The sequence below is a fragment of the Saccharothrix sp. 6-C genome, assembly GCF_016695385.1.
Taxonomy (GTDB): domain Bacteria; phylum Actinomycetota; class Actinomycetes; order Mycobacteriales; family Pseudonocardiaceae; genus Actinosynnema; species Actinosynnema texasense.
In genome coordinates, this window is sequence record NZ_CP064192.1 from 3,609,511 (window position 1) to 3,724,853 (window position 115,343).

Sequence of the window (115,343 nt, forward strand, 5' to 3'; positions counted from 1 at the left end):
TCCGCATCCCCGAACCGCAGTTCACCTCCCAGACGAAGGACGAGCTCTCCACCGCCGGCATCACCAAGGTGGCGCTCACCCTCGTCGAGAAGCACCTCAAGGCCTGGACCGAGGACCGCCGCACCAAGGCCGAGGCCAAGATCGTCCTGCAGAAGGTCGTCGACGCCTCCCGCGTCCGCCTGACCCAGAAGCAGCAGAAGGACGCCGCCCGCCGCAAGACGGCCCTCGAAGGCGCCGCGATGCCCGCGAAACTCGTCGACTGCCGCACCACAGGTGTTTCGCGTAGCGAACTGTTCCTGGTGGAAGGCGACAGCGCCCTCGGTTGCTTCACCGGTGACACGATGGTGGCGTTGGCCTCCGGACGTGCGATGAGCTTCGCGCAGCTCACCGCCGACTGGGGACGTGGTGTCACGCACTTCGGCTACACGACCAACCGCGCCGGCCGCGTCGTCGTCGCACCGCTCGTGGAGCCCCGGCTGACCAAGCGGAACGCGCCGCTGGTGCGGGTCACGCTCGACAGCGGCGAATCCGTCCGCTGCACCCCGGACCACTTGTTCCGGCTTCGCGACGGCTCCTACCGGCGAGCGGACCAGCTCCAACCGGGCGATTCGTTGATGCCGCTGTACCGCTCGATCTCGGCCAAGGCCTCGGGCGACAAGCTCGACGGCTACGAGCGGATCTGGATGAACGACCGCGAGGAGTGGGTCTACACGCACTACCTCGCCGACGCGTACAACCTCCGGCACGGCCGTGACAGCGCCCAGAACGGCGCCGTCCGCCACCACGTGGACGTCGACAAGCGCAACAACGACCCGCGCAACCTCCGCCGGATGACGTGGGACGACCACGCCGCCCTGCACGCCTCGATGATGGGTGAGCACGTCCACGCCGGCTACCGGGCTTGGCTCGCCGAGGGCGGACTCGAGTTCAAGTCGGCGATGCTGTCGGCGCAGTGGCAGGACCCGGACTTCCGGCAAGCCTGCCTGGCGCGGTTGGCGGCCTTGAACGCCGACCCCGCGTTCCGGCGGCGGATCGAGCAGGGATTCCAGGACTGGTACGCATCGCTCACCGACGACGAGCGCGTCGAGTACGCCGAGCGAATGCGCGAGAGGCAAGCGGCCTATTGGGCGCACCCCGAGCATCGTGCGCAAGCCGCGGAACGCGTCAGGGCGTACTTCGCCGACCCGAGCCGACGGGCGCAGTGGCGTGAGCGGTCGTTGGCGCAGTGGCAGGACCCGGACCTGCTGGCTTGGCGCTCGAAGGCCACGACCGACCAGTTCGCGGACCCGGCCGAGCGGGAACGCCAACGCGCCGCCGTCGTCGCCTGGCACCAGGAGCACCCCGAGTTCGGGGAGCGGCACTCCGCCCGGATGAAGGCGCGGATGCTCGACTCCGGCACCGGTCACCTGGCCAAGGTGCAGGCGGGCCGCCACCGTTACGTGGAGACGGTGTCGAGGGCCGACCGCGTCGCCAAGCAGGTCGAAGGCAGGCGGATCGCAGCGCTCAGGCGACTGCGACCGCTGCTGTCGTCGACCGACGCGGAGATCGGCTCGGCGTACGAGGCGGACCGGCTGGTCAACGCCCGCACGGGCTTGAAGTTCGACCGCTTGCTCGACGGCTTCGACGGCGACCTCGGTCGGCTCCGGGAAGCCGCGTCCCACGTCAACCACAGCGTGGCCTCGGTCGAACCGCTCACCGAGACCGCCGACGTCTACGACCTGACGGTCGACGGCTATCACAACTTCGCGCTCGAAGCCGGTGTCTTCGTGCACAACAGCGCGCGCATGGCCCGCGTGTCGGAGTACCAGGCGTTGCTGCCGCTGCGCGGCAAGATCCTCAACGTGCAGAAGGCCAGCCTCGCCGACACCCTGCGCAACGTCGAGATCGCCAGCATCGTGCAGGTCCTCGGCGCGGGCACCGGGCGGACGTTCGACCTCACCACCATGCGCTACGGCCGGGTCATCCTGATGGCCGACGCGGACGTCGACGGGTCCCACATCCGGACGTTGCTGATCACCCTGTTCGCCAAGTACATGCGGCCCGTGATCGAGGACGGGCGGCTCTACGCCGCGATGCCGCCCCTGCACAAGGTGATGACCAAGGGCCGCAACCCGGAGACCCACTTCACCTTCACCCAGCGCGAGATGGAGCAGAAGGTCGCCAGGCTGGAGAAGGCGGGCAAGACGGTGGTCAAGCCCGTGCCCCGGTTCAAGGGCCTCGGCGAGATGGACGCGGACGAGCTGTGGGAGACCACGATGAACCCCGCGACCCGCTCCGTGCGCCGCATCACCATCCACGACGCGGAGGCCGCGGAGGCCGCGTTGGAGCTGCTGATGGGCGAGAAGGTCGAGCCGCGCCGGGCGTGGCTCGTCGAGTCCTCCGCCCGGGTCGACCAGTCCGCGATCGACATCTGACCCGCCTGACACACGAGGGAACGACCGACCATGGCACGCCGCAAGACCCCCACGACCAGGGTCGACCCGTCCGCCTTCGACCGCGCGGGCGCCCAGGTCTTCGACAACTCCCTGACCACCGAGATCGAGGACTCCTACCTGGAGTACGCCTACTCGGTGATCCACTCCCGCGCCCTGCCCGACGCGCGGGACGGCCTCAAGCCGGTGCACCGCCGCATCCTGTTCTCGATGAACGAGCAGGGCTACCGCCCGACCAGCGCGTACGTGAAGTCGTCCCGCGTGGTCGGCGACTGCTTCGTGCGCGGCGCGCTCGTCTCCACACCGGACGGGCTGCGGCCGATCGAGCAGATCGAGATCGGCGACCGCGTCCTGGACGGGCGGGGCGAGCCGGTCGAGGTCGACGCCGTCTACGAGAACCCGGTGTCGGAGCTGGTGCGCGTCACGTGGTCCGACGGCCACTCGATGCTCGTCACGCCCGGCCAGCGGTTCCACACCGGGGACGGCTGGGCCGACGGCGACTGGACCGCCGCCCGCGACCTCGTCGGCTCCCGCACGTCCGGCTTCGGCGCCGAACGGCACGCGAACCTGCTCGCCGACGGCGACGCGGCCGGATTCGTGCTCGGCCTGGTGGCCGCGTCCGGTGACGTGCTCGCCGACCGGCGGGTGCGGCTGGAGTCCACGGACGTCGACGCCGTGGACATCGCGCACGGCTGGGCCATCGCGCACGACGTCACCGTGTCCCGGGAGAAGGACGGCGACCGGCTCACCCTCGTCTTCGCCCGGCACGCCGAGCTGGAAGCGGCGGCGACCGGCCGGCTGGACGCCGTGCTGCGCGACCGGTCGGCGTGGACGCCGTTCGTCGCGGGCCTGTTCATCGCCTCCGGTCACGTCCGCGACGGCCGCGACATCGTCCTGCCCGGCGGCGACGCGGAGTACGCCGTGCTCGCCGACGCGGGCGTGCGCACCCTCCGTGACGGGGCGGTCCTGGCGGTCACCGGCCGTGACGCCGCCGCGCTGGCCGTGGCGCTGCTGCGCTGGACCGGCGTCGGCCCGCGCCAGGACGGCCTGGTCCAGGTGATCCGCAACGCCCGGCACGCCGCCGACGAGCCGTTCCCGCACGTCGTCTCGGTCGAACCGGCCGCGCCGGACACGACCTTCGACATCCGGGTGTCGAGCCCGGAGCACGCGTTCGTGGTGAGCGGCTTCGTCGTGCACAACTGCATGGGCAAGTACCACCCCCACGGCGACACCGCGATCTACGACGCGATGGTGCGCCTGGCCCAGGACTTCTCCCTGAACACCCCGCTGGTCGACGGGCACGGGAACTTCGGTTCCCCGGACGACGGACCGGCCGCGAGCCGTTACTGCGTCGTCGGTGATACTCGAATTCGCCTCGCGGATGGCACGAGCCCGCGCATCGCGGACTTGGTGGGACTTCCGGCGGATTCCGAAGCCGACGCGGATTTCGAGGTTCTGGACAAGGACGGCAAGGCCGTTCGGGTCGACAAGGTGTTCAACTCCGGTGTGCACCCGACGATCCGGATGACGACGAAGTCCGGTTTCTCGGTGCGGGGCAGCGAGAACCACCTCGTGCTCTGCCTGGAAGCCCCGATGGGCGTGCCGATCTTCCAGTGGCGCCGGCTTGACGAGCTCCAGCCCGGCGCGGTCGTCGCGGTCGCGCGCAACGCCTGGTCGCAGGTGGTGCCCACGGCGCAGGAGTACATGCTGGGCGTGCTCGGTGGCGCGTGGGTCTCGGAGGGCTGCGCCGGCGAGACCCGGGCGGGGTTCACCAACACCGACGAGCACTTCTTCGGCGAGGTGCTGCACGCGTACGACCAAGTGGTCGCCGGCCGGCGGTACGTCTCGCAGCGGCAGACCCGTCAGGACGGGAAGCTGATCCACGAGATCGACATCCAGGACTGCGCCGGCGGCATGGAAGCCTTCCGGAACAGTGTGCTCGCGGAATTCATCGGTCACCAGGCCCGTGAGAAGTTCGTTCCTGAGTTCGTGTGGAACGGCGGTTGGGGCGTGAAGCGCGCGTTCCTGATGGCGGCGTTCGAGGGTGATGGTGGTTGTCGCGAGGCGGACAACAGTTTTACGATCCAGTACAGCACCTACAGCGCCAAGCTGGCTGCGCAGTTGCAGGAACTGCTGGCTGAGTTCGGCGTGATCGCCACTCGTCGCCAGTACCGGCGCTCCAGCGGCTCGGAGGAACACCGCTTGGTGGTGTCGGGCCTCCGGAACGTCCGCGCCTTCGCGGAACGCGTCGGGTTCCTCAGGACGAAGCAGGCGGAGTTGGACGTCCTGCTCCGTCGCTCCCCGTTGCGGGCGCACCGGTCGAGCGCGGACAGCGTTCCGTTCGTGGCCGACTACGTCCGCGGCGCGCTGGACTTCGATCGCCGCGGCAGCGGCCGGAAGTGGCTCGCGCAGCACAACTTCGACCGCGTGGAGCGGTGGGAGACCGAGCGCCTGCGGATCATCGACCGGATCAAGGACACCGAGGTCCTGGCGACGATCCTGCCGGTCATGGACTCGGGGTACCGCTTCGAGGCGGTGACCGGGGTGGAGGCGTGCGAGCCGGCCGAGGTCTACTCGGTCCGGGTGGAGTCCGACGACCACTCGTTCCTGGCCGGTGGCTTCGTCAACCACAACACCGAGGCCCGGATGTCGCCGGCGGCGATGTTGCTGGTCGGCGAGCTGGACGAGGAGACGGTCGACTTCCGGCCCAACTACGACGGCTCGCTGCAGGAGCCGACGGTGCTGCCGGCGGCGTTCCCGAACCTGCTCGTCAACGGCACGTCGGGGATCGCGGTCGGGATGGCGACGAACATGATCCCGCACAACCTGGGCGAGGTCGTGGCGGCGGCGCGGCACCTGGTGACGCACCCGGACGCGACGCTGGACAAGCTGATGGAGTTCATCCCGGGCCCGGACCTGCCGACCGGTGGCGTGCTGCTCGGGTTGGACGAGGTGCGCAAGGCGTACGAGACCGGGCGCGGCGTGGTGCGGATGCGGGCCAAGGTCGAGACCGGGTTGCTGGAGGGCAGCCGGGGCAGGCAGGCGATCACGGTCACCGAGCTGCCCTACGGCGTGGGCCCGGAGAAGATCATCGAGAAGATCACCGACGAGGTGACGAAGTCCAAGCGGCTGACCGGGATCTCCGACGTGAAGGACCTCACCGACCGCGAGAACGGCACGCGCGTGGTGATCGAGTGCAAGGTCGGCGTGAACCCGCAGGCGTTGCTGGCCGACCTGTACCGGCTCACGCCGATGGAGCAGTCGTTCGGCATCAACAACCTGGTGCTGGTGGAGGGCCAGCCGCGGACGTTGGGGCTCAAGGCGCTGCTGGAGGTGTTCCTCAAGCACCGCTACGAGGTGGTCACCCGGCGCACCCGGTTCCGGCGGCGCAAGCGCGAGGACCGGCTGCACCTGGTCGAGGGCCTGCTCAAGGCGCTGCTGGACATCGACAAGGTGATCAAGCTCATCCGGGGCAGCGAGAACGCCGCCGCCGCGAAGGAGGGCTTGATGGCGAAGTTCGAGCTCTCCGAGATCCAGGCGACCTACATCCTGGACACGCCGTTGCGCCGGTTGACCCGCTACGACTCGTTGGAGCTGGAGGCGGAGCGGGAGAAGCTGCGCAACGAGATCGCCGAGCTGAGCAAGATCCTGGACGACCCGGCGGTGTTGAAGAAGGTCGTGTCGACCGAGCTGGCGAAGGTGGCCAAGGACCTGCAGCAGGAGCGGCGGACGGTGCTGCTCGACGGCGACCTGAAGGAGGTGCTGGCGGCGTCGAGGCCCGCCGGTCCGCTGGAGGTCGCCGACGACCCGTGCCAGGTGATCCTGTCCGCGACGGGCCTGGTGGCGCGGACGGCGGCCGAGTCGGAGGAGTCGTCGGAGGCGCGTCGCCGCAACGGGCGGATCAAGCACGACGCGGTGGCGGCGACCGTGCACACGACGGCGCGCGGCCAGGTGCTGGTGGTGACGAACCGGGGTCGGGCGTTCAAGACGGACGTGCTGCCGCTGCCGGTGTTGCCGGAGCAGAGCGGCACGGTGTCGTTGAGCGGGGGCATGGCGGCCGGTGAGCTGGTGGAGCTGGAGGCCGGTGAGCGGGTCGTGGGCATCGCGCCGCTGACCGACACCGAGTCGCCGGGGCTGGCGCTGGGCACGCGGTCGGGCACGGTGAAGGTGTGCGCGCCGGAGTGGCCGGTGCGGTCGGACGAGTTCGAGGTGATCACCCTCAAGGAGGGTGACGAGGTGGTCGGCGCGTCGTGGTTGAGCGGCGCGGACGAGACGTTGGTGTTCGTGACGTCGGAGGCGTCGCTGTTGCGGTACCCGGCTTCGCTGGTGCGCCCGCAGGGTCTGCGCGGTGGTGGCATGGCGGGCATCAACGTGGGGTCGGACGCGCGGGTGGTGTTCTTCGGCGCGGTGCGCACGGACGACGACGAGCACGGTGAGCCGATGGTGGTCACGTCGACCGGGCAGAGCGTGAAGGTGACACCGTTCGCCGCGTACCCGGCGAAGGGCCGGGCGACGGGCGGTGTGCGGGCGCACCGGTTCCTGAAGGGGGAGATGGAGTTGGCGCTGGCCTGGGTGGGGCCGAGGCCGGCGGGTGCGGCGCGCAACGGGTCGCCGGTGGAGCTGCCGGCGGCGGACGAGCGCCGTGACGGTTCCGGTCACGCCCACCCCGGTCCGGACGTGGTCGGTCACCTGGTCGAACGGGACTGACCGGTCGGTCCGCCCGGCTCGGCGGTGGTGCTCGTTCGCGCCACCGCCGGGGCCGGGGTCGTCAGCCGTCGTGCCGGCTGCCCGCGAACACCGGGCCGTAGCGCTCCAGGTTGGCGTTGGGGTGCAGGATGGCGTGCAGGTTGAGCGCGTGCATGTCGCGCTGGATGCGGTGTCGTGTCGGGCTGTCCCCGCCGAGCACGTCGACCGCGTCCCGGGCCCGCAAGCACGCCTCGCCGAGGTCCCGGCGGACGCCGGCGCGGTCCTCGGGTGTCCACTCCTCGCCGCCGGCGGCCTTGAGGTCGACGACGGCGGCGGTGCGGCGGGCGTGGAACTCGGCTTCGTCGGCGAGCACCGTCGCCTCCCGCAGGCCCGACGCCGGGACCGATCCGCGGGCCGCGTCGACCGCGGCCCGGGCCAGGCCGACGGCGGGCGCGCTGACCGTGGCGCAGGCGGCGGGCACGAACGGCGCGCGGAACATCGGCGCGGCGGCGTGCGGGTGGGCCCGCAGCACGGGATCGAGGCGCAGCACCCGTTCCGCGGGCACGAACACGTCCTTGGCCACCGTGGTCACGCTGCCGGTCGCGCGCAGCCCGGTGGTGTGCCAGTCGTCCACGACCGAGAGGTCGACCAGCGGGATGGCCAGCGCCACCGGCGCGCGGTCGGGCAGCAGCATCGCGGCGTTGGTGGTCCAGTGGCTCTGCGGCGCGCCGGTGGTGAACGCCCACCGGCCGTTGACCAGCACCCCGCCGCCGACCGGTTCGGCCGTGGCGGTGGGGCTGAGGATGCCGGTCACCCGCACGTCCGGTTTGGCGAACACCTCGTGCCGCACGTCTTCGGGGAACTGGCCGACGACCCACGTGGAGATGGCCCACACCGCCGCCGTCCAGGCCGCCGACCCGTCGCCGCGCGCGAGTTCGGCGATCACCCCGACCACCGTGGCCAGGTCGGCTTCGTGGCCGCCGTGCGCGGCGGGCACCCGCAGCCGCAGCACGCCGGCGTCGGCCATCGCCTCCAGCGCGCCTTCGTGCAGCCTGCGGTGCTCGTCGCCCCAGGCGGCGTGGGCGCGCAGGACCGGGACGATCCCCGCGGCGCGGCGCACCAGTTCGTGCCGCTCCGTGCCGTGCCCGGCGCCGTGCGCCGCAGTGCCGTGCACCACCGTGCCGTGCCTCCCCCATCGGTGACCCGTGACACACACCTTGGCGTGCTCTGCGCCACCAGACAACACCGGAATAGCCGTCGACCCGGTACCGTTGTGCCAGTTAGTTGAAAGCGCAACTACCTGAACGAGGAGTGGCCATGCAGTTCGGTGTCTTCACCGTCGGCGACGTGACGCCCGACCCCACGACGGGGCGGACGCCGACCGAGGCCGAGCGCATCAAGGCCATGGTCGCCATCGCCCTCAAGGCCGAAGAGGTCGGCCTGGACGTCTTCGCGACCGGCGAGCACCACAACCCGCCGTTCGTCCCGTCGTCGCCGACGACCATGCTCGGCTACGTCGCGGCGCGCACCGAGCGGTTGATCCTGTCCACCGCCACCACGCTGATCACCACCAACGACCCGGTGAAGATCGCCGAGGACTACGCGATGCTGCAGCACCTGGCCGACGGCCGGGTGGACCTGATCATGGGTCGCGGCAACACCGGGCCCGTGTACCCGTGGTTCGGCAAGGACATCCGCGACGGTATCGACCTGGCCATCGAGAACTACGCCCTGCTGCGCACGCTGTGGCGGGAGGACGTGGTGGACTGGGAGGGCAAGCACCGCACGCCGTTGCAGTCGTTCACCTCGACCCCGCGCCCGCTCGACGACGTGCCGCCGTTCGTGTGGCACGGCTCGATCCGCAGCCCGCAGATCGCCGAGCAGGCCGCGTACTACGGCGACGGCTTCTTCGCCAACCACATCTTCTGGCCCAAGGAGCACTTCCAGCGGCTGATCACCTTCTACCGCGAGCGCTACGAGCACCACGGGCACGGCGCCGCGCACCAGGCGATCGTGGGCCTCGGCGGCCAGGTGTTCATGCGCCGCAACTCGCAGGACGCCGTCCGCGAGTTCCGGCCGTACTTCGACAACGCCCCGGTGTACGGGCACGGCCCGTCGCTGGAGGAGTTCACCGAGCAGACCCCGCTGACCGTCGGCAGCCCGCAGGAGGTCATCGACAAGACGCTGACCTTCCGCGAGCACTTCGGCGACTACCAGCGCCAGCTGTTCCTGATGGACCACGCGGGCCTGCCGCTGAAGACGGTGCTGGAGCAGCTGGACCTGCTCGGCGAGATCGTGCCCACGCTGCGCCGCGAGTTCGCGGTCGGCCGCCCGGCCGACGTGCCCGACGCGCCCACCCACCGGTCCCTGCTCGCGGCGGCCACCTCGGAGGCGAACGCACGATGACGCACCCGACCGTCGCGGTGGTGCAGGCCGGGCTCGGGTCGCCGTCGTCCACGCAGCTGCTGGCGACCCGGCTCGCCGAGGCCGCGCAACGGCTCGTGCCCGACCTGGAGGTGCGCACCGTGCACCTGCGGGACGTGGCGCGCGACATCGCGGACAACCTCGTCACCGGGTTCCCGGGCGCCCGGCTGCGCGACGTGGTCGAGTCGGTGGTCGGCGCGGACGCGGTGATCGCCGTGACGCCGACGTTCAACGCGTCCTACAGCGGGCTGTTCAAGTCCTTCGTGGACGTGCTGGAGCCGGAGTCGTTGGCGGGCAAGCCGGTGCTGATCGCCGCGACCGGCGGCACCGAGCGGCACTCGCTGGTGCTCGACCACGCGCTGCGCCCGTTGTTCGCCTACCTGCGGGCGATCGTGGTGCCGACCGGCGTGTACGCCGCGTCGTCGGACTGGGGCGCCGAAGGGCTGCCCGGCCGCGTCGACCGGGCCGCGGGGGAGCTGGCCGACCTGCTCGTCGGCCGGGCGCCCGCCAAGCCCGCCGACCTCGGGTTCGTGCCGTTCGACCAGCTGCTCGCCGGACGGTGAGCAGCACGCGCGGCGAGGCGGAAATGGACCTGACCGAGGTCGGGGCGCCGACTAGATTCGGCCCATGCCCGCCTCGCTGCGCCTCGCGGTGCGCAACGCCGCTGCCCTGACGACCGGCCTCGCCCACACCCGCGGGCACGCCCTGACCAGCCGTGACGGGTTCCTCGCGATGAGCGGGCCGACCCTGCTGCGGGTGCTCGTGGTGCGGCCGGACCCCGACCCTGCCGACGTCGCGGAGCTGGCGCTGCTGGTCAAGCGGGCCGAGGCGAGGGTCGTGGTCGAGGACTCGTTCGGCGCGATCGACGGCACGGCGCTCGGGCTCACCGCGCGCCACCTGCCGGTGATGATCCGCCCGCCCTCACCCGCGCCCCGGCCCGCGCTGAGGGTCGAGCCCGTGCGCACGGCCGCCGAGTGGGCCGTCGCCGAGCGGGTCGTGGTCGACGGCTTCCCGCTGCCGGGCTTCCCGACCGGCGCCGCGCTGCCCCTGGCGTTGAAGGACCGCGAGGGCTTCCGGGTGCGCACGGCGTGGCGTGACGGCGTCGTGGCCGGTGCGTGCCTGACCGTCGAGACCGGCGACGTGGCCGGCCTGTACTGGGTGGCGACCCTGCCCGAGCACCGCTCGCGCGGCGTCGGCCGGGCGTTGCTCAACGCGGCGGTCGGCGAGTTCCCGGCGCTGCCGATGACCCTCAGCGCCACCGAGCAGGGCCTGCCGCTGTACGAGTCGCTGGGCTTCTCCACCGTCACGCACGCCACCTGGTGGTCCAACCCGGCCTGACCGGGTGACGCCGGTTCGGCCGGTCTTTTCCCCGCGCGGAGCCGTTACCTCGGGAGGATGACCGCTGAGGTGGGGCAGCGGTCCCGGGTGGCCATACGACGAGGTCAACGAAGTCACCTTCGCGCCGCACGTCGAGGCCGTGCTCGCCGCGGTCCTCGGCCCGTCCGGGCTGTTCCTGATGGGCACCTTCTACCTGCTGTCCGGCCTGTTCACGCCGGAGTCGCTGGCGCGCAAGGGCGCCCGCCGGTTCGTCCGCGACCGACTCGTCCGCCTCGGCATCCCGTTCGCCCTGTCGGCGCTGCTGGTGTGGCCGCCGGCGCTGTGGGTGGCCTACCGCGCCGCCGGGCACGACGTCACCCCGTGGTGGGTGTTCACGCACCGCGACCCGCTGCTCGACTCCGGCTCGCTGTGGTTCGTCGAGATCCTGCTGCTGTTCTCCGCCGCCTACGCGCTGTTCGGCCGCCCGCGCGCGACACCGGCCGTGCTGACCGGCGGCCACCTCGTCGCGGTCACCGCGGGCGTCGTGGCGGGCACGTTCGTGGTGCGGCTGTGGTTCCCGGCGCGCAGCGGCCAGGTCGGCGACCTGCACGTCTGGTGGTGGTCCCAGCTGATCGCCATGTTCGGGGTGGGGATCGTGGGCGCGCGGTCCGGCCTGGCCGAGCGCGTGCCGGACCGGATGTGGCGCGGCAGCCGGGTGGTCGCGGCGCTGGCCGTGTTGTCCGTGCCGGTGGTCGCGGTCGCCCTCGCCGGGCAGGCGGGCCCGTTCCCGGGCGGCTGGCGGTGGCAGGCGCTGCTGTTCGCCGTCGTGGAGGCCGTGCTCGTGGTCGGCGGGTCGGTGTGGCTGCTCGGCCTGGCGCAACGGCGGCTCACCCGGGACGGCCCGCCGGCGGTGGCGCTCTCGCGCGGCGCGTTCGCCGCGTTCTTCATCCAGGGCCCGGTGCTCGTCGTGCTCGCGGTGGCGGCCCGGCCGTTGCCGTTCCCGGCCGAGGCGAAAGCATTCCTGCTCGCCGCGGTCGCCATCGCGGGGTCTTTCGGGGCAGGCCGGCTATTGACCGCCCGGACCCGGGTCGGCCGATTTCTCTAATGCGTTTGACTGCCGTCATTCACTGCGATAAATAGGCCGGTCCGGCCCCGGTGTTCACCTGGTGGGACCCACGGACGGGTGACGCCGGCGCCACACCGCGTGGTTTCCACACCGTGGGACACCTGGGCATACCCGAGACCGGGAGGCGCCTCCGCGTGTGGGAGACTTCGCGCCATGGCTCCTCTTCGCTTCGCCCTGCCCAACAAGGGCTCGTTGAGTGCTCCCGCGGCGCAAATGCTGGCCGAAGCTGGTTACCGGGTGAACAGGTCCGGCCGTGAGCTGATCGTGGCGGACCCGGCAAATGATGTGCAGTTCTTTTTCCTGCGTCCCCGCGACATCGCGGTGTACGTGGGCGAGGGGTCGTTGGACGTCGGCATCACCGGTCGTGATCTGCTGCTCGATTCCACCGTGTCGGCGAAGGAAATCCTGCCGCTGGGCTTCGGCCGGGCGTCGTTCTACTTCGCGTCCAAGCCCGGCGGCATCCACGACGCCGCCGGCCTGGAGGGCAAGCGGATCGCCACCAGCTACCCGAACCTGGTCGAGCACCACCTGGCCGACCTCGGCGTGAAGGCGCACCTCGTGCGGCTCGACGGCGCGGTGGAGACCGCCGTGGAACTCGGCGTGGCCGACGCGATCGCCGACGTGGTCGAAACCGGCATCACGCTGAAGACCTCCGGCCTGGAGACGTTCGGCTCGCCGATCCTCAAGTCCGAGGCGGTGCTGATCCAGGGCGACACGGTCGCCGACGCCCCGGACGCGGTGCGCGCCGTCGAGATCCTGCACCGCAGGCTCCAGGGCGTGCTGATCGCCCGCCGTTACGTGATCCTCGACTTCGACTGCCCGGCGGAGGCGCAGGAGGAGGCCTTCAAGCTGGTTCCCGGCATCGAGTCGCCCACCGTCTCCCCGCTGGCCCGCGAGGGCTGGGTGGCCGTCCGCTCGCTCGTGCCGCGCGACGACGCGCCGTTCATCATGGACGAGCTGTGGCGCGTGGGCGCCCGCGCGATCCTGGTCAGCTCCCTCGACACCTGCCGCATCTAGCCCGAGCGCACACCTCGAACTCCACGTTCCCGCCCTCGGGAACGTGGAGTTCTCGCGTTCCGAACGTAGGACACGCGCGTTCTGAAGGTAGGACACGCGGGTGCTAGATCCGGTCTAGCGGGCCGTCTCGCGCCTCCTCTGTGAGAGGAGGTGGCGGATGGAGCCGCTGCGCATCGCCGTGATCATCGGCAGCACCCGTGAAGGGCGCGTCGGCGACGGCATCGGCCGGTGGGTCGCCCGGGTCGCGGCACGGCGCCACGACGTCGAGCCGGTCGTGCTCGACCTGGCCGACTACGACTTCCCGCCGTGCTACCCGGGCCGGCCGACGCCCGAGGTCCGCCGGTTCACCGGGCAGGTGGCCGACGCGGACGGGTTCGTCGTCGTCACCGCGGAGTACAACCGCAGCTTCCCGGCCTCCCTCAAGCAGGCGATCGACTACGCCTACGACGAGTGGCACGCCAAGCCCGCCGGGTTCGTCTCCTACGGCTACCGCTCCGAGGGCTTCCACGCCGTCGAGCAGCTCCGAACAGTTTTCACCGAGTTGCACGTCATGACAGTGCGAACGGGTGTCGGCGTGAACCTGCTCGCGGACGAACCGCTCGACACCGAGCACCGCCGCCGTGCCGCGGAGGCGATGTTCGACCAGCTCTCGTGGTGGGCGTCGGCCCTCAAGGATGCCCGTGCCCGACGCCCTTACGTCTCCTAGCTGTGTCTCACCAAGAAGGGGAACTCCATGAACGCCATCGAAACGTCGGGCCTGGTCAAGGTCTTCGGCGACACCCGAGCGGTGGACGGCGTAGACCTGACCGTGCCCGCCGGGACGGTGTACGGCCTGCTCGGCCCGAACGGCGCGGGCAAGACCACGACGGTCCGCGTGCTGGCCACCTTGCTGCGCCCGGACGCGGGGGAGGCGCGGGTGTTCGGCCACGACGTGCGCGCCGACCCGAACGCCGTGCGCCGACTGGTCAGCCTCACCGGGCAGTACGCCTCGGTCGACGAGGACCTGACCGGCACCGAGAACCTGGTCCTGCTGGGCAGGCTGCTCGGCCACACCCGCCCGCACGCCCGTGCCCGGGCGGGGCAGCTGCTGGAGGCGTTCGGCCTGACCGAGGCGGCGGCCAAGCAGGTCAAGCACTACTCGGGCGGCATGCGCCGCCGGCTGGACATCGCGGCGAGCATCCTCAACACGCCGAAGCTGCTGTTCCTGGACGAGCCGACCACCGGCCTGGACCCGCGCAGCCGCAACCAGGTGTGGGACATCGTCCGCGCGGTCGTCGCGCACGGCACCACCGTGCTGCTGACCACGCAGTACCTGGACGAGGCCGACCAGCTCGCGTCCCGCATCGCCGTGATCGACCACGGCAAGGTGATCGCCGAGGGCACCAAGGGCGAGCTGAAGGCGTCCGTCGGGGTCGGCGCGGTGCACCTGCGGCTGCGTGACGCCGACCAACGCCCCCGGGCGCGGCAGGTGCTGGCCGAGGCGCTGGAGGCCGAGGTGCAGCTGGAGCACGACCCGGTCGCGCTGACCGCGCGGCTGGCCGGCCGGGCCACCGAGCAGGCCGCCGAGGCGCTGGCCCGGCTCGCCCGCGAGGGCATCACCGTCGACACGTTCTCCCTCGGCCAGCCCAGCCTGGACGAGGTCTTCCTGGCCCTCACCGACAAGAAGGAGGCGGCGGCGTGACCGTCACCAAGGAAGCCGAGCTGCTGCCCGCGCCCAAGGCGGAGGACCTGGCGGCGGTGCTGCTGGAGACCACGCGGCCGAACCGGCCGAGCGCGCTCTCGGCGTCGCTCACGTTCGGCTGGCGTGCCGTGCTCAAGATCAAGCACGTGCCCGAGCAGCTGTTCGACGTCACCGCGTTCCCGATCATGATGATCCTCATGTTCACCTACCTGTTCGGCGGCGCGCTGGCCGGGTCGCCGGGGGAGTACATCCAGTACCTGCTGCCCGGCATCACGGTGACCAGCGTCGTGATGATCACCATGTACACGGGCGTCGCGGTGAACACCGACATCGAGAAGGGCGTCTTCGACCGGTTCCGCACGCTGCCGATCTGGCGGCCCGCGCCGATGGTCGGCTACATCCTGGGCGACCTGCTGCGGTACGTGCTGGCGTCCACCGTGATCATGGTGGTCGGCCTGGTCCTGGGTTTCCGGCCCGGCGGCGGGTTCGTCGGCGTCGTGCTGGGCGTGGCGGTGCTGGTGGCGTTCTCGTTCGCGTTCTCCTGGGTGTGGACGATGTTCGGCCTGCTGATGCGCAGCGAGAAGTCCGTGATGGGCGTGAGCATGCTGTTCCTGTTCCCGCTCACGTTCCTGTCCAACGTCTACGTCGACCCGGCCACGATGCCGGGCTGGTTGCAGGCGTTCGTCAACGTCAACCCGATCAGCAAGCTGGTCGAGGCCGTGCGCGCGCTGATGGCGGGCGGCTTCGACGGCGACGCGATGATGTGGACCCTCGGCTACGGCGTCGTCTTCACCGTCGTCTTCGGCGCCTGGACCATGCGCCTGTACAACCGCAAGTGACCTACAGGCGAAAGCTCTCCTGTCCGGAGTAGACGCACGTCGCCCCGGTCGAGACGGTCTCCCTCAGGTGGGCCGCGAGACCGGGGTGGCGTTCGTCCAGTTTGCGCAGGGTGTCGCGGATGCGGGCGGTGACGGTCTTGCGGGCCCGTTCGGCCTCGTCGCCGAGCCTGCGGGTGCGGCCGGCCAGACCGGCGGCGGCACGCAGCTCGTCGAGCAGGGCGGCGCGTTCGCGGTCCAGGGCGGCGGCGCGGTCGTCGTCGGACGCGCGGTCGATCTCGTCGTCCAGCTGCGCCAGCCGACGTCGGTAGCGGGACTTCGCCTCGTCGTCCAGCACCGGGTCGCCGCCCAACCGCGCCGACGCCACCGCCTCGGGCGCGAGCAACGCCGCCGCGGCCACCGGCTCACCCGGGCTGCCGAGCAGCACGTGCAGGTCACGCAGCCCTTTCGAGTCCGGCACCCGCACGGTGACGCCGTCGTACGACAAGGCCCACACCTCACCGTCACGCCGGAACTCGCACGTGGTCCGCTCACCCCGCACCGGCGTGCCCCGCGCCCGCAACGCCTCCTCCAGGTGCTGACGAGCCCGTGCCGCCCAGGGCCGGGCACGCATCCGCTCCGCCGACAGCCGCGCCGCCGTCAACTCCGCCACCGCCTCGTCGCACCGGCCCAGCACCAGGTCCACCAGACCGAGCCACAGGTCCACCGGCCCGCTGACGTCGCACCCGTACAACGACACCAGCCACTTGCCCCGGTGCGGCGCCAACTCCTCGCGCACCCTCGCGGCCAGCTCCCGGTCACCGGCCGCGTGGGCGAACTGGGCCCGGAACCGCAGCCACAACGGCTCGAAGTACGGCTGCGACCGATCGTCCTGCTCGACGTGGACGCGGGCGGTCGCCACGTCACCACGTTCGAGGGCGGCGATGCCGGCCGGCAGACCCGGGACCGAGTAGTTGCTCGCGAGGATCTCGGGCGCCAACTCGTCCAGCTCGGCGAACCTGCCCTGCGGCAACAACAACGCCCACCGCAGGTGCAGGTACATCATCCGGAACCCGATGTGCCTGCTCGCACCCAGCTCGATCGCCTTGGCCAGCAACGCCTCCGCCTCCGCGAACCGGCCCTGCATCACGGCGATGATCGACTGGTCGATCGCGGCCGAGAAGTTGAACCGGCTCATGCCCAGCCGCTCCGACAGGGCGACGAACGCGTGCACCTGGTCGACGTAGCGCGGGTCGCCGAGCTCCACCAGCGCCACCCACCGGAACGAGGTGGCGAAGTGCTCGACGGTGTGGTCGCCGCTGCGCCGCGACACGGTCAGCAGCTCGTCGATCAACGCCAGCCGCTGCTCCGCGTTGCCGATCCCCAGCGTGGTGTCGTGCACCGCCCAGAGACCCGAGGCCAACGCGTCGTCATCGTCACCACCCCGGGCCATCTCGGTGGCGTGCAAGCTGATCTCCCGGGCCAGCACCTCCGGCGGCGCGTCCGGCGGCGGCCCGACCAACCGGGCGTACGCCTCCCGCACCAAGGCCGCCGCCCGGCCCTCTTCCTCGGCGAACCGGTACACCGCCAACGCGACGAAGGCGAACGGCGTCGGGTCGGCCAGCTCCCGCGCCCACCCCGCCGCCCCGTGGAAGACCCGACGGGCCTCGGCGGGCTCGGCGCAGTGGTACAGCTCGTTGCCGAGCTCCAACGCCACCGCGATGCGCCGCCTGACGCCCTCGGCCCGCTCCAGCGCCCGCCGGTAGTGCCCGGCGGCCTCCTCGACCGCCATCCGGCGACTCGCGTCCCGGGCCGCCGCGACGATCAGGTCCACCGCCCGGTCGGCGGTCAACCGGTCACCGGCCAGGTGCGCGTGCCGGGCCAGCTCCACCGGCGCCACCTGGTCGGCCAGGTCGCCGTCCAACGCCCGCACCACGGCCGCGTGCCGCGCGTCCACATCGGACAGCGAGCCGTACAGCGTCTCACGCACCAGGTCGTGCGCGAACGAGAACCGACCACCACCCAGCCCCAGCACCAGCCGCGCCTGCGCGGCCTGGTCGAGCAACCGGTCCACCGCCGGCACCGGCAGCGACGCCGTGGCGGCCAGCACCTTGCGGTGGAACTCGTGCCCCAGCACGGCGGCCGTCGTCAACAACTCGCCGACCTGCGCGGGCAGCAACGACAACCGCCGCCGCAACGCGTCCCGCACACCGGGCGCGATCGCCGTCACCGGCGCACCCCCGTGCCACAACCGCGCGGTCTGCTCGACGAAGAACGGGTTCCCGCCGGTCCGCAGGTGCACCTCGGCCACCAACCCCGGCTCCGGCTCTCGACCGGCCGTGCGCGCCATCAGCTCGCCGACCTCGACCGGCGACAGCCCCGCCAACGCCACCGTCGCGGCCCGGCTGAGCAACGGCGTCATCAACGGCCGCAGCGGGTGGTCCCCGGCCTCCACCTCGTTGTCGCGGTATGTGCCGACCAGCAGCACGCGCTCGAACCAGGTGTGCTGCGCCGCGAACTCCAGCAGCTTCAACGACGCCGGGTCGGCCCAGTGCAGGTCCTCCAGCACGACCACCACGGGCCGGTGCTGCGACACCGCCACCAACGCCGTCGTCACCGCGTCGTACAAGGGGAAGCTCTCCGGCGTGTGCTCCGCCGGCGCCTCGCCGAGCAGCACCGCCAGCGGACCCGGGTCCACCGACTCCCACTCCTGGACCGTCGCCGCCCGCCGCAGCGCCCGGACCACCTGCACCCACGGCCAGTACCCGGGCGCGCTGTCGGAGTCCCAACACGCCCCGCCGAGCACCAACGCCCCCACCCGCCGCGCCTGCTCGGCCGCGCCGGTCACCAACGTCGTCTTGCCGATCCCCGCCTCACCGGCGACCAGCACCAACCCGCCATGACTACCGGCCGCCCGCTCGACCTCCGCGCGCAGCACCCCAGCTGAATGATCACGTCCGATGAGTCGCATGGCAGGTGGAACCTAACCCATCCCCCCGACCCGGGTCCGGCATTCAGGCGATCCCGCCCACTCTCTTTCGCTCACCTGTGCGAACCCCCGGCCCCTCCACCGCCCGCCTTTCCGCTGGGGGACCCCGCGCGTCACCACGAACCCCGTCCTCCTGCTGAACTACCCGTCCGGCGAGGACTCCTTCAGTTCTCGGGTGACAGCTCGCTCAACCGCGCGAACGTCCCGTCCACCGCCCCGGTCAACGCCTCCGGGTCGCCGTCCGCCAACGCGTTCCCCGCCGTGAAGCACGCCAGTGCCAGTTGCGGCGCGAGCACCGCCACCTCGGCCGACGCGCCGCGTTCCAGCAAGGTGGCGCGGAAGACCTCCGACAACCTGGCGAACTTGCGCGCCGCGCGGTCCCGCAGCTCGGGGTTCTCGCGCAGCAGCCGTTCGTGCATGCGGTAGTGCTCGCCGTCCGCCGTCAGCTCCCGGCACAGGTCCGTCGCGACCGCGCGCAGCTGCGCCACCGCGCCCGTCAGGTCGGTGACCGGGGGCAGCGCCCGGTGCCGTTCGGTCAGCTCCTCGACGATCGCCTGCTCGTCGGAGAAGACGACTTCCTGCTTGTCGCCGAAGTAGCGGAAGAACGTCGTGCGGCCCACTTCGGCCCGTTCGGCGATGTCGGTGACCGTCACCGCGGCGAAGCCGCGTTCGGCGAACAGCTCGAACGCCGCCGCCACGATCTGTTCCCGCGCGCGCTGTTGCTTGCGCTCGCGCAGCGGCATCCGTTCCGGCATGGGCTCAGCATAACGGCACCGGTACGAGGTGCGGTACGGTACTGAGTACCAGTTCGAACTACGTACCAGGAGCGACCATGGGCACGACCTTGATGACCGGCGCGAGCCGGGGGCTCGGCCGCGAGGCCGCCGAACACCTGCTCCGCCACCACCCGGACCGGCGCCTGCTGGTGTTCAACCGCAGGGCCGGCCTGGCCGCCGAACTGGCCGCGGTCACCGGCAACCGCAACGTCTCCGAGGTGGTCTGCGACCTGGCGTCGTTCGCCGACATCCGCCGCGCCGCCGCCGAGGTGGAGGGACCGCTGGACGGGTTCCTGGGCAACGCGGGCCTGCAGATGGCGACCACCCGCAAGCTCACCGCCGACGGCTTCGAGATGACCTTCGGCGTGAACGTGCTGGCCTACCACCTGCTGCTGAACCTGCTCATGCCGCGCTTCACGAACCCGGCGCGGATCGTCGTGGTGGGCAGCGACGTGCACGACGCCGACCTGAACACCCTGGGCCTGATCCCGCCGCCGCGCTGGGACCACCCGCGCGAGCTGGTCAAGCCGGGCGAGGACTCCGCGAAGGAGGGCAGGCGGGCGTACGCCACCAGCAAGCTGGGCGTGATCTACCTCGTCCACGCCCTGCGGCGCCGGCTGCCCGAGGGCGTGGACGTCTACTCCTACAACCCGGGCCTGGTGCCGGACACGGAGCTGTCGCGCGACGCCGGCCGCTTCGGCCGGGCCGCGTTCCGGGCGGTCGGCAAGGTCCTGATCGCCATGCCGTTCGCGACCACGTCGGCCGCGGCCGGCCGCCTGCTGGCCGAGACGATGGCAGGACCCCGCCCCGGCGAGAGCGGCTCGTACATCAACAAGGGTGTGGTGGTCGCTTCCTCGTCGGAGTCCTACGACGAGCGGCGTGAAGAGGAACTGTGGGCCACCGCCGACGACCTGTGCGGCCTGGCCTGACCCCTCCCCGCGCCGGGCCGCTCCACCGAACGACCCGGCGCGGGTGTGCTCAACCGAGCGGCTCAACCGAGCGGCTCGACCCAGATGTTGCGGAACCTGACGTTCTCACCGGCGTCGCCGTGGTCCTGCAACCGCAACGGCCCCGCGGTGGGCCCTTCGGCGGCCCCGCCACCCGTCGACCCGTCGATCGCGAAGTCCTGGTGCACCGTGACCCCGTTCCACACCACCGTGACCCGCGCGTTCGCGATCTTGACCCCCGCGCTGTCGAACCGGGCCGCCCGGAACGTGACGTCGTACGTCTGCCACGTCTGCGGCGCGGTTCCCGGGTTGGCGGCAGCCGCTCTCTTCAGGTAGATGCTCGCGGCGTCGTCCGCCGCCAGCGGCTGCTTCCCGAAGCTGTCCAGGATCTGCAGCTCGTACCGGTCCTGGAGGTACACGCCGCTGTTGGCCCGCTGCTGTCCCGTCACGTTCGACGGCAGGTTCGGCAGCCAGAACTCCAGGTGCATCTTGAAGTCCCCGAACACCTGCCTGCTGCGGATGTCACCGCCGAGCGCCTCCACCGACCCGTTCGCCACCGGCCACGACGGGGCGCTGCCGTCGCCGTTGCGCCAGTTCTCCGTGCCGCCGCCGCTGTAGAGCGCGACGCGCTGCGCCGGGGTGACCGTGAGGTAGTCGAGGTTGACGTGCCCGACGTCCCCGCTGTCCACCTTGTACGCGATGGTGTTCGCGCCGGCCCGCAGCGTCAACGCCTCGGTGTGCGTGGCCCACGTGTCCCAGGTGCCGGTGTCGGCCAACGCCACCTGCCTGACCTTCGTCCCGTTGACGTACACGCTCACGGTCTTGGTCCCGGACGACGGGTTGGGCCCGTTGCTGTAGCGCAGGCCCACGTTGTGCGAGCCGCTCGCCGCCGCGTTCACCGCGAACCGGGTGGTGGCGCCCTGCGTGCCGTACCCGGCGACGAATCCCGAGCCGGAGTAGCCGGTGTGGTCGGTGGCGAGCCCGGCGCCGCCGGACAGGGCCGCGCTCTCGGCCTCGAACGACTGGGTGGCCGACGGCGTGCTGCCGACGAGGTTGTTGAGGGTGTACCAGGCTTCGGTGTTCCACAGCGGGACACCGGTGTTCGACGAGAACGGGCGCGGGGAGCGCAGGTGCACCACCCGGCCGGCTTTCAGGCCGTTGAGCTTCACGGTGACCTTCCGGCCGTCCGCCGACAGGGTGGCCGAGGTGACCGGCAGGCTTTCCTGGTCGACCTTGGGCCCGCCGTAGGTCGACGCCGCCGCGTACCGCCACTGCGTGGCCCGGTACCGCCCGGCCAGCCCCGCCGCGGTCTCCGCCGACAGCGGCTGGGTGTACTCGACCTCGAACCCGCCCGCGACGGCCCGCATCGCCAGCACGTCGAACGTCCGGCCGCCGTTGGGCGCGAGCTTCTGCAGGCCGTACAGCAGCTTGCCGTCCTGGCCCCAGTTGCCGCCGTCCCCGATGCCGCCGATGTAGACCGCGCCGTCCGGGCCGAGGGTGATCCGGTTGACGCCCGCTTCCAGGCCCTGCGTCATCCGGAACACCGCGCCCTGGTACTCGCCGTTGACCTTCTCCAGGAACGCGCGTTGGAGACCGCCGTAGGTGACGTCGCCGAAGACCATCTGCCCGGCGAAGGTGCCCTGGGTGAGCTGCACGGGTGTGCTGGGGGAGTTGGCGATCTCGTTCTGCGGCAGCCACAGCACGGGCGCGGTGACCGGCTGCGCGTCGAACGGGCCGGCCGGGTTGGTGTAGTGGTTGAAGAACCGGTCCTGCTTGATGTGCACCATCTTCGACGCGGGCAGGTAGCCGCCCTGGTTGTCGTTGACGAAGATGCCGCCCTCGGGGCCCCAGCCGATCCCGTTGGGCGTGCGCAGGCCGCCCGCGAGGTAGCTGACCTGCCCCGTGGCGCGGTCGACCTTCACCGTCGTGCCCCGGTTGGCCGCGGGCTGCGGGTTGGTGGTCGCGCCGCCCTCGTTGATCGCGACGGACAGGCTCAGGTAGAAGGCGCCGTCCTTGTAGAGCAGGCCGAACGCGAACTCGTGGAAGTTCCCGCCGTAGGGCCACGTCGCCACCGCGCGCGACTGGTCGACCACGTCGTCGCCGTTGGTGTCGGTCAGCTCGGTGAGCTGGTGCTTCTGCGACACGTAGATCTTGCCGTCGAGCACCTTCAGGCCCATCGGCTCGCGCAGGTTCGTCGCGATCCGCTTGGTGGTGACCCGGTCGGGCGAGGTCGCGCCGGTGACGTTGCCGAGCACCCAGATCTCCCCGGTGTCGGTGCTCTTGCCGTCCCAGGTGGCGATGGCCAGGCGGCCGTCGGGGAACCAGTCCATCGCGCTGACCCGGGGCTGGAAACCGGCGGGGCGCAGGTTGGTCAGCGTGTAGTCCGGGTGCACGGAGTTCAGCGGCAGCCCGTCGCCGGGCGAGTCGGCGCCCGTCGCGCAGTCCTTGCGGCCGGGCGCGGTGACCCGGACGACGCCGCTGTCCGTGCTGAGCGCCGAGTTCGGCACGACCGTGAATGCGGTGGCGCCCGGCGGCTTCCACTGCAGCGTCAGCTGCTGCCCGCCGTCGCGCTCGAAGTGGTCGATCAGCAGCGAGTGGTAGCCGGTCGACAGGGTGATCGAGCCGTCCTTGGGGTCCGGCCCGTGCAGCCCGTCGTGGTCGACGACCACGGCGCCGTCCACGGACAGCCGCGACCCGTCGTCGCTGAGCAGCCGGAACGCGTAGCTGCCCGCCTGCGTGACGTTGATGTTGCCGGTGACCTGGGCGGCGAACCGGTCGGCGAACCCGAAGTCGGTGGTCGAGGTCCAGTCGACGGTGGGCATGAGCTTGTCGACGTTGGGCGTCTGGGCGGGCTTGAGCGTGCAGAGCCGGTCGAGCGCCACTTGGACGTCGAAGACGCGCAACGTCACGCCCGGCTCTTGGGGTGGCACCGCGTCGCTCCGCGGATCGGCCGCGGCCGGCTGGCCCGAGCCGCCGAGCAGCAGCGCTGCCGCTAACAGGCCGAGGGCGGGGTTGCGCGTCCGTCGCGCTGTCCATCTCATGATCCATGCTCCAGGAGGGCAAGGACGACCACGCGTTGTCCGACGTCGTCGTCGCACGGTTGCAGGGTCCGCACGCGGTGGCGGGGTGGGACAGGGCGGAGCTGTGCTCGGTCGGAGGGGAGGGGCGAACGTGAGGAACCGTAGGTCGCCCGCAGTGGTCTAGTCCAGTACTTTCGCTGATTCTGACCACACTTTTGTCTGGTTATTACATAAGTCCTCTTCCTCGTACCGCCTCGCGGGGCCTCGGGCACTCTCGCCTGCCGTCCAGCCTCTTCTCCTGGCCCGACTCCGCCCCTATGCTGCTGACAGCACTGGGAGCGCTCCCAGGCCGGTGCGGCTCGTGCCCCTGCCACTGTCGGTGAAGGGACCAACGACGTGAGGTTGTCACTGATCGTCTCGCTGATAGCCCTGACCCTCGCCCCACCCGCCGCGGCCGCGGCATCGGGCGAGTGGATCGAGGCCGAGGGCGGCGCCCTGTCCGGCGTCGTGGTCGAGACGACCGTCGAGGGCTTCTCCGGCGCCGGCTACGTCGGCGGGTTCGACGAGGCCGCCGACCACGTGACCATCACGATCCCGGACAGCCCCGGCGGCCTGCACGACCTCACCGTCCGCTACGCCGCGCCGAACGGGCCCAAGAAGACCGCGGTCTCGCTCAACGGCACCCCCGTCGGCGAGGTGGCCCTGGCCGAGAGCGCGGGCTTCACCGAGGCCACCGGCGCGAAGCTGGTGCTGGCCGAGGGCGCCAACACGGTCACCTTCACCAGCGCCTGGGGCTGGTACCTCATCGACGCGATCAAGGTCGCACCCAGCGCGCCCCCCGCGCCCGGCGTCCACGAAGCCGAGGACGGCCGGCTGGACGGCACGGTGGTCGAGTCGAGCGTGGCCGGCTTCTCCGGACGCGGCTACGTCGCCGGTTTCGACAGCGGCGCCGACAGCGTGACCATCACGATCCCGGACAGCCCCGGCGGCCTGCACGACCTCACGATCTTCTACGCCACCCCGTACGGCCCGAAGACGGCGTCCCTCTCGCTCAACGGCGCGGGGCTGGGCGACGTCCAGTTCCCCGAGCACCCCACCTTCACGTCCGTCCCGGCGGGCAAGGTCCTGCTCCGCGCCGGCGACAACACGGTCACCATCACCAACAACTGGGGCTGGTACCTGATCGACGCGATCAAGGTGACGCCCAGCGCGCCGCGCGGACCGCACCAGGTCACCGGCGCGTTGACCGACCCGGCCGCCACCGCCGAGGCCAAGGGCCTGATGCGCTACCTGGCCGACAACTACGGCGAGCGCATCCTGTCCGGCCAGCAGGACCAGGCGAGCATCGACTGGGTCGAGCAGAACACCGGCAAGGCGCCCGCCATCGGCGGCTACGACCTCATGGACTACTCGCCCAGCCGGGTCGAGCGCGGCACCGTCGGCCACGACGTCGACCACGCCATCGCCCACGACCGGCGCGGTGGCGCGGTCACCCTGGCCTGGCACTGGAACGCGCCGTCCGGCCTGGTCGACCAGCCCGGCAAGGAGTGGTGGCGCGGCTTCTACACCGACGCGACCACGTTCGACCTCGCCGCCGCCCTGGCCGACCCGACCTCCGCCGACCACCGGCTCCTGATCCGCGACATGGACGCCATCGCCGTGCAGCTCAAGCGGCTCGCCGACGCGGGCGTGCCGGTGCTGTGGCGACCGCTGCACGAGGCCGAGGGCGGCTGGTTCTGGTGGGGCGCGAAGGGACCCGGCCCGGCCAAGGAGCTGTACCGGCTGCTGCACCAGCGGCTCGTCGGGCACCACGGCCTGCACAACCTGATCTGGGTCTGGAACTCCGTCTCGCCCGACTGGTACCCCGGCGACGACGTGGTCGACGTGGTCAGCATGGACTCCTACCCGCCCCAGGGCGACCACGGCCCGGTGATCGGCCCGTACGAGAAGCTGGTCGACCTCGGCGGTGACCGCAAGCTGGTGGCCCTGGGCGAGGTCGGCTCCATCCCCGACCCCGACCTGGTCCGCGCCTACCAGGCCCGCTGGTCCTGGTTCGTCACCTGGTCGGGCTCGTTCATCCAGGACGGCGTGGTCAACCCGCGCGACTTCGTGCAACGCGTGTACGACCACCCCGACGTCGTCACCCTCGACGAGCTGCCCGATTTCAAGGAGACCGAGGGCGACTGCGCCGCGACCATGCGCGTGGTGGCGCAGTGGGGCACCGGCCACCACGTCGAGATCACCCTGCGGCACCAGGAGAACTCGCCGTCCGCGGGCTGGCGGGTGACCTGGCCGCTCGCCGCGGGGCAGGGCGTCCGGCACGTCTGGGGCGCGACCGTCACCACCGACGGCACGACCGCGACGGCGAAGAACCTCGCGTGGAACGCGGCCGTCAAGCCGGGGGAGAGCACCACCTTCGGCTACCTCGCCAGTGGCTCCCCGACAGCGCCTGCCTTGACTTGCGCTATCGGGTGATCACGTCCGGTGGACCGGCGGGAGCGAACAGGGGACCGGACGCGGTGTCCGCACCCACCTCCCGCCACCACCGGGCTTGTTCCGGTGTCGTGACGTCGGCGGCGGTCACGCCGACGCCGGCGTCACGCACCACCTCCAGCACACCGGCCAACGCCCGCGCCACCGCCGATCCCGGCCGCGAGGCGGGCGACTGGGCCAGCCGCACCGCCCGCACCGGCAGCACCCCGTCGAGCAGGCGCGCCAGGTCGTCCGGCGCGGCGGTGAAGTCCTCCACCTCGACGCCCACGCCGTCCTCGGCCAGGTACTTCAGGGTGTCGGCCGCCTCGCCGCGCTCACCGGCCAACGCCTCGCCCGGCAACGCCTGCCCGGTCGACGCCTGACCGCGCTCGCCGCCGAACAACGCCCGACCCGGCGCGCCGAGCCGCAACGACGACGCGGGCAACCCGGTGGCGGCCAGCGCGTCGCGCACCACGCCGTGCAGATCCGGGTCCGCCGCCTGGCTCGGCGACAACGCCCACCGCACCGGCAGGTCCCGACCGAGCTCCCGCCGCCACGACCTGGCCTGCTCGCCCGCCGTCCGCAACGCCCACGTGCCCAGCGGCACGATCAGCCCGGTGTCCTCGGCCAGGGCGAGGCACTGCTCGTGCGGCAGCGCGCCCAACGTCGGGTGGTCCCACCGCAGCACCGCCTCGGCGGACTCCACCTGTCCGTCCGCGAGCCGCACCACCGGCCGGTACAGCACCTGGAGCTCGCCGTTCGCCCACGCGCCGGGCATGGTCGCGGCCAGGCTGAACGCGCGCCGGTCCCGGCCGTCCTGCGCCGGGTCCGACAGCTCCCACTGCCTGCGCCCGTTGCCCCTGGCCCGCCGCAGGGTGAGGTCGGCGGAGTCGAGCAGGTCCGACGGCGCCGAGTCGCGCGGCGGCCGGTGCACCACGCCGATCGTGGCCGACACCGCCACCCGCGCGCCGCCGGAGTGGAACGGCGCGGACAGCAGGTTGTTGATCCGCCGGACCGTGGTCACCACGTCGGGCGTGGTCGGCGTGTTCTCGACCAGGATCGCGAACTCGTCGTGCCCGAACCGGGCGACCATCGCGTTCTCCTCGGCCATGACCGCCTGCAGCCGCCCGGCGACGACCTTGAGCACGTGGTCGCCGACCTCGCGGCCGAGACCGCCGGTGATCCGGGAGAAGCCGTCGAGGTCGAGGTGGAACACGCTGACGCCGGTGCCCGGGTCGGCCGTGCGCAGCGCCTGCTCCAGCCTGCTGGTGAAGAACTGGCGGTTGGGCAGCCGGGTCAGCACGTCGTGCAGCGCCTGGTGGTTGAGCTGGCCCTGCAGGAGGTTGACGTCGGTGGCGTCCTCCACGAGCACGACCACCTGGGCCCGGCCTTCGAGGCGGCGCAACGGCGACAGCGTGAGCATCACCCAGGCCGGCTCGCCGTCACCGCGCACGAGTTGGCGGGGCTGGGTGATGGACGCCGTGCCGCTGTCGGCCAGCTGCCCGAAGTCGGCGCGCAACGCCACCCGCTCGTCCGGGTGGGCCAGCTCGAACAGCGACGACCCGGCCAGCTCGGCGGGCGGCCGGTCCACGATCCGGGCCAGCGCGCCGTTGGACCGCACCAGCGTGCCGTCCGGGTCGGCGGTGGCGATGCCGGTGGACAGGTGGTGCTCCAGCAGCTCGAACCTGGCCTCGCCGTACTGGAGCTCCACCTGCGCCTCGCGCATCGCCTTGTACAGCGAGCGGCCGAGCTGCTCCTGCTGGGCCAGCACGGTGGCGCGGACCTTGTCGACGAAACCCGCCGAGAGCGAGGCGATCACGTCGACCACGCGTTCGCGCAGCCTGTCCGGCGGCGTGAGGGCGGGCACGGCGAGCAGGCCCTTGGTCAGGATCTCCACCGAGACCTGGAGCGCCTCGGCGGTGGCGCAGTTCAGGTCGACCAGCGCGACGCCGACCTCGCGGCCGGTGCGCTGCGCCGGCGACTCGCCCGCGACACCCGCGCACAGCCGTTCGACCAACCCGAGCAGCTGCCGTTCCAGCTCGGCGTTGGTGAGCGGGACGAACGTGCGGGAGCTGAGCAGGTAGGCCCACTTCTTGGCGAGCTTCGTCCGGGCCCGCGGCCCGTCCGCGTCCTGGGGGAGCGCGGCGGTCATCAGCGGTCCCCTCCCGATCCTCGACCGGCCGCCGGGTCGGGCTTGCGGCCGACACCCGCCCAGACCTGGTTGTTGTCCTCGGCCTGGTCGGCGATGTCGCCCGCGCCGCCGGGCCGCCACAGCGCGTGCCCCACCACACCCGGCTCTATCAGCTCGTAACCGTCGAACAACTCCGCCACCTCGGCGTGCGTGCGGTACACCAGGTTGTCCTTCGACCTGCTCTCGCGCACGGTGTCCGCCGCCCGCCGCATCGTCTCCGCGCGGTCGTCGGCGGTGGCGTGCGAGATCACCACGAAGCTGCCCGGGGCCAGCCGGTCGCGGTACCGGGCGAGCAGCCTGCCCGGCTCCTCCTCCGGCCGCACGAAGTGCACGACCAGCAGCAGGAGCAGCGCGACCGGCTCGTCGAAGTCCAGCAGGTCGGTCACCTCGGGCCGGCTCAGCACGTCCGCCGGCTCACGCAGGTCCGCCTGCACGGCCGTGGCGTTCGCGTCGTCGGCCAGCAGGAGCCGGCTGTGCGCGATCGCGACCGGGTCCTTGTCGACGTAGACGACCCGGCAGCCCGGCGCCACCTCCTGCGCGATCTCGTGCACGTTGCCCGCGGTGGGTATGCCCGAGCCGATGTCGAGGAACTGCCGCACACCCCGTTCGGCGAGGTGCGTGACCGCGCGGCGCAGGAACGACCGGTTCAGCCGGACCAGGTCGCGCGCGCCGGGCAGGACCTTCAGCATCTCGTCGCCCATGGCCCGGTCCACGGCGAGGTTGTGCGCGCCGCCGAGCAGGTAGTCGTAGGTCCTGGCCACGCTCGGCACCGTGGTGTCGACGCCTTCGGGCATCCAGTCCAGGTCGCTCATGACGCGCTCCGGGCTTTCGCGAATCGATCGGGGACGGGGCGGACCAGGACATCCAACTCCTCGGGTCGCGTGGGCACCAGCGAATTCGGGAACTTAACTCCAATGCGCGATCCCACTTCGCGTCGAACGGCGCATAGAGTGCACGCCGATGAACGCCGAGGCCACCGGCAAAACCGAGTCGTCCACGGTTCCGAGGTGATTACCGCTGCTCAGGCAAGCCGCCGCCAGGTCGTGAGGTCTTCGGGAACGGCCTGGTCAGCGCCGTCGACGAATCCTACCGAAACCCCGGCCGACATCGACCGACCCACCCGCGTCCCACGGCCGATCGCTTATCTGGTATTCCGAGACGATTGACCGCACCACGCGTCGGTCCGGCGAATTCCTACCGAGGTGGACAAATGCCGGAGCCGGTCACCGACAACCGCACGTCACGCCCGTCGCACTCCCTGATGGAGGTCGTCTTCCTTGCGGTACTCACTCGCCGCCTGCCTGGTGGCGCTCATGGCGGTGTCGTCGCCGACGCCCGCGTCCGCCTCGACCGACGCCCCCTGCCGTGACGTCGACGTGCCGGTGACCGTCCTCGGTCACCGCGAAGTCGTGCACGGCTCGCTGTGCGCGCCGACCGGCGCCACCACCGTCCACCTGCTCATCCCCGGCTCCACCTACAACAGCGCCTACTGGGACTTCCCGGACGGCAGGCACTCGTTCCGCGCCGCGCAGAACGCCGCCGGGATCGCCACCTTCGCCGTCGACCGGCTCGGCACCGGGCGCAGCTCGAAGCCCCTCGCCGTGACGCTGACCGCGTTCGCGCAGGCCGACGCCATGCACCAGGTCGTGCTGGGCCTGCGGGCCGGCGCGCACGGGCCCCGGTTCAGCCGGGTCGTCATCGGCGGCCACTCGCTCGGCGCGGCGATCGCCGCGGTGGAGGCGGGCACCTACCACGACGTGGACGGCGTGCTGCTGACCGGCATGACGCACCGGGTGAACCCGGTCGGCGTGGCGGCGGCGTTCGCGAACTTCCGCCCGGCCAACCTCGACCCGAAGTTCGGGCTGCTCCACCCGCTCGGCTACCTGACCACCGCGCCCGGCACCCGGTACGACAGCTTCCACGCGCCGGGTGAGCTCGTGCCGGACGTCATGGAGCTGGAGGAAGCCACCAAGGACGTCTTCTCGCCGACCGAGGCCGTCGACGGGCTCGGCGTCGCCGTGCTGCTGCCGTTCAGCCTGCTGATCGACGTGCCGGTGATGACCGCCGTCGGCTCGCGCGACGCGGCGGTGTGCGGCCCGCTGGCCACGGACTGCTCGACGTCGGAGACGCTGCACGCGGCCGAGGCGCCGTACTTCCGGGCCCCGCTGCGGGCCTACGCGCTGCCCGGCTACGGCCACTCGATCAACCTCGCGCCCAACGCGCGGGACTACTACTCGGCGGTCTCCTCCTGGGTCTCGCAGGAGGTGGGCCGCTGACCGGTGGTGCGGGGTCCGCACGCGCCGCGGACCCCGCACCACCGCGCCCTCACCCGATCGGCACTTCCGCCCACACCACCTTGTGGTCCTCGTGGTGGTCGAACCCCCAGCGCACGGACAGCCGGTTGACCAGCAGCAGCCCGGTGCCCGCCGTCGGGTGGTCCGGTCTGCCGAGCACGGGCAGCAGGCTGGGGCTGCGGTCCTCCACCTCGACCCGCAGGACCTGCCGGTCGTCCAGCCGCCGCATCCGCATCCGCCACGGCCCTTCCGCGTGCCGCCGCGCGTTGCCCACCAGCTCGGTGGCGATCGACGCGAGTTCGGCGACGCGCTTCCCGTCTACCCCATAAGCGACCTGTCGCACCCAACCGGCGATGCCGTCGGGTGTTTGGACGCCGCCCAGCGCCAGGTCGAGCCCGTCGTCAGGCAGGTCCACCGTATTCATCGCACGCTCCTCCGGCACCCTGTCTGCTCAAGGCGCACGCACGAGGTAACCGTTCGACGAACGGGTCAAACCCGGATCTCCACCACATTTTTCCGGTGACGACCGGACGGCCCTCCGTAACGACCCGGCCGCACCCGACGATCTTGCCCTCGACCCGGTCGTGCCGAGCCCGGTGCCGGAGCGGTGGACCACGCGGCCACGCCTCTCCTCTGCCCTGTCCGGCCCCCTTGCGGGCCGCCGAACCACCTGGGGAAGGACCCGCCGTGACCGATGTGCTGCCCGGTTCCGACAAAGCCGCCTCGAACCCCGCCGGCAACGCCGCCGAGGACGCCGTCGCGAACCCCGCCGAGAGCGCCGTCGACCGCGACGCCGTCGAACGGGAGCGGGCGAAGCTGCGGGAGTTCGTCGCGGGGTTGAGCGGGGACGACATCAAGTCGGGCGGTTGGTTCACGAAGCTCTGCGCCCAGGCGTTGCGGTCCTACGCCGGGAAAGCCGACTGGGAGTACTTCCAGGAGAAGTACCAGGGCGTGCCCGCGGACGGCATCGTCGGGCAGCAGATCGCCCTGGCGGCGAAGTACGCCATGCTCGAAGGCGGGATCTCCGCCGGCGCCTACGCCGCGACGATCGCCGCGACCGTGGGGTCCTTGGGCGGCGCCAGCCCTCTCACCGTGCCGGCCGGTGTCGCCACGTTCATGGTCGACCTGACGTTCATCACCCAGCTGCAGCTGCGCCTGGCGCACGACATCGCGGTGATCTACCGGATCCCCCTGGACGTGGACGACCCCGAGGACATGATGAAGCTCGTCCGGGTGGCATTCGGCATCAAGGCCGGCGAAGTCGCGCGCGGCAGCCTGAAGTTCGTGCCCGGCCTGGTCCGGCAGGTGCTGAAGAAGTACTACTCCGGTTCGGTCCTCGCCGCCGCGAAGAGCCTTCCGCTCGTCGGGAAGCACCTCCTGCAGCGCAACATCATCAAGTTCGCCATCCCCGGCGTCGGGATCCCCGTCACCGTCCTGTTGAACCGCTACACGACCATCGCCGCGGGGCGTTACGCCAAATCCGTGTTCCGCGAGGAGGCGGAGGTGGTCGAACTCGCCGAGACACTGGTCCGGCGCACCGGGCACCTCCGGCTGGTGCTGTGGGTCGCGTGGCTCGTCATCAACGCGGACGGCGAGATCGGCGACGCCGAACGCCTGCTGTTCCAGCGGCTGACGCGGCTCGCCCGCGAGCGGCACCAGGTCGACGACGAGGAACTCGCCGCCGTCGTCGACCTCGACCCGGACGAGGTGTGGCGCCGCGTCGACGCCGAGCCGGGGGATCTCAGCGACGTCGTGCACGCCGCCGAACGGGTCGCCGCCGTCGACGGGGACCTCAACGCGCGGGAGGAAGCGGTCATCGCCGAACTGCGGGACCGCTGCGGACGGCGCTAGACCTCGCCCGCGGCGCGCTGCCGCCGCAACGAGTCCTCGGGGCGGCTACGACCCGGAGTCGACCGGGGCGGACCTCGCGGCGCGGACGGGCGTGGCCGGGACCGGCGCGAACTCCTGCGCCAGCTCCACCGCGGCCCGCGCCGGGTCACCGGCGAAGCGGCTGGGGAACGCGTCGCGCACCCGCCAGCCCGCGCCGCGCAGGGCACGCCACCGGGCCAGGTGCGCCGCCGCGCCGTCCGGGTGCGGCCGGGTGTCCAGGGCGACGGCCGACCCGCGTTCGCCCACCACCAGGTCGACCCGCCACTGACCGACCGGGTAGCCGGTGCGCGCCGCCAGGCCGAGGCCGGCCAGCTCCGCCGCCAACCGGGCGGTCCACTCGTCGGACGGCGCGACGCCCTCGGTCTCGGTCGGCGCCACCCCGGCGTGCCGCAGGTACTCGCCGACGAGCCCGACCGGTTCGGTGGCCGACGTGACGACGTGCGCCAGCCGCCGCGCCCGCGTGGTCAGCACGGCGAGCAGGTTGCGGTCGTTGGCGAAGCGCCAGGCGGCCGGCGGGTCGGCGTCGGTCAGCGCCAGGCTGATCACGACCTCGTCGAACTCCGAGCCCTGCACGCCGTGCACGGTGCCGACCCGCACCCCGCCCGCGGTGATCTCGTCAAGGCCGAGCCGGTCCAGCAGCGCCTGCTCCACCGCGTCGGCCTGCGCCCGGAACGGCGTCACGACGCCGATCGAGCGGGCGCCGGCGGCGATGCGGCGGCGCAGGTGCGCGAGCACCGCGTCCACCTCGACCGCGTTCACGCCCTTGTCGTCGCGCACGCCTTCGACGTGCTCGACGTCGATGCAGTCCACGTCCGCGACCGACGGGTGGGTGGTGAGCAGCGCGATCCGGCCCTCGTAGAACCGGGTCGCGGCGAACCCGATCAGGTGCGGCGCGCAGCGGTGGTGCTCGGTCAGCCAGTGCACACCGGCTGCCGCCGCGCCCGCGTCGAACAGGCTCACCTTCGGCACGTCCAGCCGGTCCGCCAACGACCCCGTGCCCTCCGCGGTCACCGCCTCGCGCACGGCCTGCTCGCCGACGAACGACACGTGCCGCAGCTGACGCGGGTCGCCGCCGATCACCGCCCGCCTGCCGCGCAGCAGCGCGGGCGCCGCCAGCGGCTGGTCGACGTGGCTCGCCTCGTCGATCACGACCAGGTCGAACGCGCCCGGCACGGCGGGCAGGATGTCCTCCACGTCGGCCAACGTCCCCACCCACAACGGCAAGGCCTGCACCAGGTCCGAGGGCGACACTCCCGCCAACGCCCGCCGCCGGGCCGCCCGGCCCGCTCTCAGCGCCGTCGCCAGCGCCGCCACCGCGCGCCGGGGCCCCGCGCCACGACGGCTGACCGCCAGGGCGGCCAGCCACGCGGCGATCGCGGCGTGCCCGCGCGCGTCCTCCTCGGCCAGCAGCCCGCGCAGGGCGTCCAGCGACGTGCCGCCGTTCGCGGCCACCCGGACCTGCGCGGCGGACTGCTCGGCGGCCCGCACCGCCGCCTCCAGGTCCGCCGCGGCCACATAGTCCGCCGCGCCCGCCGCCCGCCGTGCCGACCGGACCGCCCACCGCGTCCGCCACCCGCCGAACAGCCCGTGACGCGGTCGCAGCAGCCCGTGCAGCCGCTCGAAGTCGACGCCTTCGCCGAACGCGCGCGGCGCCACGACCCGGTGCGCCGGCATCAGCGCCTCGAACCGCACCGCCGCCTCGACCAGTTCCTCGTCCCGCAGCGCCTCGCGCACCGCGCGTTCGATCCGGGCCACCGCCGCGACGGCGTCGGTCCGGCTCCGGTCGAGCTGGTCCAGCTCTCCCCTCCCGGTGGTGGCGGCCAACCCGGCGCCCAGCTCGCGCGCCATCTCCTGCCGCAGCTCCGAGTCGCCGAACAGCACCGGCACCGGCCCGCCCGCGCGTCGCAACGCCTCGCCGAGCACGTCGGCGGCGTTGCGGGTCCGGCCGGCCAGCAGCACCGAACGGCCCGACGCGACCGCGTCCAGCGCGATGGCGGCCAGCGTGTGCGTCTTGCCGCTGCCCGGCGGCCCGCCGATCACGGTGACCGGCGCGGCGCGGGCCGCCAGCACCGCCGCCCGCTGGCTCGGGCTCAACGGCAACGGGCCGTGCACCACCTCGTCGTGCTCGCCGGGGGAGTCCTCGCCGGGGGAGTCCTCGACCGAGGAGTACAGCCCGGCCAACGCGGTCCGCTCCACGCCGGCGCGGCGTGCCCACGCGTAGAGCGAGGCGCCGCGTTCGGTGCTGACCACCGGCTCACCCGCGTGCAGCCCGGCCCCGGCCACCACGACCAGCTCGTCGCCGCCGATGAACCGGCGCGGGTCGTGGTCCGGTCCGAGCACCGGCACGTCGGCGAACCCGCTCGCGGTCAACGTCGCGCTGATCCACTCCTCGTCCCTGGCCAGCCGCGTCTCCAGCTCCGCAGCCTCGGACCAGTCGGCCAGCAGCGGGAACACGCCCACGTCGCCGGCGACGTGGAACGCGTAGCCGCGCCGACCCGCGGGGTGCAGCCGGACCGGCCGGGAGACCAGCGGCAGGCACACCCGCCTGCGCCGACCGTTCACCGTCGCCGGCCCGCACAGGAAGGCCCAGCCCAGCCGCAGCAGCCGTTCTTCCCGGTGCAGCGCGTCGAACGACGCCAACCGGTCGACGGTCTCCCGCTGGTCGGCCCGCGCCGTCCACGGCGCGGGCGTCGAGGCGGCCGGGTCCGAGGTGCGGGTGAGGGTCTGCCACGCGGACTCGTCCGCGCCCAGCCACACCAGCCCGGCCGTCCTGGTCAGGTCGAGCTGGACCCGCTGCGGCTGCTCGGAGGCGCTGAGACGGGCCAGCGTGCGCAGCACGGCGGGAACGGTCACGGGGAAATCCTGCCACCCGGGTCCGACAACGGGACCGGGGTCAGGCGCGACCGGTGAAGACCGCGAAGCTCGGGCTGCGGCGCAGCGGACCCCAGAACTCCTCGCCGCGCCCGTCCTCGGGGACCACGGTCGCCCGCCGCGTGACGCCGCGCAGCCCGGCGCGGGTCAACGCGGCCTCGATGACACCGCCGAGCCAGTAGAACGAGTCGAAGTCGAACGGCGGGTCGCCGAGCACGCGCACCACCACCGGCTGCCGCGCGCCGCCCGGCCCGGTGCGGATCACCTCGTAGCCGTAGCGGGCGTAGTCGGCGAGCACGTCCCAGTCCGGGTCGGGGTTGGGCACCAGCACGGCGAGCGTGCCGCCGGGTGCGAGGTTGGCGCGCAGGTTGCCGATCATCCGGTCGAGCGCGGCCTCGTCCTCGGCGTACCCGAGCAGCCAGATCGCGGTCACCACGTCGAAGACGCCCAGCACCGGCAGGGCGTCGGCGTCGTGCCGGTGGTAGGTGATGCCGAGCGGAGCGCGCCTCTCCGCCTCGCGGGCGTGGGAGACCATCTCGTTCGCCGAGTCGACGCCGACCACCGGGTCCGCGCCGAGGCGGCGGAACTCGCGCGGGTAGAAGCCGGTGCCGCAGGCCACGTCGAGCACCGATCTCCCGCGCAGGTCGGGCAACGCGGCCAGCAGCGTGGCGCGTTCGGCCAACCCGGTCGGGATGTGCTTGGTGCGCTCGTAGAGCTCGCCGAGCGCGTCGTACTGGTCGTCCGATTCCGCCATGCCCGCGACCTTATGGCCGACCGTAGAGCCCCGGATAGCCGCAACCGGTGAAGTGGTCGGCGAAGGGGCGGATCGCGGCGCTGAGCCGGATCAGCGCGCCGTCGCGTTCCAGAGCCCGCTGGATCACGGGCTGGTGGCCGGGGTGCGCGCCGAGCGCCACGACCACCTCGGCGACGTTCTCGGCCTTCACGACCTCGCCGATCGGCGCGAGGCACTCCCGCACGGCGGCCGCGTCGGTGCGGGCGATCCGGCGGCCGAGGCCGGCCATCCGGGCGGGGTCGGCCGCCAGCGCCGCGGTGAACCCCGGCAGCGCGACCTCGTCCCGGGCCAGGTCGCCGAAGTCCGCCAGCAGCGCCAACGACAGCATCTCGTACGCGCTGCGGATCCGCTCGGCCCCGATCGACTGGGTGTCGACGCGGAACGCCCGGATCAGCCGTTCGGCGACCGCGGCCACGTCCCGCCGGCGCACGATGCCGTCCGCGTTGGCGTCGAACAACCGGAGCCGGCGCGCGAATCTTGTGCCGAGGTCACCGTCTTCCATGACCCCATCGCGATCCATGGCGCGCCCCCTGGACCCGAGTTTATGGGACCAGGACACCAGTGCCACTACCCGATGGGATGAATGCCGCTTCGCGAAGAAGTGGGCGCGGACCGCCGGCGCACTTCCGTCCTGGTGGCCCTGTACCGGCGGCCCCGACCCCGGCACACTGGAGAGCGGTGACGCTTCCCCCGTCGCCCGACACCAGGGGGGAACGCGCATGACCAGGTACGGGGCGGCGTTGGCCGCCGCCGAGCGTGGCTGGCCCGTGGTGCCGTTGCGCCCGCACGGGAAGACGCCCGCGCTGCGCGGCTGGGACGACGAAGCGACCGTGGACCGCGACCGGATCAGGCAGTGGTGGTCCCGGCGGCCCTACAACGTCGGCATCTCGTGCGGCCCGGCCGGGTTGCTCGTGGTCGACCTCGACGTGCCGCACGGCCGCGAGGCGTTCGCCCGCCGGGCCTGGCAGCACGGCGACGAGGACCCGCGCGACACCTACACGGTGGCCACGCCCAGCGGGGGAGAGCACCGCTACTTCCAGGCGCCGGACGTGCCGCTGGGCAACACCGCCGGCCGGATCGCGCCGCACGTCGACACGCGGGGCGTCGGCGGGTACGTGGTCGCGGCCGGTTCCCTGCTCGGCGAGCACCGGTACCGGGTGGTGCGGGACGCGCCGGTCGCGCCCGCACCGGGGTGGCTGGTCGCCGTGCTGACCCCGCCGCCCCGGGAGGACCTGCCGATCCCGGCCCAACGGCCCTCGCCGCGCCGGGTCGACGCCTACCGCGCCGCCGTGGTGGAGGGCGAGGCGGAACGCGTCCGCGAAGCACGCCCCGGCGCACGCGCGCACATTCTGTTCACCGCCGCGTGCCGGCTCGGCGAACTCGTCGGCGCGGGCTGGCTGGACGAGACCACCGCGATGGCGGTGCTGCTGGCCGCCGCCGCGAGGCACGACGGCGTCGAGGGCTGGACCGGGCGCGAGGCGCTGCACCACGTGGAGAACGGCATCGCGCTCGGCCGCCGGCAGCCGCGCGTGCTCCGGTGACGTCGACCGCGTGCCCCTGACGGCGGGAAAGCGCCGGTTCGGCCCCGACCGACCCGGCCACGGGTGCGCCGAGATCGGTCGCGACGGACGTTCCGCCGGTCGGCCGGCGCCGCCTCGCCTCGTGGCGGTCACTCCTCCGGCACGTCGTCGCCGTCGCGGTCGGCCCACTCCAGCAACGGCTCCAGCGAGAACACCGCGTCGTCGATCCCGGCGTGCAGGTCACCCAGCTCCGCGAACCGCGCGGGCACCGTGGCGATGGTGAAGTCCCGCGGGTCCAGCGAGTCGATCTCGTCCCACCGCACCGGCGTGGACACGGTCGCCTCCGGCACGCCGCGCACCGAGTAGGCGCTGGCGATCGTGTGGTCGCGCGCGTTCTGGTTGTAGTCGACGAACAGGCTGCGCGGGTCGCGGTCGCGCCGCCACCACGCCGTGGTCACGTCGTCGGGCGCGCGCCGCTCCACCTCGCGGGCGAACGCCAGCGCCGCCCGCCGCACGTCGGCGAACCCCCACTCGGGCTTGATCCGCACGTAGACGTGCAGCCCGGACCCGCCCGACGTCTTCGGCCAGCCCACCGCGCCCAGCTCGGCCAGCACCTCGTGCGCCACGTGCGCGACCCGCCGCACCCGGTCGAACGGGCAGTCCGGCATCGGGTCGAGGTCGATGCGCCACTCGTCGGGCTTCTCCGTGTCGGCGGCGCGCGAGTTCCACGGGTGGAACTCCACCGTCGACATCTGCACCGCCCACACCACGTCCGCCAAGTCGGTCACGCACAGCTCGTCGGCGTGCCGGTCGTACCGGGGGAAGTGCACGCGCACGGTCCGCACCCACGGCGGCGCGCCGCCGGGCAGCCGCTTCTGGTGCACCTTCTCCCCGGCCACGCCGGACGGGAAGCGGTGCATCATGCACGGCCGCTCGCGCAGCGCGCGCACGATGCCGTCGCCGACCGACAGGTAGTAGTTGGCGAGGTCGAGCTTGGTCTCCCCGCGTGCGGGGAAGTAGACGCGATCCGGGTTCGAGATCCGCACGACGCGGTCCCCGACCTCCAGCTCCACCGAAGGCACCTTTCCGGCCATGCGGGCAAACCTAACCCGGATCGCGTCGGTCAGCGCGTCACCAGCCTCCTCTCGCGGTTCGTGGCGGCGATCACGACGGCCGCCACGGCGACGGCGGCACCCAGGAGGGGCACGGCCGGCGCGGCCACCGCGCCGCCGAGCACCCCCGCGCCCGCGATGCCCGTGTAGATGGCGGACGCGTTCAGGGCCAGCAGCAGGTTCGCCCGGTCCGGGTCCACCGCCACCAGCGCCGCGAACAGGGGAGGGTTGAACGCCCAGAACAACGCGCCCCACGCGGCCATCACCGCGTACGCCGTCGGCCCGGCCAGCAGGGCCGGCAGCACCACGAGCACCGCCGCGCAACCGCCCAGCGCCACCAACAACGGCGTGCGCGACCCGTGGCGGTCGGCCGCCACGCCGCCGATCGCGTTGCCCAGCACGCCGCCGACGCCGTAGGCGAGCAGGTGACCGCTGTCGGGCGGCTGCCCGGTGATCGGCCCCAGGTAGCCGTAGACGCTGAACGTGGCCAGGCAGGCCAGCAGCGACACGGCCAGCAGCCGTCGCACGGGCGGGTCGGCCAGCGGCGCGAGCCGCTGCCGGAACCCGACCGCCGGTCCCGGGCGCACCGGCGGCACGGCGGACCGCACCACCAGCGCCGCGACCACGCACAGCGCCGCCACCAGCACGAACGACGCCCGGTAGCCGAACCGGTCGGCGACCAGCCGCCCGGCCGGCACGCCCAGCAGCGTGGCCGCGGTCAGGCCCGCCGTCACCACCGCCATCGCCTTGGCCTTGTGCCCGGGGTTCAGCTGCGCGGCGACCGCCGTGGCCGCCGGGGTCGCCAGCGCCGCCCCGAACGCCGTGAGCACGCGGGCGACCAGCAGCAGGTCCAACGTCGGCGCCAGCGCCGCGCCGACGTTGCCCAGCGCCGCGACCGACAGGGCAGCCACCAGCAGCGCCCGCCGTTCGAACCGCGCGGTGAGCATCGCCAGCACGGGCGAGCCGACCGCGTAGGCCAGGGCGAACGCGGTGATCGTCTGGCCCGCCGCGGCGGTGGTGACGCCGTGGTCGGCCGCGACCTCGGTCAGCACCGCCGCGACCACGTACCCGCTGGACCCCGCCGCCACCGTCGTCGCGGCGAGCGCGGCGGTCCGGGCGCGCATCAGGACACCAGTCGGGGCGGGGCCGGGGTCAGGTAGGCGGTCAGGTCGGGTGGGCGGCGGCCGGTGAACGCCACCCGGTAGACGGTCTCCCGCACGAGGGCCACCGGTCTGCCCGCGCTGAGCAGGGTGGCCTGGCACCACAGGGCGGGCACGTCGTCGGGGTCGTCGGGCAGCGGGTCGGCGAAGTCGGGGTCGTCGGGCGCACGGGTGGTGCTCGCGTAGTGCGTGGCCCGGTGGGCTCCGGTGACCAACATGCCGAGCGGGGTGTAGCCGCGGGCCAGCTCGTCGCGGCCGGGCTCGTCCAGCTCGAGGCCGCGCTGGTGCACCAGCGCGGTGATCGCGGCGAGGCGCGGGCCGTGGTCGCCCAGGTGGGGCACCAGGTAGCCCTCGCGCCGGGTCACCGCGGTGTGCGGCGGTAAGCCGAGCAGGTGGGCCTGTCGGGGGGTGAGGTGGTGCCGGGCGTCGGGTTGCCGGGGGTCGCGGCGCAGGCGGTAGCCCACCCACAGGGACAGCACGCGGGTGAAGGGGACGGGTACGTCGCGCAGGAACCTGGCCATGGTCTCGGCCCTGGCTCCTGCCTCGTCCGCGTGGTCGGCGGTTACTGAGTTGATCATCGGGGTGCACCTTCCGGTGAGGCCGCACGTGGGGTGGTGCGGGCGTCGGTGCGATGGACACCACGATGAGGCCGCATTGATGCGGAGACATCGGTCGGGTGACGTAGAAGATCGTGAATTCATTCCACTGTGGACAACGTGACGCGAGCTCGGTTTCACACCTGTGACTCACCGTCGACCCGGCCCGCCCGATCGCGGAACGACACCGCCGGTCGGGCCACGGCGGCCGGGAACGGCGTACCGGCCACCGCATACCGCCAGGCCGGCGTCTTGACCGACTCGGCGACCGCACGGCGCCGATCAGGCGGATCCGGCTCCACGTCGGCGCCTGTCGTGCCCCCGCTGCGACGTGTTCTCGGCGTCGTGGAACGAACCGGGCAGGTCGGCGTCGGTCACGCCCCTCCGCCCGTGGCGCGGTCCGGGATGACCGCCCGCCCCACGGCGCCCACCCCGGTGCCGGCGGAGGTGATCATCCCACCGGACGGGTCCCACACCGCCGACCGGCCCGCCGTCGACTCGTACCCCTCGCCCGTCGGGCCCGCAAAACTCGCGATCGCCACCCACACGCCGTGCCCGAGCGCGATCCGCCGCGCTCGTTCCTCCACCACACCCGCGTCCCACGCGTGCTCCAACACCCCGGCCGCGTACACGTCCACGCCCAACGCCACCGTGTCCGCCACGTGCCGAGGAACGCCGGTGTCCTTGCACACCGCCAACCCGAGCCGCACCCCGTCGACCTCGACGACCGCCGGTGCGTCACCGGGCCGGAAGCGCACCGCCTCCCGGCCGCCGAGCCACATCTTCCGGTACGCCACCCGCACACCGGCGCCGGACACCTCCAGCACCCCGATGTTCGGCCCACCGACAGGACCGCCGCCCCAACCACTGCCGGCCCCACCCGAGCCGCCGAACGCCCCGCCGACCGGCGCACCCGCGAACGCCACAGTCCCCGTCTCGGCGCACGCCCGCACCAACGGCCGCACCAACTCGAACGGCACCACCGGCGCGTCGAAGTGGTACCCGGTCAGCGACAGCTCCGGGAACACCACCACCCGCGCCCCGGCCGCGCGCACCGCCTCGACGTGCGCCGCCACGTTGGCGGCCACGTCATAAGGGGTGATCACCCGACGACCCTAACGCGGCAGGTTCGCCCGGACCCACCCGATGACGCGCAGGCCGACCGCCGGCGCGCCTTCGCCGCCGTCCCACCCCACCGGCAGCGGCGGCCGGTGCCCGGCCGCGACCTCCATGACCTCCCGCACCTCCCGCAACCCCGGCACCCCGTCCTCCTCGGTGACGGCCAGGACGTCCTCCGCGACGGTGGTCCGGACACCGCGGACCAGGCAGTGGTAGCGCAACGCGTTGAGCACGTGCCGCGACGACAACCAGGACGCCCGGACCGGGTCGCGGACCCCTTCGGCGGCGGTGAGCTGCGTCCACAGCACCGCCCGCGCGTCCTGCAACCACGGCCCGGCCACCGCCCGCAGCGCCGGGACCGACGGCCACGTCACGCCCGCCTCGCCCAGGTCGCCCAGGTCGGGGTGGCACTCGGACAGCAGGCGGGCCCGGAGCAGCGGCGAGTCCGCGACGGCGGCCGCGGTGTCGACGTTGACCCGCAGCCCGGTCAGGTGCCGGTGCATCTCCCGGGCCAGGCGGGGCCACCCCGGACCGTCCTTCTCGACCACGACGGTCAGGTCGACGTCACTGTGCCGGGTGAGGGTGTTCGGGGACAGGAACGAACCGGTCAGGGCTGCGGCGCGCACCCCGGGCTCGCCCACGAGCCAGGAGCGCGCCCACTCGGCCACCTCGACCGGTTCGAGCGACGGGGGACCTTGCCCGAGCCGGAGGTCGCGCTCCGCGGCGCGCGCCTCGTCCTGGGGCCGGGCGGTCACGGGGCTCGTCGGGTCCCGCGGCCGGATGGTCACGCGGGTCGCGGGCCCGAGCATTCCGCGCACCGCGGCGGCGATCACCGCGGTGGTGCGCGGTGGGACCGGCGTGGCGGCGTCGTGCCGCACGACCACGGTCCCGGCGCCGTCCTGCACGACGTCCGCGCCCGGCAGGTCCAGCTGGGTGAACAGCTTGGCCAGGTCGAGAGCGGTGGCCCGCCGGCCCGCTCCCGCCCGCGACGCGCGTCACCCGTGAGCCGTCCAACCGGAAACGCCGACCTGCCGGTCCGCGCGAGCAGGAACCGCCCCGTCCAGCAGCTCGAGCACGACGCCGGGGAGGCGCACTAGTGCGCCTCCCCGGCGGGCTCAGCGCGGCACCTTCGCCCAGTCGACGTCCGAGGCCAGGTAGAAGCCGGGGTACGCGGGCTGGTTGTAGGCGGTCTGCTGCCGGGCCACGTCCACCCGGTACTGCGGGTCCTGCATCAGCGTGTACAGCTTGTGGCCGGTGACCTCCGTGCTCAGGTGCACCCGCAACGCCGTGCTGTCCGCCGTGCGCACCACCAGCTCCTCCCGCCAGTCGCCCAGCACGTCCGCGACCAGCGCCGGGTTGCCCTTGGTCCCGTTGTTGGTCCGCGTCCCGTCAGCCGTCAGCACGGTCCCGCGCCGCCAGTCCTTGATCGTCGGCGTCACGTCCTGCGCGCCGTCGACGATCTGGGTGGTCAGGTCGGCCGCCCACCGGATGCTCGCGTTCGTGCCCGGGATGGCCGTGGACAGCGGCCGTCCGTCCGCCGACCACAGGCCCGCCGCGTCGGTGCCGCCCGGCAGCGACGCCCACGTCTCCAGGCCCGGCTCGTCCGGCAGCACGTCGCCGACCATGCCGCGCCCGGTGTCCCGCCCGGTGTACCCGCCGTAGATCACCGCACCGGTGGCCGCGTCGCGCAGCGCGTAGCCGTAGGGTGCCGAAGTCGCGCCTTCGTGCACCATGTAGATCTCCAGCCCCGGTCGGGCCGGGTCGATGTCGGTCACGTGCAGCGCGTCGCCGTGCCCGAGCCGCGCCACCGCGCCGGGGTTCGCGCTGCCCGGCGGCAGCACGGCCGACGAGTTGTAGAGCACCTTGCCGTCGTGGTCGACGGTCGACGCCCCGTACACGATCTCCTGCTTGCCGTCGCCGTCCACGTCCGCCGCGCTCAGCGAGTGCGCGCCCTGCGTGGTCAGGCCGCCGTGCGTCGGCGACGTGCCGTCCTGCCCGTGCACCGGGTAGTTGAACGGGTTGCTCATCGGCACCCAGCCGCTGTCGACGAACCAGTCCTTGACCAGCTTGCGGCCGTTCCACCGGTACGCGGCCAGCGTCGTGCGCGTGTAGTAGCCGCGGGCGAAGACCGCCGACGGCCGCTTGCCGTCCAGGTACGCGACACCGGCCAGGAAGCGGTCCACCCGGTTGCCCGGCTCGATCCGGCCCAGCGCGTAGTCGCCCCACATGAGGCCGTCGTCGTGCCGGCCCGGCTCGTACCGCGCGGTCTCCAGCTCACGGCCGGACCTGCCGTCGAACACGGTCAGGTACTCCGGCCCGTCGACGATGAACCCGGCGAAGGCGCGCAGGTTGTTGCGGGCGCTGCGACTCGGCGCGTAGACGTCCATGAAGTGGTCGGCCAACGCCCGCGCGTCCGCCTCGGACAACGGGTAGGCGTACCGCACGGGGATGCCGAACGCCTGCTCCAGCGTGGCGGGCCACCGCCCCGCCACCACCTCGGGGTGCTCGTGCCAGCCCCGGAACACCTCCACGACGTGCTCGTAGTAGCCCGCGGCGCTGAGCCGGTAGTCGTCGCTGTGGGAGTAGCCCGCGCGCACGTCCTCGCGCGGCATCGTGACGTACCGCTCCGACACCGCGTTCCCGCGCCGGTCGTACGTCGTCACCTTGGTGCCCGGCGCGGTCTTCATCATCATCTCCGAGCGGCCGTCGCCGTCGAAGTCGTAGACCAGGAACTGCGTGTAGTGCGCGCCGGACCGGATGTTCACGCCCAGGTCCACGCGGTGCAGCAACGTGCCGTCGAACCGGTAGGTGTCGACGTAGGTCGGCCCGGTGTAGCCGATCTGCGAGACGTCCTTGCTGTTCGACGGGTCCCACTTCACCACGTACTCGTAGCTGCCGTCGCCGTCCACGTCGCCGACGCTGACGTCGTTGGCCGAGTAGGTGTACGCCTCGCCGGCCGGCGTCACGCCGTCGGCGGGTTTGCGCAGCGGCAGGTCGTAGGACCCGCCCGCCCACGGTGTCACGGGCTCGCTCGCCTCGCCCTGCCGGCCGCGCACCACCGGCGCGACCCGGTACTGCGAGCCGCCTTCGGTGTCGAGGTAGTTGGTGCTGTCGGTGACCGTGGCGATGCGGCGGCCGTCGCGGTAGACCGCGAACGCCGGGCCGGCCAGGCCCGTGCCGGTGTGGCCGGTGACCTCGTGGCGCAGCAGCCGCCAGCTCAGGAACACCCCGCCCTCGGTGCGCGCGGCGACCAGGCCGCGGTCGAGGCGTTCGAGCCGCGGGCCGTCGGGGGTGGCCGAGGCCGGGGAGGAGACGGGTGACGTGCTCAGGACGAGCGCTAGGGCCGCCAGCGCGGCGGGCAGGGGTCTGACGCGGGTCATCTGCGTCCTCCAATGGGCGCGACGGTGCGCGAGGTACGTGATGACGCCACACAATGAACCGTTTCAACACGAAAGGCAAGGCCGAATCCACACGAGATGCGCCTTCGGCGAAGTCCTCTTTGCGGCGCAGGAAAGTCTTGCTTGACGCCGTAATAGGGGTCACCTAGCGTGGTTGAACCGATTCAACCGAAGGGTGAGGGTGATGGGACGAGTGTCTCGCGGCGGCGCGGGCGGCCCGCTGGTCGGGCAGGTGTCGCCGACCGTCGCGGCCGGCCGGCTCGCGGGCGCCACGCACTCCGGCTGGGTCCGGTGATCGGGGCGGCCCCGGCCGCCGAGCCGTCGCGCGACGGGGCGGGCCACGCGCACCCGGCGGCCGCGGTGGGGCGCCGGTGACGCCGCGCGCGGTGCCGCGGGTGGTGCTCGCCGGCGCGGCCGGCTACGGGCGGCTGTACCTGCGGGAGATCGCCGCGTTGGAGGCCGAGGGCCGGGTGCGGCTGACCGGCGTGTGCGAGGTGGACCCGCTCGACGGCGAGGCGCGCCGGCTCGTCGGCGACCGGCCGGTGGACGCCGACCTGTCGACGCTGCTGCGCGACGCGGACATCGGCATCGTCTCCACCCCCATGCACACGCACGTGCCGTTGGCGCGTCAGGTGCTGGACGCGGGCGCGCACCTGCTGCTGGAGAAACCGCCCACGCCGACCCTCGCCGACTGGCACGACCTGGTGGGCCGGGCCGCGGGCAGGCCGGTCCAGGTCGGCTTCCAGAGCCTCGGCTCGCACGCGGTGCGCCGGCTGGCCCTGCTGATGCGCTCCGGCGCGTTGGGCGAGATCCGGGGCATCGGCGTGCGCGGCACGTGGTCGCGTGACGACACCTACTTCACCCGTGCGCCGTGGGCGGGCCGGCGCACGCTCGACGGCCTGCCGGTGGTGGACGGCGCCCTGACCAACCCGTTCGCGCACGGCGTCGCGACCGCGTTGGCCCTGGACGGCAGCACGGGCGTGGACGACGTGCGCGACATCGAGCTGGAGCTGCTGCGCTCCCGGGACATCGAGGCCGACGACACCTCCTGCCTGCGGCTGCGCACCCGCAACGGCACGGTCGTCGTGGTCGCGGTGACGCTGTGCGCGGAGGTGGTCCGGGAACCGGTGATCGTCGTGCACGGCAGCCGCAAGCGCGCCGAGCTGCACTACACCGAGCACCGGTTGGTGATCGACGGCATCGAGGAGCGGCACCGCCACGACTCGCCGCTGCGCAACCTGCTGGACCACCTGGAGGACCCGGCCGTGCCGTTGCAGGCGCCGCTGGCCGCGACCGGTGCGTTCACCCGCGTGCTGGAGGCCGTCCGCACCGCGCCGGACCCCGTGCCGATCGACCCCGCCTGGCTGCGCCGCAACGGCAAGCGGGTGGACGTCGACGGCGTGGACCACGTGGTGGCCAAGGCCGCCGAGCACCTGCGCACGTTCGCCGAGCTGGAGGTGCCGTGGTCGCCGCTGGGCCGGGTGGCCCGGCACGGCTGGGACGGCGCCCGGCTGCCGCTGGTCGTGCCGCGACCGGCGCTGCACCCGGTGCGCACGCTCGGCGGGGTCGTGGTCACCGGCGAGCACCCGGAGGACCACCCGTGGCACCGGGGCATCGGCCTCGCGCTGCCCGACGTGAACGGGGTCAACCTGTGGGGCGGGCGCAACTACGTCCCTGGGCGGGGCTACGTGCCGGGCGAGCTGGGCCGGGTCGAGGAGACCGGACCCGGCGAGCTCGCGTGGTGCGACTCCGCGGGCGCGGTCCTGCTGCGGGAACGCCGCCGCGTCCGCCGCCGGGCGGTCGCCGACGGCTGGGAGCTGGAGTGGACCAGCGTGCTCACCGCGGTGGGCGACGTGGTGCTGCACAGCCCGGGCAGCAAGGGTCGGGAGGGCGCGGGCTACGGCGGCTGGTTCTGGCGGCTGCCCGACCTCGACCCGCTGTCCGTGCGGGTCTACAGCCCCCACGGCGCCGGCGAGGCGGAGGTCAACGGCCGGGCCGCGCCGTGGCTGGCGGTCGTGGTCGGCGATCCCGTGCGCCCGTGGACGGCCGTGGTGTCCGGTCCGACCGACCCGTGGTTCGTGCGGGTCGGCCGGTACCAGGGCATCGGCTCGGCGCTCGCCTGGGACGCGCCGGTGGTGCTCGGGCCCGGGCAGGAACGGGAGATCGTCGTGCGGGTGGCGTTCTACGACGGCGTGCGCCCGCCGTGAGGGACACGTGGTGAGGGGGCACGCCGCGTGCCGACAGACGTCGTTGTGAAGGTTCCAGTCTCGGAGGTCGACGTGCGACGGATCTGCTTCCTGCTCCGGGTGCGCCCGGAACGGCTGGAGGAGTACCGGGAGCGGCACCGCGAGGTGTGGCCGGAGATGCGGGAGGCGCTGCGGGAGACCGGGTGGGGCAACTACAGCCTCTTCCTGGCCGACGACGGGTTGCTGGTCGGCTACCTGGAGACCCCGGACTGGGACGCCGCCCAGCGGGGCATGCGCGACCGCGAGGTGAACGACCGGTGGCAGGCCGAGATGGCCGAGTTCTTCACCGCGCTGGACGGCAGGCAGCCCGACGAGGCCATGAGGCCGCTGACGGAGGTCTTCCACCTCGACTGAGCCGGGCGGGGCGTGCCGGTCACGGGGGAGCGGTGTCTCTCCGGTGGAGGAAGGTGGTTGAACCTTTTCAGAACGCCTCTGGCCAGGTGAGCCGGCCCGTTCGGACCAATTGGGACGAGTCGGTGTGAATCGTTTCATCACTTGACGGCCGCCTAGTGGCAGTGCTGTCATGTGCCGGGCGAGGGCGTTACCCGGATTACGTCTGGGAGCGCTCCCAGAATCAGCGACGAAGGAGCAACGGTGCTCACCAACTCGTTCAGAGTGCGGGCGATCGCCGCCGCCACGGCGATCAGCGCACTGACCGGAGGCCTGCTGGTCGCCGGTGTGGCTTCGGCGGCCCCCGGCTGCGGGGTCGACTACGTGGTGCAGAACAAGTGGCAGGGCGGGTTCTCCGCGAACGTCACGATCAAGAACCTGGGCGACCCGGTCGACGGGTGGGCGTTGGCCTGGTCCTTCCCCGGCTCGGAGCGCTTCGGCCAGGGGTGGAACGCGACGTTCGCGGCCTCCGGCGCGAGCGTGACGGCGTCCAACGTGGACTGGAACCGGTCGATCCCGACCGGCGGCACGGCGTCGTTCGGCTTCAACGGCTCGACGACCGGTGACGTGGTCGGCGTGCCGACGACGTTCACGCTCAACGGCACCACCTGCACGGGCGGTGTCGACCCCACGACGACCACCGGCACGTCGACCACCACGAGTACCACGACGACCACGACCACCACCACGACGACGACCACCACGACTCCGGGGCCGGGGCCGTCCGACCCGACCGGCCGCAAGCAGGTCGAGCGGCTGGACCGCGGCGTGATCAGCGTCCGCTCCGGGTCCGGCAACCTGGTGAGCTGGCGCCTGCTGGGCGGCGACCCGCAGAACGTGGCGTTCAACGTGTACCGGGGCGGGACCAAGGTCAACGCCTCGCCCATCACGGCCTCGACGAACTACCTGGACGGCGGTGCGGCGGCGGACGCCTCCTACACCGTGCGCGCCGTGGTCGACGGGTCCGAGCAGGCGGCCTCCCCGGCGTCGCTCGGGTTCGGCTCCGGCTACCGGGACGTGCCGATCCAGTCGCCGGGCTCCGGCTACGTGGCGAACGACGCGAGCGTCGGCGACCTGGACGGCGACGGCGACTACGAGTTCGTGCTGAAGTGGGACCCGGACAACGCGAAGGACAACTCGCAGTCGGGCGTGACCGGGAACGTCTTCATCGACGCCTACACGCTCCAGGGCACCCGCCTGTGGCGCATCGACCTGGGCCGCAACATCCGCGCCGGCGCGCACTACACCCAGTTCCAGGTCTACGACTACGACGGCGACGGCAAGGCCGAGGTCGCCATGAAGACCGCCGACGGCACGCGTGACGGCCGCGGCACGGTGATCGGCAACGCGAGCGCCGACTACCGCAACTCCGGCGGCTACGTGCTGACCGGGCCGGAGTTCCTGACCATGTTCAACGGTCAGACCGGCGCGGCGATGTCGACCGTGAACTACGACCCGCCGCGCGGCACCGTCTCCTCCTGGGGCGACAACTACGGCAACCGCGTCGACCGGTTCCTGGCGGGCACGGCCTACCTGGACGGCGCGCGTCCGTCGCTGATCATGGCCCGCGGCTACTACACGCGCGCGGTCATCGCGGCCTGGGACTTCCGCAACGGCGCGCTGACCAAGCGCTGGACCTTCGACTCCAACTCCTCGGGCAACTCCGGGTACGCGGGCCAGGGCAACCACTCGCTGACCGTCGGGGACGTGGACGCCGACGGCCGGGACGAGATCGTCTACGGCGCGGCCACGATCGACGACAACGGCCGGGGCCTGTGGACCACCGGGCTCGGGCACGGCGACGCCGCCCACCTGGGCGACTTCGACCCGTCCCGCCAGGGCCTGGAGTACTTCAAGGTCTCCGAGGACAGCTCCAAGCCCGGCTCCTGGTTCGCCGACGCCCGCACCGGAGCGCGGCTGTGGACCACCGCGAGCGGCGGCGACAACGGCCGCGGGGTGGCGGACGACATCTACGCGGGCAGCCCCGGCGCGGAGTCCTGGTCGGCCCAGGACGGCAGCCTGCGCAACCCCGCGGGCCAGAACGTCGGCCGCAAGCCGTCGTCGATGAACTTCCTGGTCTGGTGGGACGGCGACCCGACCCGCGAGCTGCTCGACCAGACCAGGATCGACAAGTACGGCACCGGCGGCGACACCCGCCTGCTCACCGGTTCCGGTGTGGCCTCGAACAACGGCACCAAGGCCACGCCCGCGCTGAGCGCCGACCTGTTCGGCGACTGGCGCGAGGAGGTCGTCTGGCGCACCTCGGACAACTCCGCGCTGCGGATCTACTCCACGCCCAACCAGACGGACCGGCGCATCCCCACGCTGATGCACGACACCATGTACCGCGTCGCCATCGCGTGGCAGAACACGGCCTACAACCAGCCGCCGCACCCGAGCTTCCACATCGGGAACGGCATGGCCACCCCGCCGTGGCCCGACGTGCACTACGCCGGGTGACGACCCGTCACTGATCACGCTCCGCAGCCGTGGCCTACCTCACCCAGGGTAGGCCATAGGCTTTTCGGGGGTGTTAACCGCCCGGTCAGCGGGTACTTGTCCGGGGATCGAGGGAGGTCACACCATGGGCAAGCACAGACTGGGCCAGACCGAAGGCCGTCAGTGGGGCGGTCCGGACCTGGTCAACGGCGCGGAGGACGCGCTGGGCCGGTCCGATGGCGAGCAGTCCGAGCAGTCCGCCGCGGAGCGCGCGGAGGACGACTAGAACGACACCTCGACATCCGGGTCCTCGCCGACCGAGCGCAGCGGGGTGACGGTCGGTCGTCCCCCGGCCAGCAGCGCCGCGTCGGTGCCGGGCTCCAGCTCGTCCTCGATCAGGATGGCGGCCAGCGCGATCGTGCCGTCGTCGCTGTCCTTGATCCGGGTGCGCACGGCGCCGAACTCGGCGAGCGCGGCCCGGGCCGGCGCCCCCACCTCGGCCCGGTCGGGCACGTTCAGGTTGAGCACCGCGCCCACCGGCAGGGCCGCGAGCCGGTCGAACAGCGTCGAAGCCACCGCGACGGCGGTGTCCCAGTGGTGCGGCTCGGTCAGCTCCAGCCCCACGTCGAGGGACACCGCCATGGCGCGCGCGCCGTTGACGGCGGCGGTCAGGGCCGCGCCGACGGTGCCGGAGTGCAGCACGGCGCGGCCGACGTTCGCCCCCCGGTTCACACCGGACAGCACGACGTCCGGCGGGTCGCCGAACGCGCCCTGGGACGCGACCAGCGCGATGAACGCGGGGTGCGCGGCGACCGCGTAAGCGGGCACGTCCGGCAGTCCCGGCAGCTCCCGCCGCTCGACCTGGACCCGCCGGTCGTCCTCGGCGGCGGTCAGGCCCGCGCTCGTGCCGCTGGACTCGCGGGCGGGCGCGGCGACCACGGTCGTCCAGCCGTGCGCCACCGCGCCGCGCGCCAGGGCGGCGAGCCCCGGCGAGTCGATCCCGTCGTCGTTGGTGATGAGCACCCTCATGCGTCCTCCCACGGGCGCAGCCGCACCCGGTCGACCAGGCCGCGCACCACGTCGCCGCTGCCGGTGCCGAGCCCGTGCCTGGTCACGTTCACCGTGCCCGCCGCCGCGCCCAGCTTCAACGACTCTTCCACGGAATGGCCGAGCGCGAGACCCGCGGCCAGCCCGGCGGTCATCGAGTCGCCGCCGCCGCGCGTGTCCACCGGGCTGAGGTCGGGTGTCTCCACGAGGTAGAGCGCGCCGTCGAGCCACGCCAGCGTCTCCTCGGCGGCCCGGGACACCACGACCGCGCTCGCGCCGGTCTCGGCGATCCGCCGGCAGCCCTCGACCAGGTCGGGCAGCGCGTCGGACTTCGCGAGCCCGTCGGACACCAGCTCCTCGTGGCTGACCTTGACCACCGTCGGACCGCCCGCGAGCGCGGCGGCCAGCCGGTCGCCGGACAGGTCCACGACGACGCGGCAGCCGTTGCCGCCGAGGTCCTTGGCGAGCCGCTCGTAGACCGAGTCGGGCACGGGGGTGTCCTTCGCGGCGGGTCCGCTCAGCACGGCGACGCCCGCGTCCAGCGCTTCGATGAGCATCATCTCGTACAGGTCGTCCAGCTCGTGGCGGGACAGCGCGTCGGCGGGCATCCGCACCAGCTGGTCGCGCCCGCCATCCCGCCGGTCGTGCACGTAACCGCCGTTGCGGGCGGCGACCTCGCGGACCTTCAGCTCGACCCCGATCAGGTTCCGCAGCACCTGACCGGTCTCACCGCCCAACGCCGAGCACAGCACCACCTCGGCCCCCAGGGACTCGATCATGCGCGAGATCCACACACCCTGTCCTCCGGCGTGGATGTGGATGTCGGGCGTGCCGTCCAACTCCTCCACCGTCACCGTCAACTCCGGCGACGGCGCGAACACCGCTACTCGATCGGGCATAACGGACATCTACCCGATTCCGCCGTGATCGAACCACGGCGGCGGCTCCTCCGGCCCGCGTCACATCGGCGGCAACCGCGGCTCGGCGAGCCAGGAGCGGAAGTGCGCGGTCAGCGGTTCGGGGGTGTGGCGTTGGGCGAGGGCCACGAAGTCGCTCGTCGTCGCGGCGCCGTGCCGGTGGGTCGCGGTCCACTCGCGCAGGACCCCGAAGAACGCCGCGTCGCCGAGGCGGGCCCGCAGGCCGTGCACGGTCAGCGCGCCCCGCTGGTAGACCCGGTCGTCGAACAGGTTCGCCACACCGGGGTCGCCGATCCGGAGGTCCTGCGGCAGCCGGGCCAGGCGGGCGTGCGCGCGGGCGGCGTGCGCCTGGGCGGCGGGGCCGCCGGACCGCTCGGACCACAGCCACTCCGCGTAGCAGGCGAAACCCTCGTTGAGCCAGATGTCGCGCCAGTCGGCCAGGCCCACGCTGTTGCCGAACCACTGGTGCGCCAGCTCGTGCGCGACCAGCCGCTCGTGCCCGCGCCGCCCGTCCACGTGGTTGGCGCCGAACACCGACATGCCCTGCGCCTCGACCGGCACCTCCAGCTCGTCGTCGGTCACCACGACCTGGTACGTCCGGAACGGGTAGGGGCCGAACAGCTCCTCGAACACGGCCATCATCCGCGGCTGGCGGGCGAAGTCGTGCTTCGCGGCGCGCAGCAGCCGTGCGGGCACGGCCACGTCCTGGCCCACGGCCAGCGGCAGCCGCTCGTACAGGCCGATCTGCACCGACGCCAGGTAGGTCGCCATCGGCTCGGCCTGCTCGTAGACCCACGTCGTGCTGCTGCCGCCCGTGCGCCGCTCGACCGGCACCCCGTTCGCCAGCACCGCGTACGGCGACGGCGCGGTGACGGAGACCCGGTAGGTCGCCTTGTCCCGCACCAGGTCGTTGCACGGGAACCAGGACGGCGCGCCGATGGGCTGGCTCGCCACCAGCGCGCCGTCGGTGAGCTGGTCCCAGCCGAGCTCGCCCCAGTGCCGGGAGCGGACCGGGCGGGCCACGCCCGAGTAGCGCACCTCGACGGTGAACGGCCCGTCCACCGGGCGCGAGGGCCGCACGCGCAGCTTGCCGCCGCCGTGCACGTGCCGGGCGGGCCGGCCGTCCACCAGCACCCGGCTGACGGTCAGCGTGCCGAAGTCCAGCACCACCCGCGCGCACGGGCCGGTCGCGACGGCCGACAGCGTCGCCCGACCGGCCAGCCGCCCGGTGTGCGGCTTGTAGTCCAGCTCCAGGTCGTAGTGCGCGACCCGGTAGCCGCCGTCACCGTGGTCGGCCAGGTAGGGGGCGGTCATCGCCAGGAGGAGATCGGGTTGCCCAGCCAGCGCGTGCCCTCGGGCACGTGCTCGCCGCGCATCACCAACGACGCCGGGCCCACCGCCGCGTGCGCGCCGACCGTCGCGCCCGGCAGCACGATCCCGTGCGGGCCGAGGGTCGCCCCCTCCGCCAGCTCCACCCGGTCCATGCGGAGGATCCGGTCGTGGAACAGGTGGGTCTGCACCACGCACCCCCGGTTCACCGTCGCGCCGTCACCCAACCTGACCAGGTCCGACTCCGGGAACCAGTACGACTCGACCCACGTGCCGCGCCCGATCCGCGCGCCGAGCGACCGCAGCCACACCGCCATCACCGGCGACCCGCCGGCCCGGCCGACCAGCCACGGCACCGCCAGCACCTCGACGAACGTGTCCGCCAGCTCGTTGCGCCACACGAACCCGCTCCACAACGGGTGCTCCCGCGCCCGGAACCGGCCCACCAGCAGCCACTTCGCCGCCGCCGACACCGCGCACGCCAGCACACCCGCCGCGAGCAGCACCGGCCCGGCGAGCAGCGGTCCCAGCTCGCGGATCGCGAACAGCACGCCGACGACCAGCGCCACGTGGCACATCACCGGCACGACCCGGCACAGCTCGACCAGCGCACGCGCCACGACCAGGCGTCGCGGCGGGTCGAACGTCCGGCTCTGGTCACCCCGCTCCGCCGCGCGCGGCAGCTTCATCGGCGGCATGCCCAGGTACGAGCTGCCCGCCTTGGCGTGCTTCGGCGTCGAGGACAGCACACCCACCAGGCCGCGGTTCGGCACCGAACGGCCCGGCGCGGTCATGCCCGAGTTGCCCAGGAACGCGCGCTTGCCGACCCGCGCGGCGGCGATGCGCAACCAACCGCCGCCCAGCTCGTAGGTGGCGACCATGGTGTCGTCGGCGAGGAACGCGCCGTCGCCGATCGTGGTCATCCTCGGCAGCGCGAGTACGGTCGACGCCTCGACCCGCCGGCCGACCTTCATCCCGAGCGCGCGCAGCCACACCGGCGTGAGCAGGCTCGCGTACAGCGGGAACAGCACGACCCGGGCGGTGTTCATCAGCCGTTCCGTGGTCCACGCCTGCCAGGCGATCCGGCTGTGCACCGGGTACGTGCCCGCCCGCAACCCGATCCCGAGCAGCCGGACGGACACCAGCACCAGCAGCGCGTAGGAGCCCAGCCACGCGACCGTCGCCAACGGCACCGCGAGCATCGCCGAACCCGGCGTCACCGGCTCGCGCGTGATCAGCAGCACCGGGAGCACCGCCGCCGCCACCGGCAGCAGGCCCAGCGCGGACGTCGTCGCCGCGTAGACCAGCTTCCACCACGCCGACCGGGGCGGACGGGGTCCCGGACGGGCCGCCTTGCCGTGCCGCTGCGCCGGGACGCCGGCCCAGCGCTGCCCCGTCGGCACCGAGCCGGTCACCCCCGAACCGGGCGCGACCTCCGCCCGCTTGCCGACCCGGGCGCCGGGGAACAGGGTGCTGCGGGCGCCGACCACCGCGCCCGCGCCGACCCGCAGCCGGCCGACGTGCAGCCGGTCGCCGTCCACCCAGTGCCCGGACAGGTCCACCTCGGGCTCGATCGCGCAGCCCTTGCCGAGCTTGAGCAGACCGGTCACCGGCGGCGCGGAGTGCAGGTCCACGTCCGGGCCGACCCGCACGCCCAGCGCGCGGGCGTAGTGCGTGAGCCAGGACCCGGCCAGGTCGGTCGCGCCGCTGAACTCGGCGAGCCGTTCGGCGGTCCACACCCGCAGGTGCACGCCGCCGCCGCGGGGGTAGGTGCCGGGGCGCAGGCCGCGCAGCAGCAGCCGCGCGCCGCCCGCCGCGATCAGGACCTTGCCGGGCGGACTCACGAATGCCAGCCACCCCGCGGCGATCCACCACCACGACACGGGCGTGGTGAAGCCGACGACGTTGCCGACCGCCGCCAACCCCACCGACCACCGCAGGCCCACCAGGCTCATCAGCGGCACCAGCAGCAGCGACTGGAGCAGGCCGGTCCGCTGCGGCGTCGGCGCGACCTCGCGCGTGACGCCCTGGTGGCCGCCCAGCTCGTCCAGCCGCGCGGCCAACGCGCGCAGCGTGGGGTGCTGGTAGACGTCGTTGACCGAACCGCTGGGGTAGCGGGTCCGGATCGTGGAGACCAGCTGGGCGGCGGCGAGGCTGCCGCCGCCGTGGGCGAAGAAGTCCGCGTCGGGGCCGGCGACCCGGGAACCCAGCAGCTCCGACCACCGCTCGGCCAGCCACCGCTCGGTGCCCGTGAGGGTCCCGGCCGGCGCCGCGACGTCCAGCCCCGGCAGCGGCCACGGCAACGCGGCCCGGTCCACCTTGCCGGACGTGCGGGTGGGCAGGGTGTCGACGGCGGCCAGCAGCGGCACGAGCGCCGCGGGCAACGCGGTCCGCAGCCGGGCCGTCGCGTCGGCCTGGTCGAAGCCCTCGCCCGCGACCACGTACCCGACCAGCACCTGGTTGCCCGCCTTGGTGGTGCGCACGGCCGCGGCGGCGCCCGCGACCGACGGCAGCGCCTGGAGCGCCGCGTCGACCTCGCCGAGCTCGATCCGCCGGCCGCCCAGCTTGACCTGCTCGTCGGCCCGGCCGAGGAACAGCAGGCCCTCCGGCTCGGCGCGGACGAGGTCGCCGCTGCGGTAGGCGCGGTCCCAGCCCAGGGCGGGCAGCGGCGCGAACTTCTCGGCGTCCTTGGCGGGGTCGAGGTAGCGGGCCAGGCCGACGCCGCCGATGACCAGCTCGCCGGAGCCGCCCATCGGCACGGGCGTGCCGGCCGCGTCCACCACGGCCAGCTCCCAGCCGTCCAGGGGCAGCCCGATGCGCACCGGGCCGACACCGGTCAGCCGCGCCGCGCAGGCCACGACGGTCGCCTCGGTCGGGCCGTAGGTGTTCCACACCTCGCGGCCGTCGACGGCGAGCCGCTCGGCCAGCTCCGGCGGGCACGCCTCGCCGCCGAAGACGAGCAGGCGGACGTCGTCCAAGGCGTCCACCGGCCACAACGCGGCCAGCGTCGGCACCGTGGACACGACCGTGACCTCGCGCTCGACCAGCCACGGCCCCAGGTCGAACCCCGTGCGGACCAGGGCCCGCGGCGCCGGGACCAGGCAGGCGCCGTGGCGCCAGGCCAGCCACATCTCCTCGCACGAGGCGTCGAAGGCCACGGACAGGCCCGCGAGCACGCGGTCGTCCGGGCCGATCGGGTCGTCCGGGAGGAACAGGCGGGCCTCGGCGTCCACGAACGCGGCGGCGGCCCGGTGCGAGACCGCGACGCCCTTCGGCTTGCCCGTGGAACCGGACGTGAAGATGATCCACGCGTCGTCGTCCGGACCGGGAGCGCCGACCAGCCCCAGGGGCGTGCCGCGCAGCTCCAGGTCGCCCGTGACGACCGCGCACACGTCGGCTTCGCCGAACACCAGCTCGGCCCGCTCGTCCGGGTCGTCGGCGTCGACGGGCACGTACGCGGCGCCGGCCGTGAGCACCGCCAGCACCGCCACGTACAGGTCCGCGGTCCCGGACGGCACCCTGATGCCGACCCGGTCGCCGGGCCCGATGCCGGCCGCCGCCAGCTCACGGCTCCGCGCGTCCACCTCGTCGAGGAGCTCCCGGTAGGTCAACGACGTCGTGCCGTCGTCCAGCGCGGGGGAGTGCGGGTGCCGGCGCGCGGTGTCGGCCAGGATCGCGACGAGGGTGCGCTCAGGCGCGGCGGCGCCGGCGCGGAACAACGCCGGCGGGTCGGTCAGCGTGGGGAAGGCGGTATCGGGGGCGATGGTCACCGACGGGCACCGATGGGGCGAAGTCGCACTGTGAAGTCCTCCAAGAAAACGCCGACCTGCGACTTTACCGGTGATTCACGCCCCCGTCGCGCCGCTGTGACCGCGAGTGGGTGGCATCACATCCAGCCACGGCACCGATCCGCGCATGATCGCTCCACAGTGGACGATCCGGGATCCCTTGCCCGTCAACGGCTGTCGGCCGCGCCCGCGGGCTGTCCCGCTCCGGCTCCGCGGCTGACGGCGACGACTGCCCGAGCGCGGTCATCCGGCTCCGGTCACGGCTGACCGCGAGTCCCCGGCCACCGACCCGACCGTCGCGCCCGACAGCGTTACGGGGTACCGGACGGTGCCGGAAATCTGGCGGATCGCGTCGACTCGCCCTCCGTCCGTGGTCCGAATGGGCCATCGGTTTTGCAATAGGTGACGGCGGGTAGTCCGCGGTCCCGACCGGCGACTATCAAACGTGTGAGCGAGGCAGACGATGGCGTCGTTTTCCCCTGTGCTGTGGTCTGCGGATCCCGGCGTGCCCGGTGTGCCGACAGTCGGCGTGGAGGAGGAGTTCCTGCTGGCGGACCTGTCCACCGGGCACCTGCTCCCGATCAGCGCCCACGTCGTCGAGGTGGCCGGCGATCTGGGCGGTGCGCTGGAGCTGGAGCTGACCAGGGCGCAGGTGGAGATCAACACGCCGGTGTGCCGGACCATGGCGGAGGTGCGGGAGCAGCTGACGTTCCTGCGCTCCACCGCCGCCGAGGCGGCGTCGCGGTGTGGCGGCAACCTGCTCGCGGTGGGCACCGCCCTGGCCGATGACGCGCCGGGGCCGCCGATCACCGACGACCCCCGGTACCACCGGATCAACAACGCGTACGGGCAGCTCGCGCCCGAGAACGTCGTGTGCGGGTGCCACGTCCACGTCGAGGTGCCCGACCGGGAGACCGCGGTCCAGGTCTGCAACCACGTCCGGCCGTGGCTCCCGGTGCTGCTGGCGCTCACCGCAAACTCGCCGATCCACCACGGCGTCGACACCGACTACGCCAGTTGGCGGTCGGTGATCGTCGGCCGCTGGCCGTGCGCGGGCGCCCCGCCGTACTTCGAGTCGCTCGCGCACTACGAGTCCGCCGTGGACATGGCCGTCGGCTCCGGCAGCGTGCTCGACGAGAAGATGGTCTACTGGGACATCCGCCCCTCTTCGCACCTGCCCACCGTGGAGGTGCGGGTGAGCGACGTGCAGTCCACTGTGGATGAAGCCGTGCTGTTCGCCGCTCTGGTGCGGGGGTTGGTGATGGTCTCGTTGCAGTCCATCCAGGACGGCGTCGAGGCTCCTCGGGTCAGCGATGACGCGCTGCGCATGGCCTACTGGCGCGCCGCGCGTGATGGGCTGGACGGCGTGGGCGTCGACCTGGAGACCACCCGGCCCGTTCCGGCCGTCGACCTGCTGCGCCGCCTGCTGCGCCACGTCGAACCCGCGCTGACCACCACGGGTGAGCTGCGGGCCGTGCAGACCCTCGTGGACGAGTTGATCGCCAACGGCAACGGCGCGAGCCGGCAGCGGCGGGTCTTCCGCCGCGACCACGCCCTGACCGACGTCGTGGCACTGGTCGCCCAGCACGCCGAGCACGACCGGTCACCGGACACCGTCGCCTGACCACGTCGGGCCTGACCACGTCGGGGAGGGGCCGCTTCCCGCTGATGATCGAACCACCCGGCCGCCGTCGGGTTTGAGGCGGCCGCTCCCGTGGTACCGAGCAAGACCATCGCTGTTCCGCTTCGGAGGGTGCTCATGCAGATCCAGGTCAACACCGACCACAACATCCACGGTGGCGAAGGACTGGCCACCTATGTGACCACCGACCTGGAGAGCAGCCTGTCCCGGTTCAGCGGATGGTTGACCCGGGTGGAGGTGCACCTCAGCGAGGACGGGGGCAGCAAGCCGGAGGACAAGAAGTGCGTCATCGAGGCGCGGCCCGGGGGCAAGCAGCCGGTCGCGGTGACCCACCACGCGACCACCGTGGACGACGCGTACGCCGGGGCGGCCCACAAGCTGGGGAGGGTGCTGGATTCCCGGTACAGCCGCGCCCACGACCACAAGGGCAGCGACAGCATCCGCCACATGCCCCCTCCGGAAGACCCGGAGCAGGTCGGCGTGATCGAGACGAGCCTGGACGCCGATGGCGGCGACGCGGAGCCCCGCGCGATCTGACCGACGACGGCCGAACCCGTCGTGCCGCGCCGGGTCGACTGCCGCCGAAGTCCGCGACCGACGCGGACGGCGGACCGTCGACCCGGCCGGTCCGCGCCGTTGAGGGTCGAGCGCGGAGGTCCGTCTTGGCGGGCCGGGATGAAGGGTTCGCGAGCGGCACCGGCGGGCCGCCCGTCCGGGCGAGCACCTACTCGTCCTCGCCCCAGGCGCCGACGACCGCGAGCGCTGCCTCGCCCTCGTCGAAGGCCGAGAACAGGTCCGGCTCCGTCGCAGGCCCCTCCCGCAGCAGCAGGACCACCGGTTGGTTCCCGTCCTCGGTGGCGGGGTCGAAGTCCGTGGTGATCTCCCGGCGCAGCAGGAGCACGCCGCCGTCCACCAGCGGGGCGCCGCGCAGGTGCGCCGCGGCTTCGGCGAGGTCCTCCCGGTACTCGCGCACCATGTGGTCGTACACCTCGGGCGAGGTCAGCAGGAGCACGGCCAACCGGTCGGCGGTGCGCTCGTAGCGCACCCCGAGGTCGAAGGGGAGCAGGTAGAACACCCCTTCCTCCCCTTCGTGGCCCCGGTCCAGCAGCATGTCCACCACGCGCCGGCCGGGGTCGTCCGAGGAGGGGTCGATCCCGACGAGGACCAGCTCGGCCTCGTCCTCCTCGCCGTCCTCCAGCGCCGGCACGACGGTGATCCACATCTGTTCCGCGTCACCCATGCCGGTGATCCAAGCCCAAGCCCTCGTCCCGGTCCAATGGCGAGCGCGGCCGACGGCCGGCTCCGAGCGGGAGGTCGAGCCCCGGGCGTGGGAACCGGGCCCGGACGGCCTCACCGCCTCGGCCGTGCCGGGCACGGGCACCTTCCTCACCCCGACGCGGCTCGCCGACCCGTTCGACGGCAGTCGACCCGGCGGCACGTCGACGGTGACCGCCCGGTCACCCGCCCTGCCCGCCGGTGAGCAGTTCGAGGAGGCTCCCGGGCGTGTCGGCGCCGAAGCAGGTCTCGAAGTCGCGGGGCGCTTCGACGGCCTCCGCGGTGCTGCGGGGGAAGAGCGCCTGCTCGTACTGCGCGAGCGCGGCCTCGACGTCGTCGGGGTGGGCGGCGAGGGCCCTGCCGAGCTCGGCGCCGTCGAGCATGGCCAGGTTGGCGCCTTCGCCGTTCGGGGGCATGAGGTGGGCGGCGTCGCCGAGGAGCGTCACGCCGGGCACCCGGTCCCACCGGTGCCCGGCCGGCAGGGCGTGCAGGGCGCGCGGGACCGGCGGGGTGTCCCCGTCGGTGATCAGCGCGGTGAGCTCCGGCGCCCACCCGTCGAACTCGGCGGCCACCCGCGCGGTGGCGGCGGCGGTGTCGGTGAAGTCGATGCCGTCGAGCCACTCCCGGGGCTTGGTGAGCGCCACGTAGGTGTGCAGGACGCCGCCGGCCTCGCGGTGGGCCATGATCCCCTTGCCCGGCACGAGCGCGTACATCGCGCCGTCGCCGACGGCCTTCGCGCAGGCGGGGTGGCGCCGGTCGGCGTCGAACAGGTACGTCTCGACGAAGGACGTGCCGACGTACTCGGGCTCGGCGTCGGACAGCAGCGGGCGCACGCGGGACCACGCGCCGTCCGCGCCGACCAGCAGGTCGGTCGTCGCGGTCGAGCCGTCGGCGAACGCCAGTTCGTGCCGGCCGTCGCCGACCGCCCGGACCTCGGTGACCTTGCGCCCCCACCGGACCGTGCCGGGCGGGAGCGAGTCGAGCAGGATGCGCCGCAGGTCGCCGCGGAGCACCTCGGGTCGGGCGCCGGCGCCGTCGTCGGGGTGGTCGAGCAGGACGGTCGCGTCCGGGGCGAGGACCCGCGCGGCCTCGGCCCCCTGGTGGACGTGGGCGAGGAACTCGCCGACCAGGCCGGCCTCCTCGAGCGCGAGCTGACCGTTGTGCTCGTGGATGTCGAGCCGGCCGCCCTGGCCGCGGACGTCCGCCGAGGCGTCGGCTTCGCAGACGGTCGCCGGGATGCCGTGGACGTGCAGGACGCGGGCGAGCGTCAGCCCGCCGAGGCCCGCGCCGACGATCGTGACCGAGGTGGCCATGCGGTGGATCCTTCGCTGCCGGGGAGTGTCTGGAACGGTGTTCCAGACACCTAGGCTGGAACACCGTTCCAGATATGTCAAGATGAGGCGCATGACCACCAGGCCGCGGCACCCGGAGCGGCGCGAGGACGCGCTCTCCCGGGAGCGCATCGTCGGCGCCGCCGTCGAGCTGCTCGATGACAAGGGCGAGAGCGGGTTGACCTTCCGCGCGCTCGCCGCGCAGCTGGAGACCGGGCCCGGGGCGATCTACTGGCACGTGGCCAACAAGAACGAGCTGCTCGCCGCCGCCACGGCCGCCGTCCTCGCCCCCGTGATGAGCGCCGAGGTCACCGGGACGCCGCAGGAGGTGATCCGGGCGGTCACGGTCGGCGTGTTCGACGCGATCGAGGCGCACCCCTGGGTCGGCGCCCAGCTCTCCGCCAACCCCACCCAGCCGACCGTGCTGCGCATCTTCGAGCGCATCGGGCAGCAGGTCCGGGCGCTCGGCGTCCCCCCGTCCGCCCGGTTCACCGCGGCGTCCTCGGTGCTGCACTTCGTCCTCGGTGTCGGCGGCCAGAACGCCGCACTGGCCCGGACGCTGCGGGGGACCACGAACCGGAGCGACCACCTGGCGGCGGTGTCGGCCGAGTGGGCGGACCTGGACCCCGACGAGTTCCCGTTCACCCGCGCCGTCGCGGACGAGCTGCGCGACCACGACGACCGCGCGCAGTTCCTCGACGGCGTCGACCTGATCCTGGCCGGCATCGCGCGGCTCCGGTGAGCACTCGCCAGGACCGAGGGCGGCGCGCCTCTCACGTCGCCTCCGGTTCCGCCGGAGGGCCGCAGCGGTGAGGGGCCGTCGGTGACGTGAAGTCGTGGAAGCCGAGTGGTCTCGTGTGGCCGCGGGTCCACTGTCGGCGGCCGTTCCGGCGATTTCCCGGTGGTTTCCACGACGCGCCGGCCGGAGCCGGCGGGCGGGCCGCCGGTCAGGCGCTGCGGCTCGGTCGTGGCACGACCCGCCGCCCGCCCGGGTAAACACCTTCCGCCACGACGAGCTGTTCGGCTGAGCGCCCGCCCCGACACCCCGCGCGACGGCGGTCGTCGGCCCGACCGGTCACGGGGGTGCGGTCGGTTCGATCAGGAACACCTGGTCGGACGTGGCGGAGCAGGGGGTCTGGACGATCTCGGCGCCGGCGGAGGTGGCCCGGTCGCGTGGGCCGAGGCACAGGTCCGTGGCGACGGGGCGGATGCGGACGTCCGTCGCGCCCGGCGGACCGGCCGGTTCGATCCGGAACCGCTGCGCCGGGTCGTCGTCGGCGCACTCGTGGCGTGGTTCGAGCACGTCGCGGTCCGGTCCGCCGAGCAGGACCGCGAGGCACCTGATGCCGTGCCGCGGGTGGTGCCACTGGATCTGCACGACGTCCGCGCCGAGCGGCTCGATGAACGCGTACGGGAGGGGCGCGTCCGCGCAGGAACCCTGGACGGCGACGGCCCCGGCGCGGTGGTCGGCGCGGCCCTCGGTGAGGCACAGCTCGGGCGTCCGCGCGGGGTGGACGCGCGCCCAGCTGCCCACCGGCCGGATGGTCAGTCCCACCACCGGTGACGCGGACGGCGAGGCCGGCGCGGACCGGTCGACCACCGCGTCGACGGCCACCGTGCCCACGACGCCGACGAAGGTGGCCGCGAGCAGGCTCGCCGCGCGACGCCATCGCGGAGCACGCGACCGGACCGGTGCGCCGAGCGCCGGGGCCGGCTCGTCCTCGTCGTCCTCGTCGGTGGCCCGGATGGCGATGTCGCGCCGGGTTTTCAGCCACAGCAGCACTTCGTCGTCCCCGAGGCCGCAGGCGCGGGTGAAGGTGTCGACGAAGTGCTCCCTGGGCAACGTGGCGCGGCCGAGCGTGGTCGCGATCGTGCTGGGCGGCAACCGGTCCTGGTGCGCCGCGGTCTTGCCCTCCAACTGTCGGTAGGTCAGCCCCGACCACATCCGCAACGCGCGCAGTGCCGTGGTGAACTCGGCTGCGGTGGTGGCCTCGGTCGGCTGCGGTGCTGCCAACGGCGACTCTGCTGAGCCGCCCCCTCCGTGGCTCATGGCTCCAGCATGGTGGTCCAGTCCACGTGGGGGCGACCGCCGATCCAGCGGGCGGCGTTGGGCTGTTCGGGTGCGTTCGTGAACGGCGTGGGCTACGTTCCGAACAGGCCTCGAACGGCGATCGCCCCGGTGAACGAATCCGAACAGCGCTGTGCCTTGTTCACCTGCTTCGCGCCGCCTTAGAACTCCTAACGCAATGAGTGGTGGCGTTGGAGGCGTCGCCAGCAGATGATCGAGCAGGCGATGCTGAGGAAGGCCTCGTGGATGTCGTCGCGGATCTCCCAGCGGACGCGCAGGCGGCGGAACCAGTGCAGCAGCGCGAGGGTCTGTTCGACCACCCAGCGGTGGACGCCCAGACCCGAGCCGTGTTCGACCCCGCGGCGGGCGATGACCGGCCGGATGCCCTGGGCGCGGAGTTGGCGGCGGTACTTGTCGTGGTCGTAGGCCCGGTCGGCGAACAACCGGCCGGGCCTACGCCGCGGTCGTCCCACCCGTCCACGCACGGGCGGGACGGCGTGGACCAGCGGCATCAACTGGGTGATGTCGTTACGGTTCGCGCCGGTCAACGTCACCGCCAAGGGCACGCCGCCGCCGTCGGTGATCACGTGGTGCTTGGAGCCCGCCCGGGCACGGTCGACCGGGCTCGGCCCGGTTTTGGGCCGCCCTTCACCGCCCTGATCGACGAGGAGTCCACCACCGCCCGAGACCAGTCCAACGCCCCCGCGGCCTGCAACCTCGCCAACAGCAGCTCGTGCAGCCGGGACCACACCCCTGCGGCGTTCCAGTCCCGCAACCGCCGCCAACACGTCATGCCCGACCCGTAGCCCAGCTCCTGGGGCAGGAACTCCCACTGGATGCCCGTGTAGAGCACGAACAGGATGCCGCACAACGCCTTGCGATCGTCCAACCGCCTACGACCGGGATACCGGAACCGCCGCTCGACCTTCGGCAACAGCGGTTCGATCAACTCCCACAGCTCGTCCTCGACCTCCCACGGCCGACGCCGGGCCACACCAACCTCCCACCGGACCAACACCACATCCGACAAGATCACAGCATACCCAAGATCATTCTGTTAGGAGTTCTTACTCTCGACGAGTTTCTGCTGCCGGTCCGCCCGGGGTCATTCCGCGGACTGCGCCTCATTGCGCCATCGGCTTTCGTCTGGACAAGGAGCACTCATGGGCAAGATCGCCGTCCTCACCAACGACCTCCAGGGCGATGTGGTTTACCTGACCCCCGAGCGGACCGCGGTGATCGCCGACGCGCAGCCCCACTACACGGCTTTCCTGGACGAGATGCGGCGCCGCGGTCACACCGTCTACCACCTGCAGTTGATCAACCTGCCCGACGACCCCAACGCGAACCGCAAAGCCGACGGGACCCTGCCGCTGCAGCGCGGCACCGAGGGCGCGGAAATCCTGCCCGCCTTCCTCGCGGACGGCGACGTGGTGGTGGAGAAGAACAAGGACAGCGGTTTCTACGAGACCGAGATGCACGACCTGCTTCAGGCCGCCGGCGTCGACACCGTCGTGGTCACCGGCCTGCAGACCCAGATCTGCGTGCAGACGACCGCCGCCGACGCCTTCTTCCGCGGCTACAACGTGTGGGTCCCCTCCGACTGCGTCGTCTCCGACAACCCGGCCGACCGGGACCGCTCGCTCACCTGGCTCAGCGGGTACTGCGCCACGGTCGCCGACTCGTCGGAAATCCTGGAAACCCTCGACACCAAGGGTGAACTGCCCCGCAGGATCGTCAAGACGCTGCCCTGACGACCGGCCGTCCCGATTCCGCGCACCACGATCCCGGGGAATCCGCGAATTCATTCCGCGCGCACCCGGAAAGGGAGGAATTTCGATGGCAAGGTCGGTCACCGGACCGGACGAGGTCGTTCTCGACCACGGCAGCGGGGCCAAGCTCAGCCATGAGCTGGTCTCCCTCATCGTCGACACGCTCGGCGACGTCTACATCGGCGAGATGGAGGACAGCGCCATGTTGTCCGTCCCCGTCGGGCGGATCGCGATGACCACCGACTCGTTCGTGGTCGACCCGCCGTTCTTCGGCAACGGCGACATCGGCAAGATCGCGGTCTGCGGCACGGTCAACGACCTCGCGGTGGTCGGCGCGCGTCCGCTCTACCTCACCCTCGGGATGATCCTGGAGACCGGGCTCCCGATCTCCCGGTTGCTCCGGGTGGTCGCCTCGATCCGGGAGGCGGCCCTCGAAGCGGGCGTCCAGATCGTCTGCGGCGACACCAAGGTGGTCCGCAAGGGCGAGGTCGACCAGATCTACCTGAACACCGCCGGCATCGGCGTCTTCGAGCGGGAACCGCTGCGGATGCGCGACGTGCGGCCCGGCGACCGGGTGATCCTCAGCGGGTCGATCGGCAACCACACCGTGCACCTGCTGTCGATCCGGGAAGGCCTCGGTTTCGAACAGCGCGTGCTCAGCGACTGCGCGCCGCTGAACGGGCTGCTGGAGGAGCTGTTGGCGGCGACGGCCGCGGGCGCGGTGCGCTCGGTCCGCGACGTCACCCGGGGCGGTCTGGCCGCCGTCCTGCACGAGTACGCGCAGGCGTCCGGGCTCACGATCAGGGTCGAGCAGGACCGCCTGCCCATCCAGTTCGAGACCGTGATGGCCACGGACATGTTGGGGATCAACGCGATCCACGCCGCCAACGAGGGCTGCCTGTGCCTGTTCGTCGCACCGGAGGCCGAGCAGGAGGTGCTGGCCGCGCTGCGCTCGCACCGGTACGGCGGTGACGCGGTCGCGATCGGCGAGGTGACCGCGACCGCCGAGCCGGTGGTGCTGATGCGCGACGGCGACGGGCGTGACTCCGTGATCGAGGAGCTCCAGGGCTCCGAGCTGCCGCGCCTGTGCTGAGCGCGGGAGGGGGCGGCGTGCCGGACGGCGGTCCGCGGATCCGGCGGCGCATCCGCGTGGTGGGCGTGGTCCAGGGCGTGGGCTACCGGCCGTTCGTGTACAAGCTGGCGCTGCGGCACGACCTGACCGGCTGGGTGCTCAACGACCCGGAGGGCGTCCTGGTCGAGGTCGCCGGCCGACCCGAGGAGGTGCGCCGCTTCACCGAGGGCCTGAGCGGGCAGGCGCCACCTCAGGCCCGGGTCACGGGTGTGCGGGTGGAGGAGCTGCCCGCCGCCGCGGAGGCGGAGGGGTTCACCATCCGGGAGAGCCTGCACGGCGGACTGCGCACGACGGTCGTCCCCGCCGATTCCCACGTGTGCGCCGACTGCCTCGCCGAGCTGCGCGACCCGGCCGACCGCCGGTACCGCTACCCGTTCATCAACTGCACCAACTGCGGTCCGCGCTACTCCATCATCCGGGACCTGCCCTACGACCGGGCCGCGACCACCATGGCCGCCTTCACGATGTGCCGACCCTGCGCCGCCGAGTACGGCGACCCGCTGGACCGCCGCTACCACGCCCAGCCCAACGCGTGCGCCGACTGCGGCCCCCGGCTGCTGCTGGCCGGCCCCGACGGCGAGGTGGCCGGGGGAGGGGAAGCGCTCGCGGCGGTCACGGCCGCGCTCACCGAGGGCAGGATCGTCGCGGTCAAGAGCGTCGGCGGGTTCCACCTCGCCGTGGACGCCCGCAACGCCGAGGCCGTCGCCCGGCTGCGGGCCCGCAAGCGGCGCGACTCCAAGCCGTTCGCGGTCATGGCCCGCGACCTGGCGGAGGTCACCGGTTTCGCCGAGGTCCGCCCCGCCGAGGCGGACCTGCTGCTCTCCCCGGCCCGCCCGATCGTGCTGCTGCGCAAGCGGCCCGGCGGCCTGCCGGAGCAGATCGCGCCGCGCAACCCGAACCTCGGCGTGATGCTGCCGTCCGCGCCGCTGCACCACCTCCTGGTCGATCACACCGGCTTGGCCGCGCTGGTGATGACCAGCGGGAACATCTCCGGTTACCCGATCGTGCACCGCAACGAGGACGCGTTGGCGCAGCTGCCCGAGGTCGCCGACCTGATCCTCTACCACGACCGCGACATCGAGGTCCGGGTCGACGACTCGATCGTCCGCTACTCCGAGCACCCCGGCCTGGACGAGCCGGTCGTCAGCTTCATCCGCCGGTCCCGCGGCTACGCGCCGTACCCCGTGGAGGTCGGCGCCGACCTGGCGCCGCTGGTGGCCTACGGCGCGGAGCTGAAGACCACGGTGGCGTTGAGCGGCGGCTCCCAGGTCTACGTCAGCCAGCACATCGGCGACGTCAAGAACGACGAGACGTTCGTGGCGCACCGGGCGGCCGTCCAGCACCTGGCGGAGCTGCACCAGCTCCGGCCGCGGCACGCCGCCGTCGACCTGCACCCGCAGTTCCGCGCCACGCGCTTCGCGTTCGAGGAGCAGGGCAAGGCCTTCGAGCACGTCGTCCCGATCCAGCACCACCACGCGCACATGGCGTCCTGCATGGCCGACAACCGGCTGACCGGCCGGACGATCGGCGTCGTGTTCGACGGCACCGGGTACGGCCTGGACGGCACCATCTGGGGCGGCGAGTTCCTGCTGGGCGACTACCACGAAGCCCGCCGCGTCGCGCACCTGAGGACCGTGCCGCTGCTGGGCGGCGACAAGGCGGTCACCGAGCCGATCAGGACCGGTTTCGCGCTGGCCCTGGACGCGTTCGGGGAGACCTCGGCCGCGATCGGCGCCTTCCCGGTCCTGGAGGGTCTGGACGAGCAGCAGCGGCACGTGTTCGCCACCATGGCGCGGCGCGGGATCAACGCGCCGCCCGCCTCCAGCATGGGCCGGCTGTTCGACGGCGTCGCCGCCCTGCTGGCCATCACCACGCGCGCCGAGTACGAGGCGCACGGTCCCGTCGAGCTGGAAGGCCTGCTCGGACGCGACTTCACCATGGCGGAACGCGACGAGGGGTACCGCTTCGGCCTGCTGGAGCACGACGACGTCACCGAGATCGACCCGCGGCCACTGGTGCGCGCGCTCGCCGCGGACGTGGCCGCCGGCCTCGACACCGCGGTGATGAGCCGTCGTTTCCACACGGCCGTGGTCGACGTCGTCGTGGAGCGGTGCCGGGCGTTGCGCGCGGAGGGCACGGGACAGGTGGTGCTGTCCGGCGGTGTCTTCCTCAACGAGTTCCTGCTGGTCAACTGCCTGGTGGAGCTGCGCGCGGCGGGGTTCGACGCGTACTGCCACCGGCAGGTGCCGACCAACGACGGAGGCATCTCGCTCGGCCAGGTCGTGGTGGCCGACGCCCGGCTGGCGGGTGGCGAGCGGTGACCGCGCCCCTGGCCCGCCGAGCGCGCCGAATCCCGGGGCGGCCCCGGACGCGCAGAACCGAGGAGAGAAACGAACCATGAAGAAGTACCTGGTCACCGGTGGGCGCGGGTACATCGGGTCGGTGCTGACACAGCGGCTGTGCCGATCGGGCTCAGAGGTCGTCGTGGTCGACAACGGCCTGGTCGGCGGTCCGGAACTCGACCTGCCCCGGGTCACCTACGTCGACGGCGACGTCCGCGACGTCGGCTCCTGGGACAAGGCGCTCGACGGGGTGGACGCGGTGGTGCACCTGGCGGCGATCGTGGGCGACCCGGCCTGCGCGGTCGACCCGGACACCGCCTGGGAGGTCAACTACCTCGGCACCGTCCGGGTCGCCGAGGCGTGCCGGCGTGCGGGTGTGCGGTCGCTGGTCTTCGCGTCCACGTGCAGCAACTACGGGCTCACGGGGGACGAAGAGGCGGACGTGTGGTCGCCCGTGGCGCCGCAGTCCGCCTACGCCGAATCCAAGGTCAGGTCCGAGCACTACCTGCTCTCGTTGCCCCGGGACGTGCTCTCGTCCCGTCTGCTGCGGTTCGCCACCATCCACGGCCTGTCACCCCGGATGCGGTTCGACCTCGCGGTCAACGTCATGACGGCGGACGCCGTGGCGCGCGCCCGCGTCACCGTGCACGGTGGCACGCAGTGGCGGCCGTTCCTGCACGTCGAGGACGCGGCGGCAGCCGTGCAGCTCGTCCTCCGGGACGGCCGGCCCACCGCGCCCAGCGTCTACAACTGCGGTTTCGGCGAGGAGAACTACCGGATGGACGCCATCGGGGAGCTCATCGCCGGCGAGATCGCCGGTGTCCGCCTGGAGATCCGCAAGGAGCAGACGGACCCACGCGACTACCGGGTGAACTTCGACCCCATCGGGCGAGAGCTGGGCCTCACCTTGGGTCACCGGGTGGTAGACACGGTGCGGGACATCCGGGACGCCATGCTCGACGGGGGGTTCGCGGATTTCGACTCCCCGCGGTACAGCAACTACCTGACCGCACTCGCGAAGCGCGACGACCCCGGCCTCGGCGCAGGCGGCTCCGTCCCGACCTTCCCACCCGACGAGCGCGTTCCGTCATCCACCGGGGGACCCCGACCATGACCGACACCACCGCGGACGCCGCCCGCCCGCCGCGCTTTCCCGAGCTGGTGCCCCTGACCCGCCCGACCGTCGAAGCCGACGCCGGGCTGGCATCGGCCATCGAGGGGATCCTCCGGTCCGGCATGCTCACCAACGGCAGGCACGTGCGCGAGTTCGAGGAGGCCGCGAGCGACTACCTCGGCGTCGGCCACGCGGTCGCGGTGAGCAACTGCACGACCGGCCTGATGCTCGTGCTCCGCTGCCTGGGCCTGACCGGCGACGTCGTCGTGCCGAGCTTCACGTTCATGGCCTCCGGCCACGCGATCGACTGGGCGGGCAACGGGGTCCGCTTCGCCGAGTCCCACCCCCGGACCTGGACCCTCGACCCGGACGCCGTCGCACCGCTGATCGCGCGGGCGGCGGGCGTGATGGCCGTGCACACCTTCGGCGCGCCGTGCGACGCCGACCGGTTGCAGGAACTGTGCGACACCAAGGGCATCCCGCTGGTGCTGGACGCCGCGCACGGCTTCGGCAGCCGTTATCCCGACGGCGTCATGGTGGGCGGCAAGGGCGTGGCCGAGGTGTTCAGCCTCAGCCCGACCAAGACCCTCAGCACCGGGGAGGGCGGGCTGATCACCACGAACGACGCCGCGCTGGCCGCGAAGCTGCGCACGGCACGCGAGTACGGCAACCCGGGCGACTACGACAGCCGCTTCGTCGGGCTCAACGGCCGGATGACCGAGGTGTCCGGCGCGCTGGGCGGGCACGCCCTCAAGGGCTTCGCCCGGTGGATCCACCTCAGGCGGTCCTTGGCCGAGCGCTACCGCACCCGCCTCGGCGGTCTGCCGGGCCTGGAGTTCCAGGAGGTGCCGGCGGGCGCGGTGAGCTCGTACAAGGACCTGGGCGTCCGCGTGGACGGCGCGCGGTTCGGCATGACCCGCGACGAGCTCGCCGAGCGCCTGGCCCGTGAGAACGTCAGCACCCGCAAGTACTTCAGCCCCGCGCTGCACCAGCAGAGGGCCTACCGGGACGTGCCGGTCGACGCGGACCTGTCCGTCACGGAGCACCTGGCGTCGAGCATGATCACGCTGCCGCTGTACTCGCACATGCCGGCGCGCCTCGTGGACGAGATCTGCGACCTCATCGGCGAACTGCACGCGGCCCGTCGATCGATCCAGCGCGGAAGTGGTGGTAGGGCATCATGAACAACTACGTGGCGGACCTGCGCGGGCTGGTCGGCACCCGGCCGCTGATCCTGCCCGGCACGTCGGTCGTGGTCACCGACCCGGCCGGGCGGGTGCTGCTCCTGGAGCGGGTCGACACCGGCGGCTGGGGCCTGCCCGGCGGCCTGATGGAGCCGGGGGAGTCGTTCGAGGAGACCGGGCGGCGCGAGGTGCGGGAGGAGACCGGCCTGGAGGTCGGCGTCCTGAGCCTGCTCGGGATCTTCTCCGGCGCCGAGTACTACTACCGCTACCCGAACGGCGACGAGATCTTCAACGTCACCGCCGCCTACGTGGCCACGCTGCCGCGGGAGGCGACCATCTCGCTGGACACCGCGGAGAACCGCGCGTGGCGCTTCTTCGCCCTGGACGAGATCCCGGCCACCCTGATCACGCCGGAGCGACCCGTCATCGCGGAGTACGCCAAGGTGGCGCGGTGACCGCGCCGGCGCCGGACTACACCGGGTTCATCGAGTCCTGCCTCCGCGAGGCGTCCGACGTGGCCACCCGCATGCGGGGCGTCGGCCGGGCCGCGGTGAAGCCGGACGACGTGAACCAGGTCGTCACCGACGCGGACCTCGCCCTGGGCGCGTTGCTGACCGGGCGGATCGGGGACGAGTACCCGGGGCACGCGATCCTGGAGGAGGAGAGCGGCGGAACCCCCGGCGAGCACGGGACCAGCTGGATCGTCGACCCGTTGGACGGCACGAGCAACTACGCCGTCGGCAGCCCGCTGTACGGGGTGATGATGGCGGTGGTCGGCCCGGACGGCGTGCTCGCCGGCGGCATGGCGCTGCCCGCCTTCGGCACGGTGTACGTCGCCCAGTCCGGTCGCGGGGCCACCCGTGACGGCCGGCCGCTCGAGCCGCTGCCGACCACCGCGCTGGAACACTCCCTGGTGGCGTACGGGATGGACAGGGGACCGGCTGAGCTGATGGCGGCCGAAGGGCGGCTCGTCGCCGCGATCGGCACCGCGTGCCTCGGCGTCCGCATGAGCAACAGCGTCTTCGACCTCTGCATGGTGGCCGAGGGCGCGTACGGCGCGTACGTGCACCGCGGTTGCCGGATCTGGGACGTGGCGGCGGCGGTGTGCGTCCTGGGGGAGTGCGGCGGTCGCTGCACCGACCTCGACGGACGGCCGCTGGACCTCACGCGCCCGCTGGAGAAGGCCGACCGGATCTTCGAGGTCTGCTTCGCCTCGGCCGCCGCGCACCCCTCGCTCGTCACCGCGATCGCCTCGGCGGTCCCCGCACCCGAGGAGGACTGATCGGCGTGACCACCACCCGCCCCGTCCGGCGCGGCCAGGACGCCCGCGTGGGCGTCCTGGCCATGATCATGGGACTGACCTGCGGCTACGACGCCACCGCGATGGCGGGCGCGCTGGCGCTGGTCACGGACCACTTCGCCCTCACCACGACCCAGCAGGGCTCCCTGTACGCCGCCACGGCGGCCGGGTGGATCGTCGGCGCGCTGCTGGGCAGCAGGCTCGTGAACGCGCTCGGCCGCCGCACGACCCTGCTCGGGCTGGCGCTGCTGTACCTGGCGGGCACCGCCTCGGCCGTGACGTCGACGGACCTCGGGTGGCTGGACGCGAGCCGCTTCGTGCAGGGCATCGCGATCGGCATCGCCATCGTGGTGACGCCCATCTTCATCGCCGAGTCGGTCTCCACGCGCGCTCGCGGGCGCACCGCCGTCCTGTACCAGGTGGCGACTTCCCTCGGGTGCGCGATGGGGTACGTCGGCGGCTACTTCCTCGCGGGCGGCGGGCAGTGGCGGCTGATGATCGCCGTGCCCGGTGTCCTCGCCCTCCTCACCGCCCTGTGGCTGACCCGGTTGCCCGAGACCGACCGCTGGCGGCAGCTCCGGGCCGCCGGGCCGATCACCGGCGCCGCGCGGGCGCCGGGCGTCCTGCGCGCCCTGTTCGGCCCGCGCCACCGGACGTTGACGCTGTTCGTCATCGCGCTGGGGTTCTTCGTCCAGGCCACGGGCATCAACGCGATGGTGTTCTTCAGCCCGCGGATCTTCGAGCACATGGGTTACACCGACGCCTTCGGGCTGCTGGTGCTGCCCGGTTCCGTCCAACTCGCGGGCGCGGGCGCGGCGCTGGTCTGCGCGCTGACCATCGACCGGTTCGGCAGGCGACCCGCCCTGCTCACCGGCACCACCCTCATGGGCCTGGGCCACGCCCTGATGGTGCTCGGCTTCGCCGTCGACTCGCCGGAGGTGCCGGGCTTCCTCGGCCTGCTGGTCTTCGTCGTCGGGTTCAACTCCGGGTTCGGGGCACTGGTGTGGGTCTTCGCCGCCGAGGGCTTCCCGGACCACCTGCGCGGCGCCGGGGCGTCGGCGATGCTGCTGACGAACCTCACCACCAACCTGGTCGTGGCCCAGTTCTTCCTCGGCCTGCTCGACGCCGCCGGCGGTCTGGCGACCTACCTCGTCCTCCTGGCCGTCACCGTCGCGGCCTGGCTCTTCGTGTTCTTCCTCGCCCCGGAGACGAAGGGCCGGTCGCTGGACGAAGTCCAGGCCTACTGGGAAGCCGGTCGGCGCTGGCCCGCCGCCGACGACGCACCCGCCGCCCGCACGTGACCGACGGCTCCGACCGATCCCGTCCGGTCGAGGGAGGTGCGGCCCGTGCCGCGGCGCAGTGAGGTCACCTCCGTGCTGGTCATCGGGTCCGGGCCGGTGGACCTGGGCGTCGAGTCCGACCGCGCCGGCGCCCGGGCGTGCCGCGTGCTCAAGGCGGAGGGCCTGCGGGTCGTCCTGGTCGACAGCGACCCGGCGGCCATCACGACCGGGGCAGGATTCGCCGACGCCACCTACGTGGAGCCGGCCACCCTCGACGTGGTCGAGCACGTCATCGCCGCGGAACGCCCGGACGCCCTGCTGACCACCGTCGGCGGCCGGACCGCGCTCGACACGGCCGTCGCCCTGCACGAGTCCGGCGTGCTCGCCCGCTACGGCGTCGAGCTGATCGGCGCCGACCTCGACGCGATCCGGGCGGGCGGGAACCGCGAGGACTTCGAGCGGATCGTCAAAGGCGCGGGCGGCGCCGTCGCCCGCGCCGTCGCCTGCGACACGCTGGAGCAGTGCCACGCCGCCGCGGCGGAGCTCGGCTACCCGGTCTTCGTGCGGACCTCGTCGACGACGGGCCGTTCCGGTTTCGCCGGCGACGAGCGGCAGCTGTCGGCCGTGCTCGGCACCGGGCCAGGCGCACACCGGGTGCTGATCGAGGAGTCGGCCCTCGGCCGGCGGGAGTTCGCGCTCGAACTCCTGCGCGACCGCGACGACGGCGTGATCGTCGTCTGCTCGATGGAGGACGTCGACCCGGTGGGCGCGCACCCCGGCGACTCCCTCGCCGTGGCGCCGGCCATGACGCCGACCGGCCGGGAGGTCCGGCGGATGCGCGAGGTCGCCACCGCGGTGGTCCGCGCGATCGGCGTGGCCGGCCGGTGCACCGTCCGGTTCACCGTCGACCCGCGCACCGGACGCGCGATCGTGGCCGGGGCGACCTTGCACGCGTCCCGCGCCGGCGCGTTCGCCGCCACGGCGACCGGTCTCCCGATCACCGAGATCGCCACCAGGCTCGCGCTCGGTCACACCCTCGACGAGCTGCCCGACTCCGTCGCCGGGGAGACCGCCTTCGGGCCGGGCGCGGAGCACGTCGCGGTGAGGGCGCCGCGGTTCGCGTCCGACGGGTTCCCGACCGCCGACGCGGGCCTCACCGCCCGCACGGAGCCGGTCGGGGAGGCGGTGGCGATCGGCCGGTCCTTCCCGGAAGCGCTCAACAAGGCGCTGCGTGCGCTGGGCGAGGACGGCGGTTCCTTCAGCTGGGTCGGGCCGCCCGGTGACCCGGACGCCTCGGTCGAGGCGAGCCGGCGGCCCACCGGGGCCCGCGTCGGCGCCGTGCACCGGGCCATCCGCGCCGGCGCCGCGGTCGCGGACCTGGCCGCCGCGACCGGCATCCACCCGTGGTTCCTGGACCAGGTCCGGCGGATCGAGGAGGTCGCGCGGGCGGTCGCCGGGCGGGACGGCGCGACCCGGCCGACGTTGCAGCTCGCGAAGCGGCACGGCCTGTCCGACGCGCAGATCGGCGAGCTGCGCGGCCTGGCCGAGGACGAGGTCCGCGCACTGCGCCGGTCGCTGGGCATCAGGCCCGGGTACCGGGCGGTCGACCGGCGCGCGGCGGAGTCCACCGCCCGGTACTCGTCCTACGACGGGGAACCGGGCGCGCCCCGATCCGCCGCACCGAAAGTGGTGATCCTCGGCAGCGGGCCGACGCGGTTCGGCCAAGGCGCCGAGTTCGACCACACGTGCGCGCACGCGAGCGCCGCGCTCGCGGTGGCCGGCTACGAGACCGTGGTGGTCGACGGCGACCCGCGAGCGGCGGCCGTCGACCCGGGCACCGGGCACCGCCTCTACCTCGAACCGCTCACCGTCGAGGACGTGCTGGAGGTGGTGGCCGCCGAACAGGCCACCGGCGAGGTCGCCGGCGTGCTGGTGCAGCTGGGCGGGCAGACCCCGTTGGCCCTGGCCGCACGCCTGGCCGCCGCCGGCGTGCCGGTCGTCGGCGTCAGCCCGGCGGCCATCGACCTGGCCGGGGACCTCGGCGCGCTGTCGGCCGAGGTCGGACTCCCCACCCCGGCGGGCGGCACGGCGACGTCGTTCGCCCAGGCCAAGGCCGCCGCCGACGAGTTCGGCTACCCGGTGCTGGTGCGACCCTCGCACGTGCCCGGCGGACGTGACGCGGAGATCGCCCACGACGAGCGCGCGCTCGCCGCCTCCTTCGAACGAGCCGCCGCCGGCTCCGGGCAGCCGGTGCGGGTCGACCGGTTCCTGGCCGGCGCGATCGAGGTCGACGTCGACGCCCTCCACGACGGCCGCGAGCTGTACCTCGGCGGCGTCATGGAGCACGTCGAGGAGGTCGGCGGCCACTCCGGCGGCTCGGCGTGCACGCTGCCGCCCGTCACCCTGGGCCACGCCGACGTCGTCCGCATCCGTGAGTCCACCCGGGCCCTCGCCCGTCGCATCGGGGTGCGCGGGCCGCTGAACGTCCGGTACGCGCTCGCCGCAGGCGTCCTGCACGTGGTGGAGGTGCACCCGGGAGCCGGTCGCACCGTCCCGTTCGCGGCCGCGGCCACCGGCGTGCCGCTGGCCGCGGCCGCCGCCCGGGTGGCGCTCGGGTCCGGCATCGCGGAACTGCGCGCCGAAGGTCTGCTGCCCGCCGCCGGGGACGCCGGCACCCCGCGCCCGGACGCCGCGATCGCGGTCAGGCAGGCGGTGTCGCGGTGGAGCCGGTCCCGCACCCCCGACGGGGACGGCGCCGATGCCCATCACCGCGCCGGCGCGGTGATGGGCATCGGGGCGACCTTCGGCGTCGCCTACGCCAAGGCGCAGGCCGCCGCCCGGGCCCCGCTACCCGTTGTCGGGCGGGTGTTCGTGTCGGTGGCGAACCGCGACAAGCGGGCCGTGATCTTCCCGGTGAAGGCGTTGGTCGACGCCGGTTTCGAGGTCCTGGCCACCGCCGCTACCGCGCAGGTGCTGCACCGCGGCGGTGTGGCCGTCACGGTCGTCCGCCCGCCCGGCGACGGACCCGACGGCGAGCCGTCCATCGTGGACCGCGTCCTGGCCGGCGAGGTCGACCTCGTCGTCAGCACCTCGTCCGGGCGACCCGACGGCTCCGAGGTCCGCGCCGCCGCGACGAGGCGAGGCATCCCGTGCGTCACCACCGTCCAGGGCCTGGCCGCCACCGTGCAGGGCATCGAGGCCGTCAGTCGCGGCCACGCGGTGGTCACCCCGCTCCGGGAACACCTCGGCGGACAGCCGGGCGGGGTGACCGTCCCGAGTCGGTTCCCGTCCTCCGCCGAGGCCGGGCGACACCTCGTCGGTGTCGCGGTCGACCGGCCGCGGTAGCTCCGCCCGGCTGTCCGCGATCCTGCGCCCGCCCGGTCACCCGCGGCAGCCCCGATCATTGCCCGAAAGGGCGTTATCCCCGGCTGTCGCGCACTCCTAGCGTGGCGTGAGTTCCGGCAACCCCTTAGGAGCGCCCGTGTCCCAGCAGCCCAAGTTCACCGCCCACCACTCGGCAGTCCTCGACGCGAGTCCCGCGCACGTGTGGCAGGAGGTGCGCGACTTCGCCGGCTTCGTGCACCTCGTCTTCGGCAACGCGGTGAAGGACGTCGGCTGGGTCGGCAAGTCGTCGGCTGCCACCGTGCCCGCCAAGATCGAGTTCACGCTCCTGCCCGGCAACGACCTCGTCACCGAGGAGGTCGTCGGCCGCGACGAGCTGACCCGGTCCCTCACCTACCGCACGATCGGTCAGGCCCTCAGCCTCTACGACTACGTCTCCACCTACCGCGTCCTGCCGGTGACGAACGACCACGGCCGGTGCTTCATGGAGTGGTCCCACGAGTTCAAGGTCGTCGACAACGCCGACCCCGCGTTCCTGCCGTCGTTCCTCGACATGGTGGCGGGCGAGATGGACACGGTGCAGGCGTACTTCGCCCAGTGACCGACCGCGGGCACCCGCACCGACCTCGACGCGGTGCTCGACCGGAGGATGCCGGTCGAGCACCGCGTCGCGTGCTCGGTGAGGGTCAGGTCGGTGGAGGAGCCACGGCCCGGACGCGGTGTCGCATCCGGAGACCGCGCCGGACCGACGTCGCGGGGGTGCGGGAGAAGGAGCCGCGCGGGGGTGCGGCCCCTCCCCGTCGTCCCCCCGGGGATGCCGGGCGGCGGCCAACCCGCCTGACCCGCCCGGCTGGTGTCCGGCCGTCGGGGTGCCGAACACCCCACAGCGTCGCGCACCCGTGCGGAAGTCCGCATCCGCAAACCTCCGTATGTGCCTCCGTATCCGCGATGACGTGATCATGTCCACCGATCTCCGTACGCTGTCGCCGGGAATACGGAGAGCGGTGGATGCGCGGCGTGTGGCGCTCACACGAAAGTGGACGCCGCAGCACCCGATCGCATCACAAGGAGAAGACGTGCAGCTGACCGCGGAGTTCGCCCCGGACCGACAGGCCCTCGTCGGCGGCCCGCTGCGCGGATGGCAACACCACGCCCACGAGGACGAGTTGGCCCGCCGCGGCCCCGTGCACGCGGCGGAGCTGCCCAACGGCCTGGAAGTCCTGGTCACCACCATGGGCCTGGAGGCGACCCGCGCGCTGCTGGGCGACGACCGGCTGGCCAAGGACGCCGCCGGGCTGCGCGCCGCGATGCAGGACCAGCTGGCGCGCAAGGGCCGGCCGACCGACCTGTCGCGGATCATCGGCCCCTCGATGCTCAACACCGACCCGCCGCACCACCGCAAGCTGCGCGCGCTGGTCTCGCAGGCGTTCACGCCGCGCCGCGTCACCGCCCTGCAGCCGGTCGTGGAGAAGACCGCGCGGGAGCTGGTCGAGGCCCTGCCGAACGACGCCGACCTGATCGAGGGCCTGGCGTTCCCGCTGCCGCTCGCGGTGATCTGCGACCTGCTCGGCGTGCCCGCCGGGGACCGCGACCAGCTGCACCACTGGACCGCGGCGATGATGACCGAACGGCCCGAGCTGGTCGTGCCCGCCTCCGACGCCATGTTCGGCTACCTGGCCGGCCTGATCGAGTACAAGCGGGACCAGCCGGACGACGCCCTGCTCAGCGGCCTCGTGCAGGCGCAGGTCGACGGCGAGCGGCTGACGCCCGAGGAACTGCTGACCACGGCGATCCTGCTCGTCGTCGCGGGGCACGAGACGACGACCGGCCTCATCGGCAACGCCGCGGTCGCGCTGCTCTCCACGCCGGGCGCGTGGGACGCGCTGGGCGACGACACGGTGGCCGCCGCGGTCGAGGAGTCGGCCCGCTGGGACCCGCCGGTGCGCGTCACGCCGCACTACCGCGCGAAGACGGACGTCGAGCTGCCCGGCGGCGTGATCCCGGAGGGGTCGGTGGTGATGATCGGCCTCGGCACGGCCGGTCGCGACCCGCTGGTGCACGGCCCGACCGCCGACCGGTTCGACCCGACGCGGAGGCAGGTCGGCGGCAACGCGGCGCTGGGGCACGCGGCGTTCGGGCACGGCGTGCACTACTGCCTGGGGCACATGCTGGCGCGGATCGAGGCACGGGCCGCGCTGATGGCGTTGCGGACGCGGGCGCCGGGGGCCCGGCTGCTGGTGGACCCGTCGGAGCTGGAGCGCGGCGACAAGGTCGTGCCCAACACGTTCGCCTCGGTGCCCGCGCTGCTGGAGCCGTGACGGCTCAGTCCACCAGGCCGCGCCGGTGGGCGTAGACCACGGCCTGCACGCGGTCGCGCAGGTCGAGCTTGGTGAGGATGCGCGACACGTACGTCTTGACGGTCTCGTGGCTGAGCACCAGCGCGGCGGCGATCTCGCTGTTGGACAGGCCGTCGGCGATCAGCCGCAGCACCTGCAGCTCGCGGGGCGCCAGCGGCACGTCGCCGCGGGCGCCCTCGGCGGGCCGGATGCGGGTGGCGTACCGGCCGACGAGCTGCCGCGTCACCTCGGGGTCCAGCAGCGCCGCGCCGGCGGCGACGGTGCGGATGCCGTGCAGCAGCTGGGCGGGCGGCGCGTCCTTGAGCAGGAACCCGCCCGCTCCCGCGCGCAGCGCCTCGTACACGTACTCGTCCAGGTTGAACGTCGTCACCACGAGCACCTTGACGGGATCCGCCACGCCGGCGCCGGCCAGCAGGCGGGTGGCCTGGATGCCGTCGAGGACCGGCATCCGCACGTCCATCACCACCACGTCCGGGCGCAGCCGGCCGGCGAGGTCGACCGCGGCCCGCCCGTCGCCGCACTCGCCGACCACCTCGAGGTCCGGCTGGGCGTCGATGATCGTCGCGAAGCCGGTGCGGATGAGCGCCTGGTCGTCGCAGACCAGGACGCGCAGCGGGGCCGTCACGGCGTGCGGCCGGCGGGGATGCGGGCCTGGACGACGAAGCCGCCGCCCGGTCGCCGGCCCGCGTCGAACTCGCCGCCGAGCACGTCGACCCGTTCGCGGAGCCCGACCAGGCCGCGCCCGCTCCCTCCCGGTGACGTGGTGCTCGGACCCTCGGTGGTCACCTCCACGGCGATCTCCCCCTCCCGGTGCCGGACGTGGACGGCGGTGCGGCTGCCGCGGGCGTGCTTGAGCGCGTTCGTCAACGCCTCCTGCACCACCCGGTACGCCGTGACCTCGGCGCTGCCGGTCGTCTCGGGCGGGTCGCCGTCCTGGCGGAACTCGACCGGCTGACCGGCCGACCGGATCCGCTCGACGAGGGCGCCCAGCTCGCCGACGGGGCCCGTGCCCGGGTCGACGCCGTGGTCCGGGTTGAGCAGGTCGAGCAGGTGCCGCAGGTCGCCGATGGCGCGGCGGCCGGTGTCGGTCACCGCGGTCAGCGCCTGGTCGAGGCGATCGGGGGCGGCGGTCAGGTAGCGCGCGGCCTCGGCCTGCACCACCATGGCCGTCACGTGGTGGGTCACCACGTCGTGCAGCTCGCGCGCGATGCGCGTGCGTTCGGCGACCCGGGTGGTCTCGGCGACGTGGCGGCGGTGTTCGGCCTCGGTCGTCCGGAACATCCGCAGCCACGACCCGGCGCCCCACGCGATGGCCAACGCGATGGAGAACGTCGCGTACCCCACCAGGGGCTCGCCCGGCGCGAGCCGTTCGACCGCGACCGCCAGCGGCACGTACGCCGCGATCAGCAGGACCGCCGCGGTCTTCCGGTGGCTTCCCAGGTGGGCGCCCGCGCTCAGCAGCGCGATGGGCAGCGCGGTGCCCGCGGCGGTGTGGTAGCCGCGGAGCTGGTCGACGGCGAAGCCGAGCGACACCAGGACGAGGCACACGGCCGGCCACCGCCGGCGCACCGCGATCGGGAGGGCTTCGAGTGCGATCACCCCGACGGTCAGCGCGTCGAAGGGCCGGTGGGGCAGGTCGCCGAGCTGCGTCCCGTAGTCGTTCAGCCCCGGCAGGAACGCCGTGGCGGCGATCAGCAGGGCGAACGGGAGATCGCGCACCACGACGTGACACCGCCGCCACAGGTCCTGAGCCCCGCGGAGGTCGATCACCCGGCGAGCGTAGCGGTCGGGGCGTCGGCCTCCGCGCGGCGGCGGCGCGGGACGAGGTGACCGCGCCGGCGGGCCAGCCACAGGAACACGACCGTCAGCGCCGCCCCGGCCGCCACCGCGAACCCGCTCGCCTCGGGACCGAAGTCGCCGCCGGTGAGCGGGGTCGGGCCGGAGAACGTCGCGTCCAGCAGGCCCCGGGTCGTGTCGTTGCCCGAGACCTCGGCGGCGAAGATGCCCGAGAGGGCGAAGTTCCAGCCGAGGTGCAGCCCGATCGGCACCCACAGGGTGCGGGTGGCGGCGTAGGCGGCGGCGAGCATGAAACCCGCTTCGATCGCGATGGCGGTCGCGCCCCACAGGCTCGCGTTCGGGTTGACCAGGTGCGCCAGGCCGAACACCACACCGCTCAGCAGCAACGCGATCCAGGTGCCGGTGCGTTCCTCGACGATCCGGAACAGCACGCCCCGGAAGAGCAGCTCCTCGGTCACGGCGGCGGCCGCCATGAAACCGACCAGCGACACCGCGCCGGTCACCGAGCCGAGACCGGCGACCGAGTAGCCGCCCAGCGTGGCGATGGCCGCGATGACCGACCCGCACATCAGCACACCGATCACCAGGCCCCGGCCGGTCGCGGCGACGGCCCCGCTCCCGGCCACCTCCGCGGGCGCCCGCCGTTCGGTGCGCCGCACCACCCACGCGTAGACGAGCAGGGCGAGCACCGCCGTGGCGAGCCCGATCACCAGCGTGAGCCACGGATCGCCCTGCACGGCGGCGACGCCCTGGTTGCCGGCGAAGGCGACCGCGGCGACGGCCGACAGTTGCAGTACCACGCGCATTACGACTCCTCAGTCCGGTCCGCGACCGTCCAGCCGCGGACCGGACGGACGCTACGGATCCGACGCCGCCGAATCGTCACCGCGCAGAGGACAGTCGCGGGTAGCTCGCACGGGGGACAAGACCCTCCGGCCGCGCGTCCCCGCACGCCAGGGGCGCAACGCCCACTCCCGGCTCAGCGACCCGCCCACCCGCCCCCGGACCCGGCCGAGGCCGCGTGACGAACCGTCACCAGTCCAGTTCGAAGTCCCGGTGGTCGTCGGGATCGACCACCGCGACGAGCTCGTTCCCCGGCTTCAGGTGGGGGTCGTACCTGGTGTCGTGCTCGACCACGAACTCGGGCACGTCCGGGCCCTTGATCAGGAGCCGGACGCGGACCGTGGGGTCCTCGCTGATCGGCTCCACGGACAGGACCACGGCGGTCGCCGGCAGCCCCACCTCGTCCAGGCGCAGCAGCCGCCGGGCGGCGCGTGTGACCGCCCGCCACACGGCGATGCCCAGCGGCAGCAGCACCGCGGTGAGCACGATGCCGAGGGCGCCGCCGTCGCCGGCCGCGTAGACGACCGGTCCGGTGGCCATCAACGCCACGGCGAACAGGCGCGGGACCACGTTGCCGCCCCGTGCTTCGACGAACCCGTCCTCCGTCATTCCGTCACCTCGATCGGGTCCGGACCACCCGCCCGACCTGACCGGTCACCTGGTGGGAGGACGCGGCACTAGTCGGCCATGCTCGCCAGCAGCGAGATCAGCTGGTGGCGGCTGCTGATCTCGAGCTTGCGGTAGATCCGGGTCAGGTGCGTGTGCACGGTCGCGGGGGAGATCACCAGCCTGGTGGCGACCTCCGGGTTGGACAGCCCGTCGCCGACCAGCTTGGCCACGTTCCACTCGGCCGGTGTCAGGCCGCCCGGCCGGCGGTCCGGTTCCGCTGTCGGCACCTCGTCGAGAACGACGGCCAGCGCCTGCTCCACCGACTCCGCCGGCCCCGCGTACGCCCGCGCGTACTCGTCCTCGCCGAGCACCGCCTTGGCCCGCGCCACGGCCTGCGCGGTGACCCAGGCGAACGGCACCAGGCCGTCGACCCGGACGCCGGTCACCCGGTGCAGCCCGTGCGCCAGCCCCAGCATCCGGGCGGCGGCGGAACCGTCGCCGGCCCGCGAGTGCGCCCACCCCAACGCCTCGATCGACCACAGCGGACCCCACTTGTCGCGGATCTCCCGCTGCACCCGCAGGCCTTCCATCAGCACGTCCAGCGCGCCGACCGGGTCGCCCCACCGCGTCTGCACCACACCGCGGCACCAGTGCGCCCAGCTGATGCCCCACAGCGCGCCGAGCCGCTCGCACTCGGCGTGGAACTCCTCGGCCGCGGTCTCGGCCTGCTCACGGGAACCGAGCAGCACCAGCGACACGGTCAGCATGATGTGCGCGAGGTGGTGGTCCACCGCGAACGCGGGACCGAGCGCGCCGAACTCCTCGTGGGCCTGCCGCAGCAGCTCGACACCGTCGACCGCGCCCAACGCCAGCACGGCGTACGCGCCGCGCACGAACGTCACCGCGGGCACCGGCCCGCCCACCTCGCGGGCCATGGCGTCGGCCTCGTCCACCCGTCGCGCGACGAGCTCCCGCTCCACGCCGAGGCACAGCGCGATCCACGCGTCGAGGGCGATGGCGCTGGCCCGCAACGGGTCCGGCGCCGAGGAGAGCGGGTCCGGCGGCGTGGCGGCGAGCGCGCGTCCCAGCCACAGCCGTTCTTCGGGTAATCGACCGGCGTAGGTGTACCAGCGGGTGCGGGCCAGGTCGACGCTCATCAGCAGGCCGGCGTGGGCGGTGGCGGGGTCGCGGATCAGGTCGTTGAGCACCACGCGGTGGTTGGCCATGTCCGCGTCGACCGCCGCCAGCAGCGCGGCCTCGTTGTGCCCGGCGAACGACTCGGCCAACCGCGCCGCCTCGCGCCGGAAGTAGTCCTGGTGCCGCTGCCGCACGTCGTCGACCTCGCCGGCGGACGTGAGCCGGGCCGCGCCGTGCTGCCGCAACGGCTCCAGCAGGTGGTAGCGGCTGCGGTCGGCGGACGGCAGCGCGATCGACTTGTCCAGCAGCCCGGCCAGCGCGTCGGCGACCTCGTCGACGGCCAGCCCGTCGCCCGCGCACACGGCCTCGGCGGCGGTCAGGCTGAACCCGCCCTCGAACACCGACAGCCGCGCCCACAGCAGGCGTTCGGCGGGCGTGCAGTGCGCGTGGCTCCAGTCGATCAGCGCGGCCATGGTCTGGTGGTGCTCGACCGCGGTCGTGTCGTTGGCCGTGAGCACGCGCATCACGTCGTCGAGCCGGTCGGCCAGCAACGACACCGGCATGGAGCGCATCCGCACCACGGCCTGCTCGATGGCCAGCGGGATGCCCGACACGCGGCGCAGCACGCGCACCACGTGCGGCCAGTTCTCCGGCGTGACCCGCCAGCCCGGCATGCTCGCCTCGGCCCGGTCCACCAGCAGCGCCACGGACTCGTGGTCGAGGTCCATCGGCGCGTCCTCGGCGGGCACGTCCAGCGGCGGCACCATGACCAGCACCTCGCCGGGCACCCGCAGCCGGGCCCGGCTGGTGGCCAGCACCCGCACGCCGGGCGCGGCGCCGAGCACCGCGCGCACCAGCTGGGCGACCGGCTCGACCAGGTGCTCGCAGTTGTCCAGCACCAGCAGCACCTGCCGCGGCCGCAGGTAGTCGACCAGCGTCTCCAGCGGGGTCGTGGTCGCCTGGTCGGGCACGCCGACGGCGCTCAACACCACCTGGGCCAACAACTCCGGGTCCCCGCCGCGCGCCGACGCCAGCTCGATCACCCGGACGCCGTCGTCGTACGCGCGCTGCACCTGCGCCGCCAGTTCCAGCGCCAGCCGGGTCTTGCCGCCGCCGCCCACGCCGGTGAGCGTGATCAGCGGGGCGAGCCCGATCCGCCGGCGCAGCTCGGCCAGCAGATCCTTGCGGCCGACGAACGAACTCAGCGCCCGCGGCACGACACCGCCTCCCGCTGCCCGCTCGGTCATCCGGACACCGTACGACATCGGCCTGCGCGCGTCCCGTGAGATCGACGAAGCGACATACGGGCGAACATCTTCGCAAAGTCTTGCAGAGCTCGCTCGACATCCACGCTCGTCAAGCCGTTTACACCTCTCTTGAGCCGGGGCTAGCCTGCAAACAATTGCACTACCTTGCGCAATGGAGCGTGACGGGAGCAGTGATGCGAGCGAGATCGCGACGACTGACCGCCTTCCTCGTGACCCTCGGGCTGACCGGGGCGGTGTGGACCGCGCCGGGCAGTTCCGCCGAGGGACGGACGACCACGACGGCCACCGCCGCGGCGGTGAACAGCACTACGGTCTTCTACCGCCTGCCTTCGGGTTGGCCGGTCGCCAACGTGCACTACCAGCCGCGCAACGGCCCGTGGACCGCCGTGCCGGGCGAGCGCATGGAACCGGCGGCGTGCGCGGGCTGGGTGCGCCGGACCGTGCCGCTGGGCGACGCCACCGGCCTGGTCGCGGTGTTCAACAACGGCTCGGGCACCTGGGACAACAACAACGGGCGGAACTACGGCCTGGGCACCGGTGACGTCACGGTCGCCGCCGGCGTGGTCGGCGTCGGGAACCCGTGCGGGTCCGGCCCCGATCCGGAGCCCGACCCCGGTCCCACGGCCAACGCGGAGGTCTACTACTCCACCAAGACCAGGAACTGGACCGCGACCCGGATCCACTACCAGCCGACCGGCGGCACGTGGACCGCCGTGCCGGGCGTGGCGATGGAGCAGGTGTGCCCGGACTGGGCGCGCGCCTCGATCGACCTCGGCCAGGCCGCCGGTCTCAGGGCCGCGTTCAACAACGGCTCCGGCCAGTGGGACAACAACAACGGCGCCGACTACGCGTTGCGGACGGGGCGCAGCACCGTGAAGGACGGCGTGGTCACGCCGGACGCGACCGATCCCTGCGGACCCCCTGCCCCGCAGGACACCGTCGCGCCGAGCGTCCCCGCCGGTCTGCGGGCCACGGCGTCCGCGCTCACCGTCTCGCTGACGTGGACGGCGTCCACCGACAACGTCGCGGTGGCCGGCTACGAGGTCACCCGCACGGGCGGCGCGCTGGGCACGGTGGTGCGCAACACCGGCTCGGTGGGCTTCGCCGACGGCCCGCTCACCGCGAACACGACCTACACCTACGCGCTCAAGGCCTACGACGCGGCGGGCAACAAGTCCGCGTCCACCGCTTCCGTCGCGGTGACCACGGGCGACGTGCCGCCCGCCCCACCGGGCGGCACGCCGTTGGGCGGCGACCCGCGCGAGGACTCGATCTACTTCGTGATGACCGCCCGCTTCAACGACGGCGTGCCGGCCAACAACCGGGGCGGCAGCCAGCACGTGCGCTCCGGCAACGCGGCCGGCGGCGACCCGATGTTCCGCGGCGACTTCCAGGGCCTGGTCGACAAGCTCGACTACATCAAGGGCCTCGGCTTCTCCGCCGTCTGGATCACCCCGGTCGTGCTCAACCGCTCGGACTACGACTTCCACGGCTACCACGGCTGGGACTTCTACCGCGTCGACCCGCGCCTGGAGACACCCGGCGCCACCTACCAGGACCTGATCCACGAAGCGCACGCGAAGGGCCTGAAGATCTACCAGGACGTGGTCTACAACCACAGCTCGCGCTGGGGCGCGAAGGGCCTGTTCCAGGCGAAGGTGTTCGGCGTCCGCGACGACCAGTGGTCCTGGTACTACGACCAGCCGGTGCAGGGCTTCGAGTACGACGGCCTGACCATCGACCCGACCACCGGCAAGTCCTACTACAACGGCGACCTGTGGTCGTCCACGGAGCCCACCGGGAACACCTGCGTCGACTGGGGCGAGCCGACCCGGCACACCAGCCCCGAGGGCTACCGGATCTACGGCTGCCAGTGGCCCAGCCCCACCTCGGGCATGTTCCCCGCCCAGCTCTACCACCGCTGCTGGATCGGCAACTGGGAGGGCGAGGACTCCCGGTCCTGCTGGCTGCACGAGGACCTGGCCGATTTCGACACCGAGAACCCGATCGTGCAGAAGTACCTGGTCGACGCCTACAACCGGTTCATCGACATGGGCGTGGACGGGTTCCGGGTCGACACCGCCGTGCACATCCCCCGGGTGACCTGGAACCGCCGGTTCCTGCCCGCGATCCAGCAGCACGCCACCGCGAAGTTCGGGGACAAGGGCCGCGACTTCTTCGTCTTCGGCGAGGTCGCGGCGTTCGTCAACGACAAGTGGAACCGCGGCTCGGTCAACCACTCGGCGCAGTTCTTCACCTGGAAGGAACGCCGCGAGTACAGCGCCGACGACGCCACCGCCGCCCTGGAGCAGTACGAGTACGAGCAGGGCCAGGGCACCGGCGGGCAGCCGACGAGCCGCAACGCGTTCCTCGACGGCAACGCCTACCACGCGCCGGACCACTCGAAGTCCTCCGGCATGGACATCATCGACATGCGCATGCACATGAACTTCGGCGACGCGAACAACGCGTTCTGGAACGCGAAGGACTCCGACGACTCCACCAACGACGCCACCTACAACGTGACGTACGTGGACTCGCACGACTTCGGGCCGAACAAGTCCAGCGTGCGCTACGCGGGCGGCACGGACGCGTGGGCGGAGAACATGAGCCTGATGTGGACGTTCCGGGGCATCCCGACGCTCTACTACGGCTCGGAGGTCGAGTTCCAGGCGGGCAAGCCGATCGACTGCGGCCCCACCTGCCCGCTGGCGACGACCGGTCGGGCGTACTACGGCGACCACCTCGCCGGGCAGGTGACCGCGTCGGACTACGGCGTGGTGTCCTCCGCGTCCGGGCAGGTCGCGACCACGTTGCAGAAGCCGCTGGTCAAGCACGTGCAGCGGCTCAACCGGATCCGCCGCGCGGTGCCGGCGCTGCAGAAGGGGCAGTACTCGACGGACGGCGTGTCCGGCGGGATGGCGTTCAAGCGCCGCTACACGTCGGGGTCGGTGGACAGCTTCGCGCTGGTCGCGATCTCCGGTTCGGCGACGTTCACCGGCGTGCCCAACGGCACGTACCGCGACGCCGTCACCGGTGACACGAGGACGGTCACCACGGGCTCGCTGACCGCGAACCCCGGCGGCAAGGGCAACGCCCGCGTCTACGTCCTGGACCTGCCGGGCAACCCGGCGCCGGGCAAGGTCGGCGCGGAGGGCCCGTACCTGAAGTGACCTCCGGCGGGCGGGCGTGCCCTCTCCCACCGCCCGCCCGCCGGGTCCACACCTTCGGGTGACGTCGTGACACGCGCGCCGTCCCAGGAGCGATCTCAAGGGCACGAGGCATCGCGACAGGCGGTGGTGTCGACCCGCCGGGGAGGTCGGCCATGGGCACGTCGAGAGAGGAACGACGCCGGCGGGTGCAGGCGTTCGCGGCGTCGGGCGTCCCGGCCGCCACGGGCGTCGCGACCAACCTCGCCACCGAGTGGAAGAACGACGTCGTCGCCTGGTCGGCGGTGCTGGTGCTGACCGTCGGGTCCGGGGTGCTCGCGCTCGTCCTGGGCCGGCCCGCCGAGCGGGCGACGAGCGCGGTCGCGCGCCGGCGCGGCCACGTCGCGCACCGCTCCCGGGCCCCGCGCCGCCGGGTCCGGTCCTCCCGCCCGACCACGAGGCCCGGGGGAGCGCGCGGCGCGGGTCAGGCCCAGGCCAGCACCGACTCCACCTCGACGTCCAGCTCCGACACCGGGATGTGGCCGAACTGCTCCACCACGACCCGGCCGTCACGGCGCCGCCACGTGCCGCGCACCTGCCCGTCCACGACGACGTGCGGTCCCACGGTCCGCACCAGGGGCGCGTGCAGGGGGTCGAGCAGCAGGGTCCGGTCGGAGTAGCCGAGCAGGAACGTGTCGAACGGGCCGAGCAGGCGGACCGTGCCGTCGAGGTCGGCGGCGTCGGTGGCGGGCAGCTGCCAGCCGTGCCCGCCCCGCACCAGCTCGTCGAACGGGAACGCGGCGCCCACCTCGGCCTCGGGCAGGCCGCTCCACGCGGTGAAGTCCTCGACCGTCGCGGGGCCGTAGGCGCGCAGGTAGCGGCGGACCAGCTCGGCGACGCCGCGCGGCTCGTCGTCCTCGGCGCGGGGGAGCAGCCGGTAGGTCGACTCGCCCGCGCCGACCAAGCCCTTGTTGGCGGCGTGGGCCAGCAGGTAGGCGGGGGCGGGGGAGGCCGGGTCGAGGACCACGCCGACGTCGGCGAGCCGGGCGACGACCTGCGGCCTGGTCAGCGGTTCGGTCAGCACCTCCCGCAGGGCGTCCAGCGCCCGCGCGCACACGTCGTCGGTCAGGCCGAGCTCCAGCCGCCGTCGCCGGGAGCGGGCCGCGTTCACCGGGCCGAGCAGCCCCACCAGCCAGCCGACGTCCTCCCGGCGCAGCAGGTGCACCGCGCCGCGCATCGCGCACGTCCGCACGACGTCGCCGGCGGCGAGCGCGGCGCGCAGGTCGGCGGGCGTGACGCCGGTGGTGCGGGCCCGCACCGCGAGACCCGCGGCCGCGGTGTCCTGCGCCTGCACGGCGAGCACGTCGCGCAGCAGTTCGGGCAGCGAGCGGGCAGGGGTCGTCAGGCGTTGCGCCCGCATGCGCAGCGCCCTCGCCCGACCGGCCCTCACCTGGGCCCCGCGCCCGTCGAGCCGCGCACCACGAGCTCGGGCAGGAAGACGAACTCGGCGTGCGTGCCCAGAAGAGCATGGCCCCGCGTGCCGCCGATCTCCTCCAGCAACGCGTTGACCGCGGCCTGGCCCATCGCCTCGACGGGTTGGCGCAACGTGGTCAGCGGCGGGTCCGCGAACACGATCAGGGGCGAGTCGTCGAACCCGACCACGGACACGTCCTGGGGGACGCTCAGCCCGCGCTGCCGCGCCGCCCGGATCGCGCCGAACGCCATCAGGTCGCTGCCGCACACGATCGCCGTGCACCCCTTGTCCAGCAGCGCCGTCGCCGCGGACTGCCCGCCCTCGACGGTGAACAGCGAGTGCTGCACCAGCGCCTCGGCCTGCTCGGCGGTGTAGGGGAGCGCGGTGCGCATGTGCTGCACGAAACCCTCGATCTTGCGCAGCACCGGCACGAAGCGGCGCGGCCCGACGGCCAGGCCGATGCGCTCGTGCCCCAGCTCCACCAGGTGCGACACCGCCAGGCGCATGGCCGCGCGGTCGTCGGTGGACATGAACGGCGCGGAGATCTTCTCCGTGTAGCCGTTGATCATGACGAACGGGATGCCGCGCCCGGCCAGCTTGGTGTAGCGGCCCATGTCGGCGGTGGAGTCGGCGTGCAGGCCGGAGACGAACACGATCCCGGCCACGCCCCGGTCCACCAGCATCTCGGTCAGCTGGTCCTCGGTCGACCCGCCCGGCGTCTGCGTGCACAGCAGCGGCGTGTAGCCCGCGCTGGTCAGCACCTGTTCCACGACCTGGGCGAGGGCGGGGAAGATCGGGTTGCCCAGCTCGGGCGTGATCAGCCCGATGAGCCCGGCGCTGCGCTGCCGCAGGCGCGGTGGTCGTTCGTAGCCGAGCAGGTCCATGGCGGCCACCACGGCCTGGCGGGTGGCCGTGGACACGCCGGACTTGCCGTTGAAGACCCGGCTGACGGTCGCCTCGCTGACCCCGGCCTGCGCGGCGATGTCGCTGAGCCGGGCGGTCACGCCGTCCATGTGGGTTCCTTCCTCCGAGGCGGCACGCGCCCACGAGGAAAGTCCTTGCAAAGGCTTTCAGCAAGTCCTTGACCGTCACAGTTCGGGAGCCAACCCCGCTGAACCGAGGCAGAGGGCGGCCTGGCGGGCTCCGGCGGCCATCGACCCGGCTAGGTCGGCGCCCGCGAGGTGGGCGACCAGGAAGCCGGAGAAGAACGCGTCGCCGGCGCCGTTGGCGTCCACGACCTCCTCGATCGGCACGGCGGCCACGTGGTGGACGACGCCGTCCACCACGGCCACCGCGCCCTCGGCGCCGAGCGTGGCGACCGCGGGCTTGTCGAGCGACCGGAGGAACCCCGGCAGCGCGTCGCGGTCGGTGAAGGCGTCGTCGTTGAGGAACACGCGGTCGGCGGCGTCGAGGAAGTCTCGGTGGAACTCGGCGACGCCGTCGTAGTCGTGCAGGTCGCACCACACCGGCACGCCCGCCGCCCGGGCGGCGCCCAGCAGGGGACGGGCGTGGTCGGCGAGGTCGATGACGGCCACGTCGGCCGTCGCCAGCGCGGCCAGCGCGCGTTCGTCGTGCTCGGCCCGGTGCAGCCGGGGGAGTTCGAGGTAGATCGACACCCGCCCGCCGTGCGGGTCCATCAGGTTCAGGTGCTGCTCGGTGGCGGTGTCGACCACCTCGGCGATCACCCGCACCCCGGCCCGGTCGAGCGCGTCGAGGACCGCCCGCCCGGCCTCGTCGTCGCCGACGACGGTCCGCAGCGTGACGTCCGCGCCGAGGGAGGCGAGGTTCAACGCCTTGCCGGCCGACGTGCCGCCGACCGCCGTGCCGTGGCCGGTGGCGAACGCGGTGTGCGGCCGCGCCGGGGGCAACCGGTCGAGCCTGACCAGCCGGTTCCACGACACCGGACCCGCGACGAACACCTTCGGCTTGTGCATGCGCGCCAGTGTGAGGGGTGATCAACAGCACGGCCAACGGCGAGGAGGATCGGACTGCAAGTTCTGTCATGTTTGTCTCTATAGCTTCAGTGTTGACCGAAAATGACGAACATCCCTCACGTGCGCGCGCCATCCGGAAACATGATCGACTCGAACCACGACCGAGCACGCCGAGAGAGGTCGCTCCATGTCCCGAAGCAACGACTTACTGAGACGTTCGCTCGTTCCCGTCGCCACCGCGGGCGCACTCGCCCTGATCGCACCACCGGCCACCGCCGCCGACGTCGACGTGCCCTGTGACGCGTCCGCGCTGGTCGAGGCAGTGGCCGCGGCCAACGCGTCGAGCGTTCCGGACGTCCTGTCGCTGACGCCGAACTGCGTCTACACGCTCACCGCGCCCGCCGTTCCGGCGGGCAGGGAAGGGCTGCCGGCCATCGCCGGGAAGCTCACCGTCCACGGCAACGGCGCCACCATCGCCCGGGCCGCGGACGCACCGCAGTTCCGGCTCATCACCAACTGGGGCGACCTGAGCCTCGACCACGTCACGCTCACCGGCGGTCACGCGCAGGACGCGGTCGGCGCCGACTCCTCCGGGTCGGGGAACCCGGGTCGGGGAACCCGGGTGGCTCCGGCGGGGCCATCGAGAACTGGGGTCCGCTGAGCATCAGCGACAGCGTGCTGAGCGGCAACGCCGCCGGCGCGGGCGCCCCCGGAGCGGACGCCACCGGCACCGCGGCCGCCGGTCGCGGCGGGCTCGGCGGTTCCGGCGGCGCCATCTCCTCCTACAGCTCGACGTCGGTGCCGGTCACCATCACCGGCAGCACGATCACCGGCAACGTCAGCGGTCCCGGTGGGCGGGGCGGTGACGGCCTCGGCGCGGGGACTGGCGGTCGTGGCGGCTCGGGCGGTTTCGGCGGTGGCGTGCACACCATCGGCGGCACCGCGCTGCGCATCAGCGGCGGCGTCGTCACCGGGAACGTCGCCGCCGACGGTGGCGTGGGAGGTTCCGGTGGCGTCGACGGCGGCGGGGGAGGAGAGGGCGGCTCGGGCGGCGCCGGCGGCGGTGTGGACGTGGGTGGCCGGGTGGGCCAGTCGCTGAGCCCTTCCGTCACCGGCGTCAAGATCACGGCCAACCGGGCGGGCCGGGGTGGTGACGCCGGCGCCGCCGGGCCCGGCGGCTACGCCGGTTGGGCGGGCTTCGGCGGCAGCGGCGGCGGGGTCGCCGTGTACCGCGAGTCCCTCACCCTCGACCGCAGTTGGGTCAGCGCCAACGCTGCGGGTGAGGCCGGCGCGGGGGTGGCGCCCTGGCCGGGTTCCGGCGGTGGCATCGACACCCTGGACGCGCACGTCACGCTGGTCAGCGGGACCGTGGTGACCGGCAACCGGCCGGACAACTGCGACTCCGCGGCCCACGTGCCCGGCTGCGTCAACGTCCCGGTCGCCCGGGCCCGGCGCGGCGAGGCGGCCGTCGGCCGGGACCTCGGGGTGGAAGACCTCACCCGTGCGGCACGCGCCGCGTCGGTGCCGGCGAGGTAGTCCGCGTCCCGTGCCCGACCGCGATCACCGGTCGGGCACGGGACCGCCACCTGCGTCAGAACTCGACGGCCAGCGAGTCCAGCCGGTGCCCGAGCGGCGGGACGGGGGAGCGGTCGAGCACGTCGTACGCCGGGCGGAGGTCGGGGAAGCGGTCGAGCAGGGCGCGGAAGCACTCGTCGGCCTCGGTCCGGGCCAGGGCCGCGCCCAGGCAGTAGAACGCGCCGAGCCCGAACGCGGTGTGCCGGTTGGGCCTGCGGGTGATGTCGAACCGGTCCGGGTCGGCGAACACCTCGGGGTCGCGGTTGCCGGCGGTCATCGCCAGGTAGAAGCGCGTGCCCGCGGGCAGGTCGTGGCCAGCGCGTGCCCGCGGGCAGGTCGTGGCCGCCGACCTCGACGGGCGCGGTGCTCTCGCGGACGATCAGGGCCGCCGGTCCGTCGCAGCGCAGCATCTCCTCCACGGCGGCGGGGGTGAGGTCGGGGTCGGCCTGGAGCCGGGCGAGCTCGTCGGGGTGCTCCAGCAGCAGCACGAGGCCGTTGGCGATGAGCCCCGCGGTCGTCTCGTGGCCCGCGAACAGCAGCAGCACGCAGTTGGCGACGATCTCGTCCTCGGTGACCAGGCCCTCGCGCTCGGCGCCGACGAACATGCTGACGAGGTCCTCGCGGGGCTCGGCCCGGCGTTGCCGGACGAGGCCGCGGACGTACTCCTCCATCTCCAGCACGCTGCGCTGGGACTGCCGCAGCCGGTCGAAGCCGGCGAGCTGGAAGATCGCCACGATGTCGCGCGACCAGGCCTGCAGCTGTTCGCGGTCGGAGGTGGGCATGCCCAGCATCTCGGCGATCACGTTGGCGGGCAGCGGGTACGCGAGGTCGGCGACGACGTCCATCCGGCCGCGTTCCGCCACCGCGTCGAGCAGTTCGGTGGTGAGCTCGCGGATCCTGGGCCGTAAGCCGTTGACGGTGGCGGGGGTGAAGTAGCGCTTGAGCAGCTGCTGGAACCGCACGTGGTCGGCTTCGGCGGTGTGGCCCATCCACAGGTGCATGGACTTGCGCAGGGGGAGCAGCTCGTCCTGCTCGGCCTGGCTGAACGTGGACAGGCCCTGGGCCGTGTTGGCGGGGGAGAGGCGGCGGTCCTTGAGCGCGGCGACGATGTCGGCGTGCCGGGTGAGCAGGTAGGCGTCGAGCTGGGGGAGGTGGCTGACCGGGCTCTCGGCGCGGATGCGGTGCAGCAGCGGCACCGGGTCGGCCAGCGCTTCGGGCGTGAACAGGTCGTAGGACCGGACGGCAACGGCTGAGTCGCTCATGACGGCAGTCTGGTCCCGCCGCCCGGTCGGCGACCACCTGCGCCGACCGGGATGCCTTTATCTTCTCAATAACTTCAGTGTTGACTGAATGTAATCCACCAACCGTCAGGCACGCTGACAGCACCCACCAAAAACAGCAAGGAGAGCAAAGACCGGTCAGGCCTGGTCGGCCCACCAGCGGCGGCCGGTCGCGGGCAGGGTGGAGATCGGGTCGTAGTACGGGTAGCGGCGGTCGAGGGCTTCGGGGTCCTCGAGCTCGATGCCGGTGCGGTAGTTCTTGGTCCAGTACGAGATGCCGAGCTCGCGGTCGTACTCGTGGAGCTGGTGGACCCACCTCTTGCCGACGTACGGGACGTCGCAGACGATGCGCGGCGTGGCGTAGCCGGGCAGGTAGCCCATGATCGCGTGCTGGAGCTCCTGCGCTTCCCAGACGGCGACGCGCCAGTGCTCGGCGTTGGGGATCATGTCGCACATGTAGAAGTAGTACGGCAGGATGTTCGCCTCGCCCTGGAGCGCGAAGCAGAGGTCGAGCAGGTCTTCCGGGGTGGCGTTGACGCCCTTCATGAGCACGCCCTGGTTGCGGACGTCGCGGACGCCGACTTCGAGGGCGGTGCGGGCGGCTTCGGCGACGAGCGGCGTCACGGACTGCACGTGGTTGACGTGGGTGTGGATGGCGAGGTTGACGCCGCGGCGGCCGGCGGTGCGGGCGACGCGTTCGAGGCCTTCGACGACCTTGGGCTGGAGCCAGTGCTGGGGCAGTCCGGCGAGGGCCTTGGTGGCGAGGCGGACGTCGCGGACGGTGTCGATGTCGAGCAGTCGCATGAGGAACGACTCGAGCTGGGGCCAGGGGACGTTGGCGACGTCGCCGCCGGAGACGACGACGTCGCGGACGCCGGGTGTGCGCTTGAGGTAGTCGATCATCTGGTCCTGGCGGTCGACCGGTTTGAGCGCGAGCTTGTGCTTCTGGACCTGGGGTGTGGAGTTGCCGACCAGGTCCATGCGGGTGCAGTGGCCGCAGTACTGGGGGCAGGTGGAGACGAGTTCGGCGAGGACCTTGGTGGGGTAGCGGTGGGTGAGGCCTTCGACGACCCACATCTCGGCTTCGTGGAGGGAGTCGCGGGCGGAGTGGGGGTGGCTGGGCCAGTCGGGGTCGCGGTCGGAGTGGACCGGGATCATGTAGCGGCGGATCGGGTCGGCGAAGAAGGCTTCGGTGAACGCCTCGGGGTCGAGTGGGGCGTCGGGTGCCATGGTGTTGAGCATCTGGGGTGGCACGAGCATGGACATGGTGGCGGATCGCTGCTGGTCGGCGGCCAGTTCGTCGTAGAACCGGTCGGTGAGCAGGTCGCCCATGAGGGTGCGCAGCTGTTTGGGGTTCTTGACGCAGTTGGCGCGTTGCCACTGGGCGTCGCGCCATTGGGCGTCGGTGGTGTCGCGCCAGCCGGGGAAGCGGCGCCAGTCGGGTTCGACCAGCTCTTGGCGCACGTAGGTGTAGGGCTGGAGGTCAGCCCTGTGCTGCGTGGGCGTGACCTCGTGCAGCGCAGTCATCCATGCTCCCTCTGGGTCGAGTGGCGTGAAGATATGCTGCCAGATGACCTGTTCGCCGTAAATATTACGGCGGGGAGCGTTTCGGGGTGGTTGTGCGTTGGGATGGGTATGCGTGTGTTCGCGGTACTGCTGGTCGGGTTTGCGGTGGAGGTGACCGCCCTGGTGGCGGCGTACGGGGCGTGGGGTCTGCTGCCGACCCTGGGTCTGTTGCTGCTGGGCGGGGTGGTGGGTTCGGTGTTGCTGCGTCGTGAGGGCGCGCGGGCGGTGGCGGCGTTCTCGGAGGCGGTGCGGACGCGTCGGGCGCCGCACCAGGAGGTCGCGGACGGGGTGTTGATCGCGGCGGCGGCGTTCTTGATCATCTTGCCGGGGTTCGTGAGCGACGTGGTGGGGTTGGTGTTGTTGTTCCCGCCGGCGCGGCGGGTGTTGAGTCGGCGGATGGCGCGGCGGGCGGAGGAGCGCGAGCGGGCGATGGTGTTGAACGTGCGGTACGGGCAGCACCCGATGGCGGGTGGTGTGGTGGTGGACGGTGATGTGGTGGAGGTGCGGCCGGAGTCGTCGTCGGATCGGCCGGAGTTGACCTGATCGGGTGTGGCGGGTGGTTTCGCGCTGCCGGGCCGGTGGGGTGGTTCCTAGGCTTCGCCCTGGTTCGTTTCCAGGGAGAGGTGTGGTCATGTCGGGCGATCTGCGGGTGGACAACGTCGACCGGGCTTTCGCGGTGTTCGACGTGGACGGTGACGGGGTGATCGGCTGGGAGGACTTCTCGGCGGCGGCCCGGGGTGTGGGTCGGGAGTTCGGGTTGGGGGTGGAGGCGCCGCAGGTGCGGAACTTGGTGGCGGCGTACCGGGAGGTGTGGGCGTACGTGGCGGGTGCGGACCTGGACGGGGACGGTGTGGTGAGCCGGGGTGAGTTCCGGGAGGCGCACGAGTCGGGGCGGTTGTCGGCGGCGGAGTTGGTGGAGAAGTGGTTGGTGGTGTCGGGTCGGAACTTCGAGGTGGCGGATCGTGATGGTGACGGTGCGTTGGACGGGAGTGGGTTCGCGGGGATCTACCGGGGGTCGGGGGTGACGGATCCGCAGGTGGCGGCGATCGCGTTCGCGGGGATGGACGTGGACGGGGATGGTCGGGTGGATCGGGTGGAGTTCCAGACGCACGTGCGGGGGTTCTTCACGGCGGAGGACGCGTCGGTGAAGGGCGCGCGGATGTTGAGCGGGGGCTGAGGGGTCGGTCGGGGGTGTCGTCGGGGGGTGGCTTGGGTATGTGAGACGGCATGACCGTCATCGGTGTGCACGCGTCTCATGAGCAGGTCCACCCTTCCGCGTTGTTGGCGGCGGTGCGGCGGGCGGAGGAGGTGGGTTTCGGGGCGGCGATGAGTTCGGACCACTTCTCGCCGTGGAGTGCGCGGCAGGGGCAGAGCGCGTTCGCGTGGTCGTGGTTGGGTGCGGCGTTGCAGGCGACGGGGTTGCCGTTCGGGGTGGTGAACGCGCCTGGTCAGCGGTATCACCCGGCGATCGTGGCGCAGGCGATCGGGACGTTGGGTGCGATGTTCCCGGGTCGGTTCTGGGCGGCGTTGGGCAGTGGTGAGGCGAGCAACGAGCACATCACGGGTGGTGGGTGGCCGCGCAAGGAGGTGCGGAACGCGCGGTTGTTGGAGTGCGTGGAGGTGATCCGCGCGTTGTTGGCGGGGGAGGAGGTCAGTCACGACGGTCTGGTGCGGGTGGATCGGGCGCGGTTGTGGACGAGGCCGGAGGTGCCTCCGTTGTTGATCGGTGCGGCGGTGAGCGAGGAGACCGCGCGGTGGTGTGCGGGGTGGGCGGATGGGTTGATCACGGTGAACGCGCCGGTGGAGCGGTTGGAGCGGATGGTGGCGGCGTACCGGGATGCGGGTGGTCGGGGGAAGTTGCACTTGCAGGTGCACTTGAGTTGGGCGGAGTCGGAGGAGGAGGCGCGGGGGGTCGCGCACGAGCAGTGGCGGAGCAATGTGTTCGGGCCGCCGGTGTGTTGGGACTTGGACACGGCGGAGCACTTCGACGTGGTGTCGGAGCACGTTCCGGTGGGTCGGGTGGCGGAGGTGGTGAACGTGTCGTCGGATCTGGGGTGGCATGCGAAGACGATCCGGGGTTATGCGGATCTGGGGTTCGAGGAGATCTACCTGCACCACGTGGGTCGGGAGCAGGAGCGGTTCCTGGACGCGTTCGGTGAGCGCGTGCTGCCGGAGGTGGGGGCGTGAAGCTGACGAGGACGGCGGACCTGTGGTGGAAGAACGCTGTGGTGTACTGCTTGGACGTGGAGACGTTCCACGATTCGGATGGTGACGGGCACGGTGATTTCCGGGGGTTGATCGACAAGATCGACCACTTGCACCGGTTGGGTGTGACGTGTTTGTGGTTGATGCCGTTCTTCCCGACGCCGGATCGGGATGACGGGTATGACATCACGGATTTCTACAACGTGGATCCGCGGTTGGGGACGTTGGGTGATTTCGCGGAGTTCGTGCGGACGGCGCGGGACCGGGGGATGCGGGTGATCGCGGACCTGGTGGTGAACCACACGTCGGATCAGCATCCGTGGTTCCAGGCGGCGCGTGATCCGGGGAGTCCGTTCCACGATTGGTACGTGTGGGCGGACAAGCCGCCGGCGGACGCGCACGAGGGTGTGGTGTTCCCGGACAAGGAGACGTCGTTGTGGACTTACGACCGGAAGGCGAAGCAGTACTACTTGCACCGGTTCTACCGGCACCAGCCTGATCTGAACGTGGCGAACCCGCAGGTGCGGGATGAGATCGCGCGGGTGATGGGGTTCTGGATGGAGTTGGGGTTGTCGGGGTTCCGGGTGGACGCGGTGCCGTTCTTGTTGGAGGCGCCGGTGGAGGCGTTGCCGGATCCGCACGACTACCTGGCGGATCTGCGGGCGTTCCTGTCGCGGCGCAACGGCGAGGCGATCCTGTTGGGTGAGGTGAACCTGCCGTACACGGAGGCGATGGCGTTCTTCGGTGGTTCGGACGGTGTGGGCGACGAGTTGCACATGTGTTTCGACTTCATCGGGATGCAGCAGATGTACTTGTCGTTGGCGCGGCAGGACGCGAGTCCGTTGACGCATGCGTTGAAGGAGCGGCCGGAGCCTCCGCGTGATTGTCATTGGGCGACGTTCGTGCGCAATCACGACGAGTTGACGTTGGACAAGTTGACGGAGCCGGAGCGGCAGGAGGTGTTCGCGGCGTTCGGTCCGGATGAGGACATGCAGTTGTACGGGCGGGGTCTGCGTCGGCGGTTGCCGTCGATGTTGGAGGGGGATCTGGGTCGGATCAAGATGGTGTACAGCTTGTTGTTCTCGTTGCCCGGGACGCCGGTGTTGTTCTACGGCGAGGAGGTCGGGATGACGGAGGACCTGTCGTTGGAGGGGCGGTTGGCGGTGCGGACGCCGATGTGGTGGGACTCGGTGGACGAGCAGCGTCGGGACGGGGATTCGTTGTTGGGGTGGACGCGGTTGTTGGTCGAGCGTTATCGGGAGTGCCCGGAGTTGGCGTGGGGTGAGTTCTCGACGATCGACACGGCGGAGCCGTCGGTGTTCGCGCACCGGTGTGAGATCGATGGTGGTGTGGTGGTGGCGGTGCACAACTTCGCCGATCGGGAGGTGTCGGTGGAGGTGCCGAAGGTGGATGGTGTGCTGACGGATCTGTTGGTGGACGGGACGGTGGCGCCGGGGAAGGACGGGACGGCGGTGGTGGAGCTGGGTCCGTACGGGTGTCGGTGGTTCCGTCAGGTGAGGCGGTAGCCGTGGGCGGGTCGGTTGGCCATGCCGTAGCGGGGTTGGACTTCGGCTTTGCCGATGGTGACGAGGTGTTCGAGGTAGCGGCGGGCGCTGACGCGGGAGAGGCCGGCGCGGTCGCCGACTTCTTGGGCGGAGAGGTCGTCGTCGGTGGTTTTGAGGGTGTCGTGGACGAGTTTGAGGGTGACGGCGGAGAGTCCTTTGGGTAGGGCGGTCCGTGGTCGGTGTTGCAGGAGTTGGTCGACTTCGTCCTGGTCGAGCCAGGGGCCGAGGCGTTGGGCTTCGGTGCGGCGGGCGAGGTATTCGCGCATGCGGTCGAGGAACGCGGCGCGGGTGAAGGGTTTGACGAGGTAGTGGTCGACGCCGCGGGACATGGCTTGGCGGACGGTGTCGCGTTCGCGGGCGGCGGTGACGGCGATGACGTCGACGGGTGCTCCGGGTCTGGCGCGGAGTCGGGCGAGGACTTCGAGGCCGGAGATGTCGGGGAGGTGGATGTCGAGCAGGACGAGGTCGGGGTGCAGGGTGTCGACGGCGCGGAGGGCTTCGCCGCCGGCGTGGGCTTCGCCGACGACGGTGAAGCCGGGTAGTGCGTCGAGGAAGCCGCGGTGGACGGCGGCGACGGCGAAGTCGTCGTCGACGACGAGGGTGCGGATGGTCATCGGGCGGCCTCCGGGAGCCAGACGTCGAACGAGGCGCCGCCGAGTTCGGAGTCGGTGAGGTGGACTCGTCCGCTGCGGCGGGTGACGACGCGGGAGACGAGGGCGAGGCCGATGCCTCGTCCGTGTGCGCCTCGGGGGGCTTTGGTGCTGACGCCGAGGGTGAAGATGCGGTGGCGTTGGGTGTGGTCGACGCCGGGTCCGTCGTCGTCGACGACGACGCGGACGCCGGTGGGGTCGGAGTGGACGAGGACGCGGACGGTGCCGCCGGGGTGGACGGCGTCGACGGCGTTGTCGACGAGGTTGCCCAGGACGGTGAGGGCGTCGTCGCCGGTGCGGGCGTGGACGGTGGTGGCGGGGTCGAGGCGGAGGGCGACGCCGCGTTCGTGGGCGGTGGAGGACTTGGCGAGCAGGAGGGCGGCGAGGGCGGGGTCGGTCATGGCGCCGCCGATGATGTCGGAGGTGACGGAGCCGGCGCCGCCGACGCGTTCGATGTAGGCGACGGCGTCGTCGCGTCGGTCGAGTTCGACGAGGCCGCTGATGACGTGCAGGTGGTTGGTGAACTCGTGGGCTTGGGCGCGGAGGACTTCGGTGACGGTGCGGTGGCCGTCGAGTTCGCGCAGGGCGTCGTGGAGTTCGGTGCGGTCGCGGAGGGTGAGGACGACGCCGACGGGGCGGCCGTGGGTTTTGGCGGTCATGCGGTTGGCGAGCAGGACGCGTTCGCCGGCGAGGACGAGGCGGTCGGTGACGTCGTCGTGGGTGCGGGTGAGGTCGAGCAGGCCGCCGTGTTCGAGGACGGTGGCGGCGGGTTTGCCGGTGGGGTCGTGGGTGAGGCCGAGGAGGCGGAGGGCTTCGTCGTTGACGAGGACGAGGCGTTCGTGGTCGTCGACGGCGACGACGCCTTCGCGGATGCCGTGGAGCATGGCGTCGCGGGTTTCGAGGAGGTGGGCGATCTCGTCGGGTTCGAGGCTGAAGGTGCGGGTGCGGACCAGGCGGGTGACGAGGGCGGCGCCGAGGACGCCGACGAGGGCGGCGGCGGCGAGCCAGCCGATGAGTTCGGGGAGGTCTTCGGCGAGGTCGGCGTCGAGTTCGCTTTCGAGGATGCCGACGGAGGCCATGCCGATGATGGCGCCGGTGGGGGAGCGGACGGGGACTTTGGCGCGCAGGGAGGTGCCGAGGGTGCCGGTTTCGGTGCCGACGAACACGTGGCCGGACAGGGCGCTGCTGGGGTCGGTGGAGACGCGTTCGCCGATGCGGTCGGGGTCGGGGTGGGCGTAGCGGACGCCGTCGAGGTCGGTGACGACGACGTAGGTGACGCCGGAGGCGCGGCGGAGGAGTTCGGCGAGGGGTTGGATGGTGCCGGCGGGGTCGGGGGAGGCGAAGGCGTCGACGACGGTGGGGAGGCGGGCGACGCTTTCGGCGACGGAGAGCATGCGGTCCTTGTAGGCCTCGCGGATGCGGTCGCTCTGCATCTTGGCCGCCAGGAGGCCTGCCGCGCAGGTGGTGGCGAGGACGATGACCACCTGCAGGGCGAGCAGGGTGACACCGAGGGGGACCGAACGGCGGCGCATGGCTGAGCATTCTGGCCCACCGGGTGTGAGCGGGGCCACGACCTATACGACCAATACGGCCGTTACGACCTTTGCGGGGTGGGGTGGGGGGTGGGCTCCTACCGTTCCGGCCCACCGGAGCGACGGTGCTGCGGGCTTGGCCGTGATCGGCCGGATTTGTGGTGGAGGACCCGATGGCAGGACAGCACACCCGACTTCTCGCGGCCGTGGCGGTCGCGGGCCTGGTGCTCGCGGGGTGCGGGGGTGGTGGTGGGGCCGGTGACGAGGTGGGCCGGTTGGAGATCATGGCGCCGGCGGATCCGGGCGGGGGTTGGGATCAGACGGCGCGGGCGATGCAGGCGGCGATCGACGGCGCCGGGTTGGCGGACTCGGTGCAGGTCAGCAACGTGGGTGGGGCGGGCGGCACGGTGGGGCTGCAGAAGTTGGCCAACGAGCGGTCCGAGAGCTACCTGATGGTGACCGGGTTGGTGATGGTGGGGGCGGTGGAGACCAACGGGGTGGACAAGCGGTTGGAGGACACCACGCCGATCGCGCGGTTGACCGCGGAGGACGAGGTGGTGGTGGTGCCGGCGGAGTCGCCGTACCGGACGATCGAGGAGTTGTTGGCGGCGGTGCGGGAGAAGGGCAAGGGGGTGTCGATCACCGGTGGTTCGGCGGGCGGCACGGACCACGTCCTGGCGGGGATGTTGTTGCAGGCGACGGGGATCGACCCGGGGAAGTTGAACTACGTGCCGTACTCGGGTGGTGGTGAGTCGTTGGCGGCGTTGTTGGGTGGGAAGGTCGACGCCGGGATCTCGGGTGTGGGCGAGTACGTGGAGCAGATCAAGGCGGGGAAGCTGCGGGCGTTGGGGACGTCGGGGCCGAAGGAGCACCCGGAGTTGAAGGTGCCGACGTTCGCGAAGCTGGGCACGGGTGTGGAGTTGATCAACTGGCGTGGGGTGGTGGCGCCGGGGTCGATCTCGGTGGCGGCGAAGGACCGGCTGGTGGAGCTGGTCACGGCGATGCACGCGAGCCCGCAGTGGCAGGAGGAGCTGAGGAAGAAGGGCTGGACGGACACGTTCCAGACCGGGCACGACTTCTCGACGTTCCTGACCAAGGAGATCGGCCGGATCAAGCCGGTGTTGCAGGAGATCGGCCTGGTGTCGTGACGTCCCCGGACCCGACTGCCCCCGACCCGGTGCCCTCCGACCCGGTGCCCTCCGACCCGGTGCCCTCCGGCCCGGTGTCACCCGGCCCGGTATCCCGCGACGGCGTATCGGCGGGCGTGTCCCGGTCGGCGCGGGCGGAGGAGTACGTCTTCGGCGCGCTGGTGGCGGCGTTGGGGGTGTTCACGCTGGTGGACGCGACGTCGATCGCGGTGCGGGGCTCGACGGGCACGGTGGGGCCGCGCGCGTTCCCGTACGCGGTGGGTGTGCTGCTGCTGGTGACGGGGGTGGCGGCGGTCGTGGCGGCCGCGCGCGGCCGGTTGGGCGCGGCGCAGGACGCCGAGGACGTCGACGCGGCGGTGCGCACCGACTGGGCGACGGTGGTGAAGCTGGTCGCGGTGCTGGTGGCGCACCTGGCGCTGATCGACGTGGTGGGCTGGCCGGTGGCGGCGGCCGTGCTGTTCTTCGGGGCGGCGTGGACGTTGGGCGCGGTGTGGTGGAAGGCGCTGCTCGTCGCGGTGGCGCTGGCGCTGGTCGTGCAGGTGCTGTTCGCGTCCGGGCTCGGTCTGTCGCTGCCCGCCGGGGTGTTCGAGGGGGTGCCGTTGCTCGATGGGTGACCTCACCGCGCTGTTGGAGGGCTTCGCGACCGCCGCGCAGCCCGAGTACCTGCTCTACGCCCTGCTGGGCGTCACCCTGGGCACCGCCGTGGGTGTGCTGCCGGGCATCGGCCCGGCGATGACGGTGGCGTTGCTGCTGCCGTTGACGTATTCGCTGGAACCGACCGCCGCGTTGATCATCTTCGCGGGCATCTACTACGGCGGCATGTACGGCGGGTCGACCACGTCGATCCTGCTCAACACGCCGGGCGAGTCGTCGTCGGTGGTGACGGCGCTGGAGGGCAACCGGATGGCGCGCGCCGGGCGGGGCGCGGCGGCGCTGGCGACGGCGGCGATCGGGTCGTTCGTGGCGGGCACGATCGCGACGGTGCTGCTGACCGCGTTGGCGCCGTCGATCGCCGACCTGGCCGTGACGCTGGGCCCGGCGGACTACGTGGCGCTGATGGTGGTGGCGTTCACCACCGTGGCGGCGCTGCTGGGCGCGTCGCCGGTGCGGGGGCTGGCGTCGTTGGCGCTGGGGTTGTTCATCGGGTTGGTGGGCACCGACACGCTCACCGGGCAGCAGCGGTTCACCCTGGGCGTGCCGACGCTGTCCGACGGGGTGGACGTGGTCGTGGTCGCGGTGGGGGTGTTCGCCGTGGGCGAGGCGCTGTACGTGGCGGCGCGGATGCGGCACGGCCCGGTCGAGGTGGTGCCGGTGGGCGGGAAGTGGATGACCGGCGAGTTCTGGCGGCGGTCGTGGAAGCCGTGGCTGCGGGGCACCGCGATCGGGTTCCCGATCGGCACCATCCCCGCCGGCGGCGCGGACGTGTCGACGTTCCTGTCCTACGCGGCGGAGAAGAAGCTGTCGCGGCGCCCGGAGGAGTTCGGGAAGGGCGCGATCGAGGGGGTGGCCGGGCCGGAGGCGGCGAACAACGCGGCCGCGGCGGGGGTGCTGGTGCCGCTGCTGACGCTGGGGCTGCCCACGACGGCGACGGCGGCGGTGATCGTGGCCGGGTTCCAGAGCTACGGCATCCAGCCCGGTCCGCTGCTGTTCACCAACGACTCGGAGCTGGTGTGGGCGCTGATCGCGTCGCTGTACATCGGCAACGTGATGCTGCTGGTGCTGAACCTGCCGCTGGTGAGGATCTGGGTGAAGGTGCTGCAGATCCCGCGGCCCTACCTGTACGCGGGGATCCTGCTGTTCGCGGCGTTGGGCACCTACGCGGTGAACTTCGTGGTGGACGACCTGGTGGTGCTGCTGGTCATCGGGGTGGCGGGGTTCTTCATGCGCCGCCGCGGCTACCCGGTCGCGCCGCTGGTGGTGGGGCTGATCCTGGGGCCGATGGCCGAGGAGCAGGTGCGGCGGACGTTGCAGATCGGCGAGGGTGATCCGGCGGCGTTGGTCACGAGCCCGTTCGCGGCGGTCGCCTACGCGGTCCTGGCGGCGGTGGTGGTGTTCGCGGTGGTGCTGCGCGTCCGCCGCAGGAGCTGACAGTTCCGTGCCCGGCCCCAGGGGGGTAGCCCCTCGTGGGGTCGGGTACGGCCGTCTACGGCCCCGCAGCGTGTCCCTTGCGGAATCTCGCCCGTTCGCGTGAAGATATCCCGGTCCAGAGCCTTGTCGACCGGAGGATTTCCATGACGTCGCCCTACGGTCTGCACCGCGTCCTCGACCCCGCCGGGGTGCTGCCGCAGCAGGCCCGCCGGCTGGACGCGACCCCGGTGTGCGGCCCCGACGAGGTCCTCGTCGACGTCTCCCGGCTCAACCTCGACGCCGCCTCCTACCGGCAGCTGCGCGAGGAGCACGGCGTCGCCGGCGTGCGGCGGGCCGTGCTGGACATCGTCGCCGCCCGCGGCAAGATGCAGAACCCCGTCACCGGATCGGGCGGCATGCTGCTGGGCACCGTCCGCGAAGCCGGCCCCCGCTCCCCGCTCGGCCTGCGGCCGGGCGACCGGATCGCGACCCTGGTGTCGCTCACCCTCACCCCGCTGCGCATCACCGACGACCTCGCCGCCTGGGACGGGACGGACGAGCAGGTCCCCTGCCGGGGCACCGCGGTGCTGTTCGGCCGCTCCATCGCCGCCGTGCTGCCCGACGACCTGCCCGAACCGCTGGCCCTGTCCGTGCTGGACGTGTGCGGCGCGCCCGCCTTGACCGACCGGGTCGTGCGCCGCCGCCACGCGCCGTCGGTGCTGGTGCTGGGCGGCGGGGGCAAGTCGGGGTCGCTGTCGCTGGCCGCCGCCCGCCGCGCCGGCGCGTCCCGGCTCGTCGCGCTCGTGCCCACCGCCGCCGAGGCCGCCGCCGTCCGCGCCGCAGGTCTCGCCGACACCGTCGTCGTCGCCGACGCCCGCGACCCCCTCGCCGTCGCCGACGCGGTCGGCGACCGGGTGGACGTGACGGTGGTGTGCGTGGACGTGCCCGGCTGCGAGCACGGCGCGATCCTGGCCACCGCCGACGGCGGCACGGTCGTGTTCTTCTCCATGGCCACGTCCTTCCCCGCCGCCGCGCTGGGCGCCGAAGGCCTCGCCGCCGACGTGGAGATGCTCGTCGGCAACGGCTACGTGCCAGGTCACGCCGCGTTCGCCCTGGACCTGCTGCGCGGCGAACCTGCCGTGCGGGCCCTGTTCGAGCACCGGCAGACTCAGCAGGCGTGACTACCGTGAACGGCGCCCCCGGGGCGACGCGCCTGCTCGTGGGGGGACGCATCCACTCCCCGACCTCCCCCGACGCCACCGCCATGGCGATCAGCGACGGCACCGTCGTGTGGCTGGGGCAGGACGCCGCCGGCCGCGCCCTGCACCCCGACGCCGAGGTGACCGACCTGCGCGGCGCGTTCGTCGCCCCCGCGTTCGTCGACGCCCACGTGCACGCCACCTCCGCCGGGCTGCTGCTCACCGGCCTGGACCTGACCGGGTGCCGCTCCCTGGCCGAGCTGCTGCACGCCGTGCGCGCCGCCGAGGGCCCCGTGGTGTGGGGCCACGGCTGGGACGAGACCCGCTGGCCGGAGAACCGGCCGCCGACCCGCGCCGAACTCGACGACGCCGCCCGCGGCGCCCGCGTCTACCTCTCCCGCATCGACGTGCACTCCGCGCTGGCGTCCACCGCGCTGCTCGACCTCGCCCCCGACGCCCGCGGCGCCGACGGCTGGACCCCCGACGGGCCCCTCTCGCGCGCCGCGCACCACCACGTGCGCCGCGCCGCGAAGGACGCCATCCCCGCCGACCGGCGCCGCGCCGCCCAACACGCGTTCCTGCGGCACGCCGCGTCGCGCGGCATCGCGTCGGTGCACGAGTGCGCCGGACCCGACATCTCCAGCCGCGACGACCTCGCCGACCTGCTCGCCACCGACCTGCTCGACGTCGTCGGCTACTGGGGCGGCCTGGACCCGGTCGACCTGCCCGTGCGCGGCCTGGCGGGCGACCTGTTCGTCGACGGCGCCCTGGGCTCCCGCACCGCCGCCCTGTGCGAGCCCTACGCCGACGCCGACACCACCGGCGCCCTCTACCTCGACGCCGACGCCGTCGCCGGGCACCTCGTCACCTGCACCCGCGCCGGCATCCAGGGCGGGTTCCACGTCATCGGCGACGCCGCCGTCGCCACCGTCGTCGACGGGTTCGCCCGCGCCGCCGACGTCGTCGGCGTCCCCGCCCTCGCCGCCCGCCGCCACCGCCTCGAACACCTCGAGATGATCACCCCCGAGCAGGCCGCCCGGCTGGGCTCCTGGGGTGTCGTCGCCTCCGTGCAACCCCTCTTCGACCGCGAGTGGGGCGGCCCCGACGGCATGTACGCCCGCCGCCTCGGCGCCCGCAGGGGCACCGCGCTCAACCCGTTCTCCCGGCTCGCCGCCGCCGGCATGATCCTCGCGCTGGGCTCCGACGCCCCCGTCACCGCCATCGACCCGTGGGCCGCGGTCAAGGCCGCCGTCCACCACCGCACCGACGGCCACGGCATCTCCCCGCGCGCCGCGTTCACCGCCCACACCCGCGGCGGCTGGCGCGCCGCCGGCGTCGACGACGGCGTCACCGGCACCCTGCAACCCGGCGCGCCCGCCACCTACGCCGTGTGGGAGGCGGGGGAGCTGGAAGTCGCCGCCCCCGACAGCCGCGTGCAGCGCTGGTCCACCGACCCGCGCTCCCGCGTCCCCGCCCTGCCCGCCCTCGACGGACCCACCCCCGCCTGCCTGCGCACCGTCCTGCGCGGCCGCACCGTCCACGACCGGGGCGACCTCGCGTAGCCCGCACCGCAGAACAGGAGTGAACCCGATGGCGTTGCTCGACCTCGACCCGCAGGTGGTCGCCACGGCGCGCGCGCTCGCCGCCAAGGCCGCCGAACCGGTGGTGGCCCTCGCCAAGGCCCACACCACGGTGGCGGTCGAGCGCGCCACGCTCCGCCTGGCCGGCATCACCGGCGCCGACACCACCCACCGCGCCGGCGACGTCCCCTGGGTCAACCGGGTCGTCGACACCGTCCGCGAGCACTGCGGCCTGGAACACGGCGTCGCGCTGCCCGTCTTCCACGCCCTGCGCGCCCACGACCTGACCAGCCTCACCGACCTGGCCGAGGCCACCGCCGCCGGACAGGTCCGCTACACCCAGCCCGCCGGCCGCGACCGGGAACGGGCCCGCAAGGCCGCCACCGCCGCCGTCACCAAGGGCCTGCGCACCGTCGACCGCAACCGCGCCCGACGCGACCGGCTCGTCGCCACCCTCGGCGACCCTCCCCGACGACCCTGGATCTACCTCATCGTCGCCACCGGCGACATCGACGAGGACGTCGTCCAGGCCCGCAACGCCGCCCGCGCCGGCGCCGACATCATCGCCGTCATCCGCTCCACCGGCCAGTCGCTGCTCGACTACGTCCCCGAAGGCGCCACCCACCACGGCTTCGCCGGCACCTACGCCACCCAGGAGAACTTCCGCATCATGCGCGCGGCCCTGGACGAGGTGTCCCGCGAAGTCGGCCGGTACGTGCGGCTGACCAACTACGCCTCCGGGCTGTGCATGCCCGAGATCGCCGTCCTCGCCGGCCTGCAACGCCTCGACATGATGCTCAACGACTCCATGTACGGCATCCTGTTCCGCGACATCAACCCCGTGCGGACCTTCGTCGACCAGCGCTTCTCCCGCCAGGTCCACGCCCGCGCCGGCATCGTCATCAACACCGGCGAGGACAACTACCTCACCACCGCCGACGCCGTCGACGCCGCGCACACCGTCACCGTGTCCCAACTGCTCAACGAGCACTTCGCCCACGAAGCCGGCCTGCCCGACCACCTCCTCGGCCTCGGCCACGCCTTCGAGATCAACCCCGCCGTGCCCGAGTCGTTCCGCCTCGAACTCGCCCACGCCCTGCTGGCCCGCGAACTGTTCCCCGACGCGCCGCTCAAGTGGATGCCGCCCACCAAGCACATGACCGGCGACGTGTTCCACGGCTACCTGCTCGACGGGTTCTTCACCCTCGCCGGCCTGCTCACCGGCCAGTCCATCCTGCTCGTCGGCATGATGACCGAAGCCGTCGTCACCCCGTTCCTGTCCGACCGCGACCTCGCCCTGCGCAACGTCCGCTACGTCCTCGACGCCGCCGGCGGACTGCGCGAGGACTTCCGGCCCGCCCCCGACGGCCTCATCGTCACCCGCGCCCACCAGGTCCTCGGCGAAGCCGTCGACCTGCTCGCCCGCATCGTCGACGACGGCCTGCTCGACGCCATCGCCGACGGCACCTTCGGCCTCATGAAACGCCCCGCCACCGGCGGCAAGGGCGCCGACGGCGTCGTGGAGAAAGCCGACGACTACCTCAACCCCGCCGCCGACCTGCTGGAGGCACACCCGTGACACGCCACGTCCGCCCCTACGGCGACACCACCGGCGACGGCATGGTGCAGACCTCCTTCACCCTCCCGATCCCCGCCGGACCCCACGCCGACGGCGCCGCCCAGCAACTGGCCAACAAGATGGGCATCGACCCCGCCATGGTCGTGCACTCCCACCCCATCGGCGACGACTTCACCTTCTTCGTCGTCTACGGCTCCGTCCGCCACCTCGTCGACCTCGACGACGTGCGCGTCGTCGAACGCGACTACCCCCTCCTGCCGCCCGCCGAGATCAACACCACCCTCAAGAAGCTGCTGCGCCGCAAACTCGTCGTCGTCGGCGCCTGCATCGGCACCGACGCCCACACCGTCGGCATCGACGCCATCCTCAACATCAAGGGCTTCGCCGGCGAGAAAGGCCTCGAGTACTACCGCGAGCTCACCGTCGTGAACCTCGGCGCGCAGGTCTCCGTCCCCGAACTCGTCCGCCGCGCCCGCGCCGAGAAAGCCGACGCCGTCCTCGTCTCCCAGGTCGTCACCCAACGCGACGCCCACATCCTCAACACCCAGGAGATGTCCGCCGCGTTCCGCGAGGCCATGGGGGAGCGGCGGCCCCTGCTCATCGCCGGCGGACCCCGCTTCGACCCGCTCATGGCCGCCGAACTCGGCGTCGACCGCGTGTTCGGCCGCGGCACCACCCCCGGCGAAGTCGCCAGCTACCTCACCCACGCCGTGCGCACCAGGACCCGCACCACCACCCAGACCACGACCACCACCACGACCACCACCACGACCGCCGCCCGCGGGAAAACCAGGCGCGGGACCAAGGCCGGGACCACCGCCGCACGCAAGGAGAACGCGTGAGCCTCACCGAGGGATTCACCGTCACCCACCGCCGCTACGTGCCCCACTCCCACGCCCACTACGGCGGCGACCTCGTCGACGGCGCCTACGGCCTCGGCCTGTTCGGCGACGTCGCCACCGAACTGCTCATCCGCACCGACGGCGACGAAGGCCTCTTCGCCGCCTACTCCGCCGTCGAGTTCCTCGCACCCCTGCGCGCCGGCGACGTCGTCGAGGCCACCGCCACCCTCGTCCGCGTCGGCACCCGCTCCCGCGAGATCGACTTCGAAGCCCGCGTCGTGTGCCGCCGAGCCCCCGACCGCGGCCCGTCCGCCGCCGACGTCCTCGACCCGCCCCTGCTCGTCACCCGCGCCCGCGGCACCGTCGTCGCACCCCCGCGCCCGTGACCCTCCCCGGGGTCGCCGCACACGTCCATCACGTTCACCCGGTGCTCCCGCCGCAGCTCACCGGCGAACTCCGCGACGTCCACCCCGGACGCCTCCACCACCCGCAACGACGCCGGCGTCCGCTCCACCCGCGCCGCGTCCGCCAGGTCGTCCCGCCCCGACGCCCGCAACGCCTCGGTCAACCGGGCGTGGTTGTCCGCCTGCGTCCGCTCGTCGAGCACCTCCCGCACCCGACGATCCCCCCGCAGCTGCGCCGCCACCCGCCGCATCTCCGCGTCGCTGTCGGCCAACACCTGCAACACCGTGCAGCGGGGGACGGGCGTGCCCTCGACGCGACGGCCCGGCGCGAACAGCACCACCGCCGCGACCACACCCGTGACCAGGGCCAGGACCACGGTCAGCAGCAACGATCGGCGCGACACGACCACCACCCTGCCACGCCCCGTGCCCGACCGGCGACCCGACGTCACCCCCGGCCACGACGCGCCCACCCGCCCCGCTCTGCCACTATCGACGCGTGATCAGCATCGACCCGGCCTCACCCGTGCCGCCCTACGAACAGGTGCGGTCCCAGTTCGCCCGCCGGATCACCGACCGCGACCTCGCCGTCGGCACCCGCCTGCCCACCGTGCGCGCCCTCGCCGCCGACCTCGGCCTCGCCGTCAACACCGTCGCCCGCGCCTACCGCGAACTCGAGGAAGCCGGCCTCATCGAAACCCGCGGCCGCGCCGGCACCGTCGTCAGCGCCGCCGGCCAACGCGGCCGCGAACGCGTCCTGCGCGCCGCCCGCGCCTACGCCGCCACCGCCCGCGAACAAGGCCTCACCGGCGACGAAGCCCTCGACATCGTCCGCGCCGCCCTCACCGACACCCACCACCCGTAGGGTGGGGCCCGTGGCCACCGAACCCGACGGCGACCCCGCCCGCACCCTCGCCGTGCTGTGGCGCACCGGCGGCCGGCCCGCCCGCAAGGACCTCGGCGTCGACCGCATCGTCACCGCCGCCGTCACCCTCGCCGACACCGAAGGGCTCGCCGCGCTGTCCATGCGCCGCGTCGCCGACACCCTCGGCGTCGGCACCATGTCCCTCTACACCCACGTCCCCGGCAAAGCCGAACTCCTCGACGCCATGGTCGACGCCGTGCACGCCGAGACACCCCGCCCCGAGGACGTGCCCGGCGGCTGGCGCGGCCGCCTCACCCGCATCGCCCGCGACAACCGCGACCTGCTCCTGCGCCACCCCTGGCTGCTGCAGGTCCCCGCCGGCCGCGCCGTCCTCGGACCCCACGTCATCGCCAAGTACGACTACGAGCTGCGCGCCGTCGACGGCATCGGCCTCACCGACCTGGAGATGGACTCCGTCCTGACCCTCGTGCTGGCCCACGTCCGCTCCGCCGCCCGGGTCACCGTCGACGCCGCCCGCACCCGCGACCGCACCGGCCTCACCGACGAGCAGTGGTGGCACAGCGCCGCACCCCTGCTCGCCCGGGTCCTCGACCCCGCCCGCTACCCCCTCGCCACCCGCGTCGGCGCCGCCGCCGGCCAGACCCACGGCGCCGCCTACGACGGCGAGCACGCCTTCACCTTCGGCCTGGACCGCGTCCTGGACGGCGTGCAGGCCCTCGTCGACCGCCGTCAGTAGGGACGCTTGGGCATCATCACCCACAACACCAGGTAGATCAGGAACTGCGGCCCCGGCAGCAGGCAGGACAACACGAACACCACCCGCACCGTGCTCGCCTTCCACCCGTACCGGGCCGCCAACCCCGCACACACACCCGCGATCACTTTCCGGTCCTGAGGCCTGGTCAACGTCGTCATACCTCCACCCTCCCCGCGCCCGCACACCCCCACATCGGTGGGAACCCTGATTTACCCCCACCGGTCACCCCCCAATCCCAGGGCAACCCCGCCCCACCCCACACGTCCACCCCCACGACCGGTCACCGACAGGAGAGCGACCGCACACCGCGCAGGCCCTCGGCGCCGCCGCCGCCCGGCGGCGGCGTGACGAGGTCGTGCGTCCTCGGACCGCGGTGGGGGGGAGGACCGCGCCCGGCGCACGCGTCGACGCAGGCACCGGCACGGGTCGGCGGTCGGGGTGGGACCGGCGGCTCGTAGGCTGAACCGGTGGTCGCAGCCCCCGTGACGCCGGATCAACCCGTCGCCGACACGCCCCCCGCCCGCCGCCGGGACGTGCGCGGCACGCTGCTGCGGACGCTCCTGGCCGCCGCCGGCGGCGCCGCGGTGTTCCTCAGCTTCCCCCCGCGCACGACCTGGTGGCTCGCGCCCCTCGGGTTCGCCGTCCTGGGCCTGCTGCTGCACGGCCGCCGCGCCCGCGCCGGCTTCGGCCTCGGCCTGGTGTGGGGGCTGGCGTTCATGGCGCCCCTGCTGCGCTGGACCGGCGAGTTCGTCGGCCTCATCGCCTGGCTGCCCCTGGCCCTGCTGTGCGCGCTGCTCATCGCCGTCGGCACCGCCGCCATGGCCGCCGTGTCCCGCCTGCCGGGCGCGCCGCTGTGGATGGCGCTGGTGTGGGTCGCCGACGAGGCGTTGCGCGCCGTCGTGCCCTTCGGCGGCTTCCCCTGGGGCAAGATCGCCTTCGGCCAACCCGAAGGCTGGTACCTGCCGCTGGCCGCGATCGGCGGAGCGCCCCTGGTCGGGTTCGCCGTCGCCCTCACCGGCCTCGGCGCCGCCCACCTGATCCGCGACTGGCGGATCGGCGTGCCCGCCCTCCTGCTGCCCCTCGCCGCCGCCACCGCCGCCACGACCCTCGTGCACACCGACCCCGACCAGGGCACCGCCACCGTCGCCGCCGTCCAGGGCAACGTTCCCCGCGCCGGCCTCGACTTCAACGCCCAACGCCGCGCCGTGCTCGACAACCACGTCGCCCGCACCCTCCGGCTCGCCGAGGACGTCCGCGCCGGCCGCGCCGAACAACCCGACCTGGTCATCTGGCCGGAGAACTCCTCCGACATCGACCCCTTCCGCAACGTCGACGCCGCCAACCAGATCCGCCGCGCCACCGAGGCCATCGGCGCGCCCATCGCCGTCGGCGCCGTCGTCATCGACCCCGACGACAAGCTGCCCCGCAACACCGTCGTGCTCTACGAACCCGGCGTCGGCCCCACCGACACCTACACCAAGCGGCAGCTGCAGCCCTTCGGCGAGACCATGCCCTACCGCGGGTTCTTCCGGATCTTCACCGACGCCGTCGACCGCGCCGGCACCTTCCAACCCGGCACCGACCCCGAGGGCTTCACCATGGGCCCCGCCAAGGTCGCCATCGACACCTGCTACGAAGTCGCGTTCGACGGCGTCGTCCGCGACTCGGTCACCGAGGGCGCGAACCTCATCGCCATCCCCACCAACAACGCCACCTTCGGCTACACCGAGATGACCTACCAGCAGCTGGCCATGTCCCGCGTCCGCGCCGTCGAACACGGCAAAGCGGTCATCGTCTCCGCCACGAGCGGCGTGTCCGCGATCGTCGCCCCCGACGGGTCCGTCAGCCAGCGGACCGGCATGTTCACCGCCGACGCGCTGGTGGCCACCGTGCCGCTGCGCGGGGAGGCTACGCTGGCCACCCGGCTCGGCGCATGGCCCGAGTGGGTGATGACCGCTCTGGGCCTGATGGCCGTGGCGATCGCCTTGACAACGACACGACGACGGACGCGTCCGACCCCTGGTGCGGGGGCCGGCGAGGAGGACACGGATGGCGGACCAGCAGGCGCAGCCTGACCGCGAGCTCGGGCCGGTGCTGGTGGTGATCCCGACCTACAACGAGCGGGACAACATCGGGAAGATCGTGCGACGGCTGCACACCGCGCTGCCCCACGTGCACGCCCTCGTGGTCGACGACGGCAGCCCCGACGGCACAGGACAGCTGGCCGACGAGATGGCCGCCGACGACGACCGCGTGCACGTGCTGCACCGCACGGAGAAAGCCGGGCTCGGCGCGGCCTACGTCGCCGGGTTCCGGTGGGCGCTCGACCGCGGCTACGCGGTCGTGGTCGAGATGGACGCGGACGGCTCCCACGCCCCCGAGGACCTGCCCCGGCTGCTCGACGCCCTGCGCGACGCGGACCTCGTGCTCGGCTCCCGGTACGTGCCCGGCGGCAGCACGGTCAACTGGCCCAAGTACCGGGAGGTCATCTCCCGCGGCGGCAACGTCTACTCGCAGATCGCGCTCGGCGCGAAGGTCAAGGACATCACCGGCGGGTTCCGCGCCTTCCGCGCCGAGGTCCTCGACCGGCTCAAGCTCGACACCGTCGCCTCCCAGGGCTACTGCTTCCAGATCGACCTGGCGTGGCGCACCATCGAACTCGGCTACCGCGTCGTCGAGGTCCCCATCACGTTCACCGAGCGTGAGATCGGCGAGTCCAAGATGAGCGGCAACATCGTCCGCGAAGCGCTGTGGCGGGTCACCAAGTGGGGTGTGCGCCGCCGCGGCACCCAGCTGCGCGACCTGCTCGCGCCCAGGAAGGCCAAGACGCCCAGCAGCCGCTGAGCACCCGCGCCCACCACGCGGAAGGGCCCGCCGGAACGGATCCGGCGGGCCCTTCGCACGTCGACACGGTCAGGCGGTGCGGGTGCGCCGCCCCTTCAGCTCCTCGAGCCGCTCGTCCAGCAGCTCTTCGAGCTCCGGGATCGTGCGCCGCTCCAGGAGCATGTCCCAGTGCGTGCGCGGCGGCTTGATCTTCTTCGCCTCCGGCTCGACGCCGTCGATGATCTTCGACTCCTGGCCGTGGAGACGGCACTCCCAGGTGTGCGGGATCTCGGCGTCGTCGGAGAACGGGACCTCGAAGTCGTGGCCCTTGGGGCAGGCGTACCGCACCGACCGGCGCGGGGCGAGGTCGTGATTGCGGTCGGTCTCGTAGCTGACTGCTCCGAGCCGGCTACCCCGTAGAACGCGGTCGGCCATGGCGGTGTCCTTTCGCTCGGCTCAGGGCCGGGGCCCAGGCTTGTTGCTCACCGAGTGCAACGATCGGACTGCTCCGTTCGTTCCCGGCTTCACGGTCA

The 115,343-nt window shown here is 72.8% G+C and carries 90 protein-coding genes and 7 pseudogenes (1 of these 97 running past the window's edge); 57 read left to right on the forward strand and 40 right to left on the reverse strand.

Annotation, left to right across the window (positions count from 1 at the left end; all coding sequences use genetic code 11):
- The 6 pseudogenes from IOD16_RS41255 to IOD16_RS41490 all read left to right on the forward strand — a co-directional run.
- Window positions 1-323 (forward strand): annotated as a pseudogene (locus IOD16_RS41255) (ATP-binding protein); its annotated part reaches 1,081 nt to the left of the window's first position; the annotation flags it as partial.
- Window positions 300-1,769 (forward strand): annotated as a pseudogene (locus IOD16_RS41260) (ATP-binding protein); the annotation flags it as partial. The pseudogenes IOD16_RS41255 and IOD16_RS41260, both read left to right, overlap by 24 nt.
- A 6-nt stretch (window positions 1,770-1,775) precedes the next feature.
- Window positions 1,776-2,414: pseudogene (locus IOD16_RS41265) on the forward strand (toprim domain-containing protein); the annotation flags it as partial.
- A gap of 30 nt (window positions 2,415-2,444) precedes the next feature.
- Window positions 2,445-3,779, forward strand: a pseudogene (locus IOD16_RS41480) (DNA gyrase subunit A); the annotation flags it as partial.
- Window positions 3,780-3,791: 12 nt separating this feature from the next.
- A pseudogene (locus tag IOD16_RS41485) lies at window positions 3,792-4,673 on the forward strand (LAGLIDADG family homing endonuclease); the annotation flags it as partial.
- Between the two features lie 390 nt (window positions 4,674-5,063).
- Window positions 5,064-7,139 (forward strand): annotated as a pseudogene (locus tag IOD16_RS41490) (DNA gyrase subunit A); the annotation flags it as partial.
- Between the two features lie 61 nt (window positions 7,140-7,200).
- Here the strand turns inward: IOD16_RS41490 and IOD16_RS15465 are convergent.
- Window positions 7,201-8,295, reverse strand: coding sequence for an acyl-CoA dehydrogenase family protein (locus tag IOD16_RS15465; protein ID WP_236595006.1), 1,095 nt, complete (start codon window positions 8,293-8,295; stop codon window positions 7,201-7,203).
- Window positions 8,296-8,435: 140 nt separating this feature from the next.
- On the opposite strand from IOD16_RS15465, the gene IOD16_RS15470 reads away from it, so the two are divergent.
- From IOD16_RS15470 to IOD16_RS15505, 8 genes are all read left to right on the forward strand, one after another.
- Window positions 8,436-9,524 (forward strand): LLM class flavin-dependent oxidoreductase, encoded by a 1,089-nt coding sequence (locus tag IOD16_RS15470; protein ID WP_201440619.1) that lies wholly within the window; start codon window positions 8,436-8,438, stop codon window positions 9,522-9,524.
- On the forward strand, window positions 9,521-10,105 hold the full coding sequence (locus IOD16_RS15475) for an FMN reductase (protein ID WP_123741401.1): 585 nt from the start codon (window positions 9,521-9,523) through the stop codon (window positions 10,103-10,105). Before IOD16_RS15470 ends, IOD16_RS15475 begins: the two co-directional genes overlap by 4 nt.
- A gap of 64 nt (window positions 10,106-10,169) precedes the next feature.
- Window positions 10,170-10,880, forward strand: a complete 711-nt coding sequence (locus IOD16_RS15480) for a GNAT family N-acetyltransferase (protein WP_201440620.1) — start codon at window positions 10,170-10,172, stop codon at window positions 10,878-10,880.
- Between the two features lie 139 nt (window positions 10,881-11,019).
- On the forward strand, window positions 11,020-11,964 hold the full coding sequence (locus tag IOD16_RS15485; protein ID WP_201440621.1) for an acyltransferase family protein: 945 nt from the start codon (window positions 11,020-11,022) through the stop codon (window positions 11,962-11,964).
- A 174-nt stretch (window positions 11,965-12,138) separates the two neighbouring features.
- Window positions 12,139-13,002, forward strand: a complete 864-nt coding sequence (hisG, locus tag IOD16_RS15490) for an ATP phosphoribosyltransferase (RefSeq protein WP_123741404.1) — start codon at window positions 12,139-12,141, stop codon at window positions 13,000-13,002.
- A 157-nt stretch (window positions 13,003-13,159) separates the two neighbouring features.
- On the forward strand, window positions 13,160-13,708 hold the full coding sequence (locus IOD16_RS15495; protein ID WP_201440622.1) for an NADPH-dependent FMN reductase: 549 nt from the start codon (window positions 13,160-13,162) through the stop codon (window positions 13,706-13,708).
- A 27-nt stretch (window positions 13,709-13,735) separates the two neighbouring features.
- On the forward strand, window positions 13,736-14,683 hold the full coding sequence (locus IOD16_RS15500; protein WP_123741406.1) for an ATP-binding cassette domain-containing protein: 948 nt from the start codon (window positions 13,736-13,738) through the stop codon (window positions 14,681-14,683).
- Window positions 14,680-15,522, forward strand: coding sequence for an ABC transporter permease (locus IOD16_RS15505; RefSeq protein ID WP_123741407.1), 843 nt, complete (start codon window positions 14,680-14,682; stop codon window positions 15,520-15,522). The genes IOD16_RS15500 and IOD16_RS15505 overlap by 4 nt, the downstream gene beginning before the upstream one ends.
- A 1-nt stretch (window position 15,523) precedes the next feature.
- On the opposite strand, the gene IOD16_RS15510 is transcribed toward IOD16_RS15505, so the two are convergent.
- Together IOD16_RS15510 and IOD16_RS15515 are read right to left on the reverse strand one after the other, a co-directional pair.
- On the reverse strand, window positions 15,524-18,469 hold the full coding sequence (locus IOD16_RS15510; RefSeq protein WP_201440623.1) for an ATP-binding protein: 2,946 nt from the start codon (window positions 18,467-18,469) through the stop codon (window positions 15,524-15,526).
- A gap of 182 nt (window positions 18,470-18,651) precedes the next feature.
- The gene (locus IOD16_RS15515) at window positions 18,652-19,242 is read right to left on the reverse strand and encodes a TetR/AcrR family transcriptional regulator (protein WP_123741409.1); all 591 of its coding nucleotides are present in this window, start codon (window positions 19,240-19,242) and stop codon (window positions 18,652-18,654) included.
- 77 nt (window positions 19,243-19,319) lie between these two features.
- Here IOD16_RS15515 and IOD16_RS15520 point away from each other — a divergent pair, with 77 nt between their 5' ends.
- Entirely contained in the window at window positions 19,320-20,192 is an 873-nt protein-coding gene (locus tag IOD16_RS15520) for an SDR family NAD(P)-dependent oxidoreductase (protein ID WP_201440624.1), read from the forward strand.
- Between the two features lie 62 nt (window positions 20,193-20,254).
- Here the strand turns inward: IOD16_RS15520 and IOD16_RS15525 are convergent, their stop codons facing one another.
- Window positions 20,255-23,251: a family 16 glycoside hydrolase gene (locus IOD16_RS15525; protein ID WP_201440625.1), complete on the reverse strand. Its 2,997-nt coding sequence runs from the start codon at window positions 23,249-23,251 to the stop codon at window positions 20,255-20,257.
- Window positions 23,252-23,626: 375 nt separating this feature from the next.
- On the opposite strand from IOD16_RS15525, the gene IOD16_RS15530 reads away from it, so the two are divergent.
- Complete coding sequence (locus tag IOD16_RS15530; protein WP_201440626.1) at window positions 23,627-25,705, forward strand: glycosyl hydrolase; 2,079 nt, start codon at window positions 23,627-23,629, stop codon at window positions 25,703-25,705.
- Here the strand turns inward: IOD16_RS15530 and IOD16_RS15535 are convergent.
- Entirely contained in the window at window positions 25,695-27,854 is a 2,160-nt protein-coding gene (locus tag IOD16_RS15535) for a putative bifunctional diguanylate cyclase/phosphodiesterase (protein ID WP_201440627.1), read from the reverse strand. The genes IOD16_RS15530 and IOD16_RS15535 overlap by 11 nt on opposite strands.
- Window positions 27,854-28,705, reverse strand: coding sequence for an SAM-dependent methyltransferase (locus IOD16_RS15540; RefSeq protein ID WP_201440628.1), 852 nt, complete (start codon window positions 28,703-28,705; stop codon window positions 27,854-27,856). The genes IOD16_RS15535 and IOD16_RS15540 overlap by 1 nt, the downstream gene beginning before the upstream one ends.
- Before the next feature lie 465 nt (window positions 28,706-29,170).
- On the opposite strand from IOD16_RS15540, the gene IOD16_RS15545 reads away from it, so the two are divergent.
- On the forward strand, window positions 29,171-30,169 hold the full coding sequence (locus IOD16_RS15545) for an alpha/beta hydrolase (protein ID WP_236595007.1): 999 nt from the start codon (window positions 29,171-29,173) through the stop codon (window positions 30,167-30,169).
- 49 nt (window positions 30,170-30,218) lie between these two features.
- On the opposite strand, the gene IOD16_RS15550 is transcribed toward IOD16_RS15545, so the two are convergent.
- Entirely contained in the window at window positions 30,219-30,611 is a 393-nt protein-coding gene (locus IOD16_RS15550; RefSeq protein WP_148088658.1) for an ATP-binding protein, read from the reverse strand.
- Window positions 30,612-30,874: 263 nt separating this feature from the next.
- Between IOD16_RS15550 and IOD16_RS15555 the strand changes: the two genes are divergently transcribed.
- Window positions 30,875-32,038, forward strand: coding sequence for a hypothetical protein (locus IOD16_RS15555; RefSeq protein WP_201440629.1), 1,164 nt, complete (start codon window positions 30,875-30,877; stop codon window positions 32,036-32,038).
- Between the two features lie 45 nt (window positions 32,039-32,083).
- Here the strand turns inward: IOD16_RS15555 and IOD16_RS15560 are convergent, their stop codons facing one another.
- The 3 genes from IOD16_RS15560 to IOD16_RS15570 are packed head-to-tail and all read right to left on the reverse strand — an operon-like array spanning window position 32,084 to window position 36,243.
- Window positions 32,084-34,930 (reverse strand): DEAD/DEAH box helicase, encoded by a 2,847-nt coding sequence (locus IOD16_RS15560; RefSeq protein ID WP_201440630.1) that lies wholly within the window; start codon window positions 34,928-34,930, stop codon window positions 32,084-32,086.
- A 40-nt stretch (window positions 34,931-34,970) separates the two neighbouring features.
- Window positions 34,971-35,702 (reverse strand): class I SAM-dependent methyltransferase, encoded by a 732-nt coding sequence (locus tag IOD16_RS15565; RefSeq protein WP_201440631.1) that lies wholly within the window; start codon window positions 35,700-35,702, stop codon window positions 34,971-34,973.
- A 10-nt stretch (window positions 35,703-35,712) separates the two neighbouring features.
- The gene (locus IOD16_RS15570; RefSeq protein ID WP_201440632.1) at window positions 35,713-36,243 is read right to left on the reverse strand and encodes a hypothetical protein; all 531 of its coding nucleotides are present in this window, start codon (window positions 36,241-36,243) and stop codon (window positions 35,713-35,715) included.
- Between the two features lie 217 nt (window positions 36,244-36,460).
- Here IOD16_RS15570 and IOD16_RS15575 point away from each other — a divergent pair, with 217 nt between their 5' ends.
- On the forward strand, window positions 36,461-37,282 hold the full coding sequence (locus IOD16_RS15575) for a bifunctional DNA primase/polymerase (protein ID WP_201440633.1): 822 nt from the start codon (window positions 36,461-36,463) through the stop codon (window positions 37,280-37,282).
- A 128-nt stretch (window positions 37,283-37,410) separates the two neighbouring features.
- On the opposite strand, the gene ligD is transcribed toward IOD16_RS15575, so the two are convergent.
- From ligD to IOD16_RS41270, 7 genes are all read right to left on the reverse strand, one after another.
- Entirely contained in the window at window positions 37,411-38,355 is a 945-nt protein-coding gene (gene ligD / locus IOD16_RS15580) for a non-homologous end-joining DNA ligase (RefSeq protein ID WP_123741420.1), read from the reverse strand.
- Window positions 38,356-38,384: 29 nt separating this feature from the next.
- Entirely contained in the window at window positions 38,385-39,497 is a 1,113-nt protein-coding gene (locus IOD16_RS15585) for an MFS transporter (RefSeq protein ID WP_123741421.1), read from the reverse strand.
- Window positions 39,497-40,111 carry a hypothetical protein gene (locus tag IOD16_RS15590; RefSeq protein WP_148088659.1) on the reverse strand — a complete coding sequence of 205 codons (615 nt, stop codon included), beginning with the start codon at window positions 40,109-40,111 and terminating at the stop codon, window positions 39,497-39,499. The genes IOD16_RS15585 and IOD16_RS15590 overlap by 1 nt, the downstream gene beginning before the upstream one ends.
- Before the next feature lie 155 nt (window positions 40,112-40,266).
- Window positions 40,267-40,431, reverse strand: a complete 165-nt coding sequence (locus tag IOD16_RS41495) for a hypothetical protein (protein WP_201440634.1) — start codon at window positions 40,429-40,431, stop codon at window positions 40,267-40,269.
- Window positions 40,432-40,503: 72 nt separating this feature from the next.
- Complete coding sequence (locus IOD16_RS15600) at window positions 40,504-41,235, reverse strand: carbon-nitrogen hydrolase family protein (protein WP_201440635.1); 732 nt, start codon at window positions 41,233-41,235, stop codon at window positions 40,504-40,506.
- A gap of 9 nt (window positions 41,236-41,244) precedes the next feature.
- Window positions 41,245-42,153 (reverse strand): hypothetical protein, encoded by a 909-nt coding sequence (locus IOD16_RS15605; protein WP_201440636.1) that lies wholly within the window; start codon window positions 42,151-42,153, stop codon window positions 41,245-41,247.
- A 210-nt stretch (window positions 42,154-42,363) separates the two neighbouring features.
- Complete coding sequence (locus IOD16_RS41270; protein WP_201440637.1) at window positions 42,364-44,628, reverse strand: rhamnogalacturonan lyase; 2,265 nt, start codon at window positions 44,626-44,628, stop codon at window positions 42,364-42,366.
- Window positions 44,629-45,017: 389 nt separating this feature from the next.
- Here IOD16_RS41270 and IOD16_RS15615 point away from each other — a divergent pair, with 389 nt between their 5' ends.
- The 4 genes from IOD16_RS15615 (at window position 45,018) to IOD16_RS15630 (ending at window position 50,007) form a co-directional block, all read left to right on the forward strand.
- Window positions 45,018-46,853: a DUF6807 family protein gene (locus tag IOD16_RS15615; protein ID WP_201440638.1), complete on the forward strand. Its 1,836-nt coding sequence runs from the start codon at window positions 45,018-45,020 to the stop codon at window positions 46,851-46,853.
- A gap of 72 nt (window positions 46,854-46,925) precedes the next feature.
- A complete protein-coding gene (locus IOD16_RS15620) occupies window positions 46,926-47,246 on the forward strand; it encodes an L-rhamnose mutarotase (RefSeq protein WP_123747687.1) in 321 nt (106 codons plus the stop codon).
- A gap of 240 nt (window positions 47,247-47,486) precedes the next feature.
- Entirely contained in the window at window positions 47,487-49,742 is a 2,256-nt protein-coding gene (locus tag IOD16_RS15625; RefSeq protein WP_201440639.1) for a rhamnogalacturonan lyase family protein, read from the forward strand.
- A gap of 124 nt (window positions 49,743-49,866) precedes the next feature.
- Window positions 49,867-50,007: a hypothetical protein gene (locus tag IOD16_RS15630; RefSeq protein ID WP_170184920.1), complete on the forward strand. Its 141-nt coding sequence runs from the start codon at window positions 49,867-49,869 to the stop codon at window positions 50,005-50,007.
- Here IOD16_RS15630 and surE read toward each other — a convergent pair.
- From surE to IOD16_RS15650, 4 genes are read right to left on the reverse strand one after another with little or no spacing between them, the layout of a single operon-like run.
- Window positions 50,004-50,750, reverse strand: coding sequence for a 5'/3'-nucleotidase SurE (gene surE / locus IOD16_RS15635; protein ID WP_201440640.1), 747 nt, complete (start codon window positions 50,748-50,750; stop codon window positions 50,004-50,006). The two genes, IOD16_RS15630 and surE, sit on opposite strands and share 4 nt — an antisense overlap.
- Complete coding sequence (locus tag IOD16_RS15640; RefSeq protein WP_123741430.1) at window positions 50,747-51,667, reverse strand: PfkB family carbohydrate kinase; 921 nt, start codon at window positions 51,665-51,667, stop codon at window positions 50,747-50,749. The genes surE and IOD16_RS15640 overlap by 4 nt, the downstream gene beginning before the upstream one ends.
- 60 nt (window positions 51,668-51,727) lie before the next feature.
- The gene (locus tag IOD16_RS15645) at window positions 51,728-52,999 is read right to left on the reverse strand and encodes a M1 family metallopeptidase (RefSeq protein ID WP_201440641.1); all 1,272 of its coding nucleotides are present in this window, start codon (window positions 52,997-52,999) and stop codon (window positions 51,728-51,730) included.
- The gene (locus IOD16_RS15650; RefSeq protein WP_201440642.1) at window positions 52,996-56,784 is read right to left on the reverse strand and encodes a Pls/PosA family non-ribosomal peptide synthetase; all 3,789 of its coding nucleotides are present in this window, start codon (window positions 56,782-56,784) and stop codon (window positions 52,996-52,998) included. The genes IOD16_RS15645 and IOD16_RS15650 overlap by 4 nt, the downstream gene beginning before the upstream one ends.
- 532 nt (window positions 56,785-57,316) lie before the next feature.
- Here IOD16_RS15650 and IOD16_RS15655 point away from each other — a divergent pair.
- Window positions 57,317-58,426, forward strand: a complete 1,110-nt coding sequence (locus IOD16_RS15655; RefSeq protein WP_236595008.1) for a carboxylate-amine ligase — start codon at window positions 57,317-57,319, stop codon at window positions 58,424-58,426.
- 135 nt (window positions 58,427-58,561) lie between these two features.
- Complete coding sequence (locus IOD16_RS15660) at window positions 58,562-58,981, forward strand: HPF/RaiA family ribosome-associated protein (protein ID WP_201441385.1); 420 nt, start codon at window positions 58,562-58,564, stop codon at window positions 58,979-58,981.
- 187 nt (window positions 58,982-59,168) lie between these two features.
- Here the strand turns inward: IOD16_RS15660 and IOD16_RS15665 are convergent, their stop codons facing one another.
- Both IOD16_RS15665 and IOD16_RS15670 read right to left on the reverse strand, forming a co-directional pair.
- Complete coding sequence (locus IOD16_RS15665; protein ID WP_201440644.1) at window positions 59,169-59,684, reverse strand: hypothetical protein; 516 nt, start codon at window positions 59,682-59,684, stop codon at window positions 59,169-59,171.
- A 217-nt stretch (window positions 59,685-59,901) separates the two neighbouring features.
- Complete coding sequence (locus IOD16_RS15670) at window positions 59,902-61,032, reverse strand: FAD-dependent oxidoreductase (protein ID WP_201440645.1); 1,131 nt, start codon at window positions 61,030-61,032, stop codon at window positions 59,902-59,904.
- Window positions 61,033-61,123: 91 nt separating this feature from the next.
- Here IOD16_RS15670 and IOD16_RS15675 point away from each other — a divergent pair, with 91 nt between their 5' ends.
- Window positions 61,124-61,792, forward strand: a complete 669-nt coding sequence (locus IOD16_RS15675; protein WP_201440646.1) for a TetR/AcrR family transcriptional regulator — start codon at window positions 61,124-61,126, stop codon at window positions 61,790-61,792.
- A gap of 333 nt (window positions 61,793-62,125) precedes the next feature.
- On the opposite strand, the gene IOD16_RS15680 is transcribed toward IOD16_RS15675, so the two are convergent.
- Entirely contained in the window at window positions 62,126-63,064 is a 939-nt protein-coding gene (locus IOD16_RS15680) for an XRE family transcriptional regulator (protein ID WP_201440647.1), read from the reverse strand.
- A gap of 224 nt (window positions 63,065-63,288) precedes the next feature.
- Window positions 63,289-64,112, reverse strand: a protein-coding gene (locus IOD16_RS15685; protein WP_201441386.1) for an IS5 family transposase whose coding sequence is annotated in 2 segments (ribosomal slippage) — window positions 63,289-63,758 and window positions 63,758-64,112 — 825 coding nt in all. Because the reading frame shifts where the segments join, the coding sequence is not laid out codon by codon here.
- Between the two features lie 169 nt (window positions 64,113-64,281).
- On the opposite strand from IOD16_RS15685, the gene IOD16_RS15690 reads away from it, so the two are divergent.
- The 11 genes from IOD16_RS15690 to IOD16_RS15740 all read left to right on the forward strand — a co-directional run bounded on the left by IOD16_RS15690 (window position 64,282) and on the right by IOD16_RS15740 (window position 78,902).
- The gene (locus tag IOD16_RS15690; RefSeq protein ID WP_201440648.1) at window positions 64,282-64,872 is read left to right on the forward strand and encodes a cysteine hydrolase; all 591 of its coding nucleotides are present in this window, start codon (window positions 64,282-64,284) and stop codon (window positions 64,870-64,872) included.
- Window positions 64,873-64,957: 85 nt separating this feature from the next.
- The gene (gene hypE, locus IOD16_RS15695) at window positions 64,958-65,983 is read left to right on the forward strand and encodes a hydrogenase expression/formation protein HypE (RefSeq protein ID WP_201440649.1); all 1,026 of its coding nucleotides are present in this window, start codon (window positions 64,958-64,960) and stop codon (window positions 65,981-65,983) included.
- 17 nt (window positions 65,984-66,000) lie between these two features.
- Complete coding sequence (gene hypF / locus IOD16_RS15700; protein ID WP_236595009.1) at window positions 66,001-68,343, forward strand: carbamoyltransferase HypF; 2,343 nt, start codon at window positions 66,001-66,003, stop codon at window positions 68,341-68,343.
- A gap of 76 nt (window positions 68,344-68,419) precedes the next feature.
- Window positions 68,420-69,478 carry an NAD-dependent epimerase/dehydratase family protein gene (locus IOD16_RS15705; RefSeq protein WP_201440650.1) on the forward strand — a complete coding sequence of 353 codons (1,059 nt, stop codon included), beginning with the start codon at window positions 68,420-68,422 and terminating at the stop codon, window positions 69,476-69,478.
- On the forward strand, window positions 69,475-70,662 hold the full coding sequence (locus IOD16_RS15710; RefSeq protein ID WP_201440651.1) for a DegT/DnrJ/EryC1/StrS family aminotransferase: 1,188 nt from the start codon (window positions 69,475-69,477) through the stop codon (window positions 70,660-70,662). The genes IOD16_RS15705 and IOD16_RS15710 overlap by 4 nt, the downstream gene beginning before the upstream one ends.
- Window positions 70,659-71,117: an NUDIX hydrolase gene (locus IOD16_RS15715; RefSeq protein ID WP_201440652.1), complete on the forward strand. Its 459-nt coding sequence runs from the start codon at window positions 70,659-70,661 to the stop codon at window positions 71,115-71,117. The genes IOD16_RS15710 and IOD16_RS15715 overlap by 4 nt, the downstream gene beginning before the upstream one ends.
- On the forward strand, window positions 71,114-71,944 hold the full coding sequence (locus IOD16_RS15720) for an inositol monophosphatase family protein (RefSeq protein ID WP_201440653.1): 831 nt from the start codon (window positions 71,114-71,116) through the stop codon (window positions 71,942-71,944). The genes IOD16_RS15715 and IOD16_RS15720 overlap by 4 nt, the downstream gene beginning before the upstream one ends.
- 5 nt (window positions 71,945-71,949) lie before the next feature.
- A complete protein-coding gene (locus tag IOD16_RS15725) occupies window positions 71,950-73,263 on the forward strand; it encodes an MFS transporter (protein WP_201440654.1) in 1,314 nt (437 codons plus the stop codon).
- A 45-nt stretch (window positions 73,264-73,308) separates the two neighbouring features.
- Window positions 73,309-76,587, forward strand: a complete 3,279-nt coding sequence (carB, locus tag IOD16_RS15730) for a carbamoyl-phosphate synthase large subunit (RefSeq protein WP_201440655.1) — start codon at window positions 73,309-73,311, stop codon at window positions 76,585-76,587.
- Between the two features lie 136 nt (window positions 76,588-76,723).
- The gene (locus IOD16_RS15735; RefSeq protein ID WP_170184921.1) at window positions 76,724-77,185 is read left to right on the forward strand and encodes an SRPBCC family protein; all 462 of its coding nucleotides are present in this window, start codon (window positions 76,724-76,726) and stop codon (window positions 77,183-77,185) included.
- 475 nt (window positions 77,186-77,660) lie between these two features.
- Complete coding sequence (locus IOD16_RS15740) at window positions 77,661-78,902, forward strand: cytochrome P450 (RefSeq protein WP_201440656.1); 1,242 nt, start codon at window positions 77,661-77,663, stop codon at window positions 78,900-78,902.
- A 4-nt stretch (window positions 78,903-78,906) separates the two neighbouring features.
- Here IOD16_RS15740 and IOD16_RS15745 read toward each other — a convergent pair whose 3' ends face one another.
- The 5 genes from IOD16_RS15745 to IOD16_RS15765 all read right to left on the reverse strand — a co-directional run bounded on the left by IOD16_RS15745 (window position 78,907) and on the right by IOD16_RS15765 (window position 84,574).
- Window positions 78,907-79,566 (reverse strand): response regulator, encoded by a 660-nt coding sequence (locus IOD16_RS15745; protein WP_201440657.1) that lies wholly within the window; start codon window positions 79,564-79,566, stop codon window positions 78,907-78,909.
- The gene (locus IOD16_RS15750) at window positions 79,563-80,711 is read right to left on the reverse strand and encodes a sensor histidine kinase (RefSeq protein WP_201440658.1); all 1,149 of its coding nucleotides are present in this window, start codon (window positions 80,709-80,711) and stop codon (window positions 79,563-79,565) included. The genes IOD16_RS15745 and IOD16_RS15750 overlap by 4 nt, the downstream gene beginning before the upstream one ends.
- Entirely contained in the window at window positions 80,708-81,544 is an 837-nt protein-coding gene (locus IOD16_RS15755; RefSeq protein WP_201440659.1) for a CPBP family intramembrane glutamic endopeptidase, read from the reverse strand. The genes IOD16_RS15750 and IOD16_RS15755 overlap by 4 nt, the downstream gene beginning before the upstream one ends.
- 226 nt (window positions 81,545-81,770) lie before the next feature.
- The gene (locus tag IOD16_RS15760) at window positions 81,771-82,190 is read right to left on the reverse strand and encodes a hypothetical protein (RefSeq protein WP_201440660.1); all 420 of its coding nucleotides are present in this window, start codon (window positions 82,188-82,190) and stop codon (window positions 81,771-81,773) included.
- Between the two features lie 68 nt (window positions 82,191-82,258).
- A complete protein-coding gene (locus IOD16_RS15765) occupies window positions 82,259-84,574 on the reverse strand; it encodes a helix-turn-helix transcriptional regulator (RefSeq protein ID WP_170184922.1) in 2,316 nt (771 codons plus the stop codon).
- Window positions 84,575-84,768: 194 nt separating this feature from the next.
- Between IOD16_RS15765 and IOD16_RS15770 the strand changes: the two genes are divergently transcribed.
- Entirely contained in the window at window positions 84,769-87,768 is a 3,000-nt protein-coding gene (locus IOD16_RS15770; RefSeq protein ID WP_201440661.1) for a carbohydrate binding domain-containing protein, read from the forward strand.
- 460 nt (window positions 87,769-88,228) lie between these two features.
- On the opposite strand, the gene IOD16_RS15775 is transcribed toward IOD16_RS15770, so the two are convergent.
- The 3 genes from IOD16_RS15775 to IOD16_RS15785 all read right to left on the reverse strand — a co-directional run bounded on the left by IOD16_RS15775 (window position 88,229) and on the right by IOD16_RS15785 (window position 91,152).
- On the reverse strand, window positions 88,229-89,164 hold the full coding sequence (locus tag IOD16_RS15775) for a winged helix DNA-binding domain-containing protein (RefSeq protein WP_201440662.1): 936 nt from the start codon (window positions 89,162-89,164) through the stop codon (window positions 88,229-88,231).
- A gap of 26 nt (window positions 89,165-89,190) precedes the next feature.
- Complete coding sequence (locus IOD16_RS15780) at window positions 89,191-90,231, reverse strand: LacI family DNA-binding transcriptional regulator (protein ID WP_123741454.1); 1,041 nt, start codon at window positions 90,229-90,231, stop codon at window positions 89,191-89,193.
- Between the two features lie 75 nt (window positions 90,232-90,306).
- Complete coding sequence (locus IOD16_RS15785; RefSeq protein WP_201440663.1) at window positions 90,307-91,152, reverse strand: carbohydrate kinase family protein; 846 nt, start codon at window positions 91,150-91,152, stop codon at window positions 90,307-90,309.
- Between the two features lie 187 nt (window positions 91,153-91,339).
- On the opposite strand from IOD16_RS15785, the gene IOD16_RS40265 reads away from it, so the two are divergent.
- Together IOD16_RS40265 and IOD16_RS40270 are read left to right on the forward strand one after the other, a co-directional pair.
- Window positions 91,340-91,813: a hypothetical protein gene (locus tag IOD16_RS40265; RefSeq protein ID WP_236595010.1), complete on the forward strand. Its 474-nt coding sequence runs from the start codon at window positions 91,340-91,342 to the stop codon at window positions 91,811-91,813.
- Between the two features lie 14 nt (window positions 91,814-91,827).
- Window positions 91,828-92,688, forward strand: coding sequence for a hypothetical protein (locus tag IOD16_RS40270; protein WP_236595011.1), 861 nt, complete (start codon window positions 91,828-91,830; stop codon window positions 92,686-92,688).
- Window positions 92,689-92,743: 55 nt separating this feature from the next.
- Here IOD16_RS40270 and IOD16_RS40275 read toward each other — a convergent pair whose 3' ends face one another.
- Window positions 92,744-93,004 carry a cytochrome P450 gene (locus tag IOD16_RS40275; RefSeq protein ID WP_236595012.1) on the reverse strand — a complete coding sequence of 87 codons (261 nt, stop codon included), beginning with the start codon at window positions 93,002-93,004 and terminating at the stop codon, window positions 92,744-92,746.
- Between the two features lie 100 nt (window positions 93,005-93,104).
- Window positions 93,105-93,728 (reverse strand): annotated as a pseudogene (locus IOD16_RS41500) (cytochrome P450); the annotation flags it as partial.
- Between IOD16_RS41500 and IOD16_RS40285 the strand changes: the two are divergent.
- Complete coding sequence (locus IOD16_RS40285; protein WP_236595014.1) at window positions 93,690-93,980, forward strand: hypothetical protein; 291 nt, start codon at window positions 93,690-93,692, stop codon at window positions 93,978-93,980. The pseudogene IOD16_RS41500 and the gene IOD16_RS40285 overlap by 39 nt on opposite strands.
- 165 nt (window positions 93,981-94,145) lie before the next feature.
- Here IOD16_RS40285 and IOD16_RS15800 read toward each other — a convergent pair whose 3' ends face one another.
- On the reverse strand, window positions 94,146-95,534 hold the full coding sequence (locus IOD16_RS15800; RefSeq protein ID WP_201440664.1) for a KamA family radical SAM protein: 1,389 nt from the start codon (window positions 95,532-95,534) through the stop codon (window positions 94,146-94,148).
- A gap of 108 nt (window positions 95,535-95,642) precedes the next feature.
- On the opposite strand from IOD16_RS15800, the gene IOD16_RS15805 reads away from it, so the two are divergent.
- The 4 genes from IOD16_RS15805 to IOD16_RS15820 all read left to right on the forward strand — a co-directional run bounded on the left by IOD16_RS15805 (window position 95,643) and on the right by IOD16_RS15820 (window position 99,304).
- A complete protein-coding gene (locus IOD16_RS15805) occupies window positions 95,643-96,116 on the forward strand; it encodes an FxsA family protein (RefSeq protein WP_201440665.1) in 474 nt (157 codons plus the stop codon).
- Window positions 96,117-96,204: 88 nt separating this feature from the next.
- Window positions 96,205-96,750, forward strand: a complete 546-nt coding sequence (locus IOD16_RS40985; RefSeq protein WP_201440666.1) for an EF-hand domain-containing protein — start codon at window positions 96,205-96,207, stop codon at window positions 96,748-96,750.
- Between the two features lie 50 nt (window positions 96,751-96,800).
- The gene (locus IOD16_RS15815) at window positions 96,801-97,760 is read left to right on the forward strand and encodes a TIGR03885 family FMN-dependent LLM class oxidoreductase (protein ID WP_201440667.1); all 960 of its coding nucleotides are present in this window, start codon (window positions 96,801-96,803) and stop codon (window positions 97,758-97,760) included.
- Window positions 97,757-99,304, forward strand: a complete 1,548-nt coding sequence (locus tag IOD16_RS15820; protein ID WP_236595015.1) for an alpha-amylase family protein — start codon at window positions 97,757-97,759, stop codon at window positions 99,302-99,304. The genes IOD16_RS15815 and IOD16_RS15820 overlap by 4 nt, the downstream gene beginning before the upstream one ends.
- Here the strand turns inward: IOD16_RS15820 and IOD16_RS15825 are convergent.
- Window positions 99,289-99,957, reverse strand: a complete 669-nt coding sequence (locus IOD16_RS15825; RefSeq protein ID WP_201440668.1) for a response regulator — start codon at window positions 99,955-99,957, stop codon at window positions 99,289-99,291. The two genes, IOD16_RS15820 and IOD16_RS15825, sit on opposite strands and share 16 nt — an antisense overlap.
- Window positions 99,954-101,564 carry an ATP-binding protein gene (locus tag IOD16_RS15830; protein WP_236595016.1) on the reverse strand — a complete coding sequence of 537 codons (1,611 nt, stop codon included), beginning with the start codon at window positions 101,562-101,564 and terminating at the stop codon, window positions 99,954-99,956. The genes IOD16_RS15825 and IOD16_RS15830 overlap by 4 nt, the downstream gene beginning before the upstream one ends.
- Window positions 101,565-101,698: 134 nt before the next feature.
- Here IOD16_RS15830 and IOD16_RS15835 point away from each other — a divergent pair, with 134 nt between their 5' ends.
- From IOD16_RS15835 to IOD16_RS15880, 10 genes are all read left to right on the forward strand, one after another.
- A complete protein-coding gene (locus IOD16_RS15835; RefSeq protein ID WP_201440669.1) occupies window positions 101,699-102,673 on the forward strand; it encodes a Bug family tripartite tricarboxylate transporter substrate binding protein in 975 nt (324 codons plus the stop codon).
- Window positions 102,670-103,287 (forward strand): tripartite tricarboxylate transporter TctB family protein, encoded by a 618-nt coding sequence (locus tag IOD16_RS15840; RefSeq protein ID WP_236595017.1) that lies wholly within the window; start codon window positions 102,670-102,672, stop codon window positions 103,285-103,287. Before IOD16_RS15835 ends, IOD16_RS15840 begins: the two co-directional genes overlap by 4 nt.
- On the forward strand, window positions 103,280-104,761 hold the full coding sequence (locus IOD16_RS15845; RefSeq protein ID WP_201440670.1) for a tripartite tricarboxylate transporter permease: 1,482 nt from the start codon (window positions 103,280-103,282) through the stop codon (window positions 104,759-104,761). Before IOD16_RS15840 ends, IOD16_RS15845 begins: the two co-directional genes overlap by 8 nt.
- A 143-nt stretch (window positions 104,762-104,904) precedes the next feature.
- Window positions 104,905-105,921: an L-erythro-3,5-diaminohexanoate dehydrogenase gene (locus IOD16_RS15850; RefSeq protein WP_123741465.1), complete on the forward strand. Its 1,017-nt coding sequence runs from the start codon at window positions 104,905-104,907 to the stop codon at window positions 105,919-105,921.
- On the forward strand, window positions 105,918-107,501 hold the full coding sequence (locus tag IOD16_RS15855; RefSeq protein ID WP_236595018.1) for an amidohydrolase: 1,584 nt from the start codon (window positions 105,918-105,920) through the stop codon (window positions 107,499-107,501). Before IOD16_RS15850 ends, IOD16_RS15855 begins: the two co-directional genes overlap by 4 nt.
- 28 nt (window positions 107,502-107,529) lie before the next feature.
- Window positions 107,530-109,098 (forward strand): lysine 5,6-aminomutase subunit alpha, encoded by a 1,569-nt coding sequence (locus IOD16_RS15860; protein WP_201440671.1) that lies wholly within the window; start codon window positions 107,530-107,532, stop codon window positions 109,096-109,098.
- Complete coding sequence (locus tag IOD16_RS15865) at window positions 109,095-109,940, forward strand: OAM dimerization domain-containing protein (protein WP_268957717.1); 846 nt, start codon at window positions 109,095-109,097, stop codon at window positions 109,938-109,940. Before IOD16_RS15860 ends, IOD16_RS15865 begins: the two co-directional genes overlap by 4 nt.
- Before the next feature lie 38 nt (window positions 109,941-109,978).
- A complete protein-coding gene (locus IOD16_RS15870; RefSeq protein ID WP_236595172.1) occupies window positions 109,979-110,326 on the forward strand; it encodes a hotdog domain-containing protein in 348 nt (115 codons plus the stop codon).
- Window positions 110,327-110,843: 517 nt separating this feature from the next.
- The gene (locus IOD16_RS15875; RefSeq protein ID WP_123741469.1) at window positions 110,844-111,209 is read left to right on the forward strand and encodes a GntR family transcriptional regulator; all 366 of its coding nucleotides are present in this window, start codon (window positions 110,844-110,846) and stop codon (window positions 111,207-111,209) included.
- Between the two features lie 10 nt (window positions 111,210-111,219).
- Window positions 111,220-111,966, forward strand: a complete 747-nt coding sequence (locus IOD16_RS15880) for a TetR/AcrR family transcriptional regulator (protein WP_123747693.1) — start codon at window positions 111,220-111,222, stop codon at window positions 111,964-111,966.
- Here the strand turns inward: IOD16_RS15880 and IOD16_RS15885 are convergent.
- A complete protein-coding gene (locus IOD16_RS15885) occupies window positions 111,960-112,145 on the reverse strand; it encodes a PspC domain-containing protein (protein WP_123741470.1) in 186 nt (61 codons plus the stop codon). The two genes, IOD16_RS15880 and IOD16_RS15885, sit on opposite strands and share 7 nt — an antisense overlap.
- 309 nt (window positions 112,146-112,454) lie before the next feature.
- On the opposite strand from IOD16_RS15885, the gene lnt reads away from it, so the two are divergent.
- Both lnt and IOD16_RS15895 read left to right on the forward strand, forming a co-directional pair.
- Window positions 112,455-114,062, forward strand: coding sequence for an apolipoprotein N-acyltransferase (gene lnt, locus IOD16_RS15890; RefSeq protein WP_236595019.1), 1,608 nt, complete (start codon window positions 112,455-112,457; stop codon window positions 114,060-114,062).
- Entirely contained in the window at window positions 114,037-114,831 is a 795-nt protein-coding gene (locus tag IOD16_RS15895) for a polyprenol monophosphomannose synthase (protein WP_123741472.1), read from the forward strand. Before lnt ends, IOD16_RS15895 begins: the two co-directional genes overlap by 26 nt.
- A 69-nt stretch (window positions 114,832-114,900) precedes the next feature.
- Here IOD16_RS15895 and IOD16_RS15900 read toward each other — a convergent pair whose 3' ends face one another.
- Entirely contained in the window at window positions 114,901-115,245 is a 345-nt protein-coding gene (locus IOD16_RS15900) for an RNA polymerase-binding protein RbpA (RefSeq protein WP_123741473.1), read from the reverse strand.
- Between the last annotated feature and the right edge of the window lie 98 nt (window positions 115,246-115,343).

Excerpts from the sequence above, each read along its gene's own strand:
- IOD16_RS15470 (WP_201440619.1), top strand. The coding sequence starts at position 8,436 with ATGCAGTTCGGTGTCTTCACCGTCGGCGACGTGACGCCCGACCCCACG.
- IOD16_RS15475 (WP_123741401.1), top strand. The coding sequence starts at position 9,521 with ATGACGCACCCGACCGTCGCGGTGGTGCAGGCCGGGCTCGGGTCGCCG.
- IOD16_RS15480 (WP_201440620.1), top strand. The coding sequence starts at position 10,170 with ATGCCCGCCTCGCTGCGCCTCGCGGTGCGCAACGCCGCTGCCCTGACG.
- hisG (WP_123741404.1), top strand. The coding sequence starts at position 12,139 with ATGGCTCCTCTTCGCTTCGCCCTGCCCAACAAGGGCTCGTTGAGTGCT.
- IOD16_RS15495 (WP_201440622.1), top strand. The coding sequence starts at position 13,160 with ATGGAGCCGCTGCGCATCGCCGTGATCATCGGCAGCACCCGTGAAGGG.
- IOD16_RS15500 (WP_123741406.1), top strand. The coding sequence starts at position 13,736 with ATGAACGCCATCGAAACGTCGGGCCTGGTCAAGGTCTTCGGCGACACC.
- IOD16_RS15510 (WP_201440623.1), bottom strand. The coding sequence starts at position 18,469 with ATGCGACTCATCGGACGTGATCATTCAGCTGGGGTGCTGCGCGCGGAG.
- IOD16_RS15515 (WP_123741409.1), bottom strand. The coding sequence starts at position 19,242 with ATGCCGGAACGGATGCCGCTGCGCGAGCGCAAGCAACAGCGCGCGCGG.
- IOD16_RS15520 (WP_201440624.1), top strand. The coding sequence starts at position 19,320 with ATGGGCACGACCTTGATGACCGGCGCGAGCCGGGGGCTCGGCCGCGAG.
- IOD16_RS15525 (WP_201440625.1), bottom strand. The coding sequence starts at position 23,251 with ATGAGATGGACAGCGCGACGGACGCGCAACCCCGCCCTCGGCCTGTTA.
- IOD16_RS15535 (WP_201440627.1), bottom strand. The coding sequence starts at position 27,854 with ATGACCGCCGCGCTCCCCCAGGACGCGGACGGGCCGCGGGCCCGGACG.
- IOD16_RS15540 (WP_201440628.1), bottom strand. The coding sequence starts at position 28,705 with ATGAGCGACCTGGACTGGATGCCCGAAGGCGTCGACACCACGGTGCCG.
- IOD16_RS15550 (WP_148088658.1), bottom strand. The coding sequence starts at position 30,611 with ATGAATACGGTGGACCTGCCTGACGACGGGCTCGACCTGGCGCTGGGC.
- IOD16_RS15565 (WP_201440631.1), bottom strand. The coding sequence starts at position 35,702 with ATGGCGGAATCGGACGACCAGTACGACGCGCTCGGCGAGCTCTACGAG.
- IOD16_RS15570 (WP_201440632.1), bottom strand. The coding sequence starts at position 36,243 with ATGGAAGACGGTGACCTCGGCACAAGATTCGCGCGCCGGCTCCGGTTG.
- IOD16_RS15575 (WP_201440633.1), top strand. The coding sequence starts at position 36,461 with ATGACCAGGTACGGGGCGGCGTTGGCCGCCGCCGAGCGTGGCTGGCCC.
- ligD (WP_123741420.1), bottom strand. The coding sequence starts at position 38,355 with ATGGCCGGAAAGGTGCCTTCGGTGGAGCTGGAGGTCGGGGACCGCGTC.
- IOD16_RS15585 (WP_123741421.1), bottom strand. The coding sequence starts at position 39,497 with ATGCGCGCCCGGACCGCCGCGCTCGCCGCGACGACGGTGGCGGCGGGG.
- IOD16_RS15590 (WP_148088659.1), bottom strand. The coding sequence starts at position 40,111 with ATGATCAACTCAGTAACCGCCGACCACGCGGACGAGGCAGGAGCCAGG.
- IOD16_RS41270 (WP_201440637.1), bottom strand. The coding sequence starts at position 44,628 with ATGACCCGCGTCAGACCCCTGCCCGCCGCGCTGGCGGCCCTAGCGCTC.
- IOD16_RS15630 (WP_170184920.1), top strand. The coding sequence starts at position 49,867 with ATGGGCAAGCACAGACTGGGCCAGACCGAAGGCCGTCAGTGGGGCGGT.
- surE (WP_201440640.1), bottom strand. The coding sequence starts at position 50,750 with ATGAGGGTGCTCATCACCAACGACGACGGGATCGACTCGCCGGGGCTC.
- IOD16_RS15640 (WP_123741430.1), bottom strand. The coding sequence starts at position 51,667 with ATGCCCGATCGAGTAGCGGTGTTCGCGCCGTCGCCGGAGTTGACGGTG.
- IOD16_RS15645 (WP_201440641.1), bottom strand. The coding sequence starts at position 52,999 with ATGACCGCCCCCTACCTGGCCGACCACGGTGACGGCGGCTACCGGGTC.
- IOD16_RS15660 (WP_201441385.1), top strand. The coding sequence starts at position 58,562 with ATGCAGATCCAGGTCAACACCGACCACAACATCCACGGTGGCGAAGGA.
- IOD16_RS15665 (WP_201440644.1), bottom strand. The coding sequence starts at position 59,684 with ATGGGTGACGCGGAACAGATGTGGATCACCGTCGTGCCGGCGCTGGAG.
- IOD16_RS15670 (WP_201440645.1), bottom strand. The coding sequence starts at position 61,032 with ATGGCCACCTCGGTCACGATCGTCGGCGCGGGCCTCGGCGGGCTGACG.
- IOD16_RS15675 (WP_201440646.1), top strand. The coding sequence starts at position 61,124 with ATGACCACCAGGCCGCGGCACCCGGAGCGGCGCGAGGACGCGCTCTCC.
- IOD16_RS15690 (WP_201440648.1), top strand. The coding sequence starts at position 64,282 with ATGGGCAAGATCGCCGTCCTCACCAACGACCTCCAGGGCGATGTGGTT.
- hypE (WP_201440649.1), top strand. The coding sequence starts at position 64,958 with ATGGCAAGGTCGGTCACCGGACCGGACGAGGTCGTTCTCGACCACGGC.
- IOD16_RS15705 (WP_201440650.1), top strand. The coding sequence starts at position 68,420 with ATGAAGAAGTACCTGGTCACCGGTGGGCGCGGGTACATCGGGTCGGTG.
- IOD16_RS15710 (WP_201440651.1), top strand. The coding sequence starts at position 69,475 with ATGACCGACACCACCGCGGACGCCGCCCGCCCGCCGCGCTTTCCCGAG.
- IOD16_RS15715 (WP_201440652.1), top strand. The coding sequence starts at position 70,659 with ATGAACAACTACGTGGCGGACCTGCGCGGGCTGGTCGGCACCCGGCCG.
- IOD16_RS15755 (WP_201440659.1), bottom strand. The coding sequence starts at position 81,544 with ATGCGCGTGGTACTGCAACTGTCGGCCGTCGCCGCGGTCGCCTTCGCC.
- IOD16_RS15760 (WP_201440660.1), bottom strand. The coding sequence starts at position 82,190 with ATGACGGAGGACGGGTTCGTCGAAGCACGGGGCGGCAACGTGGTCCCG.
- IOD16_RS15765 (WP_170184922.1), bottom strand. The coding sequence starts at position 84,574 with ATGACCGAGCGGGCAGCGGGAGGCGGTGTCGTGCCGCGGGCGCTGAGT.
- IOD16_RS15770 (WP_201440661.1), top strand. The coding sequence starts at position 84,769 with ATGCGAGCGAGATCGCGACGACTGACCGCCTTCCTCGTGACCCTCGGG.
- IOD16_RS15775 (WP_201440662.1), bottom strand. The coding sequence starts at position 89,164 with ATGCGGGCGCAACGCCTGACGACCCCTGCCCGCTCGCTGCCCGAACTG.
- IOD16_RS15780 (WP_123741454.1), bottom strand. The coding sequence starts at position 90,231 with ATGGACGGCGTGACCGCCCGGCTCAGCGACATCGCCGCGCAGGCCGGG.
- IOD16_RS15785 (WP_201440663.1), bottom strand. The coding sequence starts at position 91,152 with ATGCACAAGCCGAAGGTGTTCGTCGCGGGTCCGGTGTCGTGGAACCGG.
- IOD16_RS40265 (WP_236595010.1), top strand. The coding sequence starts at position 91,340 with ATGTCCCGAAGCAACGACTTACTGAGACGTTCGCTCGTTCCCGTCGCC.
- IOD16_RS40275 (WP_236595012.1), bottom strand. The coding sequence starts at position 93,004 with ATGACCGCCGGCAACCGCGACCCCGAGGTGTTCGCCGACCCGGACCGG.
- IOD16_RS15800 (WP_201440664.1), bottom strand. The coding sequence starts at position 95,534 with ATGACTGCGCTGCACGAGGTCACGCCCACGCAGCACAGGGCTGACCTC.
- IOD16_RS15805 (WP_201440665.1), top strand. The coding sequence starts at position 95,643 with ATGCGTGTGTTCGCGGTACTGCTGGTCGGGTTTGCGGTGGAGGTGACC.
- IOD16_RS40985 (WP_201440666.1), top strand. The coding sequence starts at position 96,205 with ATGTCGGGCGATCTGCGGGTGGACAACGTCGACCGGGCTTTCGCGGTG.
- IOD16_RS15815 (WP_201440667.1), top strand. The coding sequence starts at position 96,801 with ATGACCGTCATCGGTGTGCACGCGTCTCATGAGCAGGTCCACCCTTCC.
- IOD16_RS15825 (WP_201440668.1), bottom strand. The coding sequence starts at position 99,957 with ATGACCATCCGCACCCTCGTCGTCGACGACGACTTCGCCGTCGCCGCC.
- IOD16_RS15835 (WP_201440669.1), top strand. The coding sequence starts at position 101,699 with ATGGCAGGACAGCACACCCGACTTCTCGCGGCCGTGGCGGTCGCGGGC.
- IOD16_RS15845 (WP_201440670.1), top strand. The coding sequence starts at position 103,280 with ATGGGTGACCTCACCGCGCTGTTGGAGGGCTTCGCGACCGCCGCGCAG.
- IOD16_RS15850 (WP_123741465.1), top strand. The coding sequence starts at position 104,905 with ATGACGTCGCCCTACGGTCTGCACCGCGTCCTCGACCCCGCCGGGGTG.
- IOD16_RS15860 (WP_201440671.1), top strand. The coding sequence starts at position 107,530 with ATGGCGTTGCTCGACCTCGACCCGCAGGTGGTCGCCACGGCGCGCGCG.
- IOD16_RS15885 (WP_123741470.1), bottom strand. The coding sequence starts at position 112,145 with ATGACGACGTTGACCAGGCCTCAGGACCGGAAAGTGATCGCGGGTGTG.
- IOD16_RS15895 (WP_123741472.1), top strand. The coding sequence starts at position 114,037 with ATGGCGGACCAGCAGGCGCAGCCTGACCGCGAGCTCGGGCCGGTGCTG.
- IOD16_RS15900 (WP_123741473.1), bottom strand. The coding sequence starts at position 115,245 with ATGGCCGACCGCGTTCTACGGGGTAGCCGGCTCGGAGCAGTCAGCTAC.